Annotated in this window: 109 protein-coding genes, 8 tRNA genes and 2 pseudogenes (2 of these 119 cut by a window edge); 32 read left to right on the forward strand and 87 right to left on the reverse strand. The window is 61.2% G+C overall.

The features are described 5' to 3' along the window. From KKQ10_RS19645 to KKQ10_RS19655, 3 genes are all read right to left on the reverse strand, one after another. On the reverse strand, window positions 1-119 hold the beginning of the coding sequence (locus tag KKQ10_RS19645; protein WP_215502045.1) for a PAAR domain-containing protein. The gene continues 376 nt to the left of window position 1, outside the view; only the first 119 of its 495 coding nucleotides appear in the window; it begins with the start codon at window positions 117-119; its stop codon lies off the left edge, out of view. Further along, window positions 116-778 (reverse strand): hypothetical protein, encoded by a 663-nt coding sequence (locus KKQ10_RS19650; RefSeq protein WP_215502046.1) that lies wholly within the window; start codon window positions 776-778, stop codon window positions 116-118. The genes KKQ10_RS19645 and KKQ10_RS19650 overlap by 4 nt, the downstream gene beginning before the upstream one ends. Before the next feature lie 159 nt (window positions 779-937). Then, window positions 938-1,417, reverse strand: a complete 480-nt coding sequence (locus tag KKQ10_RS19655) for a GNAT family N-acetyltransferase (protein WP_127648913.1) — start codon at window positions 1,415-1,417, stop codon at window positions 938-940. Between the two features lie 125 nt (window positions 1,418-1,542). Between KKQ10_RS19655 and KKQ10_RS19660 the strand changes: the two genes are divergently transcribed. The 3 genes from KKQ10_RS19660 (at window position 1,543) to KKQ10_RS19670 (ending at window position 2,985) form a co-directional block, all read left to right on the forward strand. Further along, window positions 1,543-2,196, forward strand: a complete 654-nt coding sequence (locus KKQ10_RS19660) for an HD domain-containing protein (RefSeq protein ID WP_215502047.1) — start codon at window positions 1,543-1,545, stop codon at window positions 2,194-2,196. Window positions 2,197-2,341: 145 nt separating this feature from the next. Then, window positions 2,342-2,686, forward strand: coding sequence for a hypothetical protein (locus KKQ10_RS19665; RefSeq protein ID WP_127648915.1), 345 nt, complete (start codon window positions 2,342-2,344; stop codon window positions 2,684-2,686). Window positions 2,687-2,730: 44 nt separating this feature from the next. Continuing rightward, window positions 2,731-2,985, forward strand: coding sequence for a hypothetical protein (locus tag KKQ10_RS19670; protein WP_127648916.1), 255 nt, complete (start codon window positions 2,731-2,733; stop codon window positions 2,983-2,985). Window positions 2,986-3,137: 152 nt separating this feature from the next. On the opposite strand, the gene KKQ10_RS19675 is transcribed toward KKQ10_RS19670, so the two are convergent. From KKQ10_RS19675 to KKQ10_RS19805, 27 genes are all read right to left on the reverse strand, one after another. Then, on the reverse strand, window positions 3,138-4,058 hold the full coding sequence (locus KKQ10_RS19675; protein ID WP_215502048.1) for a PfkB family carbohydrate kinase: 921 nt from the start codon (window positions 4,056-4,058) through the stop codon (window positions 3,138-3,140). After that, window positions 4,051-5,517 (reverse strand): purine-cytosine permease family protein, encoded by a 1,467-nt coding sequence (locus KKQ10_RS19680; RefSeq protein WP_215502049.1) that lies wholly within the window; start codon window positions 5,515-5,517, stop codon window positions 4,051-4,053. The genes KKQ10_RS19675 and KKQ10_RS19680 overlap by 8 nt, the downstream gene beginning before the upstream one ends. Window positions 5,518-5,685: 168 nt before the next feature. Continuing rightward, window positions 5,686-6,684: an ADP-ribosylglycohydrolase family protein gene (locus KKQ10_RS19685; protein ID WP_215502050.1), complete on the reverse strand. Its 999-nt coding sequence runs from the start codon at window positions 6,682-6,684 to the stop codon at window positions 5,686-5,688. Further along, the gene (locus KKQ10_RS19690) at window positions 6,681-7,394 is read right to left on the reverse strand and encodes a GntR family transcriptional regulator (RefSeq protein ID WP_215502051.1); all 714 of its coding nucleotides are present in this window, start codon (window positions 7,392-7,394) and stop codon (window positions 6,681-6,683) included. Before KKQ10_RS19690 ends, KKQ10_RS19685 begins: the two co-directional genes overlap by 4 nt. A gap of 185 nt (window positions 7,395-7,579) precedes the next feature. Next, on the reverse strand, window positions 7,580-8,548 hold the full coding sequence (gene araH / locus KKQ10_RS19695) for an L-arabinose ABC transporter permease AraH (protein WP_027612371.1): 969 nt from the start codon (window positions 8,546-8,548) through the stop codon (window positions 7,580-7,582). A 12-nt stretch (window positions 8,549-8,560) separates the two neighbouring features. Beyond that, window positions 8,561-10,102 carry an L-arabinose ABC transporter ATP-binding protein AraG gene (gene araG, locus KKQ10_RS19700; protein WP_127648921.1) on the reverse strand — a complete coding sequence of 514 codons (1,542 nt, stop codon included), beginning with the start codon at window positions 10,100-10,102 and terminating at the stop codon, window positions 8,561-8,563. A 33-nt stretch (window positions 10,103-10,135) separates the two neighbouring features. Beyond that, a complete protein-coding gene (locus KKQ10_RS19705) occupies window positions 10,136-11,140 on the reverse strand; it encodes a substrate-binding domain-containing protein (protein ID WP_025113028.1) in 1,005 nt (334 codons plus the stop codon). A gap of 136 nt (window positions 11,141-11,276) precedes the next feature. Further along, window positions 11,277-12,095 carry an SDR family oxidoreductase gene (locus tag KKQ10_RS19710; RefSeq protein WP_127648922.1) on the reverse strand — a complete coding sequence of 273 codons (819 nt, stop codon included), beginning with the start codon at window positions 12,093-12,095 and terminating at the stop codon, window positions 11,277-11,279. A 270-nt stretch (window positions 12,096-12,365) separates the two neighbouring features. After that, window positions 12,366-13,241, reverse strand: a complete 876-nt coding sequence (locus KKQ10_RS19715) for an SMP-30/gluconolactonase/LRE family protein (protein ID WP_215502052.1) — start codon at window positions 13,239-13,241, stop codon at window positions 12,366-12,368. Between the two features lie 132 nt (window positions 13,242-13,373). Next, window positions 13,374-14,090 carry a FadR/GntR family transcriptional regulator gene (locus KKQ10_RS19720; protein ID WP_127648924.1) on the reverse strand — a complete coding sequence of 239 codons (717 nt, stop codon included), beginning with the start codon at window positions 14,088-14,090 and terminating at the stop codon, window positions 13,374-13,376. A gap of 176 nt (window positions 14,091-14,266) precedes the next feature. Beyond that, window positions 14,267-14,827 carry a DUF1285 domain-containing protein gene (locus KKQ10_RS19725; RefSeq protein WP_127648925.1) on the reverse strand — a complete coding sequence of 187 codons (561 nt, stop codon included), beginning with the start codon at window positions 14,825-14,827 and terminating at the stop codon, window positions 14,267-14,269. Window positions 14,828-14,842: 15 nt separating this feature from the next. Continuing rightward, window positions 14,843-15,448, reverse strand: a complete 606-nt coding sequence (locus KKQ10_RS19730) for a DUF4823 domain-containing protein (protein ID WP_127648926.1) — start codon at window positions 15,446-15,448, stop codon at window positions 14,843-14,845. A 169-nt stretch (window positions 15,449-15,617) separates the two neighbouring features. After that, on the reverse strand, window positions 15,618-16,586 hold the full coding sequence (locus tag KKQ10_RS19735; protein WP_215502053.1) for a GTP 3',8-cyclase MoaA: 969 nt from the start codon (window positions 16,584-16,586) through the stop codon (window positions 15,618-15,620). A 137-nt stretch (window positions 16,587-16,723) separates the two neighbouring features. After that, window positions 16,724-17,362, reverse strand: a complete 639-nt coding sequence (locus tag KKQ10_RS19740) for a TetR/AcrR family transcriptional regulator (RefSeq protein WP_007950805.1) — start codon at window positions 17,360-17,362, stop codon at window positions 16,724-16,726. A 469-nt stretch (window positions 17,363-17,831) separates the two neighbouring features. Beyond that, window positions 17,832-18,617, reverse strand: coding sequence for a TatD family hydrolase (locus KKQ10_RS19745; RefSeq protein WP_215502054.1), 786 nt, complete (start codon window positions 18,615-18,617; stop codon window positions 17,832-17,834). A gap of 14 nt (window positions 18,618-18,631) precedes the next feature. After that, a complete protein-coding gene (locus tag KKQ10_RS19750; protein WP_127648929.1) occupies window positions 18,632-18,988 on the reverse strand; it encodes a PilZ domain-containing protein in 357 nt (118 codons plus the stop codon). 57 nt (window positions 18,989-19,045) lie between these two features. Further along, window positions 19,046-20,029, reverse strand: coding sequence for a DNA polymerase III subunit delta' (locus KKQ10_RS19755; RefSeq protein WP_215502055.1), 984 nt, complete (start codon window positions 20,027-20,029; stop codon window positions 19,046-19,048). Then, window positions 20,022-20,654: a dTMP kinase gene (gene tmk / locus KKQ10_RS19760; RefSeq protein WP_127648931.1), complete on the reverse strand. Its 633-nt coding sequence runs from the start codon at window positions 20,652-20,654 to the stop codon at window positions 20,022-20,024. The genes KKQ10_RS19755 and tmk overlap by 8 nt, the downstream gene beginning before the upstream one ends. A 19-nt stretch (window positions 20,655-20,673) precedes the next feature. Next, the gene (gene mltG, locus KKQ10_RS19765) at window positions 20,674-21,867 is read right to left on the reverse strand and encodes an endolytic transglycosylase MltG (RefSeq protein WP_215502056.1); all 1,194 of its coding nucleotides are present in this window, start codon (window positions 21,865-21,867) and stop codon (window positions 20,674-20,676) included. Window positions 21,868-21,870: 3 nt separating this feature from the next. Beyond that, window positions 21,871-22,686 carry an aminodeoxychorismate lyase gene (gene pabC, locus KKQ10_RS19770; RefSeq protein ID WP_215502057.1) on the reverse strand — a complete coding sequence of 272 codons (816 nt, stop codon included), beginning with the start codon at window positions 22,684-22,686 and terminating at the stop codon, window positions 21,871-21,873. Then, window positions 22,686-23,930, reverse strand: coding sequence for a beta-ketoacyl-ACP synthase II (gene fabF / locus KKQ10_RS19775; RefSeq protein ID WP_127648934.1), 1,245 nt, complete (start codon window positions 23,928-23,930; stop codon window positions 22,686-22,688). Before fabF ends, pabC begins: the two co-directional genes overlap by 1 nt. A 108-nt stretch (window positions 23,931-24,038) precedes the next feature. After that, window positions 24,039-24,275, reverse strand: coding sequence for an acyl carrier protein (gene acpP, locus KKQ10_RS19780; protein WP_003175607.1), 237 nt, complete (start codon window positions 24,273-24,275; stop codon window positions 24,039-24,041). A 196-nt stretch (window positions 24,276-24,471) separates the two neighbouring features. Next, entirely contained in the window at window positions 24,472-25,212 is a 741-nt protein-coding gene (fabG, locus tag KKQ10_RS19785; protein WP_127648935.1) for a 3-oxoacyl-ACP reductase FabG, read from the reverse strand. A gap of 16 nt (window positions 25,213-25,228) precedes the next feature. Beyond that, on the reverse strand, window positions 25,229-26,167 hold the full coding sequence (gene fabD, locus KKQ10_RS19790) for an ACP S-malonyltransferase (protein WP_215502058.1): 939 nt from the start codon (window positions 26,165-26,167) through the stop codon (window positions 25,229-25,231). A gap of 123 nt (window positions 26,168-26,290) precedes the next feature. Next, window positions 26,291-27,301 (reverse strand): phosphate acyltransferase PlsX, encoded by a 1,011-nt coding sequence (gene plsX, locus KKQ10_RS19795; RefSeq protein ID WP_274657519.1) that lies wholly within the window; start codon window positions 27,299-27,301, stop codon window positions 26,291-26,293. A 4-nt stretch (window positions 27,302-27,305) separates the two neighbouring features. Continuing rightward, the gene (gene rpmF / locus KKQ10_RS19800; RefSeq protein ID WP_003179396.1) at window positions 27,306-27,488 is read right to left on the reverse strand and encodes a 50S ribosomal protein L32; all 183 of its coding nucleotides are present in this window, start codon (window positions 27,486-27,488) and stop codon (window positions 27,306-27,308) included. A 13-nt stretch (window positions 27,489-27,501) separates the two neighbouring features. After that, entirely contained in the window at window positions 27,502-28,029 is a 528-nt protein-coding gene (locus KKQ10_RS19805) for a YceD family protein (protein ID WP_003204262.1), read from the reverse strand. A 105-nt stretch (window positions 28,030-28,134) separates the two neighbouring features. Between KKQ10_RS19805 and KKQ10_RS19810 the strand changes: the two genes are divergently transcribed. Then, the gene (locus tag KKQ10_RS19810) at window positions 28,135-28,713 is read left to right on the forward strand and encodes a Maf family protein (RefSeq protein WP_215502059.1); all 579 of its coding nucleotides are present in this window, start codon (window positions 28,135-28,137) and stop codon (window positions 28,711-28,713) included. Between the two features lie 84 nt (window positions 28,714-28,797). Here KKQ10_RS19810 and sppA read toward each other — a convergent pair whose 3' ends face one another. The 3 genes from sppA to rluC are packed head-to-tail and all read right to left on the reverse strand — an operon-like array spanning window position 28,798 to window position 31,423. Continuing rightward, window positions 28,798-29,787: a signal peptide peptidase SppA gene (sppA, locus tag KKQ10_RS19815; RefSeq protein ID WP_215502060.1), complete on the reverse strand. Its 990-nt coding sequence runs from the start codon at window positions 29,785-29,787 to the stop codon at window positions 28,798-28,800. Between the two features lie 24 nt (window positions 29,788-29,811). Further along, a complete protein-coding gene (locus KKQ10_RS19820; RefSeq protein ID WP_215502061.1) occupies window positions 29,812-30,474 on the reverse strand; it encodes an HAD-IA family hydrolase in 663 nt (220 codons plus the stop codon). Beyond that, complete coding sequence (rluC, locus tag KKQ10_RS19825) at window positions 30,461-31,423, reverse strand: 23S rRNA pseudouridine(955/2504/2580) synthase RluC (protein ID WP_215502062.1); 963 nt, start codon at window positions 31,421-31,423, stop codon at window positions 30,461-30,463. The genes KKQ10_RS19820 and rluC overlap by 14 nt, the downstream gene beginning before the upstream one ends. A 699-nt stretch (window positions 31,424-32,122) precedes the next feature. On the opposite strand from rluC, the gene rne reads away from it, so the two are divergent. Further along, window positions 32,123-35,353 carry a ribonuclease E gene (gene rne, locus KKQ10_RS19830; protein ID WP_215502063.1) on the forward strand — a complete coding sequence of 1,077 codons (3,231 nt, stop codon included), beginning with the start codon at window positions 32,123-32,125 and terminating at the stop codon, window positions 35,351-35,353. 125 nt (window positions 35,354-35,478) lie between these two features. Here the strand turns inward: rne and KKQ10_RS19835 are convergent, their stop codons facing one another. From KKQ10_RS19835 to KKQ10_RS19890, 12 genes are all read right to left on the reverse strand, one after another. Then, window positions 35,479-36,075 carry a nucleotidyltransferase family protein gene (locus KKQ10_RS19835; RefSeq protein WP_215502064.1) on the reverse strand — a complete coding sequence of 199 codons (597 nt, stop codon included), beginning with the start codon at window positions 36,073-36,075 and terminating at the stop codon, window positions 35,479-35,481. Further along, window positions 36,072-37,052 carry an XdhC family protein gene (locus KKQ10_RS19840; protein ID WP_215502065.1) on the reverse strand — a complete coding sequence of 327 codons (981 nt, stop codon included), beginning with the start codon at window positions 37,050-37,052 and terminating at the stop codon, window positions 36,072-36,074. Before KKQ10_RS19840 ends, KKQ10_RS19835 begins: the two co-directional genes overlap by 4 nt. After that, complete coding sequence (locus KKQ10_RS19845) at window positions 37,052-39,373, reverse strand: xanthine dehydrogenase family protein molybdopterin-binding subunit (protein ID WP_215502066.1); 2,322 nt, start codon at window positions 39,371-39,373, stop codon at window positions 37,052-37,054. The genes KKQ10_RS19840 and KKQ10_RS19845 overlap by 1 nt, the downstream gene beginning before the upstream one ends. Continuing rightward, window positions 39,370-39,840 (reverse strand): (2Fe-2S)-binding protein, encoded by a 471-nt coding sequence (locus KKQ10_RS19850; RefSeq protein WP_127648945.1) that lies wholly within the window; start codon window positions 39,838-39,840, stop codon window positions 39,370-39,372. The genes KKQ10_RS19845 and KKQ10_RS19850 overlap by 4 nt, the downstream gene beginning before the upstream one ends. Window positions 39,841-40,150: 310 nt before the next feature. Continuing rightward, window positions 40,151-41,170: a UDP-N-acetylmuramate dehydrogenase gene (gene murB / locus KKQ10_RS19855; RefSeq protein WP_127648946.1), complete on the reverse strand. Its 1,020-nt coding sequence runs from the start codon at window positions 41,168-41,170 to the stop codon at window positions 40,151-40,153. Then, entirely contained in the window at window positions 41,167-41,631 is a 465-nt protein-coding gene (locus tag KKQ10_RS19860; protein WP_127648947.1) for a low molecular weight protein-tyrosine-phosphatase, read from the reverse strand. Before KKQ10_RS19860 ends, murB begins: the two co-directional genes overlap by 4 nt. After that, on the reverse strand, window positions 41,631-42,395 hold the full coding sequence (gene kdsB, locus KKQ10_RS19865; protein WP_127648948.1) for a 3-deoxy-manno-octulosonate cytidylyltransferase: 765 nt from the start codon (window positions 42,393-42,395) through the stop codon (window positions 41,631-41,633). Before kdsB ends, KKQ10_RS19860 begins: the two co-directional genes overlap by 1 nt. Beyond that, window positions 42,392-42,577, reverse strand: a complete 186-nt coding sequence (locus tag KKQ10_RS19870; protein WP_003174668.1) for a Trm112 family protein — start codon at window positions 42,575-42,577, stop codon at window positions 42,392-42,394. Before KKQ10_RS19870 ends, kdsB begins: the two co-directional genes overlap by 4 nt. A gap of 21 nt (window positions 42,578-42,598) precedes the next feature. Next, on the reverse strand, window positions 42,599-43,609 hold the full coding sequence (gene lpxK / locus KKQ10_RS19875) for a tetraacyldisaccharide 4'-kinase (protein WP_215502067.1): 1,011 nt from the start codon (window positions 43,607-43,609) through the stop codon (window positions 42,599-42,601). Then, window positions 43,609-44,037, reverse strand: a complete 429-nt coding sequence (gene pocB / locus KKQ10_RS19880) for a flagellar polar localization protein PocB (RefSeq protein ID WP_123466824.1) — start codon at window positions 44,035-44,037, stop codon at window positions 43,609-43,611. The genes lpxK and pocB overlap by 1 nt, the downstream gene beginning before the upstream one ends. Further along, complete coding sequence (gene pocA, locus KKQ10_RS19885; RefSeq protein WP_164747844.1) at window positions 44,034-44,669, reverse strand: flagellar polar localization protein PocA; 636 nt, start codon at window positions 44,667-44,669, stop codon at window positions 44,034-44,036. Before pocA ends, pocB begins: the two co-directional genes overlap by 4 nt. Before the next feature lie 101 nt (window positions 44,670-44,770). Beyond that, window positions 44,771-47,005: a DNA internalization-related competence protein ComEC/Rec2 gene (locus tag KKQ10_RS19890; RefSeq protein WP_215502068.1), complete on the reverse strand. Its 2,235-nt coding sequence runs from the start codon at window positions 47,003-47,005 to the stop codon at window positions 44,771-44,773. A 135-nt stretch (window positions 47,006-47,140) separates the two neighbouring features. On the opposite strand from KKQ10_RS19890, the gene KKQ10_RS19895 reads away from it, so the two are divergent. After that, entirely contained in the window at window positions 47,141-47,659 is a 519-nt protein-coding gene (locus tag KKQ10_RS19895; protein WP_215502069.1) for a DUF2062 domain-containing protein, read from the forward strand. Between the two features lie 194 nt (window positions 47,660-47,853). Here KKQ10_RS19895 and KKQ10_RS19900 read toward each other — a convergent pair whose 3' ends face one another. The 4 genes from KKQ10_RS19900 to KKQ10_RS19915 all read right to left on the reverse strand — a co-directional run bounded on the left by KKQ10_RS19900 (window position 47,854) and on the right by KKQ10_RS19915 (window position 51,022). Then, window positions 47,854-48,633 carry an ABC transporter permease gene (locus KKQ10_RS19900; protein WP_007908200.1) on the reverse strand — a complete coding sequence of 260 codons (780 nt, stop codon included), beginning with the start codon at window positions 48,631-48,633 and terminating at the stop codon, window positions 47,854-47,856. Continuing rightward, on the reverse strand, window positions 48,630-49,562 hold the full coding sequence (locus tag KKQ10_RS19905; protein WP_215502070.1) for an ABC transporter ATP-binding protein: 933 nt from the start codon (window positions 49,560-49,562) through the stop codon (window positions 48,630-48,632). The genes KKQ10_RS19900 and KKQ10_RS19905 overlap by 4 nt, the downstream gene beginning before the upstream one ends. Window positions 49,563-49,695: 133 nt before the next feature. After that, on the reverse strand, window positions 49,696-50,319 hold the full coding sequence (locus KKQ10_RS19910; RefSeq protein ID WP_215502071.1) for a glutathione S-transferase family protein: 624 nt from the start codon (window positions 50,317-50,319) through the stop codon (window positions 49,696-49,698). A gap of 43 nt (window positions 50,320-50,362) precedes the next feature. Further along, window positions 50,363-51,022, reverse strand: coding sequence for a transglutaminase-like domain-containing protein (locus KKQ10_RS19915; protein WP_215502072.1), 660 nt, complete (start codon window positions 51,020-51,022; stop codon window positions 50,363-50,365). A 248-nt stretch (window positions 51,023-51,270) separates the two neighbouring features. On the opposite strand from KKQ10_RS19915, the gene KKQ10_RS19920 reads away from it, so the two are divergent. Further along, the gene (locus tag KKQ10_RS19920) at window positions 51,271-53,718 is read left to right on the forward strand and encodes an acyl-CoA dehydrogenase (protein ID WP_215502073.1); all 2,448 of its coding nucleotides are present in this window, start codon (window positions 51,271-51,273) and stop codon (window positions 53,716-53,718) included. An 89-nt stretch (window positions 53,719-53,807) separates the two neighbouring features. Further along, window positions 53,808-54,215, forward strand: a complete 408-nt coding sequence (locus KKQ10_RS19925) for a PA2817 family protein (protein ID WP_127648956.1) — start codon at window positions 53,808-53,810, stop codon at window positions 54,213-54,215. A 117-nt stretch (window positions 54,216-54,332) separates the two neighbouring features. On the opposite strand, the gene KKQ10_RS19930 is transcribed toward KKQ10_RS19925, so the two are convergent. Then, window positions 54,333-55,331 (reverse strand): LysR family transcriptional regulator, encoded by a 999-nt coding sequence (locus KKQ10_RS19930; RefSeq protein WP_215502074.1) that lies wholly within the window; start codon window positions 55,329-55,331, stop codon window positions 54,333-54,335. Between the two features lie 90 nt (window positions 55,332-55,421). On the opposite strand from KKQ10_RS19930, the gene KKQ10_RS19935 reads away from it, so the two are divergent. The 4 genes from KKQ10_RS19935 (at window position 55,422) to KKQ10_RS19950 (ending at window position 59,489) form a co-directional block, all read left to right on the forward strand. Then, on the forward strand, window positions 55,422-56,048 hold the full coding sequence (locus KKQ10_RS19935; RefSeq protein ID WP_215502075.1) for an alanyl-tRNA editing protein: 627 nt from the start codon (window positions 55,422-55,424) through the stop codon (window positions 56,046-56,048). Between the two features lie 90 nt (window positions 56,049-56,138). Continuing rightward, window positions 56,139-56,909: a 2OG-Fe(II) oxygenase gene (locus KKQ10_RS19940; RefSeq protein WP_215502076.1), complete on the forward strand. Its 771-nt coding sequence runs from the start codon at window positions 56,139-56,141 to the stop codon at window positions 56,907-56,909. Window position 56,910: 1 nt separating this feature from the next. After that, window positions 56,911-57,549, forward strand: coding sequence for a LysE family translocator (locus KKQ10_RS19945; protein ID WP_127648959.1), 639 nt, complete (start codon window positions 56,911-56,913; stop codon window positions 57,547-57,549). 200 nt (window positions 57,550-57,749) lie between these two features. Beyond that, a complete protein-coding gene (locus KKQ10_RS19950) occupies window positions 57,750-59,489 on the forward strand; it encodes a dipeptidase (protein WP_215502077.1) in 1,740 nt (579 codons plus the stop codon). 131 nt (window positions 59,490-59,620) lie between these two features. Here KKQ10_RS19950 and KKQ10_RS19955 read toward each other — a convergent pair. The 8 genes from KKQ10_RS19955 to KKQ10_RS19990 all read right to left on the reverse strand — a co-directional run bounded on the left by KKQ10_RS19955 (window position 59,621) and on the right by KKQ10_RS19990 (window position 60,654). Then, window positions 59,621-59,696: transfer RNA gene (locus tag KKQ10_RS19955), tRNA-Gly, on the reverse strand. A 2-nt stretch (window positions 59,697-59,698) separates the two neighbouring features. Then, window positions 59,699-59,774, reverse strand: a tRNA-Glu gene (locus tag KKQ10_RS19960). A 156-nt stretch (window positions 59,775-59,930) separates the two neighbouring features. After that, a tRNA-Gly gene (locus KKQ10_RS19965) sits at window positions 59,931-60,006 on the reverse strand. A 3-nt stretch (window positions 60,007-60,009) separates the two neighbouring features. Beyond that, window positions 60,010-60,085: transfer RNA gene (locus KKQ10_RS19970), tRNA-Glu, on the reverse strand. A 156-nt stretch (window positions 60,086-60,241) separates the two neighbouring features. Beyond that, window positions 60,242-60,317, reverse strand: a tRNA-Gly gene (locus KKQ10_RS19975). A gap of 3 nt (window positions 60,318-60,320) precedes the next feature. Then, window positions 60,321-60,396 (reverse strand) — tRNA-Glu (locus KKQ10_RS19980). Between the two features lie 104 nt (window positions 60,397-60,500). Continuing rightward, window positions 60,501-60,576, reverse strand: a tRNA-Gly gene (locus tag KKQ10_RS19985). A gap of 2 nt (window positions 60,577-60,578) precedes the next feature. Further along, window positions 60,579-60,654 (reverse strand) — tRNA-Glu (locus tag KKQ10_RS19990). Between the two features lie 384 nt (window positions 60,655-61,038). On the opposite strand from KKQ10_RS19990, the gene KKQ10_RS19995 reads away from it, so the two are divergent. After that, window positions 61,039-61,797, forward strand: a complete 759-nt coding sequence (locus KKQ10_RS19995) for a hypothetical protein (protein WP_174823772.1) — start codon at window positions 61,039-61,041, stop codon at window positions 61,795-61,797. Window positions 61,798-62,451: 654 nt separating this feature from the next. Here KKQ10_RS19995 and KKQ10_RS28820 read toward each other — a convergent pair. The 4 genes and pseudogenes from KKQ10_RS28820 to KKQ10_RS20010 all read right to left on the reverse strand — a co-directional run bounded on the left by KKQ10_RS28820 (window position 62,452) and on the right by KKQ10_RS20010 (window position 66,852). Further along, window positions 62,452-63,333 carry a methyl-accepting chemotaxis protein gene (locus KKQ10_RS28820; RefSeq protein ID WP_502941633.1) on the reverse strand — a complete coding sequence of 294 codons (882 nt, stop codon included), beginning with the start codon at window positions 63,331-63,333 and terminating at the stop codon, window positions 62,452-62,454. Then, window positions 63,313-64,419, reverse strand: a pseudogene (locus KKQ10_RS28825) (HAMP domain-containing protein); the annotation flags it as partial. The pseudogene KKQ10_RS28825 and the gene KKQ10_RS28820, both read right to left, overlap by 21 nt. Before the next feature lie 108 nt (window positions 64,420-64,527). Continuing rightward, window positions 64,528-65,898 carry an aminotransferase-like domain-containing protein gene (locus KKQ10_RS20005; RefSeq protein ID WP_215502079.1) on the reverse strand — a complete coding sequence of 457 codons (1,371 nt, stop codon included), beginning with the start codon at window positions 65,896-65,898 and terminating at the stop codon, window positions 64,528-64,530. 192 nt (window positions 65,899-66,090) lie between these two features. Next, window positions 66,091-66,852, reverse strand: coding sequence for an SDR family oxidoreductase (locus KKQ10_RS20010; protein ID WP_215502080.1), 762 nt, complete (start codon window positions 66,850-66,852; stop codon window positions 66,091-66,093). 238 nt (window positions 66,853-67,090) lie between these two features. On the opposite strand from KKQ10_RS20010, the gene KKQ10_RS20015 reads away from it, so the two are divergent. Next, the gene (locus tag KKQ10_RS20015; protein WP_127652291.1) at window positions 67,091-68,095 is read left to right on the forward strand and encodes an NADP-dependent oxidoreductase; all 1,005 of its coding nucleotides are present in this window, start codon (window positions 67,091-67,093) and stop codon (window positions 68,093-68,095) included. 114 nt (window positions 68,096-68,209) lie between these two features. Here KKQ10_RS20015 and pyrF read toward each other — a convergent pair whose 3' ends face one another. After that, entirely contained in the window at window positions 68,210-68,908 is a 699-nt protein-coding gene (gene pyrF, locus KKQ10_RS20020; protein WP_164747918.1) for an orotidine-5'-phosphate decarboxylase, read from the reverse strand. Between the two features lie 296 nt (window positions 68,909-69,204). Here pyrF and KKQ10_RS20025 point away from each other — a divergent pair, with 296 nt between their 5' ends. Beyond that, window positions 69,205-69,954, forward strand: a complete 750-nt coding sequence (locus KKQ10_RS20025) for a response regulator (RefSeq protein WP_047600365.1) — start codon at window positions 69,205-69,207, stop codon at window positions 69,952-69,954. After that, entirely contained in the window at window positions 69,954-71,003 is a 1,050-nt protein-coding gene (locus KKQ10_RS20030) for a sensor histidine kinase (protein WP_215502081.1), read from the forward strand. Before KKQ10_RS20025 ends, KKQ10_RS20030 begins: the two co-directional genes overlap by 1 nt. Window positions 71,004-71,585: 582 nt before the next feature. Here KKQ10_RS20030 and KKQ10_RS20035 read toward each other — a convergent pair. The 9 genes from KKQ10_RS20035 to KKQ10_RS20075 all read right to left on the reverse strand — a co-directional run bounded on the left by KKQ10_RS20035 (window position 71,586) and on the right by KKQ10_RS20075 (window position 79,613). After that, entirely contained in the window at window positions 71,586-72,626 is a 1,041-nt protein-coding gene (locus tag KKQ10_RS20035) for an AI-2E family transporter (protein WP_215502082.1), read from the reverse strand. 69 nt (window positions 72,627-72,695) lie between these two features. Next, a complete protein-coding gene (locus tag KKQ10_RS20040) occupies window positions 72,696-73,502 on the reverse strand; it encodes a DUF4892 domain-containing protein (RefSeq protein WP_127652294.1) in 807 nt (268 codons plus the stop codon). 115 nt (window positions 73,503-73,617) lie between these two features. Then, entirely contained in the window at window positions 73,618-74,472 is an 855-nt protein-coding gene (locus KKQ10_RS20045; RefSeq protein WP_215502083.1) for an alpha/beta hydrolase, read from the reverse strand. After that, complete coding sequence (locus KKQ10_RS20050) at window positions 74,469-75,275, reverse strand: alpha/beta fold hydrolase (RefSeq protein WP_215502084.1); 807 nt, start codon at window positions 75,273-75,275, stop codon at window positions 74,469-74,471. Before KKQ10_RS20050 ends, KKQ10_RS20045 begins: the two co-directional genes overlap by 4 nt. 197 nt (window positions 75,276-75,472) lie before the next feature. Continuing rightward, a complete protein-coding gene (locus KKQ10_RS20055; RefSeq protein ID WP_215502085.1) occupies window positions 75,473-75,916 on the reverse strand; it encodes a hotdog fold thioesterase in 444 nt (147 codons plus the stop codon). Between the two features lie 31 nt (window positions 75,917-75,947). Further along, window positions 75,948-77,603 carry an AMP-binding protein gene (locus tag KKQ10_RS20060; RefSeq protein WP_215502086.1) on the reverse strand — a complete coding sequence of 552 codons (1,656 nt, stop codon included), beginning with the start codon at window positions 77,601-77,603 and terminating at the stop codon, window positions 75,948-75,950. Between the two features lie 169 nt (window positions 77,604-77,772). Further along, a complete protein-coding gene (gene sixA, locus KKQ10_RS20065; RefSeq protein WP_215502087.1) occupies window positions 77,773-78,225 on the reverse strand; it encodes a phosphohistidine phosphatase SixA in 453 nt (150 codons plus the stop codon). Further along, a complete protein-coding gene (locus KKQ10_RS20070; RefSeq protein WP_007968953.1) occupies window positions 78,222-78,569 on the reverse strand; it encodes a DUF4389 domain-containing protein in 348 nt (115 codons plus the stop codon). Before KKQ10_RS20070 ends, sixA begins: the two co-directional genes overlap by 4 nt. An 18-nt stretch (window positions 78,570-78,587) precedes the next feature. Next, complete coding sequence (locus KKQ10_RS20075) at window positions 78,588-79,613, reverse strand: NAD(P)H-dependent glycerol-3-phosphate dehydrogenase (RefSeq protein ID WP_215502088.1); 1,026 nt, start codon at window positions 79,611-79,613, stop codon at window positions 78,588-78,590. 196 nt (window positions 79,614-79,809) lie between these two features. Here KKQ10_RS20075 and KKQ10_RS20080 point away from each other — a divergent pair, with 196 nt between their 5' ends. The 6 genes from KKQ10_RS20080 (at window position 79,810) to KKQ10_RS20105 (ending at window position 87,328) form a co-directional block, all read left to right on the forward strand. Beyond that, window positions 79,810-81,933, forward strand: a complete 2,124-nt coding sequence (locus KKQ10_RS20080) for a TonB-dependent receptor plug domain-containing protein (RefSeq protein ID WP_215502089.1) — start codon at window positions 79,810-79,812, stop codon at window positions 81,931-81,933. 1 nt (window position 81,934) lies between these two features. Beyond that, entirely contained in the window at window positions 81,935-82,867 is a 933-nt protein-coding gene (locus KKQ10_RS20085; protein WP_127652300.1) for an ABC transporter substrate-binding protein, read from the forward strand. Beyond that, on the forward strand, window positions 82,864-84,768 hold the full coding sequence (locus KKQ10_RS20090; protein ID WP_215502090.1) for a response regulator: 1,905 nt from the start codon (window positions 82,864-82,866) through the stop codon (window positions 84,766-84,768). Before KKQ10_RS20085 ends, KKQ10_RS20090 begins: the two co-directional genes overlap by 4 nt. A 247-nt stretch (window positions 84,769-85,015) precedes the next feature. Beyond that, window positions 85,016-85,531: a 3-hydroxyacyl-[acyl-carrier-protein] dehydratase FabA gene (fabA, locus tag KKQ10_RS20095; protein WP_003227150.1), complete on the forward strand. Its 516-nt coding sequence runs from the start codon at window positions 85,016-85,018 to the stop codon at window positions 85,529-85,531. 11 nt (window positions 85,532-85,542) lie between these two features. Beyond that, window positions 85,543-86,763, forward strand: coding sequence for a beta-ketoacyl-ACP synthase I (gene fabB / locus KKQ10_RS20100; RefSeq protein ID WP_003227152.1), 1,221 nt, complete (start codon window positions 85,543-85,545; stop codon window positions 86,761-86,763). 376 nt (window positions 86,764-87,139) lie between these two features. Then, window positions 87,140-87,328 (forward strand): hypothetical protein, encoded by a 189-nt coding sequence (locus KKQ10_RS20105; protein ID WP_007957795.1) that lies wholly within the window; start codon window positions 87,140-87,142, stop codon window positions 87,326-87,328. Between the two features lie 80 nt (window positions 87,329-87,408). On the opposite strand, the gene KKQ10_RS20110 is transcribed toward KKQ10_RS20105, so the two are convergent. The 8 genes and pseudogenes from KKQ10_RS20110 to KKQ10_RS20145 form a co-directional block, all read right to left on the reverse strand. After that, window positions 87,409-87,951, reverse strand: coding sequence for a DUF2058 domain-containing protein (locus KKQ10_RS20110; RefSeq protein WP_007968960.1), 543 nt, complete (start codon window positions 87,949-87,951; stop codon window positions 87,409-87,411). Window positions 87,952-87,977: 26 nt separating this feature from the next. Beyond that, complete coding sequence (mazG, locus tag KKQ10_RS20115; RefSeq protein ID WP_127652302.1) at window positions 87,978-88,811, reverse strand: nucleoside triphosphate pyrophosphohydrolase; 834 nt, start codon at window positions 88,809-88,811, stop codon at window positions 87,978-87,980. Window positions 88,812-88,919: 108 nt separating this feature from the next. Then, entirely contained in the window at window positions 88,920-91,163 is a 2,244-nt protein-coding gene (gene relA / locus KKQ10_RS20120; RefSeq protein WP_127652303.1) for a GTP diphosphokinase, read from the reverse strand. A gap of 88 nt (window positions 91,164-91,251) precedes the next feature. Further along, window positions 91,252-92,640, reverse strand: coding sequence for a 23S rRNA (uracil(1939)-C(5))-methyltransferase RlmD (gene rlmD, locus KKQ10_RS20125; protein ID WP_215502091.1), 1,389 nt, complete (start codon window positions 92,638-92,640; stop codon window positions 91,252-91,254). Continuing rightward, on the reverse strand, window positions 92,640-93,542 hold the full coding sequence (gene cysM, locus KKQ10_RS20130; protein WP_215502117.1) for a cysteine synthase CysM: 903 nt from the start codon (window positions 93,540-93,542) through the stop codon (window positions 92,640-92,642). The genes rlmD and cysM overlap by 1 nt, the downstream gene beginning before the upstream one ends. Before the next feature lie 107 nt (window positions 93,543-93,649). After that, window positions 93,650-94,675, reverse strand: a pseudogene (locus tag KKQ10_RS20135) (PDDEXK nuclease domain-containing protein). A gap of 185 nt (window positions 94,676-94,860) precedes the next feature. Next, window positions 94,861-96,285 carry a sensor histidine kinase gene (locus KKQ10_RS20140; protein WP_215502092.1) on the reverse strand — a complete coding sequence of 475 codons (1,425 nt, stop codon included), beginning with the start codon at window positions 96,283-96,285 and terminating at the stop codon, window positions 94,861-94,863. After that, entirely contained in the window at window positions 96,272-96,994 is a 723-nt protein-coding gene (locus tag KKQ10_RS20145) for a response regulator transcription factor (RefSeq protein ID WP_215502093.1), read from the reverse strand. The genes KKQ10_RS20140 and KKQ10_RS20145 overlap by 14 nt, the downstream gene beginning before the upstream one ends. 217 nt (window positions 96,995-97,211) lie before the next feature. Here KKQ10_RS20145 and KKQ10_RS20150 point away from each other — a divergent pair, with 217 nt between their 5' ends. Further along, window positions 97,212-99,965: a response regulator gene (locus KKQ10_RS20150; protein ID WP_127652308.1), complete on the forward strand. Its 2,754-nt coding sequence runs from the start codon at window positions 97,212-97,214 to the stop codon at window positions 99,963-99,965. 85 nt (window positions 99,966-100,050) lie between these two features. Next, window positions 100,051-101,040 (forward strand): 2-hydroxyacid dehydrogenase, encoded by a 990-nt coding sequence (locus tag KKQ10_RS20155; protein ID WP_127652309.1) that lies wholly within the window; start codon window positions 100,051-100,053, stop codon window positions 101,038-101,040. A 12-nt stretch (window positions 101,041-101,052) separates the two neighbouring features. Here the strand turns inward: KKQ10_RS20155 and KKQ10_RS20160 are convergent, their stop codons facing one another. Further along, the gene (locus KKQ10_RS20160) at window positions 101,053-101,490 is read right to left on the reverse strand and encodes a hypothetical protein (protein WP_215502094.1); all 438 of its coding nucleotides are present in this window, start codon (window positions 101,488-101,490) and stop codon (window positions 101,053-101,055) included. 133 nt (window positions 101,491-101,623) lie between these two features. On the opposite strand from KKQ10_RS20160, the gene KKQ10_RS20165 reads away from it, so the two are divergent. Continuing rightward, entirely contained in the window at window positions 101,624-102,058 is a 435-nt protein-coding gene (locus KKQ10_RS20165; protein ID WP_025112952.1) for a hypothetical protein, read from the forward strand. Then, a complete protein-coding gene (locus KKQ10_RS20170; protein ID WP_098965082.1) occupies window positions 102,058-102,462 on the forward strand; it encodes an META domain-containing protein in 405 nt (134 codons plus the stop codon). Before KKQ10_RS20165 ends, KKQ10_RS20170 begins: the two co-directional genes overlap by 1 nt. A gap of 102 nt (window positions 102,463-102,564) precedes the next feature. On the opposite strand, the gene KKQ10_RS20175 is transcribed toward KKQ10_RS20170, so the two are convergent. After that, a complete protein-coding gene (locus KKQ10_RS20175; RefSeq protein ID WP_007968708.1) occupies window positions 102,565-103,032 on the reverse strand; it encodes a TlpA disulfide reductase family protein in 468 nt (155 codons plus the stop codon). Window positions 103,033-103,146: 114 nt separating this feature from the next. Here KKQ10_RS20175 and arsC point away from each other — a divergent pair, with 114 nt between their 5' ends. Genes arsC through KKQ10_RS20190 form a run of 3 tightly spaced genes read left to right on the forward strand, consistent with a single transcriptional unit; the run spans window position 103,147 to window position 104,521 of the window. Next, window positions 103,147-103,500 (forward strand): arsenate reductase (glutaredoxin), encoded by a 354-nt coding sequence (arsC, locus tag KKQ10_RS20180; protein WP_215502095.1) that lies wholly within the window; start codon window positions 103,147-103,149, stop codon window positions 103,498-103,500. Next, complete coding sequence (wrbA, locus tag KKQ10_RS20185; protein WP_025112949.1) at window positions 103,497-104,093, forward strand: NAD(P)H:quinone oxidoreductase; 597 nt, start codon at window positions 103,497-103,499, stop codon at window positions 104,091-104,093. The genes arsC and wrbA overlap by 4 nt, the downstream gene beginning before the upstream one ends. Window positions 104,094-104,095: 2 nt before the next feature. Beyond that, on the forward strand, window positions 104,096-104,521 hold the full coding sequence (locus KKQ10_RS20190; protein WP_123466921.1) for a DUF2069 domain-containing protein: 426 nt from the start codon (window positions 104,096-104,098) through the stop codon (window positions 104,519-104,521). A gap of 85 nt (window positions 104,522-104,606) precedes the next feature. Here KKQ10_RS20190 and KKQ10_RS20195 read toward each other — a convergent pair whose 3' ends face one another. Together KKQ10_RS20195 and ttcA are read right to left on the reverse strand one after the other, a co-directional pair. After that, window positions 104,607-105,281 (reverse strand): DNA-3-methyladenine glycosylase I, encoded by a 675-nt coding sequence (locus KKQ10_RS20195; protein ID WP_102354186.1) that lies wholly within the window; start codon window positions 105,279-105,281, stop codon window positions 104,607-104,609. A gap of 131 nt (window positions 105,282-105,412) precedes the next feature. Beyond that, the gene (gene ttcA, locus KKQ10_RS20200) at window positions 105,413-106,237 is read right to left on the reverse strand and encodes a tRNA 2-thiocytidine(32) synthetase TtcA (protein ID WP_215502096.1); all 825 of its coding nucleotides are present in this window, start codon (window positions 106,235-106,237) and stop codon (window positions 105,413-105,415) included. Window positions 106,238-106,633: 396 nt separating this feature from the next. Between ttcA and KKQ10_RS20205 the strand changes: the two genes are divergently transcribed. After that, window positions 106,634-107,236, forward strand: coding sequence for a Yip1 family protein (locus KKQ10_RS20205; RefSeq protein ID WP_047599701.1), 603 nt, complete (start codon window positions 106,634-106,636; stop codon window positions 107,234-107,236). A gap of 148 nt (window positions 107,237-107,384) precedes the next feature. Then, window positions 107,385-107,879 (forward strand): SprT family zinc-dependent metalloprotease, encoded by a 495-nt coding sequence (locus tag KKQ10_RS20210; RefSeq protein WP_003227192.1) that lies wholly within the window; start codon window positions 107,385-107,387, stop codon window positions 107,877-107,879. Window positions 107,880-107,990: 111 nt separating this feature from the next. Here KKQ10_RS20210 and KKQ10_RS20215 read toward each other — a convergent pair whose 3' ends face one another. Both KKQ10_RS20215 and KKQ10_RS20220 read right to left on the reverse strand, forming a co-directional pair. Then, window positions 107,991-109,172 carry a CaiB/BaiF CoA transferase family protein gene (locus KKQ10_RS20215; RefSeq protein WP_215502097.1) on the reverse strand — a complete coding sequence of 394 codons (1,182 nt, stop codon included), beginning with the start codon at window positions 109,170-109,172 and terminating at the stop codon, window positions 107,991-107,993. A gap of 257 nt (window positions 109,173-109,429) precedes the next feature. Beyond that, window positions 109,430-110,764 carry a dicarboxylate/amino acid:cation symporter gene (locus tag KKQ10_RS20220; protein WP_127652315.1) on the reverse strand — a complete coding sequence of 445 codons (1,335 nt, stop codon included), beginning with the start codon at window positions 110,762-110,764 and terminating at the stop codon, window positions 109,430-109,432. 351 nt (window positions 110,765-111,115) lie between these two features. Here KKQ10_RS20220 and KKQ10_RS20225 point away from each other — a divergent pair, with 351 nt between their 5' ends. Further along, window positions 111,116-112,114, forward strand: coding sequence for an AraC family transcriptional regulator (locus KKQ10_RS20225; protein WP_127652316.1), 999 nt, complete (start codon window positions 111,116-111,118; stop codon window positions 112,112-112,114). 111 nt (window positions 112,115-112,225) lie between these two features. Here KKQ10_RS20225 and KKQ10_RS20230 read toward each other — a convergent pair whose 3' ends face one another. Then, window positions 112,226-113,380: the 3' portion of an ATP-binding protein gene (locus KKQ10_RS20230; RefSeq protein WP_215502098.1), read on the reverse strand. The gene runs 192 nt beyond the window's last position; the window shows 1,155 of its 1,347 coding nt (coding positions 193-1,347); the start codon falls outside the window, past its right edge; it ends in the stop codon at window positions 112,226-112,228.

Genomic DNA, 113,380 nt, shown 5'->3' on the forward strand with positions numbered 1-113,380 from the left:
GCGGCGGCGAGGCCGTCGAAGAAGACGTCGGGCGAGCCGGAAACAATCGGGTTGGTGCCATGCCCTGGCAATGGGCAGTCGGTCGGGTCGGTGACGCGTGCAGCGGGTTTACCACTCAATTCAAAGCTCCTTGCTTCGGGGGTTCCGGGTGTGGCTGATGAATATCGATGTCGGTTGCGGCGAAGCGCCAGCGGTTGTCGACGGGGTCAAACAGGGCGTGGCAATGCTCACGGCTGTCGGGCGATGTGGCGGTTTGCAGGTGTCGCCAGGCTTCGTCGGTTTGCCACGCCAGTTCGGCCGGCGAGGCGTCGTCGAGGTCGTTGAGCCAGGCGTTGTAATTACGCAGGTGATTGCGCTCGTAGGTCGATTGCAGCAGATCGGCCATTTGCACGCCGAGGTCCAGATGATGCTCGGCAGTCCATCGGCCCACCTCGGAATAGACGTACCAGCCCATCGGGATCAGCGCGCCGTCCTTGAGCAACGAATCGCCGGCCGGGGCGACGAAACCGCAGCAGATGTGCAACGTCAGCCAGCCCTGATGCGCGTCGATAAACGCATTCGGCTCAAACTGGCGTAACGGGATCACACGGTAGTCATCAAGGCCGGCGCTGCGCGCCATGAGCTCGGCGTCAAGCCGCGACACAAACGCGCGAATGGCTTTGCCGCCCGTGCGATTGACGATGCACAGGATGTCTACCGGTTGCCGCTGAGGGTTGTCAGTGGAGCCTGAGTTTTTCACCAGGCCGTACAGACGCATTGACGCCCGCAGTCCGCTCATCGCCGGTCACTCATTGACGCAGCGAAGGCTCCACGGGCGTGGAGAAATAGTGCCAGAGGCATTGCAGTTGTCGTCCGTGAGCGCGCAAAAATGGCGCGTAGAATGCCGGACTAGAGCGCTGGCGACAATCGAATTAGCATTGAATGGCCATCATTGTGATCAGCCTTCGGCAAACTCGCGTAAAACCTTGCCATCCATGCGATAGCGCACCCACTCTTCCTGCGGCTGCGCGCCGAGGGATTTGTAGAATTCGATGGCCGGGGTGTTCCAGTCCAGCACGCTCCATTCGAAGCGCCCGCAATCATTGTCACAGGCGATTTTCGCCAGATGCCGCAGCAGGGTTTTGCCGGCACCGCCACCGCGTTGCTCGGGGGTGATGTAGAGGTCTTCGAGGTACAGGCAGTTGCTGCCGAGCCATGTCGAATAGCTGAAGAAGAACACCGCAAAACCGATCGGCACACCGTCACGCAGACAGATCAGGCCGTGGGCGGTGGCGCCTTCGCTGAACAGACTGCGCTCGATGTCGGTGACGCTGGCGATGACTTCGTGGCGAGCCTTTTCGAAATCTGCCAGTTCGGTGATGAAGGCGAGGATTTGCGGAGCATCGCTGGGGGTCGCCGGGCGGATGTCGATCGTCATGGACGGGCCTTGTCGGAAAAGGGAAAGCGCCATAGTAAGGCCGGACGCGGCGCTCGTCATATGGCAACACAGAGAATATCCTGCTCCGCTCCCACAGGGAATTTCGACAGCCTGAAAGGACGCTCATGAACACTGAGATTTTTATGCCCATGGAGGCGCTCGCGGTGGTGCTGCTGCCCCACGCCCTCGAACCGTCAGACGACGGCGCTCACGACCTCGCCCACCTGCACCGGGTCTGGCACAACGTGCGCACCTTGCAGGCCGAGGAAGGTGGCGACCTTGAAGTGTTGCTCGCCGCCGTGCTGCTGCACGATTGCGTGGCTGTCGAAAAGAACTCGCCCCTGCGCTCGCAGGCCTCGCGTCTCGCGGCAGAGAAAGCCGCAAACGTGCTGGCTGAATTGGATTGGCCCGAAAGCAAAATCGCCGCCGTCGCCCACGCCATCGAAGCCCACAGCTTTTCCGCCAATCTCACCCCGCTGACCCTCGAAGCGAAAATCGTCCAGGACGCCGACCGTCTCGACTCGCTGGGCATGCTCGGTGTTGCCCGCACCTTCTACGTCGCCGGACGCATGGGCGCGGCGCTGTACGACCCGCAGGATCCCGAAGCGAAACAACGCGAGTACGACGACACACGTTTTTGCCTCGATCATTTCCAGACCAAACTGCTGCACCTCGCCGACGGTTTCCAGACCGTTGCCGGGCAAGGTCTGGCGCAGATCCGCCATCAACGCTTGAAGGGTTTCATGGAGCAGTTCAAGGAAGAAATCGGCATCGCCTGACGTTATTACTCCGGCGCGCAGCGATCCAGGCTTCGACGACGTCGCGCCGTGCAGGCAATCAGAACCGTTCGTCGATCATCAGGCACCAATCCAGTCCGGGGGCAGACCAACGACAGGTAAGGATTCCAATCACTGGAGATGCCCTATGATCCCGTCAAGGTTGACTGCCCTCGTTTTCAGCGCCCTGCTCTGCCCCGCGGTGTTCGCCGCCACCACCACTGCAGCGGGCACAGGCCCCACCGATCCGGTTCCACCGCCACGCGCGCCCGCCATCAATAGTGCGCCTGGCATGAACACCGATGGTTCCGGGGTTCCATTGATCAATCAGCCGCCCGCCACTGGCACTGATCCGCGCACCCAAGGCAGTGATCCCGGTCGCCAGGGTGGCATGAACACGCCTGACTCCCCTGCAACACCCGACAACGCCGGCCCCGGCGTTGGCTCGAAAACCACCACCGGTGGCTCGGGCTCCGAAGGTACCGGTCAGTAGTTCGCCGACGCGAGCGTCCTATTCAACCCAATGAAGAGGTAACCATGAACGTCGATAAAAACCTGGAAAAAGAAGTCCTCACCCGCCTGCTGCACGCCCATCCGAGCGGACTGGGCAAAGAGGTGCTGGACAACTATCGCGGTGAGAAAGTCGTGGCCAGCACCCTCGCCGCCCTGCAGGATCGCGGGCTGATCCACCATGGTCATGTGACCTGCAACGAGGCCGGCGAACACTCGTTGAACCTGCCGATCAAGCTTAGTGCGGCCGGCGTCGAAGCAGCGCGAAAGCTCGATAGCTGACGGTAGATCCGCAAGCAGTTGAGTCCTGTAGGAGCTGCAGCAGGCCGCGATCTTTCAAGATCAAAAGATCGCAGCCTACGGCAACTCCTACAGGGGTTTTGTAAGCGACGCGATTCCCTTGTGGGACCCAGCCTGCTGGCGATGACGATTGTTCAGTCGCCGCGTATCAATGCATCCACCTCGGCAGCCCCCGGCGATGTCGCCGGCCCCCAGCGCGTCACCGCCAAAGCCGCTGCCGCATTCGACCGCCGCGCCGCCTCATGCGCATTCAAACCCTGCGCCAACCCGGCGACAAATACCCCGGCATGCGCATCACCGGCACCATTGCTGTCCACCGCCTTCACGGCAAACCCCGGCACATGCCGACGCTCGCCAGCCTGATGAATCCAGCACCCCTGTGGCCCGTCGCGCACCACGATCAGCGCGTCGTTGCGCAGATGCCCGGCGAGCCGATCCAGCGCCTCAGCGATATCCGCCGCCCCGGTAAAGCGCAACGCCTCGACGCTGTTGCTGGTCCACACATCGATGCGCGGCAGCAGGGCTTGCATCAACGCCGAGTCCGGCGACTCGACCAACGGGCCCGGATCGAACATCACGTTGATCGTATCCGGCAGCGCCAGCGTCCAGTCCAGTAGCGCCTGCGCCTTGCCTTCATGCAGCAGGCTGTAACCGCTCACATAGACGTAATCGCCCGCCTCGGCGGCCACGCTGTTCAAGTCCTCCTCGGTCACCTCGCCTTCGGCGCCGATGTAGGAAATGAAACTGCGCTCGGCCGACGCATCGGTCAGCGCCACGCAAATCCCGGTGTCGCGTTGCGCAGGCGTTTTGATGCCGATACGGATGCCTTCAGCGTTCATCGCCTGACGCGCCAGATCGCCGAAGCGCCCGCTGCCGTGGCGACCGAGATAAACCACTGGCAAGCCATTGCGTACGGCAGCGGCCATCACGTTGAAACCGCCGCCGGCCTCGAAAGCGGCAGACTGCGCCAGCACATCGCCGCCGACTTGCGGCAGCTGATCCACAGCCATCACCAGGTCGATGATGACCTGACCGGTGTGCAACATCTTAGGCATGAGCATTCTCGACTTGCGCGGCACGGCGATCTTTCGCCCCGCCGAGGACGAAGTAAATGCCACCGGCCACCACGAAGGTCACGATCCAGCCCAAACCGTTGTGGCCCAGCCACGAGTCGGACAAAAAGCCCTTGAACCAGACGTTCTCGTCGGTGGTGCCAATGGTGGTGAAACTGAAGCCGAGCACGATGGCAATCGCCCACGCGCCGAACGCGCGCCATTCGATGCCGCCGCGATACCAGTAGGCGCTGCTCGGACTGACGTCGAGCAGGTCTTTGGGGCTGTAGTAGTGACGATGAATCAGGTCGACCACGAAGATCCCGACCCACGCGGTGATCGGCACCGCCAGCAGGGAAATGAAGGTGATGAACGGGCCATAGAAGCTGTCGGCGATCAGCATGAAGTAAATCGAGCCGGCGAAGATCGCGACGATATCCACCACCACCGCGTAGACCCGTTTGACCTTCAGGCCCAAGGTCAGCGTGGTCAAACCGGCGGAGTACACCGAGAGGTTGTTCGACAGCAGCAGGCCGCCGAACGCGGTGATCAGGTAGGGCACGGCCATCCAGGTCGGCAGCATGTCGCGGATCGCCACGATCGGGTCAGTCGCCGACGCCAGATCGTTGTTGCCCACCGACAACAGACCACCGAGGGTGATCAGCAGCACCAGCGGAATCCCCGCGCCGAACGCGGCGGACGCGACCAGGCGCACGGCTTTGACGCTGCGGTGCTGGTAGCGCGACATGTCGGCACCGGCGTTGGCCCAGCCGATCCCGGTGCCGGCGGCCATGGTGCCGATGCCGATGATCATTGCGCTCAGCGGTGCGGGCGTGGCGTTGAACACGGCGCTCCAGTCGATGGTCGCGCAAAGGAAGCCGCCGACCAGAATATTCAGCGCGCCGAACACGTAGGTCGCCCACTTCTGGATCACCAGCAGGGTGGCGTGACCGAGGCCGGAGACCGACAGGGTCAGCAGAACGAAGATCGCGATGAAGATCAGCGTCAGCACCGGTGCGCTTTTCGCTTCAACCGGCGAGCCGAACAGGATCGAGCACAGCGACAGCAGCACGAATGCCGCCGTGGTGGTGTTGACGGTTTCCCAGCCCAGACGCGACATCAGCGAAACCAGGGTCGGGCCGATGTTGCCGCGTACGCCGAAAATTGCGCGCGACAAGGTCAGGCTCGGCGCACGGCCACGGCGGCCGGCAATCGAGATGATCCCCACCACCGCGAACGATCCGGCAGCACCGACAATCGCGACGATGATCGCCTGCCAGATCGCCAATCCGCGAAACGCAACCAGCGTGGCGCCCAGCGGCAGACCGAGAATGGAAATGTTGGCGGCGAACCAGACCCAGAACAGTTGCAGCGGATGACCGTTGCACTCGGCTTCCGGCACCGGCTCGATACCGCGGGTTTCCAACTGCCCGGCGCTTTGCGCGGCGTTTGATGAACTCATGAACAGTGCTCCTGTTTGCCTTTATTGTGGTTGTGGGCAATTCAATAAACTGTGCACCTCCTGTAGGAGCTGCCGCAGGCTGCGATCTTTTGATCTTGATTTTCCGGCTGCCTGAAGACTGCTGAAGATCAAAAGATCGCAGCCTTCGGCAGCTCCTACACAGGTTCCTCAGCGTAAGGTGAGGAGTCCTTTCACGAGGGGTTCAAGCTCCAGATGATTGACCGCTTTGACCGTGGCAATCATCGGTGCCGGCCAGCTCTCAAGACCCAGGCAGGCCCCAAGCATGGCGCCAAGGATGGCCGCGATGGTGTCGGTGTCACCGCCCAGGCTGGCGGCCATGCACAACGCCTCGAACGCACTCATCTCGCCGACGGCCACTTGCTGCGCCAGGGCGAACGACACCACCACCGATTCCTGCGATGCCACCGAAGTGCCGATCACGTCGTACAGCAGATCGGCCAGCAGTGCCTTGTCGCTGTCGACGCTGATGCTGCGCGCCCAACTGATGCGCGAAGCGATGCGCCCACCGGCGACCCAATGCCCGTGCGCTTCAGCCTGTTGCGCAATCTGCTGGCCGAGGTTCAGCGCCTCGCCCAGATCCATGCCATTGACCCCGGCCGAGACCACCGCCGCCACCGCTGCCGCACTGGAAATGCCCAGTGTGGTGTTGTGGGTGACCTGACAGGCCTGCACCACCGCAGCGATGAACCGCTGAGGATCGGCAACGTCCGCCGCTATGCCCACCGGGGTGATGCGCATCGCCGCGCCGTTGGTGGTGCCATAACGCCCGGCCTCCTCCGGCGAGTGGCCGGCGAGGATCATCTCAATGGCGCGTTTGGTCGACGGGCCGAGCAGGTCCTGCGAACCCTTGGCCTGCATCTCGGCTTCCCACTCGATCAGCCGTTGGGCGAGCACTGCCGGCTCGATCCGGCCCTTGCCTTCAACCAGCAATTGGCCGACCAGAATTGCCTGTTCAGTGTCGTCGGTGATCGAGCCCTTGGGCATGTTGGCAGCGATCGGTTGCAGGGGACCGGCGTCCTGCAGCTCGGTGATCCGGCCGAAGCGGGTCTTGATCGTTTCGCGGTTCAGCGATTGCGTCGGCATGCCCAGCGCATCACCCAGAGCCAGGCCATAAAACGCACCCAGGGCACGGTTGAGCGCGGTCATTTCGATTCTCCAAATTGCAGGTGCAGGCGAAAATGCACCGGGTCGAGCAGGCTTTCGACCTGCTCCATGAAGCGGTTCTGCCGGTCGTAGGTGGTGCGCAGGGCCTTGAGAAAAACGCTACCCACCGGGCGGCCGAGCAGTTCGGCGTCTACGGCATTCAGCGGCTCGGCGCCGATCCACTGATCGCCGCGCTCGCCGATGTAGCCGTAGGCAGCCAGGGTGATGGTCAGCGAGTTGTCGATCAGACCGACGCGCGGCAGGCTTTCCAGGCCGCCGGTGGCCGGCATCAACGAGCGTTCGAGGGACACCAGCGTGCCGTCGTTGGCGCGCCGGCGACGGTCGAGGGTGATGAATTGGTCGGTGCCGAACCGCGAGAGCAGGTCGGGCCGGGTCACGGCCTCCAGACGCAGCACTTCGGTGTTGATCAGCGCCCCGCTGTCGGCCAGTGCCTGCGCCCAGCCGCTGCGCTGGTCGAGCGCCACGCCGTCGAACGTGACGATCGAGCCGACACCGCTTTGCGTGGCGATGTAATTGCGCCGCTTCAGTTCGGCCAGCGCTTCGCGCAACGTGCCACGGCTGACCTTGAATTCCTGAGCCAACTGATGCTCACCGGGCAACAGAAAGCCGTCCTCCATGAGGCCGCTTTCGATGCGCCGGACGAGTTCGTCGACCACCCGTTGTTTCTTGTCAAATCGTACCTGTCTAATCATGTACAAATTGATACCCGAAACGGGCGTGGGCGGGCAAGGAATATTTGGGGAAGATGACGAGAGGCCGGAGACTGGCGCGGTCTACTGTAGGAGTGAGCCTGCTCGCGATGACGTCGACACATCCAGCATCGATGTGACTGAAAGAACGCTATCGCGAGCAGGCTCACCCCTACAGGGGATGCGGGTTACCGTTGTTTCAGGCGATCGATGACCACCGCCAACAGCAGAATCGAACCGCGAATCACATACTGGTAGAACGTATCGATATTCTTCAGGTTCATCGCATTCTCGATGATCGCCAGTATCAACACCCCGGCAATCACGTGCCGGATCATGCCGATCCCGCCGCTCAGCGACACCCCGCCCAGCACACACGCCGAGATCACGGTCAGTTCGAAACCCTGGCCGATCATCGGCTGCCCGGAGGTCATGCGCGAGGCGAGAATCACCCCGGCCAGTGCGCCGATCACGCCATGCACGGCGAAGATGATGATCTTGGTCCGGTCAACGTTGACCCCGGCGAGCAACGCCGCTTCCTGGTTGCCACCGATGGCCATGGTGTTGCGCCCGTAGGTGGTGTAGTTCAGCAGCCAGCCGAAGAACAAGAAACAGACGATGGTGATCAGGATCGGCACCGGCACGCCGAACAACTGGCCATTGCCAAAGACGAAGAACGATTCCTGCGACACGCCCACCGCTTTGCCGTTGGCAAAGATGTAGGCCAGGCCACGGACGATCTGCATCGTCGCCAGCGTGGTGATCAGCGCATTGACCCGCAGCTTGGCGATCACGATGCCGTTGATCAGCCCGACAATCAGACCCATCACCAGCGCCGCGCTGACGCCGAGGAACACGCTGTTGGTGTCGCGCATCACCACCGCTGCGACCACCCCGGCGCAGGCGATCACCGAGCCCACCGACAAGTCGAAATGCCCCGACGCCAGGCAGTACAGCATGGTGCACGCGGCGATGCCGGTGGTGGAAATTGCCAGCCCCAGCCCGCGCATGTTCAGCGGCGAAAGGAAGTTGTCGATCAGCAAGGTGCAGGCGACGAAGATGCCAATGGCCGCCAGCAGCATGACCCAGTCGTCGAGGAAGCGCCGCAGGTCCAGCGGTTTGCGGGGAGTCGGCAGCGCCTTGTTTTGGATGGTCATCATAGTCACCTCTCAGTTCGCCACGCCGTCAGCGCGATGGCGCGGCAAAGCCAGTTGCAGCAGGTTGGATTCATTGGCCTGGTCGCGGCTGACTTCGCCGCGCAGCGCGCCTTCGCAGAGCACCAGAATGCGGTCGGAAATGCCCATGACCTCCATGAGGTCGCTGGACACCACGATCACCGAAATGCCGTCGGCCGCCAGGTTATGGATGATCTGGTAGATCTCGGCCTTGGCACCGATGTCGATGCCACGGGTGGGTTCGTCGAGCAGCAGGACCTTCATCGGCATCGACAGCCAGCGACCGAGAATGGCCTTCTGCTGGTTGCCGCCGGAAAGGAATTTGATCTGTTGCCCGGCGTGCGGTGTTTTGACTTTCAGCGCCTTGATCTGCTTGTCGGCGTTGCCCTTCTCCCACAGCCCGCGCAGCAGACAACCGAAGCCGGAATGGGCGCCACGGGCACTGATGTTGATGTTTTCGGCGACGCTGGCCAGCGGAATGATCCCCTCCTTTTTGCGGTCCTCGGGGCACAGCAGAATCCCGGCGGCAATCGCGTCACGCGGTGAGCGCAACTTCAGTTCATGGCCACGCAATTCCAGGCGTCCGGCGGTGTTGCGCTCAAGCCCGCTGAGCAGCCGGAACAACTCGGTGCGCCCGGCCCCGACCAGGCCGAACAGGCCGAGAATCTCGCCCTTGTGCGCCTCGAAACTCACCGGCTCGCGCAGGCCCGGGCCGAGCAAACCGTCGACCTTCAGCGCCACCGCGCCACGCGGGCGACTGCGGTAATCGTAGATGTCCTGGATGTCGCGCCCGACCATGCAGGTCACCAGTTGATCGTGGGTCAGCTGGCTCATGTCGTCGAAGGTGCGCACGTAACGGCCATCCTTGAACACCGTCACCGCGTCGCAGATACGGAACACTTCTTCCATGCGATGGGAAACGTAGAGCACCACTTTGCCCTCATCACGCAAGCGACTGATGATCGCCATCAAGCGATCGATCTCGCGGGCCGAGAGGCTGCTGGTCGGCTCATCAAAGGCGATCACATGCGCGCCACGGGACAGCGCCTTGGCGATTTCCACCAGTTGCCGCTGGCCGAGCGACAGGCGCCCGACCTTGGTCTGCGGATCGATTTCATCGGCCAGCCCCTTGAGGCAAGCCAAGGCGTTCTGGCGCAGGGTGCCGCGATTGATCAGGCCGAAACTGGCCGGCAGATGGCCGAGAAACAGGTTCTCGGCCACGCTCATTTCCGGCACCAGATGCAGCTCCTGGTGAATCACCGCGACGCCGCTGCCGATGCTGTCGGCCGTCGACTTGAAGGCCATGGTCTGCTCGCCGATCTGCAACTCGCCGCTGCTCGGGATGTAGGCCCCGCCAAGGATTTTCAGCAGGGTCGATTTGCCGGCGCCGTTCTCGCCCATCAGGGCGTGGACCTGCCCCGGATGGGCGACGAAGCTGATGGCGTCCAGCGCCTTCACCCCGGGAAAGGTCTTGCCGATCCCGTTGAAGCGCAGGCTGCCGCCGCTGTTTTCATGTGTCTGTACTTGCGCGTGCATCTGAGTCACCTCTTCACACCGATCGAGCAGCCATCAATTCCACAGGCCGATTTTTTCCAGCTCTTGCTTGAAGTTCTCGCGGGTGATCAGGGTGACGTCGTCCATCGCCGTGTACTTCGGCGGCTCTTTGCCGGTAGTGACCCACTCGTACATCATCTCGGCCGTCTTATAGCCTTCGATGTGCGGGCTCGGCAGCATCGAACCGAAGAAGCCGCTGTTGGGCTTTTTCAGCTCGCCGATGGCGTCGGTGCCGTTGATGCCGATACCGATCACGTTGGCCGCCGCGAATCCGGCGGCTTCGGTGGCGCGTACGCCGCCGAGCACGGTGTTGTCGTTCATGCCGCCGATGATCAGGTTTTTCGCCGCACTCGGCAGCTTGACCAGCGCCGAGTTGGTGGCGTCCATGCTGCCCGGTACGTCCAGGGTTTTCAGTGCAGCGAAGAGGATGTGATCCTTCGGCAGGCCGGCGTCTTCCAGGGATTTGACCGAACCGTCGGTGCGCTTCTTGCCGGTGTCGAGTTCGTTGTAGGTGTTGACGACCGCGTAGGTGTCTTTCCAGTCCCAGTTGCGTTTCTTCGCTTCGGCGACCATGGCGTTGCCCTGCTTCTGGCCGACTTCGAACGCAGCCATGCCGAGGTACGGCACGTCTTCCATGAACTTGCCGTTGGCGTCGACGAAGCGGTCGTCCACGGCAATCACTTTGAGGTCATTGAGTTTGGCCTTGGCCATGATGGCCGGGCCGAGGGACACGTCTGGCGGGCAGATCACGAAGCCCTTGGCACCGTTGGCGGCGAGGCTGTCGATGGCCGAGAGGGTTTTCTCCCCGTCCGGCACGGCGATCTTGATCAGTTCGAAGCCTTTGTCCTTGGCGGCTTTTTCAGCGAAAGCCCACTCGGTCTGGAACCACGGCTCTTCAGCCTGTTTGACCAGAAAACCGATTTTCACGGTGTCGGCAGCCAGCAGCGAGCTGCTCAGACTGAACGCGGTGACCGCCAGCGCGGCACTGCACAGGGTACGAATCCCGAAACGACGTTTCATAAGCTGACTCCTTGTTATTTTTCTTGAGCGTTATTTGAAAAGCGTTGAAGCGTGGTCCTGCGATCTGGAGCAAAAATAGTCATATCGTATGATGATTGGATTTCAGGCGAATTCATCCACCGCAAATCTCATCTGCTCAGTCGTGGTACATCACCGAGCGGCCACCATCGATGGTGATGCACGAGGCGTTGATGAACGGCGCTTCATCACTGGCCAGGAACACTGCGGTCATCGCCACTTCGATCGGCTGGCCGATGCGTTTTGGCGGGTGCAGGTCAAACGCGCGCTGGCGCTCGGCGTGCGGGTCGGCAAAGCCGTTCCAGTAATCGACGTTCAGCTGCGTCTCGATGTAGCCCGGAGCGATGGCGTTGACCCGAATGCCCTTGGGCGCGTACTCGATGCCCAGCGCCCGGGTCAGTCCGAGCAGGCCGTGTTTGGCCACCGGATACGGGAAGCAGCCGGGAATGATGTGGCTGGAATGGGTCGAGGCGATGTTGATGATGCTGCCGATACCTTGCTCGATCATCTGCGGCAGCACGGCTTTGCAGCCATACCAGGCGCCGTCCAGGTCGATGGCGAAGCAGCGGCGCCAATCTTCTTCGGTCATTTGCAGCGGGTCGCGGAACACGTTGACCCCCGCGCAGTTGACCAGCACGTCGATCCGCCCGTGCAACTCGATCGCCAGTTTGGCCATGGCGTGCAGGTCTTGTTGACGCGACACGTCGGCCTTGATCGCCTGTACGTCGGCGCCCTGCTCGCGCCAGTGGGCGGCGACCTTCTCGACTTTCTCCGCCTGAATATCGCTGATCACCAATTTGGCCTGCTGCGAGGCGAAGGAGGCGACGATGGCCTCGCCGATGCCCTGGGCGGCGCCGGTCAGCAGCACGACTTTGTTTTTCAGACGCTCGCCCTTCGGCGGTGCGGGCACCGGCGGCAAGGAAAGAGGTTCAGCCATGGGTCAGGACTCCTGTTCGTAAGCACAAAAAAACCGGGCATCTGACGATGTCCGGTCTGGAAGACTGTGAAAGCAAAACAGGCAGGCACGGCGAGCGACGCCGGGCCGTTGCGAGACGCTGACTCCGCTGGGGAGTGCGATAGAGATTCGCTGCATCACTTCACCTGTTTTGTTCTTTTTAAGTGTGAGTGCGTGTTACTGCTGGAGCCGACTATAAACCCGACCGCCAAATAATCTCAATATATAATTTTGCATCCCATATTTTGGGATTCAACCCGCAAACCGAGTGCAGAGCTTGCCCGGCACATCGACCCGCATCGACAGCACCGCACCATCCAGTGGATGGTGGTGCGGACTCTGCGCGCTGGTGATGTACAGGGTTTTCAAATCGTCACCGCCGAACACGCAACTGGTCGGGCGGCTGACTGGCAGATCGATCTTGCGCTCGACCTTGCCGTCCGGTGTCAGACGCAGCAGGCAACTGCCGTCCCAACGGGCGTTCCACACATAACCTTCGGCGTCCATCGCCGAACCATCAGGCCCGCCGTTCTGATCAGGGCCATACCAGGGGCTGGCCACATCAAGGTTGCCGTCGGCGTGAATAAAATAGCGATACAGCGTGTCGTCGAGACTGTCGCCGAACAGGACCGTGGTGCCGTCATCACTCCACAACAGCGTATTGGGAATCCCCAGGCCGCGCAGCAAGGGTGTGACGCGCTGGTCTGGATCAACGCGGAACAAGCCACCGGAACGGCGCACGATCGGCAGGTCTTCGCCGTTGTCGCCGATGTTGTTTTGCATGGTGCCGAGCCACAGTCGCCCTTGGGCGTCGCAGCGTGCTTCGTTGGGTCGATTGCCCGGTTGCGGGTCGGCGATGCAGAACAACTTCAAACGTGGCTCAAGGCCCGGGGAATCGAGGTTCAGTCGATAGACGCCGCTGCTCAGGGTCACCAGTGCATCGCCACTGGCGCACGGAATGAACGCGGAAACGTGCTCGGGCATCTGCCAGATCTGCACGTTGTTGCCGATCAGCCGCAGCGCCTGTCTGCCGGCGATATCGACCCAATACAGCGCTTGGGTGGGGGCGTCCCAGAAAGGGCCTTCACCGAGTTTGGCGCGGTGTTGGGTTACGGCGGTCCACGTCATGTTGAATCCTTCATGTTGTTGTTTTAACTGTAGGCGTGAGCTTGCTCGCGATGGCGGTGGTTCAGTCAGCGTTGCTTTTTCCGGTACGACGCCATCGCGAGCAGGCTCACGCCTACAGGGGGATCTGTGTTGTCAGCTGGCTTTCTTGTCGGCCATCACCTGCGGGTAAAAGCGTTTGATTGCCAGGTCGGCATTGTCGATCAGGGTCACGCACGCCCACACCCCACGCGCAGCATCCCGGGCAGCGATGGCGTCGGCCATGTCTTTGTGAATCGGCAAGGTGCGGCGCAATTCGTCGGGGTCGGCGGCGGAGACTTCAAACGACACCGCGAGCAAGGCACCGAGGGCCGGGACCATTTGCTCGATGAACTGATTGTGGCTGGCCGCCAGAATGCATTCGTGGAAGGTCTGGTCGGCGCGGTTGTAATCGATGCCGCTGTCGACGGCCCGCTCCAGCGCGTTGTAGGCCAGCTGCACGGCCTCGATCTGCTCCAGGCTGGCGCGTTCGCAGGCCCAGCGCACGGCCATCGGTTCGATGGTACGCCGCAGGTCGAGCAGGTCGTCGACGAAGTTTTCCGGCAGACCGTTGCGCGACAGCCAGCCCACGACTTGCGGATCGAACAGATTCCAGCGCCGCACTGGCAACACCCGGGTACCGACTTTCGGCCCGACTTCGAGCATGCCTTTGGCGACGAGGGTCTTGATCGCTTCGCGGATCACGGTACGGCTGACGCCGAGCTGCTGGCCCAGATCCGCCTCGACCTTGATCGCCTGCCCCGGCTTGACCTGCCCGGCAGCAATCCAGCTGCCCAGCCAATCGACCGTTGACGCATGAAAGCTGCTGGACATGAAGACCTCAAAGCGGTTCGCGATGGGTGTTCACGCTAATGATCATATGATTAACAGTCAACACAAAATCAATGCAGGAGCGAGCCTGCTCGCGATAGCGGTGTGTCAGTCGACATTAATGCTACTGAACCATCGTGATCACGAGCAGCCTCACTCCTGCAGTTTTTTGTTTTGGATCAGGGTTCGAGGCCGATGCGAAAGAACTCCCCACCACTCCACACACCCAGCCAGCGCTGCCCATCGATTTCGCGGCTGACCGCCAGTTCCACCAGTTGGTAGAACACGTTGCGGTGAATCAGCGCTTCGAGGTTGGTGCGCACGTGCACATAAGGCGCGGGCTCCTGGGTCGTCGGGTCGATCTCGACGCGGATCGGATGTTCCGGCCCGGCCTCGGCCGTCTCCTCGACATTGGTGGTGAAACGCAGCACCTGCGTCTCGCCCTCGCCTTCGACTTCCACGGCAATCGCCACAAACGGCGCGTCGTCGACCTTGATCCCGACCTTTTCGACCGGGGTAATCAGGAAGTAATCATCGCCGTCGCGGCGGATGATGGTGGAGAACAGCTTGACCATCGGCTTGCGCCCGATCGGCGTGCCCAGGTAATACCAGGTGCCGTCGCGGGCGATGCGCATGTCGATATCGCCGCAGAAGTCCGGGTTCCACAAGTGCACCGGCGGCAGGCCTTTGGTTTTGGGGATCTGTCCCAACAGGTCATTGGCTTTTTGCGGGCCACTCATGGCGTACTCCTTGGTTTATTGGTCGCCGACTCCCAGCAGGCTGCGCGCGTATTGCGCCAGTGGCGGGCCGATCAGGTCTTCAGGCTTGTTGTCGTGGAACGTCAGTAAACCGCCACGACTCTTGATCCGTGCAGTATCAATCAAATACTGGGTGCTGGTCTCGATCAACATGATCTGAATCACGCCGCCGTCGATGCCCAAACGATCCACGGCTTCCTGATCGAGCCACTCGTCGGAGTTGCCGATACGGTCGTCAGCCTTGGCGAAACGCGTGTACAGCAGGTAGTGAGCGCCGGCATCGCGGGCTTCGCCCATGGCTTGATCAAGGCCTTCCGGGGCACGGGCACGGCGGACCATCGGGAAGTATTCGACAAACCCCTTGAAGGCTTCTTCGGCGACCACGTTCGGCCGTGGGTAGGAACCACCCGGCGGCGCAAATGCGCCCTGAGCGATGTAGATGAACGAGTCCGGCTGAATGCGGAAGTTGTTCACCCGGCGGCTGTCACTGTGATCCAGCAGCCCCGCGTCGCTCATCTGATCGCGAGTGCCTTCGGCCATATCGCTGACAGTCATACAGCCGCCAAGCGCCAAAACGGCCAGCAGCAAAACCAGGCTACGCATCCTCATCCTCCAGAAGCCGGTGACGGAAAACCGGCGAATGGCCGTTGAATGCAGCTTTTGCGCCAGCTCAGGATCTTTGTCGAATGATGGATTGCTTTCGCGAGCAGGCTCGCTCCCACAGGATTGCGAAAAACCATGTGGGAGCGAGCCTGCTCGCGAAAAAGAGGTATCAGCCGCCGATAATCTTCATGATCGTCGCGCCACCGGAGAACGCCACTTCCTGTTTGTCACCCAAGGCCTTGACCAGCAAGCGCTGCAACGCCGGTAGCGCTTGATGGCGCGGCTTGTCGAGCAGATCGCCGACATAGTGGCGGTTGCTCGACGACAGGCAACCATGCAGCCAACCGGTCGACGACAGGCGCAGGCGCGAGCAGGTTCTGCAGAACGGCACGCTTTCGTTGGCGATCACGCCGAAGTGACCGAGGCCCGGAATCGCATAACGCACGGCCGTGGCGTCCACCGGCGCATCGGCCTGGGCGTACTCGTAGCGCTCGCCGATCAGGCTCAGCAGTTGCTGCAGGCTGACGAACTGTTGCAGGAAGGCGTTGGAGTCGGTGGCGAGGTGGCCCATGCGCATCAGCTCGATGAAGCGCAGCTCATAACCACGCTCCAGGCAGTAATCGAGCAGCGGCATTACCTGATCCAGGTTCTGCCCACGCAACGGCACCATGTTGACCTTGATCTTCAGCCCCGCCGCTTTCGCCTGGTCCATGCCATCGAGCACGGTCGCCAGATCGCCGCCGCGGGCGATGCTGCGGAACGCACCGGCGTCGAGGGTATCGAGGGACACGTTGATCCGGCGCAGACCGGCGTCCACCAGCAGCGGCAGTTTTTTCGCCAGGAGTTGACCGTTGGTGGTCAGGCTGATGTCGTCCAGGCCCATCTTGCCGACAGCGCTCATGAACGATTCGAGTTTGGGGCTAACCAGCGGCTCACCGCCGGTGATGCGCAGGCGCTCGATGCCGGCGGCTTCGATCAGATAAGCCACGCCGCGTGCCATGGCTTCGGCCGACAGTTCATCCTGCGCAGCCACCAGCCGCTTGCCGTTGGGCACGCAGTAGGTACAGGCGTAATTGCAGGCTGAAGTCAGGCTGATGCGCAAATTGCGAAAACGCCTGCCTTGACGGTCAACGATCATGATCACTCCGGCGATAGAATTTCGAGCCACTAAAACTTGACTTACAAATCAAGTTTTAGCAAGCCCTATGCCTGAGTATATTCCTGCGGTACTGCGTCATGTAGCGAAATCATGGCGCAATAAGGCCGCTGAATGATTCAGCTGCTCGGAGTTTCCGGATCACGCTTGCGCTTGTTGCCCATGCGCACGCCGATGTCCATCAGGAACTGGAAGAAACCTTCCTGATCTTCCAGCACATTGCTCCAGAACGGCGAGTGATACAGCGCCACCGCGCCGTGTACCAGCGCCCAGGACGCGCAGTAGTGGAAGTACGGCGGCACGTCTTCGAGCTTGCCCTCGCTGATCCGGCCCTTGATGAGCAAGGTCAGGCGTTCGAAGTTCGAAGCACGGATCTTGTGCAGCTCCTCGACCATTTCCGGCACCTGATTGCCTTTAACAACCTTCTCTTCGAGACGGTCGAACAGGCGATAGCGCTGCGGGTCACGCATGCGGAATTCGAAGTAGGCACGGGACAGCGCTTCCTTGTCCTTGTCGACATCGGCCGAATGCAGCAGCTCGTTCAAATCGCGCTCGTAATCGAGCATCAGCCGCAGATAGATCTCGGCCTTGGATTTGAAGTGCTTGTAGATCGTGCCTTTGCCGATACCCACGGCATCAGCAATCATCTCGACGGTGACACTGTCTTCACCTTGTTCGAGGAACAGCTTGAGCGCGGTATCGAGAATTTCTTGCTCGCGGCGACGAAACTCACGGACCTTACGAGGTTCTTTGTGCATAAGAAAAGGTCTGTAGGGGTCAAAATTCGAAGCCGCGTATTATGCCTAACTTGCACAAAAATGCACGGATCATCCGACCATATCTGTGTTTCTTGTTCATTTTGCGAACGCTGGGAGTGTAATGAGAACTCAACTGAAGCGCACGTATTCCAAATTTGTTTAAAAACCCCGACCGCTCAACTGGACTGAACGCCAGACTGATCAATACTTGAACTGTCGGGCGGCATCTCCCCCAAGTGTCGCGCCGATAAAGGTACCAAGGGACCGCGTGCCTTTGTTTTACTCCTAATGGTCTTAACCCGGATTCACCCCCCAGAACCCGGGTTTTTTTTGCCTGCGATTTGATCGGCGCTCGCTGTCCTTTTGCGCACCACACACCTGTAGGAGCTGCCACAGGCTGCGATCCTTTGATTTTGATGCTTAGAAAAACAACATCAAAAGATCGCAGCCTGCGGCAGCTCCTACAAGGTCAGGTTTTTACATGGGCCAACGGGAACAGACGCTTGAAGTTTTCCGTGGTCTGCTCGGCAAACCGCTCGTAGTTCTCACCCCGCAGCATCGCCAGGAACTCCGCCACTTCACGCACATATTGCGGCAGGTTCGGCTTGCCGCGATAAGGGATCGGCGCCAGGTACGGCGAGTCGGTCTCCACCAGCAGCCGGTCGGCCGGCACTTTGCTCGCCACATCGCGCAGGGCGTCGGCATTGCGGAAGGTGACGATACCCGACAGAGAAATGTAATAACCCATGTCCAGCGCGGCTTTGGCCATGTCCCAGTCTTCGGTGAAGCAATGCAGCACACCGGCCTGGGGCAGCGCAGCCTCGCGCAACAATTCAAGGGTGTCGGCGCGGGCGCCACGGGTATGGATGATCACCGGTTTGCCGGTCTGCTGAGCGGCTTGCAGGTGCAGACGGAACGACGCCTGCTGCAGCTCGGCGGCCTCCGGCTCGTAGTGGTAATCCAGACCGGTTTCACCGATCGCCACCACTTTCGGGTGATTGAGCTCGTGCAGCAACCAGTCCAGCGCAGGCGCGGCGCCCGGCTGCACATCCAGCGGATGCACACCGACCGAGCAATCGACGTCGGCATAACGCTCGGCGAGGGCTTTGACGTCGGCGGCGTTGTCGGCACTGACGCCGATGCACAGGAAGTGCCCTACCCCGCGTTGCCGGGCGGCATCGAGTGCAGCATCCAGCGAGCCGTCATGGGCGGCGAGGTCAAGGCGATCAAGGTGACAATGAGAATCTACGAGCATAAAAGGACTGCAACTTACATCGTATGAGTGGGACGGTCGGACTTCAGGGCTCCGACCAGATGGGTTTCGATGCGACTGCGGGCGGTGTTGTCGCCTTCATTGAATTGCACGCCGACACCGGCGGCACGATTGCCCTGCGCGCCTTTGGGGGTGATCCAGGCGACCTTGCCGGCCACCGGAATCTTCTCCGCCTCGTCCATCAGGTTCAGCAGCATGAACACCTCGTCGCCCAACTTGTAGCTCTTGTTGGTCGGGATGAACAGGCCGCCGTTCTTGATGAATGGCATATAGGCCGCGTACAGCACCGACTTGTCCTTGATGGTCAGGGACAGGATGCCGTTGCGCGGCCCCGGGCTCATGGGTTCATTCATGTTGACCTCCACTGCTGATGTTCAGAGTCTAGGCGCACACAGTCGTTTCGGGGGCAATTACCGTTGGCCCGGCAAACTCACCCATTGCACCAACAACGCCTCCAGCAGCAAGGCCGGATTGAGGTTGGCTTTGCTCAGGACTTTCTGCCGCTGAGCGAGAATCCAGTCCTGAATGTCGAGGACCTTGCCCTGCGCGCTCTTCTGCGCCAGGTATTGCACCACTTTGCGCATGTCGTTCAGACCGAGACCGTTTTCATCCTGGGTCAATTGATAACGCAGGATCAGGCTCGACCAGTCGCAGAACCAGTCGAACAGGCGCAGCATCGGAATGTTTTTCCATTCTTCGGCCAGTTGCGTCGGCGACTGCTGTTGCTTGAGCAGCTTCTTCACCCCTTCGACCACCTGCGCGCGCTGTTCGCGCACGCCCTGGGACTGCAGGCTGACCGCCGCCAGTGGCGAACCGGCCGCCAGCGTCAGCAATTCGACGCGCTCTTCTTCGGAACACTCCGACAGCGCCTGTGCCAGCCATTGCAGGCTCATGGCCTCACCCGGCAGTGGACACGCCTGCTGCACGCAGCGGCTCTTGATCGTCGGCAGCAAACGGCTCGGCTGGTGGCTGACCAGCAACAGCACGGTATCGCCGGAAGGCTCTTCGAGGCTCTTGAGCAAGGCGTTGGCGGCGTTGATGTTCATCGATTCCACCGGCTCGATCAACACCACCTTGCGCCCGCCCAGTTGCGCGGTCTGCACCACGAAACTGACCAGATCGCGCACCTGATCGACCTTGATCGCCTTGTCCGCTTCTTCCGGCTCAAGAATGTAGTTGTCCGGATGGCTGCCGGCCTTGAGCAGCAGACAGGATTTGCACTCGCCGCACGCCTCGGGCGTCGGGCGCTGACACAACAGGCTGGCCATCAACCGCTCGGCCAGCGCACGCTTGCCGATCCCGACCGGGCCGTGCAGCAAATACGCGTGAGCGTGCTGACTACGGCCGGCCAGTTGCTGCCAGAGGCTGTCCTGCCATGGATAGGCCTCAGCCACGGGTCAACTCCAGCAAACGCGGCAGCAATGTATCCAGCGAACGCTGAACGTCGACCAGTGGCTGGCCGGCGTCGATCCGCACATAACGTGCAGGCTCGGCTTCAGCACGCTTGAGAAACGCACCGCGCACCGCTTCGAAGAACGCCCGGCCTTCCAGCTCGAAGCGATCCAGTCGTCCGCGAGCGCTGGCGCGGGCCAGGCCGATTTCCACCGGCAGATCGAAAATCAGCGTCAGGTCCGGGCGCAGATCGCCTTGAACGAAAGTCTCCAGCGCGGCGATGCGCTCCAGCGACAAACCGCGACCGCCGCCCTGATAGGCGTACGTCGAGTCGGTGAAACGATCGCACAGCACCACGGCGCCACGGGCCAGTGCCGGGCGAATGACCTCGGCCAGATGCTGGGCGCGGGCGGCGAACACCAGCAACAGCTCGGTGTCGGGGTTCATGACTTCGTCGGCGGGGGCCAGCAGCACATCGCGAATGCGTTCGGCCAGCGGCGTGCCGCCGGGTTCACGGGTCAGCACCACTTCGATACCTTCCGCGCGCAGACGCTCGGCGAGGTACTCGCGGTTGGTGCTCTTGCCGGCGCCTTCCGGGCCTTCCAGGGTAATAAACAAGCCAGTCACAGGCAGTCCTTAATCAAAGTCATTGCGCGTTTTGCGGTGCCGACGGCCCAGGCTCGGCAGCAGGTGCCGGGACCGGCGCAGGGTCCTGAGCTGGAACCTGCGGCAGTGCCTCAGGAGCGGTATCCGGGGATGCTGCGGGGATCGCCTCGTCAGTGACCGGAGCGGCCGGCGCATTCGCCGGGGCCGGGCTGGAGCGGTAATCGGCACGGCGCTTGAGCTGGAACTCACGCACCGCACTGTTGTGCGCCTCCAGGTCATCGGAGAACACATGGCTACCGTCGCCACGGGCGACAAAATACAGGCTGTTGCCTTCCACGGGATTGAGCGCGGCATGAATCGCCTCGCGGCCGACCATGGCAATCGGCGTTGGCGGCAATCCCGGAATCACATAGGTGTTGTACGGCGTCGGCTCTTTGAGATGCGCGCGGGTCAACTTGCCGGTGTAGCGATCACCCAGGCCGTAGATCACGGTCGGGTCGGTCTGCAACTGCATGCCCAGCGCCATGCGGCGCACGAACACGCCGGCAATCTGCCCGCGCTCCTGTGGCACGCCGGTTTCCTTCTCCACCAGCGAAGCCATGATCAGCGCCTGATAAGGCTCACTGTACGGCGCGTCGGCCGAGCGGTTTTCCCACTCTTTGGCCAGCACCTCATCGAGGCGATCGAAGGCTTTCTTCAGCAACTCGACGTCGGAGACGCCACGCACGAAGCGGTAGGTATCGGGAAAGAATCGCCCTTCCGGGAACAGTCCGCGATGGCCGATTTTCTCCATCACTTCGCTGTCGCTCAAGCCCTTGAGGGTCTGCTCGATCTTGTCATCTTTCGCCAGTGCGGCGCGGACCTGATGGAAGTTCCAGCCTTCGACCAGCGTCAGGCTGTACTGCACCACTTCGCCTCGTTTCCACAGGTCGATCAGACCGTTGACGGTCATGCCCGGCTGCATGCGGTATTCGCCGGTATGGATCGGCGTGCCGGCCAGATTGAAGCGCCAATAGATGCGCAACCAGAAGGCATCCTTGATAACCCCATCGGTTTCGAGTTCAAGGAAGGTACGGGTAGGCGTCGAGCCTTTCGGCACATCCAGCAGTTCTTCCTGCGTGATGTTCAGGGGCTGTTCCAGCGCCGAATGAATTTTCCAGGCGCTGGCGCCCATCAGCAGCCCTGCCAGAACCAGTCCGGTTTCCAGCAGCAGCAGCAAGAGTTTACGTCTCACGAATCAGGCATCCAGTAGCGCGCGGGCAATGGTTTGCAGTTTACGGGTGAGCGGGCCAACCGGCCAGCTCAGTGCAGCGTAGGCACGTACCGGCCAGACGCCATACACGCTGTTGCAAATAAAGACTTCATCAGCCCATTGCAGCTGTTCGAGGCTGATGTCGGTGATTTGAGTGGGGATGGCCAATGACTCGGCCTGAAACAATATTTCGGCACGCATCACACCGGCCACGCCGCAGCGCTTCAGATCCGGGGTGATCAGTACCCCGTCGCGCGCCAGGAACACATTGCTGAACACGCCTTCGATGACGCGCCCGGCCTGATCGAGCATCAAGCCTTCGGCATGCTCGTTGTCACGCCACTCGGCACGGGCGAGCACTTGCTCCAGACGATTCAGATGCTTGAGCCCGGCCAGCAAGGGCTGGATGGACAGTCGTGTGACGCAGGGAAACAGGCGCACGCCTTGCTCGCCATGCGCCACAGGATACGCCGCCGCAGGATTGCCTTGCAGAATGCGCCGGCCCTGCGCCGCAGGATCCGGCGCGTAGCCACGTAAACCGTCGCCCCGGGTGAGAATGAGCTTGAGCACACCCTCGCCCATTGCCGCGGCATACGCCAGCAATTCGCTGCGAACCCGTTCGATGTCGGCCGTGATGGCCAGGCGCGCACAGCCCTCGGCCAAACGCGTCAGATGACGATCCAGCAACACGGGCTGGCCGCCGTGCACGGCAATGGTCTCGAACAGACCATCGCCGTAGGCCAGGCCGCGATCTTTCAGCGACAGAGCGTCAGCCGGCTGACCGTCGACCCAGCTGTCCATCAGCCGGCGAACCGGCGGAACGCCAACGTACCGTTGGTGCCGCCAAACCCGAAGGAGTTGGACAGTACGACGTCGATATCCATGTTGCGCGCCGTGTGCGGCACGAAATCGAGATCGCAGCCTTCGTCCGGCTCATCGAGGTTGATGGTCGGCGGTGCCACCTGGCTGTTGATCGCCAGTACGCTGAAGATCGCCTCGACCGCGCCCGCCGCACCCAACAGGTGGCCGGTCATGGACTTGGTGGAGCTGATCGCCAGGTTGTAGGCGTGATCACCGAACACGGTCTTGATCGCGTTGGCTTCGGCGAGGTCACCGGCCGGCGTCGAGGTGCCGTGGGCGTTGATGTACTGCACCTGGTCGATGTTGATTTTCGCATCGCGCAGGGTATTGGTGATGCAGCGAGCTGCACCGGCGCCATCGGCAGGTGGCGAAGTCATGTGGAACGCATCGCCGCTGGTGCCGAAGCCGATCAACTCGGCATAGATGGTCGCGCCGCGAGCCTTGGCGTGCTCGAGCTCTTCGAGTACCAGGGCACCGGCACCGTCGGACAGCACGAAGCCATCACGGCCCTTGTCCCAGGGACGACTGGCGCGGGCTGGCTCGTCGTTGCGGGTCGACAGCGCACGGGACGCGCCGAAGCCGCCCATGCCCAGGCCGCACGCGGCCATTTCAGCACCGCCGGCGATCATCACGTCGGCTTCGTCGTACATGATGTTGCGTGCCGCCATGCCAATGCAGTGCGTACCGGTGGTACAGGCCGTGGCAATGGCGTAGTTCGGTCCCTGTGCACCCAGGTGGATGGACAGAAAACCGGAAATCATATTGATGATCGAGCCTGGCACGAAGAATGGCGAGATTCGACGCGGGCCCGTCTCATGCAGAGTACGGCTGGTTTCTTCGATGTTGGTCAGACCGCCGATCCCCGAACCCATGGCCACGCCAATGCGCTCACGGTTGGCATCGGTGACTTCCAGACCTGCGTTGCGAACAGCCTGAAAACCCGCCGCCAGACCGTACTGAATGAACAGGTCGAGCTTGCGTGCTTCCTTGACCGACAGGTATTCCTCGACATTGAAGCCCTTTACCGAGCCGCCAAAACGGGTGGAATAGGCAGAAAGGTCGGTGTGTTCGATCAGACCAATGCCACTTCGGCCAGCCAGAATGCCCTGCCAACTGCTCGGCACATCCGTGCCCAGTGGCGACAACATACCCATACCGGTGACTACGACGCGTCTACGCGACACAGCACTCTCCTTTTTCAAATGACGACTTTGCATCAGGCCTAAAGAAAAAACCGCACGCCATGATGGCAGTGCGGTTTTTCCATGACAGCAGACAACGATTACAAACTATTACGCCTGGTGGCTAGTAACGTAGTCGATTGCAGCTTGTACAGTAGTGATCTTCTCAGCTTCTTCGTCAGGGATTTCGGTCTCGAATTCCTCTTCCAGAGCCATCACCAGCTCAACGGTGTCAAGGGAGTCGGCACCCAGGTCTTCAACGAAGGAAGCAGTGTTGACCACTTCTTCTTCTTTAACACCCAGTTGCTCGGCAACGATTTTCTTGACGCGCTCTTCGATGGTGCTCATACCTTGTTTTCACTCCTAATGGACAAATTCAGGCAGCTGGCCGGTGGGTAAGTGTATAGAAAGACTTTTCAGCTTTTCAACTGAAAGCTTCACTCCTCGAACCCTGCGACCCTCTGTCTATAAATAGATTGCAGCTTTATAACGGATTTTAGACAGCTCGTATGACATTTTTTTGAAGCAATCCGTCACATTTTACTTACATGTACATCCCACCGTTCACCGGGATTGTAGCCCCAGTGACGTATGCCGCACCGTCGGATGCAAGAAAAGCGACCACGGAGGCGATCTCTTGAGCTTGTCCCAGACGACCCAGCGGAATCTGCGTCTGCAAGGCTTCACGCTGTGCTTCAGGCAGTTCGCGGGTCATATCGGTGTCGATGAACCCTGGGGTTACCGAGTTGACCGTAATCGAACGCGAACCGACTTCACGCGCCATCGCACGGCTGAAACCTTCCAGACCGGCCTTGGCGGCTGCATAGTTTACTTGGCCTGCGTTGCCCATGGCACCCACCACCGAGCCAATACTGATAATTCGACCCCAGCGCGCCTTGGTCATGCCACGCAAAACGCCCTTGGACAGGCGATACAGACTGTTCAGATTGGTATCGATCACGTCGTACCATTCATCGTCTTTCATGCGCATCATCAGGTTATCGCGGGTGATACCGGCATTATTGACCAGGATCGCCGGTGCACCGAACTGCTCCTGAATGCTCGCCAGCACTGCGCTGACCGATTCGTCGCTGGTAACGTTCAGTTCCAGACCAGTACCCTGAATCCCGTGCTCTTTCAGCGTAGCGGCAATTGCCTCGGCGCCTTTGGCGGAAGTCGCGGTGCCGATAACGATGGCGCCCTGACGACCCAGCTCCAGGGCGATAGCCTGGCCGATGCCACGGCTTGCACCGGTGACCAGTGCAACTTTACCTTGCAGACTCATGCAAGTTTCTCCTGATTCAGGCCAGCGCTGCACGGGCGGCAGCGAAAGCGTCTGGGGTATTGAGGTTGGAAGTCGAAACGCCTTCGGCGCAACGTTTGTTCAGACCGGCCAGCACCTTGCCCGGGCCGCATTCGACCAGACTGGTCGCGCCTTTGGCAGCGAGGGTCTGGACCGATTCAACCCAGCGAACTGGCTTGTACAGTTGTTCGAGCAGGTCACGCTTGAGGGTTTCCAGATCGGCCGGCACTTGCGCGCTGACGTTCTGTACCACCGGGATCTGCGGCGCCTGCCAGTTGATGGCGGCGATGGATTCGGCAAAGCGCTCGGCAGCCGGACGCATCAGCTCGCAGTGCGACGGCACGCTCACCGGCAACGGCATGGCGCGCTTGGCACCACGGGCCTTGCAGCCTTCGATGGCGCGCTCGACGGCAGCCTTGGCACCGGCAATGACCACCTGGCCTGGCGAGTTGAAGTTGACGGCGCTGACCACTTCGCCCTGCGCCGCTTCAGCACAGGCTGCCAGCACATCAGCGTCTTCCAGACCGAGGATCGCAGCCATGCCGCCCTGCCCGGCCGGAACGGCTTCCTGCATCAGCTGCCCACGGCGCTCGACGAGCTTCACCGCGTCAGCCAGGCTCAGGCTGCCAGCAGCAACCAGTGCGCTGTATTCACCCAGGCTGTGACCGGCAACGAATGCCGGACGCGCGCCGCCTTCATCCAGCCACAGACGCCACAGGGCGATCGAAGCGGTCAGAATGGCCGGTTGGGTTTTATCGGTTTGATTGAGCAGCTCTTCCGGGCCCTGCTGTGTCAGCGCCCACAGGTCATAGCCCAGAGCCTCAGAGGCTTCTTTGAATGTTTCGAGGATCAGCGGATGTTCCGCGCCCAGCTCGGCCAGCATGCCGAGGGACTGCGAACCCTGTCCTGGAAAGACGAATGCGAGGGAAGCAGACATGTAACAAGCCCCTAATGATCTTGTCGTCGAAAAATGACGCCCCACCAGGGGACGCAAGAAACTGACAGTTGGATGGCCCTTTGAACCGGGCGGTCACATTTAAGCATTGTCCGACGAAAACGCCTAAGACAACAAATCCTCCAGACGACCGTGGAGACGCTCGGGCAGATTCTCCTGAATCTCGATCAGCGCACGCTGAATCGCACTCTGAAAGCCCTGAACCCCGGCCGAACCGTGACTTTTCACGACAATACCCTGCAAACCGAGAAAGCTTGCGCCGTTATGTCGCGCCGGCGCCAGATCAGCCTGCAAACGCTTCATCAATGGCAACGCCAACGCCCCCACAGCACGGGACGCAAGGTTTTTCTTGAACAAGGCCTCGATGCGCGCCGCGATCATCGTCGCCAGACCTTCGCTGGACTTGAGCAGGATATTGCCGACAAAACCGTCACACACCACCACGTCCGCTTCGCCGCGATACAGACCATCGCCTTCGACGAAGCCGATGTAGTTGATACCGCGCGCCGCCTGCAGCAAGGTCGCCGCCAGCTTGACCTGCTGATTACCCTTGATGTCTTCAGTGCCGATATTGAGCAACGCCACCCGTGGCCGGGCGATGCCCAGCGTCTGTGCGGCCACCGACCCCATCACCGCGAACTGCAACAGATGCTCGGCACTGCAATCGACGTTGGCGCCCAGGTCGAGCAACTGGCAATAGCCCTTCTGCGTCGGGATCGCCGCCACCATCGCCGGCCGATCAATGCCCGGCAACGTCTTGAGCACGAATCGCGACAGCGCCATCAGCGCACCGGTATTGCCGGCACTGACACAGGCCTGAGCCTTGCCGTCACGCACCAGTTCAAGGGCGACACGCATCGACGAATCCGGCTTGCCACGCAAGGCCTGGGTCGGCTTTTCGTCCATGGTGATGACTTCAGACGCCGGGACAATCGTCAGGCGCGCACGATCGGCAGCCGACTGGCCGTTGATCAATTCTTCAAGAAGGGAGGGTTGACCGACGAGGGTCAGGTGCAGCGAGGGCGTAGCAGAAAGGCAAGCAAGGCTGGCCTGAACAATGCTGCGGGGACCGAAGTCCCCGCCCATTGCGTCAATCGCGATGACTTGAGCGGACAAGTGATTACTCGTCAGCGCCCTTGTCGATCACTTTACGGCCACGGTATACGCCTTCTGGCGATACGTGGTGACGCAGGTGAACTTCACCAGTGGTTTTTTCTACAGACAGGGTGCTAGCCTCGAGAGCGTCGTGCGAACGGCGCATGTCACGGGCAGAGCGGGATTTTTTGTTCTGCTGAACAGCCATAATTGATTAACTCCTAAACGTTTGGGTCACGCTTTAACTGCGCCAATACACTGAACGGGTTGGACCGCGTTACCTCGTCCTCGCTCGGTTCGGGTTCATCTGCTCCCGCCGGCTGCTGGCATTCTTCCGGATGATGAGCAGGCACAATGGGCAAGGCGAGCAGAAGCTCCTCCTCGATCAGTGACTGCAGATCCAATGGATCTTCGCCCAGTTCCAGCACGTCATAACCTTTCGGTAACGACTGGGTATTCGCACCCTCCTTCACTACAGCGTAACTGCATTCGCTGTGGATCGGCAGGGTGACCAGCTCAAGACAACGCTGGCAAACCATTTTGACTTCGGTGTCGATAAAGCTGTGGATCACCACAGATTTACGTTCATCTCGTTCAAAAACGAATTTGGCCTGCACCGTACCGACATCGTCGGAAAGCGGGTCGCAGAGTCTCTTCAAATCGGCCAGCAGCAGTTCACCTTGAAGGGTGGTGCCACGGTCAGCCAATTTGCGCGGGTCAACGTGAGGTGGAATCGGGTCATTCAACATAGGCGCAGCATTATAGGGATGCCCCCACCCATGTCAAAGGAAATTGTGCCCTGTCCGTCACTTGCGTGCCTCCGCTAGAATTCGCACCTGCCTCAGGAGACGCCAATGCTGCCTTTATTACTTGCTTCCAGCTCGACTTATCGTCGGGAATTGCTCGCCCGCCTGCACCTGCCGTTCGTCTGCAGCTCGCCGGATATCGACGAAAGCCACCAACCGGGTGAGTCAGCCATCGAACTGGTCAAGCGCCTCGCCGAACAGAAAGCCCGGGCACTGGCCACCAGCCACCCGGCTCATCTGATTATCGGCTCGGACCAGGTTGCCGTGCTCGGCGAGCGCATCATCGGCAAACCACATACCTTCGACAAGGCCCGCGAGCAGCTGCTGGCCGCCAGCGGCACCAGTGTGACATTCCTTACCGGCCTGGCGCTGCTCAACAGCCAGACCGGTCACTGTCAGGTCGACTGCGTGCCGTTCACCGTGCACATGCGCCAACTCGACGAGGCGCGCATCGAGCGCTACCTGCGCCTGGAGCAGCCCTACGACTGCGCCGGCAGCTTCAAGGCCGAAGGCTTGGGCGTGAGCCTGTTTCAGTCCACCGAAGGACCTGACGCCACCAGCCTAATCGGCCTGCCGCTGATTCGCCTGATCGACATGCTGCTGGCCGAAGGCGTACAGATCCCTTAAAGCAAAAGATCGCAGCCTGCGGCAACTCCTACACCGATCTCTGTAGGAGCTGCCGCAGGCTGCGATCTTTTGACTTGAAACGAATTAACGCAACGAGGGCCCGTGGAAACCCATCCACATCGCCAACTGCTCAGCCACACTGGCGCCGAGCTTCTTCGAGAAGCGATCAAACGGCGATTCCTGAACGGTGAAGTCCACCAGTTCTTTCTCGCCGATCACATCACGCGCCACCGAACTGGCGTTACCCAGACCATCGATCAGCCCCAGCGGCAGCGCCTGCTCGCCGGACCAGACCAGCCCGGAGTACAGCTCTGGATGCTCCTTGTCCTTCAGGCGATCGCCACGACCCTGCTTGACGCTGTTGATGAACTGCTTGTGCGTGGTGTCCAGCACGGTCTGCCAGAACGCGGTTTCGTCAGGCTTCTGCGGCTGGAACGGATCCAGGAACGACTTGTGCTCACCCGAAGTGTAAGTGCGACGCTCGACACCCAGCTTGTCCATGGTGCCGACAAAGCCGTAACCCGCCGCCGTTACACCGATGGAGCCAACCAGACTGGCCTTGTCGGCATAGATCTGATCCGCCGCACTGGCGATGTAATAGGCACCGGACGCGCCGAGATCAGAGATCACTGCGTACACCTTGGTATCCGGATGCAGGCCACGCAGACGCTTGATCTCGTCATACACGTAACCCGACTGCACCGGACTGCCGCCCGGGCTGTTGATCCGCAGGATCACGCCCTTGACCTTCTTGTCTTCAAAGGCCGCTCGCAGACTGCCCACAATATTGTCGGCGCTGGCAGGCTCCTTGTCGGCGATCACACCGGTGACATCGATCAGCGCGGTGTAATTCGGACCCCGGGTGGCGCTCTTTTCCATGTCCATCAACGGAGTAAACAGGATCAGCGCAACAAACAGATAAACAAACGTCAGCAGCTTGAAGAAAATCCCCCAACGCCGCGAGCGACGCTGCTCCTGCACACTGGCCAGCAACGTCTTCTCCAACAGCTTCCAGCTTTTCTCGTCACCGTCGTCGGCACTTGCCTTGGCCGGTGCTTTCCATTCGTCGGTCATGCGCTGTACCCCAGCAAAAACGTATTAAGCCTGCTGCCCCAGCCAGGCATGCAATTCACTAAACCGGTCGATCGACAGGCGCGGCTCGAACTGCTGCAGCGATTCAATGGACTGCGCGCCATAACTGACCGCCACAGACGCCATGCCCGCATTGCGCGCCATCAGCAGATCGAAGGACGAATCCCCCACCATCAACGCCTGCTCGGGCCGAACACCGCAATGCGCGAGAATCTGCTCCAGCATCAGCGGATGCGGCTTGCTCGCGGTCTCGTCGGCGGCGCGAGTGATATCGAAGTAATCTTCCCAGCCATTGGCTTTGAGCACCCGATCCAGTCCGCGACGATTCTTGCCGGTTGCCACCGCCAGGTGATAACCCTGCTCGCGAAAAGACGCCATCGACTCGACTACACCCTCGAACAGCGGCGAAGGTACGGTTTCTGCCGCAATGTAGTGATCGGCGTAATACTCGCGAAACAAGGTCATCTCGGCATCACTGATTTCCGGATACAAAGTGCGGATCGCCTCGGGCAAGCCCAGGCCGATGATGCCTTTGACGGCAAAATCATCACGCAATTCGAAACCGGAACGCCCGGACGCAGAATGCATCGCCTCGACAATCCGACCAATGGAATCGGCGAGGGTGCCGTCCCAATCGAAAATCAGCAGCTTGTAATCAGATGGGCACACTCAATCGCTCCACGGTCTTGGCCCACATTTCGTCGACCGGCGCCTGCAGCTTGAGCTCACCGCCATCGGGCAGCGGCACGGTCAGCATGTAGGCGTGGAGGAACAGGCGCTTGCCGCCCAGATCACGGATTTCCTTACTGAAGCCGTCATCGCCGTACTTGGTGTCACCGGCAATGCAGTGCCCGGCGTGCAACGTGTGGACGCGGATCTGGTGCGTGCGGCCGGTGATCGGCTTGGCTTCGATCAGGGTGGCAAAGTCGCCAAAGCGACGCAGGACCTTGAACACGGTCACAGACTCCTTGCCCTCCTCCTCGTCGACCTCGACCATGCGCTCGCCGGAGCGCAGATTGCTCTTGCCGAGCGCCGCACGGACTTGCTTGATCGAGGTCGCCCAGTTGCCGCGAACCAACGCCATGTAACGCTTGTCGACACCATCACCGCGCAATGCGGCGTGCAAGTGACGCAACATGCTGCGCTTTTTGGCGATCATCAGCAGGCCGGAGGTATCACGGTCGAGACGGTGAACCAGCTCCAGCTCCTTGGTATCGGGACGCAACTGACGAAAGGCTTCGATGACGCCGTAATTCAAGCCGCTGCCACCGTGAACCGCAATGCCGGCGGGCTTGTTGATCACGATCAGGGCTTTGTCTTCGTAGACAATCGAGGCTTCCAGACGCTGCAACAACCCTTGAGCCAGAGGCACAGGTTCGTCGCGCTCAGGCACCCGAACGGGCGGCACGCGCACGATATCGCCGGCCTGCAGCTTGTATTCGGGCTTGATCCGCCCCTTGTTCACACGCACTTCGCCTTTACGCAAAATGCGGTAAATCAAGGTCTTGGGCACGCCTTTGAGCCGGGCAAGCAGGAAATTGTCGATTCGTTGGCCGGCATACTCCGGCGAGACTTCAAGCAGTTGAACGCCTGGAGTCGAAGGGGCAGTAGTTGTCATGCCGCGGATGATAACAATTTTTATGGAATTGAAGCACTTAATCATTGCTGCTATAGTCGCGAACGCCGCCAAAAGCGGCCTGGACAGCGGAACCACGGTCAAAAACCGGCCCTGACCAACGCAATTCACCAGGACGCGAGGCCGTCCTACGGGGCTTTCGCTACGTAACGGTGGAGTTTGCAGTTGTAACAAGCGCAGGTGACATGAGGCCTGAATTACACCGTCGAGCAGAGTTTTCACTCGCCTGACAGGCAAATATTCGAGGCCAGTTCACAAAGTGCAGTCAGCTGCAGATGACCCCGAGCGAAGGCTTCGGAAACATCGCCTGAATTAGCCATGATGCGTGACCTCCCCTTTCGGAGCTCACGGTAAATGCCAACCCGCTGCGGATTCTGCGCGCGGCAGCACCCGAATTATCAGGGATACGTGTAGGGTGGAGATGCACAACCGCTGGACTGTGTAGCAATAGGCTTTATCAAGACGCTTCATCTCGTCCACAGCCGCTGGTTGATTCCTCCTCCTGACTGAGTGCTTAAGTAGCCACAGCAAGCAGGACGCGTACGTCGCGATATCGGCCCAATTGGCCTGACATCGCTGGACACGGGAATGGCCAACCACTCCCGACGCACCTGACACCGACCGTGAGAAGTCGTGTGTGCCGAACGCCGTTTCCGGCAGCCCGGAAACCGACGGTACTACATGAAAAGAATGCTGATTAACGCAACTCAACCCGAAGAGTTGCGTGTTGCACTGGTAGATGGCCAACGCCTCTACGACCTGGACATCGAATCCGGTGCACGCGAGCAGAAAAAGGCCAACATCTACAAAGGCCGTATCACTCGCATCGAACCAAGCCTTGAGGCTGCCTTTGTCGATTTCGGCTCCGAGCGCCACGGCTTCCTGCCCCTCAAAGAAATCTCCCGCGAATACTTCAAGAAAGCCCCTGAAGGCCGCGTCAACATCAAGGACGTCCTGAGCGAAGGCCAGGAAGTCATCGTTCAGGTCGAAAAAGAAGAACGTGGCAACAAGGGCGCCGCCCTGACCACCTTCATCAGCCTGGCCGGTCGTTACCTCGTGCTGATGCCGAACAACCCGCGTGCCGGCGGCATCTCCCGTCGCATCGAAGGCGAAGAGCGCAACGAACTGCGTGAAGCGCTGAACGGCCTGGTTGCACCGGCCGACATGGGTCTGATCGTGCGCACTGCCGGCCTGGGCCGCAGCAGCGAAGAAATGCAGTGGGACCTCGACTACCTGCTGCAACTGTGGACCGCCATCAAAGAAGCCTCGCTGGATCGCTCCGCACCCTTCCTGATCTATCAGGAAAGCAACGTGATCATCCGCGCCATCCGCGATTACCTGCGCCAGGACATCGGCGAAGTGCTGATCGACAGCGTTGAAGCCCAGGACGAAGCCCTGACTTTCATCCGCCAGGTGATGCCGCAGTACGCCAGCAAGATCAAGCTGTACGAAGACAGCGTTCCGCTGTTCAACCGTTTCCAGATCGAAAGCCAGATCGAGACCGCTTTCCAGCGCGTCGTTGAACTGCCTTCCGGCGGCTCCATCGTCATCGATCCGACCGAAGCCCTGGTGTCCATAGACATCAACTCGGCGCGCGCCACCAAAGGCAGCGACATCGAAGAAACCGCTCTGCAGACCAACCTTGAAGCTGCCGAAGAAATTGCCCGTCAGTTGCGACTGCGCGACATCGGCGGCCTGATCGTCATCGACTTCATCGACATGACCCCTGCCAAGAACCAGCGCGCCGTGGAAGAGAAAGTCCGCGAATGCCTGGAAGCCGACCGCGCTCGCGTGCAGATCGGCCGCATCTCGCGCTTCGGCCTGCTGGAAATGTCCCGTCAGCGCCTGCGTCCATCTCTGGGCGAAAGCAGCGGCATCGTCTGCCCACGCTGCAACGGCACCGGCATCATCCGTGATGTTGAATCGCTGTCGCTGGCGATCCTGCGCCTGATCGAAGAAGAAGCCCTGAAAGACCGCACTGCCGAAGTGCGCGCTCAGGTGCCGATCCCGGTCGCCGCGTTCCTGCTCAACGAAAAACGCAACTCGATCACCAAGATCGAACTGCGCACCCGTGCCCGTATCGTCATTCTGCCGAACGATCACCTCGAAACCCCGCATTTCGAAGTTCAGCGCCTGCGTGACGACAGCCCGGAAGCTGCGACCAACCAGTCCAGCTACGAAATCGCTGCTGCCGCTGCCGAAGTCGAAGAAGTCCAGCCAGCCGCCGCGACCCGCACCCTGGTTCGCCAGGAAGCAGCCGTTAAAACTGCACCGGCCCGTGCCAACGCTCCGGTTCCGACCGAAGTCGCCGCGCCTGCCGCTCCAGCACCGGCTCCGGTTGCCGCACCAGAGCCAAGCCTGTTCAAGGGTCTGGTGAAATCGCTGGTCAGCCTGTTCGCCACCAAAGAAGAGCCAGTCGCTCCGGTCGTGGTTGAAAAACCGGCCACCGAGCGCCCAGCCCGCAACGAAGAGCGTCGCAACGGTCGTCAGCAGAGCCGCAACCGTAACGGTCGCCGCGATGAAGAACGCAAGCCGCGCGAAGAACGTGCACCGCGTGAAGAGCGCGCCCCACGCGAGCCGCGTGAAGAGCGTCAGCCACGCGAAGCCCGTGAAGTTCGCGAGCCTCGTGAAGCCCGCACCGAAGCGCCAGCCGCCCGCGAAGAACGCGCTCCACGCGCCCCGCGTGAAGAACGTGCACCGCGTGCTCCACGCGAAGACCGCAAGCCACGTGGCGAGCGCGAAGAGCGTGTACGTGAACTGCGCGAACCTCTGGACGCTGCCCCGGCCGCTCCAGTTGCTGCCGCAGCTGCTGTGGTTGCCGAAGAACGTCCGGCTCGTCAGCCACGCGAAGAACGCGCACCGCGTCCGCCGCGTGAAGAGCGTCAACCGCGCGCCGAACAGGCCGCTGCTGCCGTCGCTGAGGAAGAAGTCAACACTAACGAAGAGCAACTGCCGGAAGACGGTCAGGACAACGCCGAAGGCGATCGTCCACGTCGTCGCTCCCGTGGTCAGCGTCGTCGCAGCAACCGTCGCGAGCGTCAGCGTGATGCCAACGGCAACGTGATCGAAGGTTCGGAAGAATCCGAGTCCGGCGAAAACGCTGCACCGAGCGCTACCGATCTGGCTGCCGGCCTGGCCGTGACCGCCGCTGTTGCCAGCAGCGTGATCAGCGCGCCAGCCGAAGCACAGGCGCACGAGCAAGCCGAACGCGCCACCGCTGCCACCCTGGAAACTACTCCAGTGGAAGCGCCGGTTGTCGAAGCAACTACCCCAGTGGAAGTTGTTGCTGCTCCGGAAGTCGAAGTCGCCCCGGTTCGCGAAGCTCAGCCTCAGGTTGAAGCGGCTGCAGAACCTGTAGTCGAAGCGCCCGTCGTGGCCGCAGAGCCGGTTGTTGAAACCGTCGCTGAAACCGTGACCGAAACCGTGCGTGAAGTTCGCGAAGAACAGACCGCTTTCAACTGGGTTGCCGAGCCTGCCGTCGCTGAAACTCCAGCGCCAGTCGTTGAGGCCCCAGTGGTTGAAGAAGCCAAGGCTGCCGAACCAGTGGTTGAAGCAGTTGAACCTGCTCCAGCACCAGTGGTTGAAGCAACGGTCGTCGAAGCGCCAGTGGTTGCCGAAGAGCCTGCTCCAGTGGTTGAAGCCACTCCGGTCAGCGCCCTGACGCCAAACGGCCGTGCACCGAACGACCCACGTGAAGTGCGTCGCCGCAAGCGTGAAGCCGAGCGCCTGCAGAAGGAAGCCGAACTGGCTGCCGCTGCTGCTCCGGCGGCTGAAGTGGTCGAGGTTGCTTCCGCGACTGAAGAAGCCGTGGTTGAGTCGGTCATCGCCGAAGCACCACGCTCCGTTCAGGACGCGGTCGAACATCACCAAGAGGCCGAGGAAAAAGAACACGAGCCTAAACCGCTCGTGTAATTCCCGAAGCCGTTAAAAAGCCCCGCCCGGTGAAAACCTGGCGGGGCTTTTTTATTCCATTCAGAAGATCAAAAGATCGCTGCCTGCGGCGATCCCCTGTAAGAGCTGCCGCAGGCTGCGATCTTTTAATTCCCGGTAAACACCAACGCTTCAGGCACATCGATATCCCACACCACCCCGGGATCATCCACCGCCACCTCCACTACCCGCCCCTGCTTGAACAACAGCCTGGCGCCACGATCACCGCTCAAGGCCTGCAGCCCCGGTCCGAACGAACGCCCGAACCCCACCGGATGCCCGAACTCGCCCTCCTGTACCGGCACACTCACGGCGTCCTCAGCCATCGCCGTCACTACCCGTTCAATACTCGACGGCAAGATAAACGGCATATCGCCCAGCACAATCAACCAGCCATCCGCCTCCGGGCACGCCGCAACGCCAGCCGCAATGCTGTCGCCCATCCCGGTCGATTCAATCGACACCACGTCATAGCCATAAGCCTGCGCCATGCGCATCACCTGCGGTCGCGCTTCTGTGGTCACCAGCACCCGCTTGTCGAGATTGGCCGGAAGGTTCAGCAACACCTGCTCGATCACCGAACGCACCGCGCCATCGCGCCCGGTGCAATCGGCCAGCAGCTTGTCTTTATCGGCACCGGCAACCTGGCGAAAACGACTACCCTCGCCCGCCGCCAGTACAATCACTGCGATGGATCGACTCATGCTCCCTCCACGGCTTTCTTCTGTTTCAACTCGACGCCGTTCTTGATCGCGACAATCTCCGCCAACAACGACAGGGCAATCTCCGCTGGCGAATGGCTGCCGATGTGCAAGCCTATCGGCCCGTGCAGACGGTTGATCGCCTCAGGTGACAAGCCTAGCTGAGCCAGATTGTTCCGGCGCTTCTGGCTGTTGACCCGCGACCCGAGCGCACCGACATAGAACGCCGGCGAATCGAGTGCGGTGAGCAACGCCATGTCGTCCAGGCGTGGATCGTGGGTCAGCGCAACGATGGCCGTGCGCTCGTCGGTCTGAATGCTCAACACGGCATCATCCGGCATGCCCGGGACAAAACGGCCGTGGTGCTCTTCCCAGCCGTAGACGAACTCCGTGCGCGGATCGCAGATCAGCACTTCGAAATCCAGCAGCCGGGCCATGTCGGCCACGTAACGCGACAGCTGTCCGGCGCCGATCAACAGCAGACGCCAGCGCGGGCCATAAATGGCGCGCAGGGTTTTGCCGTCGAATGCCAGCGCATCGGATTTGCTCGCCGCCGACAGCAGCACCTCACCGGTTTCGATGTTCAGCTCACGCGCAACAATCTCGTGGGCCTCACAACGGGCGAGCAACTCGGCAACCCACGCTGGATCACCGACCCGCTCTTCGGTCAGGCGCAACGTGCCGCCACAGGGCAAGCCGAACCGCGCGGCCTCCTCCCGGGTGACGCCGTAGGTAATCAGCTGCACCGGTGGCCCGTCGCTGGCGATGCGCCCGTCGTGCAGACGCGCGATCAGGTCATCCTCGACACAGCCGCCCGACACCGAGCCGATCACCACGCCGTCCTCGCGCAATGCCAGCATCGCCCCCGGCGCCCGCGGCGCTGTGCCCCAGGTCTGCACCACGCTGAACAGCACCACCCGCTGCCCGGCACGGCGCCATTCGAGCACGCTGCGCAGGACGTTGAGATCGGCGCTGTCCATTACGCCTGCGCCTTCTGCCAGCCCTGCAACTGATAGCGCACCGGCAGATTGCGGATGCGCTGGCCGGTGGCGGCGAAGATCGCATTGCACAGCGCTGGCGCAATCGGTGGCACGCCCGGCTCACCGACGCCGCCCAACGGCACATCGCCCGGCGGCGTCACCAGATGCACGGCGACTTCCTTCGGCGCCAGCGACATGCGCGCCACTTCGTACATATGGAAGTTGTCCTGCTGGACCTTGCCATCCTTGAAACTGATTTCACCCAGCACCGCGTTGCCCAGGCCCATCACACAGGCGCCTTCGAACTGCGAGCGGATGCGTTCAGGGTTGATCTGCGGCCCGCAATCGACGGCGATGTCAGCCTTGTGCACGATCAGCGTGCCGTCGTCCTTGACCTCGACTTCGATCACCGCTGCCACATAAGTGACGAAACTGTAGTGCACCGCCAGCCCCAAGCCTCGACCCTTGGGCAATGTGCGCCCCCAACCGGCAGCCTTGGCTGCGGTTTCCAGCACGGTGCGCATGCGCCCAGTGTCGATCGGATAGCGCTCGGGGGACTCTCCGTAGTTCCACTCCTCGCTCAGGGTGCGCGGATCGATCTGCCGATCGGGGCCGAGCAACTTGATCTGATACTTGAGCGGATCCACACCCGCCTTGTGCGCCAGTTCATCGACGAAACTCTGGATCGCGAAACCGTGCGGAATGTTCGACACCGAGCGATACCAGCCGACGCGGGTGTGCACCGCGGCTTCAGGGTTTTCCAGACGCACATTGGGAATCGCGTAGGCCATGTTGGTGAAGCCCATGCCCAGTTCGAAGGCTGCTTCATGGTTCATGCCCGGCGCGAACAGCGCGGTGATGCTCGGCGCCACGGTGCGATGCAACCAGCCGGACGGCATGCCGTCCTTGCCGACAGCGGCCTTCAGGTACTCGGCAGACACCGTGTGGAAATACGAGTTGTGGATGTCATCCTCGCGCGTCCATTGCACCCGCACGGCTTTGCCGGGGAACTCCTTGGCGAGGATCGCGGCTTCGACGACGAAATCCGGTTTCGATTTGCGGCCGAAACCACCACCCAGCAGCGTGACGTTGAAGGTAACGTTATCGAACGGCAGCCCCAGGCGTTCGGCGATGCGTTCGCGGGTCACCTGTGGCGCCTGACTCGGCGCCCAGGCCTCACACACGCCGTCGTTGTATCGCGCGATGGCGACCATCGGCTCCATCGGCGCCTGAGCCAGATGCGGCAAATAGTAGGAGGCTTCGAGGCTGCTGGCGGCGCCGCTCAAGGCCTTGTCGATATCGCCGGTGTTGCGCACCACTTTGCCGGGTTTACGCGACGCGGCTTCCAGTTTCTGGCGGTAAGCGACCGAGTCGTAACTGGCATTCGGGCCGTCGTCCCATTCGATTTTCAGCGCCTCGCGGCCCTTGATCGCCGCCCAGGTATTGCTGGCCACCACCGCCACGCCGCCCAGCGGCTGGAATTCCGAAGGCAGTGGACGGCTTTCGATCTGCAGCACTTTGAGCACGCCCGGAACCTTCAGCGCCGCGCTGTCATCCAGCGACTTGACCTTGCCGCCGTACACCGCCGGACGGGCGATGGTGGCGTAGAGCATGCCGTCAAAATGCACGTCAGCACCGTACACCGCGCGGCCATTGACGATGTCGGCACCGTCGATAGCCTTGGTGCCTTCCTTGCCGATGTAGCGGAATTCCGACGGCTGCTTGAGGCGCAGGCTGTCACGCGCCGGCACCGCCAGCGCACTGGCGGCAGCGGCGAGTTCGCCATAGCCCAGCTCACGGCCGGACGGTTTGTGAATGACCTTGTGCAACTGCGCCTGGCACTCGCCCACCGGCACCTTCCACTGCGCGGCGGCGGCTTGCTCCAGCATGGTCCGGGCGGCTGCGCCGCAACGGCGCATCGGTTCATACCAGTGGCGCATGCTGCGCGAACCGTCGGTGTCCTGGTTGCCGAACCGCACTTCATCGCCCGGTGCCTGTTGCACTTTGACCTTGGCCCAATCGGCGTCCAGTTCGTCGGCGACCACCATGGTCAGGCTGGTGCGCACACCCTGGCCCATTTCCGAGCGGTTGCAGACCACGGTGACCGTACCGTCCGCGGCAATGCTGACGTAGACCTTCGGATCGTCGATCCAGCCGTTGGGCATGCCGTCGGCGCCAAATTTCTTCGGTGCGTCTTCAGCCAACGCGTCCTGCCAGCCCCAACTGGCGGCCAGCACCAACGCACCGGTCGCGCCGACGCCTTTGAGAAAGCCACGGCGGCTGAGGTTGCTCAGGGCGAAATCATTCGGCAAGCGGCTCATGCCTTGGCCTCCTTGAGGTGAGTGGAGGCCTGGCGGATAGCGGTCTTGATCCGGTTGTAGGTGCCGCAACGGCAAATGTTGCCGACCATCGCCTCTTCAATCTGCTCGTCGCTCGGATTGGGGTTGGTCTTGAGCAACGCGGTGGCAGACATGATCTGCCCACCCTGACAGAAACCGCACTGCGCCACGGCGCTGTCGAGCCAGGCTTGCTGCACGACCTGGCCAACCGGATCGGCATGCAGGTTGTCGATGGTGCTGACGTTCTGCCCGATCACCGAGCCGATCGGCGTGATGCAGCTACGAGCCGGCAAGCCGTCGATATGAATGGTGCAGGCGCCGCACAGGCCCATGCCGCAGCCGAATTTGGTGCCGTTGTAACCGGCGACATCACGGATAGCCCACAGCAGCGGCATGTCTTCGGTGACATCCAGTTGGTGATCCTGGCCATTGAGTTTCAGGGTAATCATGGGCACGCCCGCATATTTTTGGTGGTTATGGGGTCGAGCAATCTGCCGCCAGAGGCTGGCACTGGTTCACGCAGATCGACTCAGGCTAATCGGCTCTCTTGTGCCGACGCGAACGTCTGCACCGGGCCTTTGGTGAAGCAAATGACGGTTATCGTTAGCTGGCTAAGTTAACCCACCGTTAACAAAAAAGCCCTGCTGAGACAGGGCTTTTCAGTTGCAAGTTTCTAGCTACAAGCTGCAAGCAAAAGCAGGAGCTGGCTCACGATCAAGATTGTAGCTCGCCGCTAAAAACTTGAGGCTCGTAGCTGCATTAATAGCGGTTGGGCTCCATTTCCAGCTCGACATTGAAACGTTCGGCAATATCTTTCTGGATGCGTTGCGCCAGATCCAGCAGTTGCAGGCCGGTGGCCGCGCCGTAGTTGACCAGCACCAGCGCCTGCAATTTATGCACACCGGCATCGGCCTCGCGAAAGCCCTTCCAGCCAGCGCGCTCGATCAGCCAGCCGGCGGCCAGCTTCATCTGCCCGTCCGGTTGCGCGTAGGCCACCAGATCCGGGTGCTGCTGCTTGATCTGCGCCACCAGCGCCGCCGAGACCAGCGGGTTCTTGAAGAAGCTGCCGGCATTGCCGAGCACCGCCGGGTCCGGCAGTTTTTCGCTACGGATGCTGCAGATCGCGCGGCTGACGTCGGTAGGCGTCGGTTGCTCGATGCCCTGCTCGGTCAGGCGCTGACGCACCGGGCCGTACTCCAGATGCAGGTGGGCGATGCGATCGAGCTTGAAGCGCACACGCAGGATCAGCCAGCGCCCCGGCTGCTGCTTGAACAGGCTGTCGCGGTAGGCGAAGTTGCATTCTTCCAGGCTGAAGTCGCGCAGCTCGCCGGTCTGGCGATCCAGCGCGGTGAGGCCGGCGAACACGTCCTTGATCTCGACACCGTAGGCACCGATGTTCTGCATCGGCGCAGCGCCCACGGTGCCGGGGATCAGGCTGAGGTTTTCCAGACCGGAAAAACCCTGCGCCAGCGTGTGCTGCACGAACGGATGCCACGGTTCGCCGGCTTCGGCCTCGATCACCACGCGGCTGCCGTCATCGCTGATCAGCCGAATGCCACGGGTGCCCATGCGCAGCACCAGCGCCGGGATATCAGCGGTCAGCAACAGATTGCTGCCGCCACCGATCACCAGCAACGGCAGGTCATGGGCAGTCGCATAGGCCAGCGCCTCACGGACATCGTTGTCGCTGTGGGCCTCGGCAAACAACTGCGCGCGAACGTCCACGCCAAAACTGTTGAACGGTTTCAGCGAAACCTGTGGTTGCAGCTGCAAACTCATAACCGGCCCTTCACTTCGATCAACAGTTGGTCACACGCCGCCTCGATCAGATCCAGTACCTGCTCGAAGCCTTGATCGCCGTCGTAATACGGATCCGGCACTTCATCGACCACACCGGCATAACGGCGCAGGAACAGGTCCAGCTCGGCTTTGCCGGTGGACGGTCGCAGCGCCTTGAGGTTGCGCAGGTTGCTGTTGTCCATGGCCAGAATCAGGTCGTAACTGGCGAAATCGGCGCGGCTGACCTGCTGCGCGCGCTGCGCCGACAGGTCATACCCACGCACCTTGGCCGCCGCCTGGCTGCGCTTGTCCGGCGGGTTGCCGACGTGCCAGTCACCGGTACCGGCAGAGGCCACTTCGACCTGATCGGCCAGCCCGGCTTCGCGCAGTTTGTGGCGCAACACGCCTTCAGCGGTGGGCGAACGGCAGATGTTGCCCAGGCACACGAACAGAACGCGCATCAGGCCCCCAGCAGGCGACGAACGCGCTCGAGGTCTTCAACGGTGTCGACGCCGGTTGGCGGCGCGATCAGCGCATCGGCCACATGAATCCGCACGCCATGCCACAGCGCACGCAGTTGCTCGAGGGATTCGGTGTTTTCCAGCCAGCACGGGCCCCAGTTCACGAAGTCCTGGAGGAACCCGGCGCGGTAGGCATAAATGCCGATGTGCCGACGGTATGGCACGCCTTCAGGCAACTGCTCGCGGCTCTTGGCGAAGGCATCGCGCGCCCACGGCAAGGTTGCGCGACTGAAGGTCAGCGCCAGACCGTTGATGTCGCTGACGACCTTGACCACGTTCGGGTTGAACAAGGTGTCCACGTCTTCGATCGGCTCGGCCAGCGTGGCCATGCGCGCTTCGGTGTGGGCCGCGAGGTTGGCCGCAACCTGATCGATCACGCTCGGCGGGATCAATGGCTCGTCGCCCTGCACATTGACCACGATCGCGTCAGGCGCCAGGCCCAGTTTTGCCGCGACCTCAGCCAGACGGTCGGTCCCGGAATTGTGATCTTCACGGGTCAGCACCACTTCAGCGCCGAACCCCTGGCACGCCTCGACGATGCGTGCATCGTCAGTCGCCACCACCACACGGGTGGCGCTGCTTTTACTCGCCTGTTCCCAGACATGCTGGATCATCGGCTTGCCGGCGATGTCCAGCAACGGCTTGCCCGGCAGGCGGGTCGAGGCGTAGCGCGACGGGATGACAACGGTGAAAGCAGTGGTCATTTATCCAGACGCTCGTCGGTGGTCAGGGTGCGCGCTTCGCTTTCGAGCATCACCGGGATGCCGTCGCGAATCGGATAGGCCAGACCTGCGCCCTTGCTGATCAGTTCGGTCTTGTCGGCGCTGAGCTTGAGCGGGCCTTTGCAGATCGGGCACGCGAGGATGTCGAGCAATTTGGTGTCCATGAACATTCCCTGGATAAAGAGTTAAGGCAAAAGACGATCAGGCAACAGGCGCATCAGTTGGGTGTCGAACCAGGCCACGAAGGCCGGTGACGGCTCAGCATCGACCGCCAGATACCACCAGTCGTCAGCAGCGAAGGCACGGCACTTCACCGCGTCCTTTTCGGTCATCACCAACGGCAATGACGGTGTGAAATTCAAGGCCTGCACGCTGTATTCGGCGTGGTCGGCAAACGCATGGGGGATTGCCCGCCAGTCTAGCGCTTCGAGGGTATTGAAGAAACGTTGCGGATTGCCGATCCCGGCCACCGCGTGTACAGATTGACCGGGCGCAAAATGATCCAGCGGCTTGCGCTCGCCGCTGCGCAGATTGACCAGTGCGCTCGGTTGCAGGCGAAACGCGAAGCCATCGTCGCGGTCGGCCGTGGCGCCGTTGAACAGCACGCCGTCGACGCTTTGCAAGCGCTCTATTGGCTCGCGCAACGGACCTGCCGGCAGGCAACGCTTGTTACCAAGGCCACGGGCGGCATCAATCAGCACCAGTTCCAGATCCCGGGCCAGACGGTAATGCTGCATGCCGTCATCGGACAGGATCAGATCCAGCGGTTCACTGGCGAGCAAGGCTTTGACTGCTGCGCTGCGATCAGGGTCGATCATCAGCGGCACGCCGGTGCGCTGCACGATCAACAGCGGTTCGTCGCCCGCGATATCGGCGCCTTGATCAGCCTCGACCCGCCACGGCAGCTGCGGCGGTTTGGCGCCATAACCACGGCTGACCACGCCGACGCGCAAACCGCTGCGCCGGCAGTGTTCGATCAGCCACAGGATCATCGGCGTCTTGCCGGTGCCGCCGACGGTAATGTTACCGACCACGATCAGCGGCACCGATGGCTGGTAGATCTGGCCTTCGCCGTCGAGAAAGCGCTGGCGCTTGTTGATCACCACGCGGCGATAGAGCATTTCCAGCGGCCGCAGCAGCGTCAGGGCCGGATGCCCCTGATACCACGCGGCGAGCAAACGATCGGACAGGCTCATCAGGATTTGGGCGCCGCCTCGACCGTGGTCATGCGCAGATGGCTGAAACCGAGCTTGCCGGCCGCGTCCATGGCGGTGATCACCGATTGGTGCTGAGTCTTGCCGTCGGCACTGATCGACAACGGCATGTTGGTGTCACCGTTGGCTTCTTTCTGCATGGCTTCCATCAGCGTCGCCAGATCGTTCTTCGGCAGAATCTTGTTGTTCACCGAGAACACGCCTTCGGCGCTGATCGCGACATCCAGTTGCTTGAGCTGCTGGTCTTCGGCGGGCGACCCGCTGACTGACTCTGGCAGATCGACACGCAATTGGGTCTCGCGGGTGAAGGTGGTGGTCACGACGAAAAACAGCAGCAGGATGAACACCACGTCAATCAGCGACGCGAGGTTGATGTCCACCGTTTCCCGAGGTTTGCGACGGAATTTCACGCTTTGCCTCCGGCCAGATCGACATCACGGTCGCCCTGCACCACTTCGACCAGTTTGATCGCTTCCTGCTCCATGCCCACCACCAACTCGTCGATGCGGCGTTGCAGGAAACGGTGGAAGAACACCGACGGAATACCGACCATCAGGCCCGCCGCCGTGGTGATCAGCGCCTTGGAAATACCGCCGGCCAGCACCGATGCATTGGTGGTCATACCGGAGCCGGTGAAGGCACTGAAAATGTCGATCATGCCCAGCACCGTACCCAGCAGGCCGAGCAGCGGCGCCATGGCAGCAATGGTGCCCAGCGCGTTGACGTAGCGTTCCAGCTCGTGGATCACCCGCCCGGCGGCTTCTTCGATGCATTCCTTCATGATCTCGCGACCATGTTTGGAATTGGCCAGGCCCGCGGCGAGGATTTCACCCAGCGGCGAATTGGCGCGCAGTTCCTTGAGTTTTTCTTTATTGAGCTGCTTGTCCTTGATCCAGACCCAGACCTGGCCCAGCAGATGCTCGGGGGTGACGCGACTGGCGCGCAGGGTCCACAGGCGCTCGGCGACAATCGCCATGGCCGCGATGGAACTCAGAATGATCGGCAACATCATCCAGCCGCCGGATTTGACCAATTCCCACACAGTGACAGTCCCCTCGAAAAAGTGCGCCACTTTACCATACCGGTTCGCGATTAAGACCCGCTGCCCCGACGACCGTGATGTCGCAACCGTGCCTGTGCCGATCAACGGGCCGACGCGGGTGGATCACGCCAGAAACGCCGCTGCTGGCGCATTGTCCATGGCGCGCTGAAGGTCCCCAGTTGCAGATGAATGGCGCCGTGCTCGGCGCTGTCGTAAATGCGCAGCCGCTGTTTGCGATAACGCGCAAGTACGGTGGGGTGCGGGTGGCCGAATGAATTGCCCTGACCTCGGGAAATCAGCACCGCATCGGGCTGCAGCGTTTTGAGCAACGCCATGGACGAGGAGCTGCGGCTGCCATGATGCGGCGCCTGCAGCCATTGCGTGGGAACCGCCAGCGGGCTGTCGAGCAGGACCTGCTCGGCGTGGGTGTCGATATCTCCCGTTAGTAGCAGGCGCTCGCCATTGGCCTCGATCTGCAATACACAGGAACGCTGGTTGCTGTCGTGGGCGGCCGACCACTGCCAGAGCTGGAACCGCACGCCGTCCCATTGCCATTGCCGGCCACTGTCACACGTCCCGGCGTTCAGCTCGGCGGGCAATCCCGGCGGGTCGCCGCTGATGACCTGCGCGACCGGCAAGCGACGCGCCACCGCCAAAGCGCCACCGGCATGATCGGCATCGGCATGGCTGAGCAACATCAGATCCAGATGTTCGACGCCGAGCTTGCGCAGCGCCGGCAACACCACCCGCTCGCCGAGATCGAAATCGCCGAAACGCGGCCCGGCGTCGTACAGCACGGCGTGATTGCGGGTGCGGATCAGAATCGCCAGGCCCTGGCCAACATCGAGTTGCCAGATATCGGCCACACGCTCCGGCAGTCGCTCACGGGGTGGCACCACCAGCATCAAGAGCAACGGCCAGTCCAACGGCCGCATCGGCACGCCACGTGGCAACAGCAACAGCAGCGCGCCGAGGCTGCCCAGTGTCCAGACCCACCACGAAACCGCGGCTGGAATCCACGCCGGCCATTGTCCGGCAATCAGCGCCAGCCCGCGAAACAGCGCATCGATCATTCCACCCGCCAGCCACAGCAGACCTTCGCCGACATAGGGCACCGGCAACAACGCAGTGCCGAGCAGCGCCGGTGGCAACACTACGAAGCTGACCCACGGCACCGCCAGCAAATTCGCCAGCGGGCCACTGAGGCTGATCGGCAGGTTCAGCGCCAGCAACACCGGGCACAGGCCAAGCGCGATCAGCCATTGCGCGCGGGTCCAGGTCTGCCACCAGCGCCACGCGCCGAGGCGGCTGCCGAAGGTGAAAATCAACACCGCCACCGCCGCGAAAGACAGCCAGAAACCCGGGCGCAGACTGGCCAGCGGGTCAAGCAACAGCACCGCATTGAACGCCAGCAACAGCGGCCACCACGCGCCGAGATGACGCAAACGCAGACGCCACAGCAGCACCAGCCCGACCATCACGCAGGCCCGCTGCACCGGCACCTCAAATCCGGCCAGCAACCCGTAACCGACTGCCGCCGCAAACGCCAGACCGCAGGCCCAAGGCAGCCATGGCCAGCGCAACGGCCACAACCCAAAACGCGCCAGCCCGGCGACCAACAGATACATCACCGCCGCCAACAGTCCGATGTGCTGGCCGGAAATCACCAGCAAATGCACGGTGCCAGTGTCCTGCAGCGTCTGCCAATCCTCACGGCTGAGCCCGGAACCGTCGCCCAGCACCAGCGCCGCCAATGCACCGCTCCGGCCTTGGGCGTCCACCTCAAGCAAGCGCTGACGAATGTGGTCGCGCCATGCCCAACTCGCCTCGGCCAGGCGTTGACCGTCCTTGACCGTGCCGGTCGCGCCGATGCGTTGCGCCAGCAGCCAGGCTTCGTAATCGAAGGCATCGGGATTGAGCAAACCGCCGGGACGCTTGAGCTTCACCGCCAGGCGCCAGCGCTCGCCGCTGTTGACCGGCGGCCCGGCATACCACGCCAGACGCATCAACGACGGCAGTTTCTCGTGCCGCGAGCGGGCATCGGCCAACTCGAAACGCACCACCCCGTCGCTGGACTGCGGCAAGCCCACCACCCGCCCCTCGACCCAGCGTGTTTCGCCATCAAGTTGCCTGGGCAGCCGATCGTTCAGCGCCCACTGCGCGCTGACGCACGCCCAGGTGAAACCGAACAGGCAAAACGCCAGCGGGTAGCTGCGAAACGGCAGCAACATCAGCCCCACCACGGGCAACAACATCAGCAACCCGACCGGTGGTAAAACCGGCAAGAAAACCACCACCAGCAGACCGGCTGCCAGCGCCATCATCCCTGTGCGCATACGCCCGTCCTTGAGAGTCCCTCCTTAGGCGTAGCTGGCGCGGCGCATGCTCGTCGTCAACAATTGTCACAAAGTCTGAATGGGCGCTTCGTAGAATCCAGACATACTTGCCGCCTTAACCGACCGAGAAGCCTTATGCCCCGGCGCTTATTCAAACGTTACATGCCCGATCCGACGAGCATCAGGGAACACAAATCCTTACGCTTTCTCGGCAAGTTGCTGCATGACCCGAACCTCTGGCACCTCAATCGTCACTCGGTGGCCCGGGCGATGGCGGTCGGTCTGTTCGCCGCGTTCCTGCCGATTCCGGCGCAGATGCTGGTGGCGGCCGCGCTGGCGATCACCGTGCGGGGCAACATGCCGATTGCCGTCAGCCTGGTATGGCTGACCAATCCGATCACCATGCCGGCGGTGTTCTTCTGCACTTATCAGGCCGGGGCCTGGTTGATGGACGTCCCCGCCCGCACCTTGCCTGACTCGTTGACCTGGGAATGGATCAGCGGCGAACTCTCGACGTTGTGGCAGCCGTTCTTGCTCGGTTCGGTGGTGTGCGGCCTGGTGCTCGGCGCCCTCGCCTACTTCGTGGTGATGCTGTACTGGCGCTGGTGGGTGGCCCGGCAATGGGCGCGACGCAAGAAAAGCCGCAAGACATAAATGCAAAACGGCCTCCGCAAGGGAGGCCGTTTGGCTGTGTGCTGTCTGGTCTGACACGAGCGCTTGCAGACAAGCTCCCACAGGAAGATCGGTTTCACCTGTAGGAGCTGCCGCAGGCTGCGATCTTTTGATCTTGATTCCTAAAGTCAAAAGATCGCAGCCTGCGGCAGCTCCTACAGGGATATTGCGGTCGATCAGGTCCGCATCCCGCGCCCACTCACCAGCAACCGCGCACAACCGAGATACAACACCACGGTCGCCACCAGCATGAAGGTGATCGCAATGCCGATGCGGATATCCGACACCCCGAGAATGCCGTAGCGAAAGGCGTTGACCATGTGCAGTACCGGGTTGGCCAGCGACACGGTCTGCCAGAACGGCGGCAGCAAGGTGATCGAGTAGAACACCCCGCCCAGGTACGTCAGCGGCGTCAGCACAAACGTCGGGATGATCGAAATATCATCGAAGTTGCGCGCAAACACCGCGTTGATGAAGCCCAGCAGCGAGAAGATCGTCGCCGTCAGCACCACCACGAGGATGGTCACGCCGAGGTGATGCACCTGCAGATGCGTGAAGAACAGCGACAGAATCGTCACGATCACGCCAACCATCAGACCACGCAACACACCGCCGATGGTGAAGCCGATCAGAATCGTGTGCGGCGACACGGGCGACACCATCAGCTCTTCGATGGAGCGCTGGAACTTGCTGCCGAAGAAACTCGAGACCACGTTGCCGTAGGAGTTGGTGATCACCGACATCATGATCAGCCCCGGCACGATGTACTCCATGTAAGTGAAGCCCCCCATGTCGCCGATCTGTCGACCAATCAGGTTACCGAAGATCACGAAATACAGAACCATGGTGATCGCCGGCGGCAGCAGCGTCTGCGGCCAGATCCGCGTGAAGCGTTTGACCTCGCGGTAAACGATGGTCTGCAGGGCGACGAGGTTGGGACGGAATTCGGAACTCATACCGCCACCTTCGACAGATTTTTCTCCACCAGGGACACGAACAGCTCCTCGAGGCGATTGGTTTTGTTACGCAGGCTCAGCACTTCGATGTTCTGCTGCGCCAACTGAGTGAACAGCGCGGTGATGCCCATGGATTTGTCGACCTGGACTTCCAGGGTATGGCTGTCGATCAACCGGGCGGGATAGCCGATCAGTTGCGGCGCGGCGCTCAAGTCGTTTTTCAGGTCCAGCAGGAAGGTCTCGACGTGCAGCTGGCCCAGCAACTGTTTCATGCTGGTGTTCTCGACGATGGTGCCGTGGTCGATGATGGCGATGTTGCGGCACAGTTGTTCAGCCTCTTCCAGATAATGCGTGGTGAGGATGATGGTGATGCCTTTCTGGTTCAGTTCGGTGAGGAACGTCCACATCGAACGACGCAGCTCGATGTCGACGCCTGCGGTCGGCTCGTCGAGGATCAACAGGCGTGGCTCATGCACCAGCGCACGGGCAATCATCAGGCGCCGCTTCATGCCGCCGGACAGCGAACGCGACGGCACATCGCGTTTGTCCCACAGCCCGAGCTGGGTCAGGTACTGCTCGGCGCGTTCCTTGGCGATCTTCGCCGGAATGCCGTAGTAACCGGCCTGGGTCACGACGATGTCGAAGGTCTTTTCGAACTGGTTGAAGTTGAATTCCTGAGGCACCACGCCGATCGAGCGCTTGAGCGCTGCGGGGTTCTTGTCCAGGTCATGGCCGAAGATATTAACCGTGCCGCTGGTCTTGTTCACCAGGGTCGAGAGAATGCCGATGGTCGTGGACTTGCCGGCACCGTTAGGGCCGAGCAAGGCGAAAAAATCACCTTCGGCAACATCCAGATCGATACCACTCAAGGCCTGGAACCCGTTGCCGTAGGTTTTGGTTAGCTGCCGGATGGACAGAGCGGAACTCATATCTGATTTACGCACCAAGAAGGGAAAAAAAGGAAAGGTTAGGCCGGGCGGCGAACAAAACAACCACGGCACATGAGCGCAATGGTGCTTGCCGCCGCCACACAAGTACAGTCAAGTGTGTTGATAGTTATTATCAAGTCAACGCGGTCATAACCGCTTTCTGATAGGCCGGCCGCTGCTTCAAACGTGCGTACCAAGCCTCCAGGTGCGGCTGCGAGGTGCGCTCGATAGGCATTTCGAACCAGGCATAAATGAAACTGCCGAGGGGAATATCGCCCATGCCGATTTCGTTTCCGGACAAATACGGCTGGCTGGCGAGCGCCTGATCGGCCATGGCCAGCAGCGCCGTGCACTCCTTGATCGCGGCGTTGATCGCAGGCCAGTCCTGCTTGTCCGCCGGCGTGCGCAAGACACCCCAGAACACGGTGCGGAACGGCCCGGCAAAACTCGAGGTGGTCCAGTCCATCCATTTGTCAGCGATGGCTCGGCTCTGCGGGTCCGCCGAGTACCACGCACTGTTCGGCGCATGCTTGGCCAGCAGGTAACGCACGATGGCGTTGGACTCCCACAGCACAAAGCCGTCATCCTCGATCACCGGTACCCGGCCGTTCGGATTCATCGCCCGATACTCAGGCGTATCGACCACACCGAAGGCACCCCCGGCGTCAATCGCCTCGTAGGCCAGGCCAAGCTCCTCGGCGGCCCACAGTGGCTTCCTGACATTCGATGAATTTTTCCGTCCCCAGATCTTCAGCATGACCGCCTCTTTTCAAGTGAGTGGGCGAGCAGCATACGCCGGATCAGACACGGCTCAAATCCGTCTGCATATCACCCAGGGTCTTCGCTTGTTGTCCGCCGAACAGATGCGGGTAGCACTTTTCCAGGTGTTCGAAGAAGAACTGCTCCGGCACATCGCTGAACTGGCCGTGATCGACCAGGTACTCCATCAAATGCGCGCCGTCGCGGTTGTACGGGTGGAACACGCTGTCGTTGATCCCGTCGAACTCCAGCGGCGCGACGTTGAACAACTCGCAGAGTTGCTGGTTGAAGGCCGGCGTGGCTTTGACCCAGCGATCGTTGAGGAACAGCTCGGTGTAGCCGTGCATGGCGAACACGTCACTGCGCAGCAGCTCCAGCAGACGCGGAGTCGACAGGTGGTTCCTGACGTCAGCCAGACCGATGCGCGCGGGAATGCCGCAATGCCGCGCACACCCGGCGAGCAACGTGGCTTTGGGCACGCAATAGCTTTCCCCGGTCGCCAAGGCATGGCTGCCACACAGGGTTTGCGGGTCGAGGCTGAACGTATACGGGTTGTAGCGCACCGCTTCGCGCACGGCGTAATAGAGACTGATCGCCTGCGCGAGCGGGTCGCGACTGGCACCCCGATGTCGTTCGGCGAACTCCACCACCGCCGGGTGGTCACTATCGATGAAGCGGCCGGGGTTCAGATACTCGCGCATGACGTTTTTCTCCTGGGTGAGTCCCGAGTCTAGCGACAGCTCAAGCACAGAGATAACGACGTTTCGGCCAAACATGCACGCAAAGGCGCGGGATTAGCGAACGAATTCCTACAGGTGTTGCCCACCGAACCTACGAAAACCATCCGGGGTTTCCCACGATTTCAATCACCTTGCTCTGACCACCCGGTTTTACAGATGCCGTCTAAGCTCTGGAGGGTCGATTTGCCTTGGTTCACGGAGGACTGAATATGCTGTTGTTGTGGATACTGGTTTTGATCGTTGGCGTGGCGTATCTCGCCCACCGGCGCATCGCCCCGCTGCCCGCGTTGGGCATCGTTGCCGTCTACCTGCTGGCGATGGGTATTTTCAGTCATGCACCGGGCTGGTTGTTGCTGGTGTTCTGGGTCCTGCTGGCGGTGGTCGCCGCGCCGTTGCTGCTGCCTGACCTGCGCCGCAAGCACTTCACCGCGCCGCTGTTCAACTGGTTCCAGAAGACCCTGCCGCCGATGTCGCAGACCGAACGCGACGCGATCGATGCCGGCACCGTGTGGTGGGACGGTGAACTGTTCAGCGGTCGTCCGGACTGGGACAAACTGCTGTCGTATCCCAAGGTCCAGTTGACCGAGGAAGAACAGGCCTTCATCGACGGCCCGACCGAAGAACTCTGCGCAATGGTCACTGACTGGCAGATCGGCCAGTCGATGGACCTGCCGCCCGAAGCCTGGAGCCACATCAAGGAACACGGTTTCTTCGCCCTGATCATTCCCAAGGAATTCGGCGGCAAGGGCTTTTCCGCCTATGCCCACTCGCAAGTGGCGATGAAGCTCGCGACCCGCAGCGGCGACCTCGCCTCCACCGTGATGGTGCCCAACTCCCTCGGCCCGGCCGAACTGCTGCTGCATTACGGCACCGATGAACAACGCAATCACTACCTGCCACGGCTGGCCCGTGGCGACGACATTCCGTGCTTCGCCCTCACTGGTCCGCTGGCAGGCTCCGATGCAGGTGCCATGCCGGACACCGGGATCATCTGCAAGGGCCAGTGGGAGGGCCAGGAAGTCATCGGCCTGCGCCTGAACTGGGAAAAACGCTACATCACCCTCGGCCCGGTAGCGACCCTGCTCGGCCTGGCCTTCAAGGCTTATGACCCGGACCATCTGCTGGGCGACAAGAGCGATCTGGGAATCAGCCTGGCGCTGATTCCCACCGACACACCGGGCGTGGAAATCGGCCGTCGCCACCTGCCACTGGGTGCCGCGTTCATGAACGGCCCGAACTCGGGTAAAGACGTGTTCATCCCGCTGGACTACCTCATCGGCGGCCAGGAAATGCTCGGCAAGGGCTGGATGATGCTGATGAACTGCCTGTCGGTCGGGCGTTCGATTTCACTGCCGGCAGTGGGCACAGGTGCGGCCAAGTTCACCAGTCTGGTGACCGGTCAATACGCGCAGATTCGTGAGCAGTTCAACGTACCGCTGTCGGCCTTCGAAGGCATTCAGGAAGCCATGGCTCGCATCGGCGGCAATGCCTGGATGATGGACGCAGCGCGCATGCTCACCGCCAACGCGGTGGATCTGGGCGAGAAACCGTCGGTGCTGTCGGCGATCCTCAAGTATCACCTGACCGAACGCGGCCGCGAGTGCATCAGCCACGCCATGGACGTGCACGGCGGCAAGGCCATCATCATGGGCCCGAACAACTACCTCGGACGCAGCTGGAATGGCGCACCGATCTTCATCACCGTGGAAGGCGCGAACATCCTCTCGCGCAACCTGATGATCTTCGGTCAGGGCGCCATTCGCTGCCATCCGTTCGTCCTCAAGGAAATGGCCCTCGCCGGACGCGAGGACAAGGAACAGGCACTGAAAGAATTCGACGGCCTGCTGCTCAAGCACATCGGTTTTGCGGTGGGCAACGCGGCCAGCACGCTGGTGCTGAACCTGGGCTTCGGCCACTTCGAGCCTGCGCCCGGGGACAAGATCAGTCAGGGCTACTTCCGCGCACTCAACCGTCAGGCCGCAGCCTTCGCAATGCTGGCCGACTTCAGCATGATGCTGCTGGGCGGCGAACTGAAACGCCGCGAACGCCTGTCGGCGCGTCTCGGCGATGTATTGAGCAACCTGTACCTGGCCTCCGCCGCGCTCAAGCGTTATCACGATCTGGATTCGCCGGCGCATATGGAACCGCTGTTCCGCTGGGCCATGGAAGAAAGCCTCGGCCAGTCGGAGCGCGCGCTGGATGAGTTGCTGAGCAACTTCCCGAACAAGCTGTTCGGCTGCCTGTTGCGAGTGATCGTGTTCCCGTTCGGCCGTCGCCACAAAGGGCCGTCGGACAGGCTCGGCGCCGAAGTTGCCGCCGTGATCGGCCGCGCCAAAGGCGATCCGACCCTCGAAGAACTGCTCGCCGGCTGCTATCGCCCGCAGTCCGCTGACGACGCCGTCGGTGCCCTGCAACATGCCAGCGATCTGCTGAGCGCGGTACAGCCGCTGCACAAGAAACTGCACACTTCGCTCAAGAGCGGCCAGGTCAAACCGCTGGCGGGTGAACACGCTATCGATGCGGCGCTGGAGGCCGGGGTGTTGCAACCGCAGGAAGCACAGAGCCTGCGCGATGCCGAAGCGGCACGGCGCAAGGTGATCGACGTCGATGATTTCGACAAGGAAGAGCTGAAACAGGCAGAGGGCAAAGTCCGCTGATCCTGACAACCGTGTAGCTGTTTATTTGTGAAAAACGGGCGCGAGGGCTTTATACTCCCGCGCCCGTTTTGCTCTTGAGGACTTATCTCGTGTCCAACGTCGTCGCCGATCATCTTGTTTTGCTCGACCACCTGCGCAGTATCCTGGTCGCCGTAGGTGAGGCCGAACAGGTTCCCGAAGAAAGCCATGCCTTGTTCCTGGAGCGCTTCGACGAACTGCTGAAGTCACTGCCGATCGATCCGATCGAAAGCCAGTATCTGGGCCAGGACATCCTGACCCAAGTGATTACCCGTTACCCACAAATTGCCCACCTGATCCCGCGGGATCTGCTGTGGTTCTTCGCTGGCGACTGCCTGCACTACCTGTCCGATGAAGAAATCGACCTGTACCAGGCGCTGGAAGAACGTCGCTACGAAGCCGAACAGAACGACGAACCGTTCGACTGGAATCAGGAAAAACAGCTGCTGGCGATGTCTGCACAAGACAGCAAGCACTAAGCTTCCAAAGATCAAAAGATCGCAGCCTGCGGCAGCTCCTACAGGGGATTGTGTGCATCCGTTTCCACGGTCGTACACAGTCAATGCAGGAGCTGCCGCAGGCTGCGATCTTTTGCTTTAAAGAAGCCCTTCACTCTCCGGCAGCTCATACGCCATCGCCAGATTGTGCGACGCGCCCGCCTTGCCTGGCTTGCTCAATGTCGGCTCCTTCTCCAGACACTCCACCAGATAATCGATGAACACCCGCAGCTTCGGCGGCAGATAGCGCGTCGGCGAATGCAGTAACCACAGGCCGCCGTGGTAGGACGCCAGGAATGTCCACTCCGGCAACACCTGCACAATCAACTTCTGCTCCAGCGCATAACGCGCAGTGAAATACGGCAGGCTGCCGATACCGATGTGCTGCAACACGGCCCCCAGGCGCACGCCGGTATGGTTGGCGGCATAGCGGCCACGCACGCCGACCGTCACCGCCTTGCTGCCCTTCTTGAATTTCCAGCGTGCATCGCTCGGGGTTTCGCCCAGATAGATGCAGCTGTGATTGAGCAGGTCATGCGGATGCGTCGGGGTGCCGTGTTCGGCGAGGTATTGCGGGGTGGCGCAGAGCAAATGGTCGATAGTCAGCAACTGACGCCCGACCAGACCTGCCGGCGGACGATCAGTAATACGAATCGCCAGATCGACATGATCGTCGATCAGATCAACCTGGCGGTCCTCCAAGAGCAACTCGACATCGACCTTAGGATAACGCCGCAGAAACTCGGGCATGTGCGGATGAATCACGAAGCGCCCGACCGCTTTCGGCACGCTGACGCGCACCAGCCCTTCCGCCTCATGGGTGAACTGGCCACTGATCTCCATCACCGACTTGGCGGCGCTGACCATCTCCTGACAACGCTTGAACACTTCTTCGCCACCGTCACTCAAGCGCAGTTTGCGTGTGGTGCGCTGCAGCAAACGCGTGGCCAAGGCTTTTTCCAGGCGGGAAATGCTGCGACTGATCGCCGACGGCGACGACCCCAGTTGGCGGGCCGCCTCGGAGAAGCTGCCGGTCTCCACGACCTTGACGAAGATCGCCATTTCACCGAGCAGTGGCAGCGGAAGATTGATGCTCACAGCGCACAAGTCCTTTGATGTTTGAACGGATTATCACGTTATTGCACGATTCATATAATAAAAATAGAAACTTTAATAAGGGCATGGAATATGACGCTTCGCCTCTTTTTCCATAGTGATGACCTCAAGGCTAATGTGGAAGTCCTCGACTGCACGCCCCACGAGAACGAATTTGCCGTGGTGCTGCGCGCCACGCTGTTTCATCCGCAGGGTGGTGGTCAGCCTTGCGACACCGGCATGATCGGCGAAAGCCAGGTGCTGCGCGTGGTCCAGGAACCGGACCGGATCGTGCATTACGTCGACCGCCCGGTGCCCCCCGGGATGACCTGCATCCACGTTGATGAGCAACGTCGCCGCTATAACACGCGCATGCATTCGGCCGGGCACCTGATCGGGCACTTCGTGCAGGCCATGGGCTGGACGCCGATCAAGGCGCACCACTGGCCAGACGAAGGCCGGGTACAGTTCAAACCGGGTGATACGGCACAAGAAGTCGACGCGCCAACCGTTCAATACGGTATCAATCAGTGGATTGAACACGATTTGCCACGCCTGACCTCGCTGCGTGAAGGCGCGCGGGAAATCGGCTTTGGCGAACTGCCAGCCTATGGCTGCGGCGGTACCCATGTACGTAGCCTGAAGGATTTGGGCACAGTCACGATCGCCTCCCTTTCGCAGAAGAAAGGCACGTTATCCGTCCACTACAGCGTGGATTAAGCATTTCGGGCGCTGCCCCGTGCAGCGTTCGACGCCGGGGGAACCGCACTCGCAGGTTCCGTTGACTATCGATAGATGGACCTAAAAACAATGATGCTAGACGTCGAGCGTCTCGATGAGACGTGCATAAAAAAACTGGCCAACGAAGAAGTCCTCGCCATTCGCGTCAAAGGCTTTTTGCCCGAGCCGCTGGCGATCCAGATTGGCGACAAGATTCTTGCTCCGGGCTTCGACGGCTACATCAACGCGCCGAGCATCGGCCGGATCGGCATGGCGTTTTACGAGGCGGAAAACCAGCCGTTGCTGATCGAGGACTACTTCGAACGCGCCACCAGCAACATCGCCGAACTGCGCGAGCGTTGTGCGCCCTACTCCTCACCAGTCGATACCCTGCGCTGCATGCTCGATGAGTCATGGCCGGCCGGTGCGCACCTGGAAAACCTCTACGGCCGCAAGATGTATGTCGGCCTGTCGCGGGTGGTCAAACCCGGCGTGTGCTTCCTCGCCCATCACGACATTTTCGCCAAGGACGCGCCGGACAGCTTTCAGGCCCGCAGCCTGGAGGCGCAGTTCGCCTGCAACGTGTACCTGAACATGCCGACCGAGGGCGGTGCGTTGCAGATGTGGGACGACGACATCACCCCGGATCAGTTCGACGAGATGCGCGGCGACAGCTACGGCATCGACCCGGCGCTACTCGGCCCGCCATCCCTTGAGGTGCGGCCGGAGCCGGGCGATTTCATCATGTTCAATTCGCGCTGCATGCACTCGGTCACCCCGGGTGTGGCGGATCCGCGGCTGAGCCTTTCCTTCTTTGTCGGCTATCGCGGCAATGCTTCACCCCTGACCTTCTGGAGCTGAGATGCTATCGAACTACCTGGGCGAGTTTCTGGCACTGGCCACCATCCACTTTCTGGCCGTGGTTGCTCCCGGCCCGGACTTCGCCGTGACCATCCGCCAGAGCGTGCGCTTCGGCCGGCTGGTGGGCATTTGTACGGCACTGGGCATCGGCGCAGGCATTTCCGTGCACGTTCTTTACACCTTGCTCGGCGTTGGTGCTCTCATGCACACCACCCCGTGGTTGCTGACGGTAGCCAAGGTCGTCGGCGGCGCCTACATCTTTTACCTCGGCATTTGCCTGATTCGCAGCAAGCCGAAAACCACACTCGAGGGCGAAAAGAACACGGAGGAACCGCTGGTCGAGCAGTCGCTGTTCAAGGCGTTCAGCACCGGTTTTCTGACCAATGCCACGAACCCCAAGGCCACGCTGTTTTTCCTGGCGATCTTCACCACGATCATCAGCGCCAGCACGCCGCTTGAAATCCAGGCGCTGTATGGGGTGTGGATGTGTTTCGTCAACGCGCTGTGGTTCGTGATCGTCGCGCTGTTCTTTTCCAGCAGCCGGGTGCGCAACCTGTTCATGCGCATGGGCCATTGGTTCGAACGCAGCATGGGCGTGATCCTGATTCTGTTCGCCGGCAGGCTGGTGCTGTCGATGTAAATGCTGCGCTCAAACAAAAGGCCCGATCAGTTGAACACCGGTCGGGCCTTTTTCGTTTGTGCGCCGCTTTTGCATTTCTGTGCGACGGATCCCACTTCCGGGACTCCCCTTCAACACCTTGGCGGTGTTAGTTTGGAAAAGATTTGTTTCAACTTTCAAACACTTCCCACTCAACTGCCTGCAAAGGAATGCCCACTGCAATGAATTTTTCTCTCAAGCGCCTCGCCGCTACCAGCCTGATCCTGGCCAGCTTTTCTGCGTTCACCTTGCCTGCGCAGGCCAACATCACCTCGCAACAGAGCGCAGCCATTCTCAAGAGTTTCGATGAGGCGAGCGTCACCGACTTCCGCCAGTTTCTGGGTGCTGTAGGCAAGAGCGATCTGGGTAAAACCGACAACCTCGGCCCGGCGATCAATGCCTTTCTCGACAACAAGACCCCGACCGCCGAACAACAGAACGAGATCTACCGCCTGTTGGGCATTTACACCCGTGTGAAGTACGGCAAGGTCGCCCCCGAAACCCTGCGCGAACTGGTGGAAATTCCGACCTACCGCAAAGAAGGCGTGGCCCAGCACGACAATCCCGAGTTCATCAAGATCGCCGAAAAGATCAAGACTCTGGCCGAATCGTTCAACCTCAAATTCCGCAACGTCGACAACCGCGTCTATGAAATCACCCTCGACGGCAGTGGCGACGAAGTCGTGGGCATTCACGCGCATGCCGACGTGGTGCCGGTCACCCCGGAAAACTGGGTACTGAAAGACGGCACCAAACTCGACCCGTTCAAGGTGACGCTGATCGGCGATCGCATGTACGGCCGTGGCACCGAAGACGACAAGAACGGCATCGTCGTCGCGCTGTATGCGATGAAGGTGATCAAGGAAGAAAAGCTGCCACTGGCGCGCAATTTCAAACTGCTGGTGGACACCACCGAAGAAACCACCGGTGACGCGATCCCGTACTACTTCGAACACAACCCGACGCCGAACTACAACATGGCGCTGGACGGCGGCTACCCGGTGGTCATTGCCGAGAAAGGCTACGGCACGATCATGGCGAAATTCGCCAAACGCAAAGCCGAGGGCAAAGGGGCGGAAATCACCTCGATGACCGGCGGCATGGCGGCAAACCAGATTCCTTCGGCTTCAGTCGTCACCCTGGTTACCGACAAGCCTGCCGAGCTGGCGACCCGTCTGCAAAAGGCTGGCAATGAATACGTCAAACAGCAGGGTGGCGACTTCCAGGTGACGGCCAAAGTGGATGGCAAGCATGTCAAACTGACGGTGACCGGCGTTTCCGCGCACTCTTCCGAACCCGAGTCCGGCGTCAACCCGGTCGCGCGGATGCTGAGTTTCATTAACGGCCTGGACGGCAAGATCGCCCTCAAACACAACCAGTTTACCGACGCTGCCCGTTACGCCGCCGATAACTGGGGCCTGGATTACCTGGGCAATAAACTCGGGGTCGGCTTCTCCGATGCGTTCATGGGCCCGCTGACCACGTCCCTGACCTATGTGGGCGAAGATGACCAAGCGTTCAAACTGGCCGTCAACCTGCGGGTGCCGAAGGGCAAGTCGCCAGACGTCCTGAAAAAGCAAATCTCCGACAAACTGAGCGCCTGGAGCAGCAAGAACCACGTTGCGGTGACTTTCGATTATTCGATCGCCGAACCGATGTACCGCAACCCGGAAGGCGAATGGGTGAAAGCGCTGCTGGCGGTGGCCAGTGAAAACCTGGGCATGAAGCACGAGTTCGGTACTTCGGCCGGTGCGACATCGGTACATGAACTGCCGAATGGCGTGCAATTCGGCCTCGCCCGACCTGAAGTCAAATACACCGGTCACACCGACGGTGAGTTCAAGACGGTTGACCAGTTCCTGCTGGACCTGCAGATCGTCACCGAAATGATGGGGCGTGTCGGCCAACTGCCGAAGCTCTGATGAGCGCGGGCTCGCTGATACAGCGGGCCTGACGCGAAAACAAAAAAGGACCCGAAGGTCCTTTTTTGTTGCGCGACAAATGCTGCACAAACAAAAACGCCGATCATCACTGATCGGCGTTTTTGTGAAATTGGAGCGGGAAACGAGACTCGAACTCGCGACCCCGACCTTGGCAAGGTCGTGCTCTACCAACTGAGCTATTCCCGCAATGGCGTCCCCTAGGGGACTCGAACCCCTGTTACCGCCGTGAAAGGGCGGTGTCCTAGGCCACTAGACGAAGGGGACACGCTACCCGGAACACATGGTGTGTGTTTCGGTGCCCAGCGCCCTGTCCGAAGACCGGGTTCTGGTTTCACTCAGCCCCGCCCGAAAGCAGCGCTGTTTAAAACTGAATCTGGAAACAAAACGCCGCTCATCACTGAGCGGCGTTTTATTTGAATTTGGAGCGGGAAACGAGACTCGAACTCGCGACCCCGACCTTGGCAAGGTCGTGCTCTACCAACTGAGCTATTCCCGCAAATGGCGTCCCCTAGGGGACTCGAACCCCTGTTACCGCCGTGAAAGGGCGGTGTCCTAGGCCACTAGACGAAGGGGACACGCTACCCGGAACACATGGTGTGTGTTTCGGTGTCCAGCGCCCTGTCCGAAGACCGGGTTCTGGTTTCACTCAGCCCCGCCCGAAAGCAGCGCTGTTTAAAACTGAATCTGGAAACAAAACGCCGCTCATCACTGAGCGGCGTTTTGTTTGAATTTGGAGCGGGAAACGAGACTCGAACTCGCGACCCCGACCTTGGCAAGGTCGTGCTCTACCAACTGAGCTATTCCCGCAAATGGCGTCCCCTAGGGGACTCGAACCCCTGTTACCGCCGTGAAAGGGCGGTGTCCTAGGCCACTAGACGAAGGGGACACGCTACCCGGAACACATGGTGTGTGTTTCGGTGCCCAGATCCATGCCCGAAGACTTGGCTCTGGTTTCACTCAGCACCGCCCGAAAGCAGTGCTGTTTAAAATTGGAGCGGGAAACGAGACTCGAACTCGCGACCCCGACCTTGGCAAGGTCGTGCTCTACCAACTGAGCTATTCCCGCATTGGCGTCCCCTAGGGGACTCGAACCCCTGTTACCGCCGTGAAAGGGCGGTGTCCTAGGCCACTAGACGAAGGGGACACGCTACAACATTCACTCCCTGCCGCGTTTCGCTGTGTGCTTTACGCTGCAAGTGGCGCGCATTCTATGGATGGATTGAGGGGTCGTCAACCCCCAGATATAAATTTATTTAAATCAATGACTTCGACCTGCTTTCAGGCCCCACACAGGCTTTTCCGTCGTCTGAGGTTTGACGCCTATATTCCGCCACTCGCCAAGACGCTATAGTCCGCAACACGGTGATGGCAATCTGCACCCCAAGCGCCAGCATTCATATAAGCAGCGCCCGGCCGATATAGATTGCATCTGCCGAACCAACTCGTCGAGTGGCGCTAGGCGCAAAAATGCCAAGCCACTACACTCGCATGCGAACCCTATAAAGAGGTCTTACCGGTGACACCACTCATGATCACCCTGCTAGTCATAGCCGGGATCGCAATTCTGATCGCCATTGGCTACATGAACCATGTGGTGGAAAACAACAAACTGGAGAAGGCCCGCACCAAAGTCGAACTCAACGACCGCCTGCGCCGCTGCGGCGAACTGACCGAAACCTTCCCCGGCCAGTTCATGACCCCGGCGCTCAAGCTGCTGCTGACACGCCTGGAACTGAACGTATGCCAGCGCCTGCTGAACCTGGAAAAAACCAGCGCCACCACCAAGGCACGCATCACCGAACTGAGCGCACTGGTAGCCCAGGGCGAATCGATCCCGGTCAACAACCCACCGGCACCGATCCTGACCGAAGTCAAAGCCAAGGACGTACGCTTCCTGCTCGAAGCCCTGCACGGCCAGATCACCCGCGCCGCCCATGACGGCTTCCTGGCACCGAACGAAGCCAAACACTGGATCAAGGAAGTCCGGCATATTCTGGTATTGCTGCACATCGAATTCTTCAACAACCTCGGCCAACAATCCCTGCAACAAAACCAACCCGGCCAGGCCCGCCTCGCCTTCGAACGCGGCGTGCAATACCTGCGCAAACAGCAGGACCCGCAGATGTACTCGGAACAACTGCAATACCTGGAAAAACTCCTGGCCCGCGCCAACGCCCAGGTCATGGACAAGATTGCCCCGGTCGAAGGCGAAGTGAACCAATTGACCGAAGGCCTCAAAGAAGTCGAAGCCGATGCGGACTGGAAAAAGAAAGTGATCTACGACTGATGGTCAAAAGTTAAAGAGAAGCCACCGAGAGGTGGCTTTTTTGTTGGTGGCTGGCTGGCGTCCAGTGAGTACACTCAATTAGATATTGGTCGGCTGTCAGGCAGCCTTCGCGAGCAAGCTCGCTCCCACAATTGGATTGGGTGCGGTCAGTCAGAGATTGGTCGGCTGTCAGGCCGCCATCGCGAGCAGGCTCGCTCCTACAATTGGATCGGGTGCGGTCAGTTAGAGATTGGTCGGCTGTCAGACCGCCTTCGCGAGCAGGCTCGCTCCTACAGTGACCGCGTACCCCCAAATAGGCCGAGTGTCAGCTCGCCTCGCTTTTGATCTGCAGGCCCCGTCGGCAGGCTGAGTGGAGGGATTCATCCGGGGATGGGAGCGCAGCGACCGTTCGACGAAGTCGAACACATCGAGAGGAGGTGCAGCGAAGCAAACCGTAGGCGATACCCCCGGATGGATCCCGGAGCGAAGGGACCCGAGCCACGGCGAGGGCCGAACGTTGGGGCAAGCCTTTTGGGTTATTTTTTCGCTGGGCCGGCATTCCGGCGTCTGGAAAAAGTGACTCGCCGTAAGGGCGAAACCGCCAGCCGCCACACCCAAAGAAACGGTTATTCACACAACCCAACCAAGAACATGGTCGGCCCAAAGGCCGCCAAGTCAAAGCCGAAAATGCCCAACCATCCCCTTCAGCTCACTCCCCAACCGCGCAAGCTCAATACTCGAAGTAGCATTCCCGCGCATCGCAATCGAAGACTGATCCGCACTCGCACGAATACTCGTCACACTGCGATTAATCTCCTCAGCCACCGAACTCTGCTCCTCGGCCGCCGCCGCAATCTGCTGATTCATCTGCTGAATCAACGACACCGCCGCCGCAATACTCCCCAACGCACTCTCCGTCTGCAGCGCATCACTGACGGCAAGCTTCACCAATTCACCGCTGCTCTGAATCTGCTGCACCGACGAATGCGCCGCCGAGCGCAACGCACTGACCAGCCGCTCGATCTCCTCGGTCGATTGCTGGGTACGCCGAGCCAACGCGCGAACCTCATCGGCCACCACCGCAAAACCCCTGCCCTGCTCCCCGGCCCGCGCCGCCTCGATCGCCGCATTGAGCGCCAGCAGATTGGTCTGCTCGGCCACGCTTTTGATCACATCGAGCACCGTGCCGATATTCTGGATTTGTGCACTGAGGCTTTCGATGCTCGAACTGGCCGACGTCGCTGAATCCGCCAGTTGCTCGATCCGCGCCATGCTCTGGCGCACCACCTGCTGCCCGCTCTCGACCTTGTCATCCGCCGTTTGCGCAGCCAGTGCGGCTTCTTCGGCGTTACGCGCCACGTCATGCACGGTGGCGCTCATCTGGTTCATGGCCGTGGCCACCTGTTCGGTTTCTTCCTTCTGGCTGCTGACTTCCAGATTGGTCTGCTCGGTCACCGCCGACAGCGATTGCGCAGAACTGGCCAACTGCTCGATACCCGCCTGCAAGCCGCTGACGATCGTGCTCAGCCCGGTACCCATCTGCTGCATCGCCAGCATCAGTTGACCGATTTCGTCGCGGCGAGTCACCTCGACCCGCGCACTCAAGTCCCCGGCGGCAATCTGCTGCGCGACCCGCATCACACTGCGCAACGGCGCAACGATCAACCGGGTAATGACCCACGCGGCAATCAGCCCGACCAGCAACGCCAGCGCTGAAGAACCAATGATCAACACCGAGTTCTTCTTCAGTTCCGCCTGCATCGCACCGTCCTCGGCGACATACGCCTGATCGACGCGCTCCATGACCTGCGCCGCACGCTGGTGCAATTGTTCGTAGACGGTTTTTTCCTGGGCCAGCAGGCCGGTGTATTCGGCCAACTTGTCGTTGAAACCGGTGATATGCCCGGACACTTCATTGAGCACTGTCAGGTAGCCCTCATCCTTGACCGTGGTCTTCAACTGCTCAGCCTGAGCCTGGGCCTGAGCGGCCTGCTCGATGTTGCCCTTGCCGGCACTGTCGGCATCGCCCTTGCGGCTCTGGTCGAGACGAATCCGCGCTTCGTTCATCGCTTGCAGCATCAGCTGCGACACCTGGCTGACCTGACTGGCCTGTTCGATGAACTGCGCGCCGTCCTTGCCTTCGGTGTCCTTCAAGGTATACGCGCCATCATCGGCCAACCCGGCTTGCAGCACGTCCAGGTTGTTGGCCACGCTGGACACCGACCAACTGGCCATTTCCAGCGCCAGATCCTTGGCCTGAGTCAACGAAACGAACTCGTCGAACGCCTTGCGATAGGCGCCCAATGACTGCTCGACATCGCTCATCACCGCCACGTTCGCTGGCGACTGCGCCTTGAGTTGCCCGGCCTGAGCCAGCAAGCCGTCCACGCCCTCACGCAAGGCATCGACGGTTTTCGGGTTGCTGTGCAGCGCATAATCCTGTTCCAGAAGCCGCACCTTGAGCAACGCGCTGTTGAGCGCCGACATCTGTTTCAGCCCGTCGAAACGCTGACTGATGGCCTGCAGGGACCAGACACCGATGGCGGCGACCAGCGCGGTCAACAGCAGCACCAGGACAAACCCGATACCCAGTTTTTTCGCCATACCGAGGTTGGCAAAACGTCCTTGCACGGCCGAAATCATTGCGCGTAGTCCCCTGCCAAAGTCTGTTGACGAAGATTCGCAACGGCCATGGAGCAGCACAAGTCTCTGGCGTCGGAATAATGGCAAAAAGCTACGCCCGCGTCGTTTTCAGAACGTTTGAGGTCGATTAACGTGGGTACTGCGAAAAAACTGCCGGGCCCGCGGATCACAAGCATAGGCCACATTGATCCGTTGCCACTCGTCGGCTTCACCATTCGGGCTGAAAGCCCCCGGGGCGCACAGACGCACGCCACTGCTCTGGGCCTGACGGTGCAATCGGGCCGGATCGCTCAGCAGTGAACGGGCCCAGATGAACAGTCCGCCACAGGGTTTGCCGAACACTTCCCAGTCGGCATCTTCCAGCGCCTGCAGCGCGGCTGCCCGATCGGTATTCAGGCGCTGACGCTGGCGCTGGACCATTTTGCGATACGCGCCACTCGCCAGAAGGCTGGCCAGCACCGCCTCATTGAAACCCGACGCGCCCATGCTGCTGATCATCTTGACCCGGGCCAGACGCGCAATCAGCGGCTGCTCGGCGCAGATGAAACCGACGCGCAACGAACTGCTCAGCGTCTTGGAAAAACTGCCGACGTAGATCACCCGTTCATCAAGTGCCGCCAAACGAATACCGTTGCCATTGTGCAGGTCGGCGTAGACATCGTCTTCGATCAACTGCACTGCGTGAGCGTTGCACAACTGCAGGATCTGTTGCGCCACACCCGGAGCCAGACAGGAGCCGGTGGGATTGTGGTGATGACTGTTGATGAACATCGCGACCGGCCGAAACTGCTGCAACAGCGCCTCCAGCGCCTGCGGATCCGGGCCGCTCGGTGTGCGGCGCACTTCCAGCAGCTGCACGCCGTGCAGGCGCAACAACTCGAACAGCGGCGCGTAGCCCGGATTTTCAACCACCACGCAGTCGCCTGCCTTGAGCAGGGTGCGCACCAACAGATCCAGCGCGTGGCTGGCACCGGCGGTGGTCAACACCTGCTCATCACGGGCCTGGATATCGATCAGCCTGAGGCGTTTGACAATCTGCTCGCGCAACGTCGGCAGCCCCAGCGGGCTGCTGTAATTGAACAGACTCGCCATGTCGGTACGGGCGACCTGACGGATCGCGTAGCTCAGGTCATCGGACTCACGCCAGCTTTGCGGCAAGCCCCCCTCGCCGAGTTGCAGCCCGCCCTTTGCCAGCCCGCCGTCGATTGCCGCCAATCCCCTGCAGCACCCGGCGTCTGGCCGCGCCGCAGCCACCATGAATCCCGCACCCTGACGCGCGGACAGAAGCCCCTGGGCTACAAGCCGCTCACAGGCCTCGACCACGCATGACTGGCTGAGCAGATTGGAGCGCGCAATTTGCCTGACGGAGGGCAGCCGCGTGCTCGGCGCCACGCCACTTCGCAAGATCCAGTCGGTCATTCCATCAACAATCTGCTGTACGACCGGCACCATTGCCTGTCGGTCAATTCTCAATTCCATGAGCACGCAAACTCCTGTCCGTTTTGCTGGCGGCAGTAAATCACAGCCACGCCGTACAGGCTGTGCGACAACGCCGTCAAAAGCGACCGTTCTAACCCTTTGATACACATTGTTTAACGGATTCACGGAACTGACGGCCCGCCATCAAAAAACCCGCACGAAGGCGGGTTTCTCAGGTCGTCCAGTACAGCTTCAGAAAGCGGTGACGCCGCCATCCACGGCCAGGGAATGACCGGTGGTAAACGCCGCGCCATCACTGCACAGATAGAGCACGGCGCTGGCAATTTCCTCGACCTTGCCGATGCGCCCGACCGGGTGCATCGCGTTGGCGAACTCGCCTTTTTTCGGATCGGCCTCGTAGGCGCGGCGGAACATGTCGGTGTCGATCACCGCCGGGCACACGGCGTTGACGCGGATTTTCTTCTTCGCATATTCGATCGCCGCCGATTTGGTCAGGCCGATCACCGCGTGCTTGGACGCCGCATAAATGCTCATCTTCGGTGCCGCCCCAAGCCCCGCCACCGAGGCGGTGTTGACGATCGCCCCGCCGCCCTGAGCCAGCAGCAATGGCAATTGGTACTTCATGCACAGCCAGACGCCTTTGACGTTGACGCCCATGATCGCGTCGAACTCATCCATCGAACCGTCGGCCAACTTGCCCTGCTCGATTTCGATCCCGGCATTGTTGAAGGCGTAGTCGAGACGACCGTAGGTATTGATCACATCGTCCATCAGATTTTTCACTTCGCTTTCAACGGTAACGTCGCAGCGCACGAAGGTCGCTTCGCCACCGGCGGTACGAATCAGCGCCACCGTGCCCTCGCCCCCCGCCGCGTCCAGATCGGCCACCACCACTTTCAGGCCTTCGGCGGCGAACGCCTGGGCGGTCGCCCGGCCAATGCCGTTGGCCGCACCCGTGACTACGGCAACCTGACCGGAAAACGTCATGCTCATTGTTATGTCCTCGAAGGAGAGATGCAGGAGGGTTTTGCAGATTCGCAGCATAGCCACCGGCGCCCGCGCCGCGTCAGCACTATCAGAAGGCTGTTTATGGCTTCATCCGTGGCAGTGATAAAACCCGGCGGGGGACTATCACTGCACTGGATCATTGCGCATTCGCCGCATCAGCCAACCTTGCAGCATTGGCCTGGAGGGTCTATCAACAAGGCTTCATTCAGTTCGAGTGCCTGCCATGACCTCCCAGACCAATCGCCAGTTCCTGCTCGCCAAACGCCCGGTTGGCGCCGCCACCCGTGAGACCTTCACTTACCAGGAAGTACCGGTCGGCGAACCTGCGACAGGGCAGATCCTGGTCAAGAACGAATACCTGTCCCTCGACCCGGCCATGCGCGGCTGGATGAACGAGGGCAAGTCCTACATCCCGCCGGTCGAAATCGGTGAAGTCATGCGAGCCTTGGGCGTCGGCAAAGTCATCGCCTCAAACAATCCGGGCTTTGCTGTCGGCGACTACGTCAACGGTGCGCTGGGTGTGCAGGATTATTTCCTCGGTGAGCCCAGAGGTTTCTACAAGGTCGATCCGAAACTGGCACCACTGCCGGTGTATCTGTCCGCGCTGGGCATGACCGGCATGACCGCCTACTTTGCGCTGCTCGATGTGGGCGCACCAAAGGCCGGCGATACCGTGGTTCTTTCAGGTGCTGCCGGTGCGGTGGGCAGCATTGCCGGGCAGATCGCGAAAATCAAAGGGTGCCGGGTCGTCGGCATCGCCGGCGGTGCCGACAAATGCAAATACCTGATCGATGAACTGGGCTTCGACGGCGCCATCGACTACAAGCACGAAGACGTGCTGGCCGGGCTCAAGCGCGAATGCCCGAAAGGGGTCGACGTGTACTTCGATAACGTGGGCGGCGAGATCCTCGACGCGGTGCTCAGCCGCCTGGCGCCGAAAGCCCGGGTGGTGATCTGCGGCGCCATCAGCCAGTACAACAACAAGGAAGCAGTCAAAGGCCCGGCCAACTACCTGTCACTGCTGGTCAACCGTGCGCGCATGGAAGGTTTTGTAGTGATGGACTACGCCGCCCAGTACGCCAGTGCCGCTCAGGAAATGGCAGGCTGGATGGCCAAGGGGCAGCTCAAGAGCAAGGAAGACATCGTCGAAGGTCTGCAGACCTTTCCGGAGACGCTGATGAAATTGTTCAGCGGGGAGAACTTCGGCAAGTTGGTGCTGAAAGTTTAGTTTCACCACAAACCAATTGTAGGAGTGAGCCTGCTCGCGATAGCGGTGTATCAGTCACAGTAAATGTCACTGATACACCGCTATCGCGAGCAGGCTCACTCCTACAGGGGTTACTTAGGCGATTTCGGCCACGACCGACGCGAGCGCCTTGGCCGGATCCGCCGCCTGGCTGATCGGACGGCCGATCACCAGGTAATCGGAACCGGCATCCAGCGCCTGACGCGGGGTCAGGATACGACGCTGATCGTCCTGCGCACTGCCCGCCGGACGAATCCCCGGGGTCACCAGTTGCAGCGACGGATGCGCCGACTTCAGTGCGGTGGCTTCCAGTGCCGAGCACACCAGACCGTCCATCCCGGCCTTCTCGGCCAGCGCGGCCAGACGCAGCACCTGTTCCTGCGGCTCGATGTCCAGACCGATACCCGCCAGATCCTCGCGCTCCATGCTGGTCAGCACGGTCACACCGATCAGCAACGGCTGCGGACCGCTGCGCTTGGAAAGCTCTTCACGGCAGGCCGCCATCATGCGCAGGCCACCGGAGCAATGCACGTTGACCATCCACACACCCATCTCGGCAGCGGCTTTCACGGCCATCGCGGTGGTGTTGGGAATGTCATGGAATTTCAGGTCGAGGAACACCTCGAAGCCTTTGTCACGCAGGGTGCCGACGATTTCCGAGGCGCAACTGGTGAACAGTTCCTTGCCCACTTTGACCCGGCACAGTTTCGGGTCCAACTGGTCGGCCAGCTTCAGTGCGGCGTCACGGGTGGGGAAATCCAGGGCGACGATGATAGGAGTCTGGCAGGCGGACATGGATAGGCTCTCAGGCAAGTCGAAATCGGCGCGCATTGTAGCGGAAGCGGCGGCGGCGCGGCACCCGATGATCGGTAAAATCGTCGCCGCAACCGTGATCAGCATAGCGCTCGCTGCTATTGTGTCGAACCCGATACACAACCGACACGCCGCCAACAAGCGCCCACGCTAGCCTCGCCAGCCGCAACACGTCCTTACATCAGCACTTCCCGCCTCACGGCGAGACGCCTATGCTGAAACCACCACCTCGCAGCCCATCTTTGTGGTTGGCGGCCTACTGGCAGATGAACAGCCCCATGCACAACACCCAAACGACCGTGACTGATGAGCATAAAGACGACAAGCGCTGGAGCATCCGCGCGCTGATCGTCGACGATGACGTGCCGATCCGCGAGCTGATGATCGACTACCTGGCCCGCTTCAACATCCACGCCAGCGGCGTCACCGACGGGGCGGCCATGCGTCAGGCGATGCAGGCCGAGCATTTCGACGTGGTGGTCCTCGACCTGATGCTGCCCGGCGAAGACGGCCTGTCGCTGTGCCGCTGGCTGCGCGCCGAATCGGACATCCCGATCCTCATGCTCACCGCCCGCTGTGAACCCACCGACCGCATCATCGGCCTGGAACTGGGCGCCGACGACTACATGGCCAAACCGTTCGAGCCGCGAGAACTGGTGGCGCGGATCCAGACCATTCTGCGCCGGGTGCGCGATGATCGTACCGAGCAGCGCGCCAACATTCGCTTCGACAACTGGCGCCTGAACAGCGTTCTACGCCAACTGATCGCCGACGATGGCCTCGTGGTGCCGTTGTCCAATGCCGAATTCCGCCTGCTCTGGGTCTTCATCGAACGCCCGCGCCGGGTACTCAGCCGCGAACAACTGCTGGACGCCGCCCGCGGCCGTTCGATCGAAGCCTTCGACCGCAGCATCGACCTGCTGGTGTCGCGTCTGCGGCAAAAACTCGGCGACGACCCGAAAGCCCCGCAGTTGATCAAAACCGTGCGCGGCGAAGGTTACCTGTTCGACGCGCGAGACATCGGCTGATGCGAGTGCGCTTCGACACGCTGTTCGGCCGCCTGTTTGGCATGCTGTTCGTGGCGATCGTCCTGGCGCACTTGCTGGCCTTTGCCTGGTTCCACCATTACGGCCCGCCTCCGCCGCCACCCCCGCCAGAATTTGCCGAGGGCGTCGACGGCCAACGGCCACCGCCGGACCCACGTTTCGCCCACCGCCCGCCACGCCCGTGGTTCGGCGGGCCGCTGGTGCCGCTGACCTTCCAGTTCATCTCGCTGATGATCGCCGCTTGGTACGGCGCCAAACTGCTCAGTCGGCCGATCCAGCGCCTGAGCGACGCCGCCGAACGCCTGAGCGAAAACCTCGACAGCCCACCGCTGGACGAATCCGGCCCGCGTGAGGCGCGGCAAGCGGCATACACCTTCAACCTGATGCAACAACGCATTCGCGAACAGGTGCAGCAACGGGCACGCATGCTCGGCGCCGTCTCCCACGACCTGCGCACCCCGCTGTCGCGGCTGAAACTGCGGCTGGAAAAGATCGACGACGACAAACTGCAAGGCCAGATGCGCCAAGACCTGAACGACATGATCAGCATGCTCGACGCCACCCTCACCTACCTGCACGAACAGCGCACCAGCGAAGCCCTGCAGTTGATGGACGTGCAGGCGCTGGTCGAATCGCTGTGCGAAAACGCCCAGGACCAAGGCGCAGACGTGCAGGTCAGCGGCCATTGTGCACCGCTGCAGGTGCAACCGATGGCGCTGCGTTCCTGCATCAACAACCTCATGGACAACGCCCTGCGCTATGCCGGGCAGGCGCGCATCGAACTGCAGGATCAACGCGAGCAACTGCTGATCCGCGTGATCGACCACGGCCCCGGCATTGCCGAAGACAAACGCGAGGCGGTGTTCGAACCGTTCTATCGCCTGGAAGGCTCACGCAACCGCAACTCCGGCGGCGTCGGCCTGGGCATGACCATTGCCCGCGAAGCCGCTCAGCGACTGGGCGGCCAATTGAACCTGGACGAAACACCCGGCGGCGGCCTGACCGCAATTATTCGCCTGCCGCGCACCTGAGAACACACAACTCCCTTTGGGAGCGGGCTTGCTCCCACAGTTGGATTGGGTATTTTCAGCTGGAGATTGGTCGGCTGTCAGGCCGCCTTCGCGAGCAGGCTCGCTCCTACAGTTTGATTTGTGTGTAACCGGTTAGAGATTGGTCGGCTGTCAGGCCGCCATCGCGAGCAGGCTCGCTCCTACAGTGACCGCGTACCCCCAAATAGGCCGAGTGTCAGCTCGCCTCGCTTTTGATCTGCAGGCCCCGTCGGCAGGCTGAGTGGAGGGATTCATCCGGGGGTGGGAGCGCCGCGACCGTTCGACGAAGTCGAACACATCGAGAGGAGGTGCAGCGAAGCAAACCGTAGGCGATGCCCCCGGATGGATCCCGGAGCGAAGGGACCCGAGCCACGGCGAGGGCCGAACGTTGGGGCAAGCCTTTTGGGTTATTTTTTCGCTGGGCCGGCATTCCGGCGTCTGGAAAAAGTGACTCGCCGTAAGGGCGAAACCGCCAGCCGCAACACCCGAAACAACGGATATTCACCCCAAACCCAAGAACATGGTCGGCCCAAAGGCCGCCAAGTCAAAGCATCCCCGCCCAACCTAAACCCGAGCCTGACTCTTGCTCCAATCCGTCAACAAACTATAAGCCACCGCCAACAGCGTAGGCCCAATAAACAACCCGATAAACCCAAACGCAATCAACCCGCCAAACACCCCAAGCAACACAATCACCAACGGCAGATTCCCGCCCCGACTGATCAGATAAGGCTTCAACACGTTATCCACGCCACTGATGATGAACGTCCCCCAGATCCCGAGAAACACCGCCATCCCATACTCACCCTTCCACGCCAGCCAGGCCGTGGCCGGAATCCACACCAACGGTGGCCCCATCGGAATCAGGCTCAACAGGAAGGTCACGATCCCCAGCACCAAAGCCCCCGGCACCCCGGCAATCAAAAACCCGATCAATGCCAGAATCGCCTGCGCCGCTGCGGTCCCGATCACCCCGTTGACCACCCGCTGCACGGTGCCGGCCACCAGCTCGATGTAATACCCGGCACGCTCGCCGATCAGCCGCTGCAGCAGACCGTGCACGAACGCCGCCAGGCGCGGCCCGTCGCGATAGAAAAAGAACACGAAGACAATGCTCAGGGTCAGCTCGAGAATGCCGCCGCCGATCTGCGCACTGCGCGCCAGCAACCAGTTCCCGACCTGTCCCAGATACGGCTTGATCGACACCATCAGCGCCGCGCCCTGCTGATCGATGCTGTTCCAGATGCCGACCAGCCGCTCACCCACCAACGGCAAGCTGCCGAGCCAGACCGGCGCTTCCGGCAGACCGTCGACCTGCACATCCTTGATGAACGCCGTGGCATCGCGCACATGATCGGCCAGATTGAACCCCAGCCACACCAGCGGCGCCGCCACCAGCAACATCCAGCCCAAGGTCAAAATGCCTGCGGCCAGTGATTCGCGCCCATTGAGCCAACGGGTCAGCAGACGCATCAGCGGCCAGCTGGCAAACGCCAGCACCGCGCCCCAGAACAGCGCCGACCAGAACGGCGCCATCACCCACAGGCTGGCACCAAACAGCACCAGCAGGAGGATTTGCACCAACAGCCGATCGTTATTGAGCATGTAAGGTCTCGAAAAAGTCAGTCCGTCAAAGAGTAGGCGAACGCGCCACGCGTGCTCGCCCGATACAGCTTATCGCAACAGATCGATGCGCAGGCCCGCGCTGTCGGCACTCCCCGCCTCCATCCGCGCCGCACGCACGCCTTGCCCGATCAGTGCCTGGCGCCAGGCCTCAGCCTTCGGCCCGGAAATCGTCACCCGCAAGGTGGTATCGAGGTTCAAGCCGCGGGAAATCAACCGCAGCCAGGTGTCATCCGGGTCGCCATTCAGTTTCGGCAGGTTCAGCTCGCCAGTGCTCTTGAGCTGACGCAACAGTGTGGCCGAGGTCGGCAGCAGCTCACCCAGTGGCGCGGTCGCCTCGAATTGCTCGACATGCAGATAGGCTTTGCGATTGCCTCGGGTGATGCTGTAGAGCGCCACCAGGGTGTTGTCCTTGGGGGCGGCCAGGCGCAACAGCAGATAGGCCTGTTGCTCGTCGGCACCGTACAGCTTGGAATTGCCGAACACCTCGTTGGCCCACAGGCTGCTTTCGCCGCAGTCGCGGGCCTGACACCAGAACAGTAACTCGGCGCCCTGTTTTTGCAGGGCTTCACGGGCAGCCGTGAAGGCTTCGGTGGCGGCGTGCTCCGGTGGCAACTCGTAAGTTACCGAGGTGGTCTGGCCGCGCGCGGTGACCTGGCCGTCGAAGCGTAACTGGCCGCTGATCTTGCGGATCGAACCCAGCGGGTAGATTCGTTCAAGCTCGACGGGAGGCCGATAGTCGACGATCTGCGCATCGGCCAGACGCGGCACGATCTGCAGATCCTGGCTGCCCGGCACATCGGCAGCGAATAGAACGGGACTGAAACAGCACAGCGCCAACAGACTGAGTGACCGCATAGTCAGGCTCATCGGATCGGCATGGCTTGGCGGGTCGGGGTCGCAGCGGTATAGAAATCCATCGTGTTTGTCTCCCATTTCAACCCGCCCAGCCTCGACAGTTGCCCGGTGCAAGTCAAGGAATGGCGAAGAAGCGATTGAAACAGTCTGCGACAAGGTCGGCACCGGACTCATCGTTCAGGTGCAAATGGTGCCCGCCCGCCAGCTGTTCCTGGCTAAAGGGTAGACGCTCCAGCAACTCCGGATGCTTGGCCAGCATGCCGTCGGCAGCGACCACCAGTTGCGCCGGGCAGGTGATGCGCTGGACGAAGGCCATGGCCTGTTCCTGCGTCAGGCGCAGCGGCGATGGCAGGGTCAGGCGATTGTCGGTGCGCCAGGTATAACCGCCGGGCACCGGCATCAGCCCGCGTTGCGCCAACAGTTCGGCGGCTTCGCGACTGACCGCCACCAGGCCTTTCATCCGCGCTTCGATGGCGCGGTCGAGGGTGTTGTAGACCGGTTTGCGCTTCTCGCGCAGGTCCAGTTGCGCCTGCAGGGCCATGCCCATGCGCTCGGCGGCGTTTTCGCCTTTGTCCGTAGGCGGAATCACCCCGTCGATCAACGCCAGATGGCTGATGCGCTCCGGCAACGAACCGGCCAGCACCAGCGAAACGATGGCGCCCATCGAATGCCCAAGCAGGCCGAAGCGCTTCCAGCCCAGTTGTTCGGCGACCTGCAACACGTCGTGGGCGTAGTCCCACAACGCATAGCCGGCACCATTCGGGCGATGCCCGGAGTGACCGTGCCCGGCCATGTCCAGGGCAATGATGCGCAAGCCTTTGAGCTTGGGCGCCAGCCGCGCAAAGCTGTTGGCGTTGTCGAGCCAGCCATGCAGGGCAATCACCGGCAGACCGTCCTCGGGACCGAACAAATGCGCCGCCAGTTCGATATGCGGCAGGCTCAGACGCACTTCTTCGAAGGTCGGGTTCATGCGCAGTCCTTGTCCTGACGACCTTCCCAGCGGATGAACAGATTCTTCAACAGGCGCGCGGTGTCCTGCGGACGCTCCAGGGGAAACATGTGCCCGCCCGGCATGCTCAGCAATTCACCCTGCGGCAAGCGCGAAACGAAACTGCCGTGATGACGCATCACCACGCGGCTCTTGTGCCCGCGCACCACCGCCAGCGGCACTTTCAGTTGGCGGGTGCGGCCCGGGCTGGTGTGCGGCACGCCGCGATAGATGCTGATTTCGGTGGCCGGATCGAAGCGCAGTCGCAACTTGTCGCCGACCTGGTGCAAACCGTGCTGCAGGTAGGCGTCGAAGCACTCCGGATCGAAACCGCGAAACAGGCTCTTGCCGGCAAAGTAGCGGCGCGCACTGTCGAGGTCGGCAAACTCTTCGCGGCGGCCGAGTGTGCGGCCGGCGGGGGTCAGCTTGTCGATGAACCCGAAACGCTTGGCCGCGCGGATCACCCATCGGTCAGTACGGGTCAGTACCGGCGAATCGAGCATCACCACACCGCGATACAGCTCAGGGCAACGCAGTGCTGCGTGCAGGTGCAATACGCCGCCAAAAGAGTGGCCGACGCCCCACACCGGTTGATCCTGTTGCTGCAAATGGTGGATCAGTTCGTCGACGAGGTTGTACCAGTTGTCGTCCGCCGGGAAACGCGGGTCATGGGCATGCACTTCCAGATGCGCGACCCGGTACTCGGGCGCCAGCGCCGCGAACAACTTGCCATAGGTGCCCGAGGGAAACCCGTTGGCGTGGGTGAAAAAGATCGGTTGCGACATGCCGGTAAATCCATGAGCGGAAAACATGCCGCTGATTGTCCGCAAGAGCGGCGGTCTCAGCAATGACCATAACTGCCAGAAAGGGTGGTGGAGATGTCGCGAAAAGCAAAAGATCGCAGCCTGTGGCAGCTCCTGCATTGGGATGTGTACCCTGTAGGCGTCTGCCGCAGGCTGCGATCTTATGATCTTATGGATCCTCAACGTGCCGGCGGCTGCTCGCCCAGTGGCACCACCGCCATGGTCAGGCGCGAGACGCAGCTGGCCTTGCCTTCATCGCTGGTCAGGCGGATATCCCAGACATGCGTGGTGCGGCCGATATGAATCGGTTTGGCCACCGCCGTCACCCGTCCGCTGCGCAAGCCGCGCAAGTGGTTGGCGTTGATCTCCAGTCCCACGCAATAGAATTTGCTGGCATCGATGCACAGGTAACTGGCCATCGAGCCGACAGTTTCCGCCAGCACCACCGAGGCGCCGCCATGCAGCAGGCCGTAAGGCTGGTGGGTGCGGTGGTCGATGACCATGCTCGCCATCAGCGACTCTTCGTCGAAGGCTTCAAAGCGGATATCCAGCACTTCACCGATGGTGTTTTTCTGGATTGCGTTCAACTGCTCGATGTTCGGAGTGGTGCGCCACAAGGTCATCGCAGGCTTCCTTTGTTGTTTTGATCGTCACTCAATCCTGCCACAGCACCGCCTCGCTGCGCGCGCTCCATTCTTCAAAGCGCGCGCCGTAGGTGTCTTCGATGACGTTGCGCTTGATCTTCAATGTCGGCGTGAGAAAGCCGTTTTCCACCGCCCAACTGTCCTTGACCACCACCAGCCGTCGCAGGCGTTCATGCTTGTCGAGCACGGCGTTGACCTCTTCCAGCAGCTTCTCCAGGCTCGAATGCAGACTCGCCCGCGCCTCCTCCTGATTGACGTTCGAGAGCACACACAAGCCCAGCGGCGCACTCAGACCATCGCCCACCACACAGACCTGCTCGATCCGCGAATGCACCGCCAGGCGGTTTTCAATCGGCGCCGGGGCCACGTATTTGCCTTTACTGGTCTTGAAGATTTCCTTGAGCCGCCCGGTCAGGCGCAAGCGCCCCTCCGCGTCCTGTTCGCCCTTGTCGCCGGTACGCAGGAAGCCATCTTCGGTCAGGGTTTCGGCGGTTTTCTGCGGTTCCTTGAAATAGCCGAGCATGTTCGCCTGACTGCGCACCTGCACCTCGCCGGACTCGTCGATACGCACCTCGACCTCCGGGCACGGCTTGCCGATCCAGCCCTGTTTGTATTGGCCCGGCAGGCAGATGTGCGAATAGCCACAACTCTCGGTCATGCCATAGACTTCCAGCACATCGAGGCCGAGCTTCTGATACCAGCTGAGCAAGGTCTGTGGCACTGGCGCGGCACCAGACAGGGCGACGCGCAGCGCATCGAGCCCCAACCCGGCCAACACCTTGTGCCCGACCCGCTTGCCAATCCACGGCAGGCCCAACAGGAAATCCAGGCGTTTGGCCGGGATCTTGCTGTACACGCCCATCTGGAATTTGGTCCAGATTCGCGGCACGCCGAACATCGCGGTGGGCCGCGCCCGTTGCAGATCGGTGATGAAGGTGTCGAGGCTTTCGGCAAAGAACACGGTTTGCCCGGTATAGATTGAGGCCAGTTCAACGAACATTCGTTCGGCGACATGGCACAGCGGCAGGTACGACAGCAGCCGGTCGTTCTCGTTGAGGCCGAACAACTGCGTGCCATGCGTCGTGGCAAACCCCAGATTGGCAAAGCTGTGCATCACGCCCTTGGGCAACCCGGTGGTGCCGGAGGTGTAGATGATGGTTGCCAATTGCTCGCCCGCCGGGCGCGGGTCGTCCTGGATCGGCGAGCGCTTCTGCAGGTCGTCCCAACTGAAATCGAACGTGCCGGGCGGATGCAACGGCAAGCTGATGGTTGGCAAGTCCGTCGGCACACCGGCCGACATCCCGGGCCAGTCATCGAGCTTGCCGATGAACGCCAGCACGCTATCCGAATGCGTGAGGACCTGATTAACGGAGTCTGCCGTGAGGTTGGGATACAGCGGCACCGACACGTGCCCGGCCATCCAGATCGCCAGATCGGCGATGATCCAGTGCGCGCAGTTTTTCGAGATCAGCGCGATGTGGCTGCCTTGCGGCAATTCCCGGGCGCGCAGCCAGTGCGCGGCGCAACGGGCCTGGTGGCCGACATCGGCCCAGGTCAGGGTCTCGACCTGCCCGTCGCCGATGGGCTGCACGAGAAAACGCTGGCGCGGGTGCCGGGCCTCACGTTCGTAAAACACGTCCAGCGGTAAACGGAAGGCGGCAGACATGCGACTCGCTCCTGTTTTTTGGGTCTGGAGCAAGCGTAGTCAACCAAGCAAGTGCTTGGTTGGATTTTTTACCAAAAGAAACAAGATCAAAAGATCGCAGTCTTCGGCAGCTCCTACAGGGGGAACGCATTCCCATGTAGGAGCTGCCGAAGGCTGCGATCTTTTGTTTTTAAGGGTGCTTGAGGCTGTTGAGTTTCATAGAGCCGATCAGCAGCTCAGGGCTTTCCAGCTCGGCCAGGCCCGCCGTGCTGACCTTCTCCGGCGGATACCCGGCGCCATGTTGCAGATAGCTCAGCAGATTGCCCACCAGCGGGTTGTGGCTGACCAGCAACACATTGCTCACCGACACCAGTTGATCGGTGACCTTGTCCGGATCGGTCTCCGGGGTCAGCCATTCGACGGTGCGAATCTCCGGCTCGAACCCCAATGCCTCGCGGACAATCTGCGCGGTCTGTTGCGCACGCAGATAAGGGCTGGCGTAGATCGCCGTCAACGGTTTGCCCATCAACCGGGCGGCGCTGCTCAAGGCTTCCTTGCGGCCGTGTTCGGTCAGCTCCCGCTCGGAGTCGGGGCGCGAGCCATAGGGCTCGGCCTCACCGTGACGCAATACCCAGAGTTTCATAGCTTGGGTTCCTCATCTCGGGCCGGATGCGGTGCCGGGGGCACGGCGTGCGGCGCTTCCCCTTCCGGGGCACGCGGGGTTGGCCAGTCGGCGAACGGCCACGGTTTCTGGTCGCTGTGAAAACTGCCGAAACGGCCGATCTGCGCCAGGAACTGGCTCAGGCTGTCGCCGAAATTCATCAGGCTGGCGCTCGGGGCGCCATAAATCAAACGATAGATCAGTTGCACCAGCACCACCGCGCCAAGGATGAACTGCGCCACTTGCCAGACCAGCACGTAGACGATCATCCACAGCACCCGCAGGAGAATGGATTCGTACTTGGCTTCGGTTTTCGGATCGTTCATGGCTCGCTTCCTGTTGAATCAGTTGAAACCGCTGGTGGAAATAAAGTCGACGTCGGTTTTCGGCTCGGCACGCATCAGTAGACCGATCACCTGCTCCAGCGTGCGTCCTTCGAACAGAATCGCGTGCAGCCCGGCGACCAGCGGCATGTACACGCCGGCCTCCTGGGACTTGGCCTTGAGCACTTTCAGGGTGTTCACCCCTTCGGCGACTTCGCCCAGACGCGACACCGCCTCATCAAGGCTCAAGCCCTGACCGAGGGCAAACCCGACCTGATAGTTGCGGCTCTTCGGTGACGAGCAGGTGACGATCAAATCACCGACCCCGGCCAGACCGAGGAAGGTCATGGGATTGGCGCCCTGATTCACCGCAAAGCGGGTCATCTCGGCCAAGGCGCGAGTGATCAGCATGCTCTTGGTGTTTTCGCCCATGTTCAGCGCCACCGCCATGCCGGCGATGATCGCGTAGACGTTTTTCAGTGCGCCGCCCAGTTCGACACCGAAACGATCGGCGCTGGCATAAACGCGGAAGGTGCGACCATGCAGCGCAGCCTGCACCTGTTTACAGAGGTCTTCGTCCTCGCTGGCGACCACGGTGGCGGTCAGCGCGTGCTCGGCGATCTCCCGCGCCAGGTTCGGCCCGGACAGCACGCCGATGCGCGCCTGCGGGGCGATTTCTTCGAGGATCTGGCTCATCAGTTTGAACGTGTGGGCTTCGATGCCCTTGGTCAGGCTGACCAGCATCTTGCCGCTCAGACGCTCGGCGTGGGCGGCCAGCACCGCGCGCAGGGCGCTCGATGGCAGCGCGACGAAGCACAGCTCGCAAGCGTCGAGGGTCGCTTGCAGGTCAGTGACGGCGGTCACCCCCGGCAGAATCTTGATGCCTTTGAGGTAACGCGGGTTCTCGCGATTGACCCGGATAGCCTCGGCCTGCTCGGGGTCACGCATCCACTGCCGGACTTGATGGCCGTTCTCGGCCAATAGATTGGCCACGGCGGTACCAAAACTTCCGCCTCCCAGGACCGCAATCGGGCGCTGTTCAGTCATATGCAATCCGTTAATCCATACCAGTGGCGATGCCGGCATTATACGGGGCGACCGGGTCGCGGCCAGCCCCTGCGTCAATTACCGGCACTTGTAGGAAGAAGACCGATAAAACCGAGGAAAATGCCCGCATCGTGACTGGAAAAGTCGCTGTCCTCGGTTAACATGCGCGCCAAATCTTTGTGATCAAGGCTGTGTCGTGTCTTTTGCTTCTCCCCCCTTGCGTTCGTCCCTGTTGCTGGCGCTGCTGTTCAGCCCGGTGTTGCAGGCGGACGACCTGTTTGTCGACAGCGAAACGCTGCCGCAGGTGCTGACGGCCACGCGCCTGAAACAGACACCGGCGGAAGTGCCGGGGAGCATGACCGTACTCGACAGTGAACTGATCAACGCCAGCGGCGCCCGGGATATCAGCGAACTGCTGCGCCTGGTGCCGGGGATGATGGTCGGCAACATCAACGGCAATCAGGCGGCGGTCAATTATCACGGGACCAATGCCAGCCAGGCGCGGCGCATGCAGGTGCTGATCGATGGCCGTTCGGTGTACCGCGCGGGTCTCGCCACGGTGGACTGGAGCGACATTCCGGTGGCCATGGAAGACATCGAGCGGATCGAGGTTTTCCGTGGGCCGAACACTGTCAGCTATGGCGCCAACGCGCTGATGGCAGTGGTCAACATCATCACCCGCAACCCGGCAGACAGCCACGGCACGCGGCTGAAGTACACCCGTGGCCAGCGCGGCATCAACGACTTCTATGCCAGCCAGGGCACCGGCTGGAATGGCGGCGATCTGCGCCTGTCGCTGTCCGGCCAGGAAGATGATGGCTTCGACAGCGACCGCACCGGCGCCGATTATCGCGACAGCCGCCGCTTGAACCGCTTCAGCCTCGCCGTCAGCCAGACCCTGAGCGACAACCAGAGCCTCGACTGGCAGGTCAACGCGAAGGACGGCACCAATCAGCGGCCCTACACCTACCACCCGGTGTTCTCGGGGATTACCGCTGCCGGGAACAATTCCGACGTGGTCGCCAAGGATTACGCCGGCTCGGTGCGCTGGAACCTCGACATCAATCCGCAACACAGCCTTTATGTACAAGGCTCGGCCCAGCACTGGGATCGCCAGCAGGTGTGGCGCGCCTGCGATGCCGAAGTGTCGTTCAGCCCACAGCTGACGCAGCTGTGGCAGCTCAACCCGAACTACACCGAACGCCTGGCGCGCAACATCACCCGCTTCACCGGCCCCGGCCCGGAGGATGGCACGCCACAGGAAATGGCCTTGGCCAATCAGGTGCTGGATCAGTGGCGCAACGGTGCCAGCCAGACCCTGTGCGGCGACATCGACCAGAGCGCCCGGGAGTCGCGCTACGACCTCGAACTGCAGGACACTCTCAGCCTGTCCGACAGTCTGCGGCTGGTCAGCGGCATGAACTATCGTTACGACCGGGCCGATTCCGAGACCTACTTCAACGGCACGCTGGACGACACCACCTGGCGTGCGTTCGGCCAACTGGAGTGGCGCGCCAGTGAACACTGGCTGCTGCAGGGCGGCGCAATGTTCGAAAACACCCAATTGATCGGCAGTTCGCTGACGCCGCGCTTCGCGGTCAACTACCTGATCAACCCGCGCCACGGCCTGCGCGCGGTGTACTCGGAGGCGATCCGCTCGCCGGACATGTTCGAGAACAACGTCAACTGGAGCTATCAGGTGAGCAACCTGCGGCCCTCGGCCTACGGTCAGTCCTCGGCCCGCTACTTCGTCAAGACCCGTGGCCCGGGCGATCTCGATCAGGAGCACATGCGCTCACGCGAGCTGGGCTACAACGGCTATTTCGCCGAGCTGGGCCTGGCGGTCGATGTAAAACTGTTCTACGACGAAATCACCGGGATGATCAGCGAGCCGCTGCGCAACAACCAATACATCGCCAGCAACGCCAACAGCTCGCGCTTTCGCGGCACCGAAACCCAGCTCGACTGGCGCGTGAGCATGCGTGATCGCCTGCGCTTCACCTACGCCTTCGTCGACGCCGAGGCGAGCAATCCGCTGGACCAGCAATTCACCTCGCGCAACAGCGGCTCCGCCGGTTGGCTGCGCGATTGGGGTCACGGCTGGAACAACGCCCTCTTCTATTACGGCGACAACGCCCTCAACGGTTACCGTTTCGAACGGGTCGACACGCGCATCGCCAAACGCATCGTTCTGGGCAAGGCCCAACTGCAATTGGCCGGCGTGCTGCAACAGCGGCTCGACAACGAGCCGACCACCTTCGCCGACAACAATTACGACGAACGCCGGGTGATGTACTTCAGCGCCGAGCTGGAGTTCTAAGGTGCGCTACGGCACGACAAACAAGACGCCAACCCTTGGCCACTGGCTGGCCGGTGCCTGTCTGTTTTTGACCGCGTGGCTGCACGGCGTGGCGGTGCAGGCCGCCGATATTCTGTTGACCGGCGCCGAAGAAAGTCCCGGGGTGCAGGCATTCGTCCAGGCCCTGAGCGAACTGCGCCCCACCGACAATGTGCGCTTCCAGCCTCTGGCCAGCCTGCCGGCACCGGGCAAGTTACCGAGCAATCTGCGGATGATTCTGCTCGACCTGCCCAGTCTCGACTGGCGTCTTAAGGAACCTCAGGGGCCGGCAACGCTGGTGCTGCGCATCAGCCGCCTGCAAGCCCGGCAGCGCTTGGGCGCCGCGCAACCGGCGCACCTGAGTCTGCTGTGGAGCGATCCACCGCTGGGGCGGCAGCTGAAATTGATTCAGCGGATTCTGCCGCAGGCGCGGCGAGTCGGCGTGCTGTTCGATCAACACAGCGAGTTCCTGCTCAAGGAGCTGCAACTGGCCGCCGCGCCGTTGCACCTGCAAATCGTCAGCCAGCGCTGGGACAACACCCAGGACAGCCGCCCGTTGCAGGCAGTGCTGAAAAACAGTGACGTGCTGCTGGGCCTCGACGACCCCGACCTGTACAACCCGAAAACCGCGAAGAACCTGCTGCTCAGCAGCTACTCCCGGCAGATCGCACTGGTCGGGCCGAACGCGGCGTTTGTCCGTGCCGGTAGCCTGGCCAGCACGTACAGCGATCAGCCCGATTGGCTGGCCATCCTCGACGAATTGCTCGACCGCCAGCCAGCCACTTGGCCGCGAACGCTCTATCCCGAACGTTTTAAAGTTTCAAGTAATGCGCAGGTCGCTCGTTCCCTGGGTATCGAGCCAATCGATGAAACGTCTGTTGCCCGCCAGTTGGCTGAAGGAGAAAGCCATCCATGAATCTGCGTCGTCGCTGGGACATCAATACCCGCACGCAATTGATCAGCCTGGGCCCTGCACTGCTGCTCACGCTGTTGCTGATCAGTTTCTTTACCTTCGTGCGGATCCAGGATTTGCGCCAGGAGCTCAATCACACCGGGCAACTGATCGCCAATCAACTGGCCCCGGCCACCGAGTACGGGGTGATTTCCGGCAACAACGACGTGCTGGAAAGCCTGCTCAAAGCCACCCTGGCTACACCGAACGTGCGCTTTATCGAGGTACAGGACAGCGCCAACCGGATCCTGGCCTACGTTGAACAGGCTGCCGACGCGCACAACCGACCGCATCAGGTCGAGGTGTTCCAGGCCCCGGTGCGCCTGCAGCGGATCGCCCTCAACAGCGATTTTTTCCACGACGCCAAAGCCAGCAACAACGTGACCAGCGAGGATTATCTGGGCCGGGTGATCGTCGGTCTGTCCAACGATGCCTTCAGTCAGCGCCAGCAGGAAATTCTGTTCAAGGCCGGGATTCTGGCGTTGTTCGCCCTGCTCTTCACTTTTGTTCTGGCGCGGCGCCTGGCCGGCAGTCTGTCGGCGCCGATCCGCGATATCGGCAACGCGGTCAAAGCGATTCAGCAAGGCGACTACAAGACTCCGCTGCCGATCGTCGATGACACGGAATTGGGCGCTCTGTCGCAACACATCAACAACCTCGCCCAGGCCCTGGAGCAAGCCAGCCGCGAACAGCATCAGGCGATGGCGCAACTGATCCAGACCCGCGAGGAAGCAGAGAAGGCCAACAACGCCAAATCCGATTTCCTCGCGATGATGAGCCACGAACTGCGCACGCCCATGAACGGCGTGCTGGGCATGTTGCAGTTGCTGGAAACCACGGACATGACCGAGGAGCAGATCGAGTACGCAGCGCTCGCCTCGGAGTCCACCGAGCATCTGCTGAAAGTCATCAACGATATTCTCGACTTCTCGCGGATCGAGCGCTCGGAGCTGGAACTGGAGCACATCCCGTTCAACCTCGCCGACCTGATCGGCGCTTGCGCCCAGTCGTTCCAGCACAGTGCGGTGCAGCGTGGACTGGCCCTGAACCTGCGGATTCCCGAGGACATGCGCGGCTTGCAGGTGCAAGGCGACCCGACGCGGATCCGGCAGATTCTGGTCAACCTGGTGGGCAACGCCTTGAAGTTCACCGAGCGCGGCCGGGTCAGCATCGAGGCGCAATGGCAGTCGCTGGATCACGAACTGCTGTGGTTCACCTGTTCGGTGCGCGACAGCGGCATCGGGATTTCGTCGGAAAGTCTGGAGTTGATGTTCAACGCTTTCCAGCAAGCTGACAGTTCGATTTCCCGGCGCTATGGCGGCACCGGCCTCGGCTTGCCGATCGCCCGCACCCTGGCCGAACGCATGGGCGGGACGTTGCGTGCGCAAAGTGAAGAAGGTCTGGGATCGGTGTTCACCCTGGAAATCCCGCTGGCTTTATATAAGCAGACGTTGCCGCAACTGGCAGCACCGCGCGCAGCCAGCGGCAACGGGCATGGCGAGGGGCGCAAGGTGCTGCTGGTGGAGGACAACCCGGTCAACCAGACCGTCATCGAAGCGATGTTGCGCAGCCTGGGCTTTACGGTCAGCGTCGCCACCGATGGCGCGCAGGCCATACGCAGCGCCGAAGGCAATGATTTCGAAGTGATTCTGATGGACTGCCGTCTGCCGATCATTGACGGTTACGAGGCGACCCGGCAGATCCGGCTGCTGCCCGGACGCGCTGATGTGCCGATCATCGCGCTGACCGCCAACGCGCTACAGGGCGACCGCGAAACTTGCCTGTCGGCAGGCATGAACGATTATCTGGCGAAGCCGTTCAAACGCAATGACCTACAACAGATTCTGCAGCGCTGGGTGCAGTAGTGACGGTTTTTCGACCATCTGCGACTGGCGTGAAAAGCGAAAGTGCGGCAGTCTTAGGCACCCGAACAAGCCTCAAAAGAGGCTTGAATAAAAATTTCAGTGCACAAGTGTACATTCATGTCCTTGGTGCTGTGACTTTCACCACAACGCAATAGTCTATGAGTAGGCTGCCGGTACGAGGCATGAACGCGTCGATCGGCCGGGAAGATTTGCCCCACCTGCCGCATGGGATTATTGAGGAGCTCGCATGACCAAACAAAACGCCTTTACTCGGGAAGACCTGCTGCGCTGCAGTCGCGGTGAGCTGTTCGGCCCAGGTAACGCGCAACTGCCCGCCCCGAACATGCTGATGGTGGATCGCATCACCCTGATCAGCGAAGAAGGCGGCAAGTACGGCAAAGGTGAATTGGTCGCCGAGCTGGATATCAACCCTGACCTGTGGTTCTTCGCGTGCCACTTCGAAGGCGATCCGGTGATGCCGGGCTGCCTGGGTCTGGACGCCATGTGGCAACTGGTCGGCTTCTTCCTGGGCTGGCAAGGCTTGCCGGGCCGCGGCCGTGCGCTGGGTTCGGGCGAAGTGAAATTCTTCGGCCAGGTCCTGCCGACCGCCAAGAAAGTCACCTACAACATTCATATCAAACGCGTCCTCAAGGGCAAGCTGAACCTGGCCATTGCCGATGGTTCGGTGACTGTCGACGGTCGCGAAATCTACACCGCCGAAGGCCTTCGCGTCGGCGTGTTCACCTCCACTGACAACTTCTAAGGGTTATTCGCATGCGCCGCGTCGTTATCACTGGTCTGGGCATTGTTTCGTGCCTGGGCAATGACAAAGAGACCGTCTCCGCTAACCTGCGTGCAAGCCGCCCTGGCATCCGGTTCAACCCGGAATATGCTGAAATGGGTCTGCGTAGCCAGGTTTCCGGCTCCATCGACCTCAACCTTGAAGAACTGATCGATCGCAAGATCTATCGTTTCGTCGGCCACGCAGCGGCTTACGCCTACCTGGCCATGAAAGACGCCATCGCTGACTCCGGCCTGACCGAAGAGCAAGTGTCCAACCCGCGTACCGGCCTGATCGCCGGCTCGGGCGGCGCGTCGACCCTGAATCAGATGGAAGCGCTGGACATCCTGCGCGAGAAAGGCGTGAAGCGCGTTGGCCCATACCGCGTCACGCGGACCATGAGCAGCACCGTTTCCGCGTGCCTGGCCACTCCGTTCAAGATCAAGGGCCTGAACTACTCCATCGCTTCTGCCTGCGCCACCAGTGCTCACTGCATCGGTACCGCCATGGAACAGATCCAGATGGGCAAGCAGGACATCGTCTTCGCCGGTGGCGGTGAAGAAGAGCACTGGAGCCAGTCGTTCCTGTTCGACGCCATGGGCGCCCTGTCCAGCAAGCGCAACGACACCCCGGAACAAGCCTCCCGCGCCTACGACGCCGACCGTGACGGTTTCGTCATCGCTGGCGGTGGCGGCATGGTCGTGGTTGAAGAGCTGGAACACGCTCTGGCCCGTGGCGCCAAGATCTACGCCGAAATCGTTGGCTACGGCGCAACGTCCGACGGCTACGACATGGTTGCCCCGAGTGGCGAAGGCGCGATCCGCTGCATGCAGATGGCAATGTCCACCGTCGACACCCCGATCGACTACCTGAACACCCACGGCACCTCGACTCCGGTCGGCGACGTCGCGGAAATGAAAGGTGTGCGTGAAGTGTTCGGTGACAAGGCGCCAGCGATCAGCTCGACCAAGAGCCTGTCCGGTCACTCCCTGGGCGCCGCCGGCGTTCACGAAGCGATCTACTGCATGCTGATGATGGAAGGCAACTTCATTGCCGGTTCCGCCAACATCGACGAGCTGGACCCTGAAGTGGCCGATCTGCCGGTGCTGACCAAGACCCGCGAGAACGCCACCATCAACACCGTGATGAGCAACAGCTTCGGCTTCGGCGGCACCAACGCCACGCTGGTACTGAAGCGCTGGGAAGGCAAGTAATTCTCCCCGCTTGAGCCGCACATGAAAACGCCCCGACTGGTTCGGGGCGTTTTTTTTGGCCTGCAGAAAGCACAAATCCCTGTAGGAGCTGCCGAAGGCTGCGATCTTTTGACCTTGATCTTGAACAACAGGGTCAAAAGATCGCAGCCTTCGGCAGCTCCTACACAGGATATCCGAGGCGTTCGAAAATGAAACTTCTGTCATGAAACTTTGCCCCCTGCGACCGAATGTCGCGGATTTAGCGGGCTGCAGCACTGTTGCAAAATACGCAACAACACCTTGCACAAATAATCCGTTTACTTAGCAAGCTAACAAATCATATAAAAGAGTCCTGCACACGCCTTGCTGCAGATAACTTGAGATTTGGAGCTAGCAGATGACTGTAAAAGTAACTGAACGCGACGATTCACACATGTCCCATGAAGGCGTAGCCGCCGGTGTACGGATCTGGGATGTGCATCAACAAGACTTGCTGGTCGGCATGTTCCACAACGAGATCGACGCCCACAACTACAAGGCCGAACTGGAGCTGCAAGAGCGACAGCGGGATCTGAAATCCGCCTGATCACCAGCACGCGAACATTCATATGTGGCGAGGGAGCTTGCTCCCTCGCCACAGTTTGTCGTTGTTACCGCTTTATCGATTTACCACATCAGGTCGTCAGGGATCTGATAGGCCGCATACGGATCGTCCTCGGCATTGACCTCTTCGGTCTGCACGTTGAGCTGGACGATACGCTGTGGGTCGCGCTCCTGGATCTTCAGGGCCGCTTCACGGGGGATCACTTCGTAGCCGCCGGCATGGTGCACGATGGCCAGCGAGCCGCTGCTGAGCTTGTTGCGCATCAGCGTGTTGACCGAGATGCGCTTGACCTTCTTGTCGTCGACGAAGTTGTAGTAGTCCTCGGTGGTCAGCTTCGGCAGACGCGAGACTTCGATCAACTGCTTGACCTGCGCGGCACGGGCCTTGGCCTCGGCTTTCTCTTGCTGCTGACGGTTCAGCTCCTGGTCGCGCTTGACCTTCTCGGCCATGGCTTCCTGGGCGGCGCGCTGCTGCGAATCATCCAGCTCGGCCTGCCCCTTGTGGGCCAGACGCTGTTGCTTCTGCTTGTCTTTGCTGACCTGCTTGGCCTGCTTTTGGTTGACCAGGCCTGCTTTGAGCAACTGGTCGCGAAGGGAAAGGCTCATTAATGCTTACTCACTTGGGCAACGGCTCAGCCGCAGCTGGGCACATTCTTTTCCTGGCGTTTGGCTTCACCCCACAGGGCGTCCAACTCTTCGAGGGTGCAATCTTCCATGGGACGACGGGTGTCGCGCAATGCCTGTTCGATAAATCGGAAACGTCTTTCGAACTTGGCGTTGGCGCCCCGTAGCGTGGTTTCCGGATCGACCTTCAGGTGCCGGGCCAGGTTGACCACGGAAAACAGCAGATCGCCGATCTCGTCGGCCACCGCTTGCGGATCGTTTTCGGACATGGCTTCGAGCACTTCATCGAGCTCTTCACGCACCTTGTCCAGCACCGGCAGCGCATCCGGCCAGTCGAAACCGACCTGCGCTGCGCGCTTCTGCAACTTGGCCGAACGCGACAGCGCCGGCAACGCGGCAGGCACATCATCGAGCAGTGACAGTTGCTGCGGCGCGGCGGATTTCTCGGCGCGTTCCTCGGCCTTGATCTCCTCCCAGCGCTGCTTGACCTGTTCTTCATTCAGGCGCGGCACATCCAGCGGCGCATACAGATCACCGGTAGGGAATACGTGCGGATGGCGGCGGATCAGCTTGCGGGTGATGCTGTCGATCACCCCGGCAAATTCGAAGCGCCCTTCTTCCCGGGCCAGTTGACTGTAATAGACGACCTGAAACAACAGATCGCCCAACTCGCCCTGCAAGTGATCGAAGTCGCCGCGCTCGATGGCATCGGCCACTTCGTAGGCTTCTTCGAGGGTGTGCGGGACGATGGTCGCGTAAGTTTGCTTGATGTCCCACGGGCAACCGTACTGCGGGTCGCGCAGGCGGTTCATCAGGTGGAGCAGGTCTTCAAGGCTGTACATACAAAATCTCACTCAACCGTGTAGGAGCTGCCGCAGGCTGCGATCTTTTGATCTTAAAAACTAAAGTCAAAAGATCGCAGCCTGCGGCAGCTCCTACAGGGGACCGCGTTATGGGGTACGGTTACGCCGCGTCTCGATGATGTTCGGCAACTGCGAAATCCGCCCCAGCAAGCGCCCCAGCGCATCCAGTCCCGGGATCTCGATGGTCAGGGACATCAGCGCGGTGTTGTCCTCTTTGTTCGAGCGGGTGTTGACCGCCAGCACGTTGATGCGCTCGTTGAGCAGCACCTGCGAGACGTCGCGCAGCAGACCGGAACGGTCGTAGGCGCGGATGACGATGTCCACCGGATAGGTGAGCACCGGCACCGGGCCCCAGCTGACCTGGATGATCCGCTCCGGCTCGCGCCCGGCCAGTTGCAGCACCGAGGCGCAGTCCTGACGGTGGATGCTCACGCCGCGGCCCTGGGTGATGTAACCGACAATCGCGTCGCCCGGCAGCGGCTGGCAGCAGCCAGCCATCTGCGTCATCAGGTTGCCGACGCCCTGGATCTGGATATCGCCGCGCTTGCCCGGCTTGTAGCCGGTGGCCTTGCGCGGGATCAACTCCAGCTGTTCGTTGCCGCGTTCCGGTTCGACCAGTTGCTGCGCCAGGTTGACCAGTTGCGCCAGACGCAAATCGCCGGCACCGAGGGCGGCGAACATGTCTTCGGCGGTTTTCATGTTGGCCTTATCGGCCAGCTTTTCGAAATCCACCGCCGGCAGACCGAGGCGATTGAGTTCGCGTTCGATCAGGGTTTTACCGGCCGCCACGTTCTGGTCACGGGCCTGCAGCTTGAACCAGTGAACGATCTTCGCCCGCGCCCGCGACGTCGTGACATAACCCAGGTTCGGGTTCAGCCAGTCGCGGCTCGGCGTACCGTGCTTGCTGGTGATGATCTCGACCTGTTCACCCGTCTGCAGGCTGTAGTTGAGCGGCACGATCCGGCCGTTGATCTTCGCGCCACGGCAGTTGTGACCGATTTCGGTGTGCACGCGGTAGGCGAAGTCCAGCGGCGTTGCGCCTTTGGGCAAGTCGATGGCGTGGCCGTCGGGGGTGAAGATGTAGACCCGGTCCGGTTCGATATCGACCCGCAGCTGTTCGGCCAGGCCGCCGATATCGCCCAGCTCTTCGTGCCACTCGAGCACCTGCCGCAGCCAGGAGATTTTCTCTTCGTAGTGGTTGGAGCCGGACTTGACGTCGGTGCCCTTGTAGCGCCAGTGCGCGCACACGCCGAGCTCGGCTTCCTCGTGCATGGCGTGGGTGCGGATCTGCACCTCCAGCACCTTGCCCTCCGGACCGATCACGGCGGTGTGCAGCGAGCGGTAGCCGTTCTCTTTCGGGTTGGCAATGTAGTCGTCGAATTCTTTCGGAATGTGCCGCCACAGGGTGTGGACGATGCCGAGCGCGGTGTAGCAATCGCGCATTTCCGGCACCAGCACGCGCACGGCGCGCACGTCGTAGATCTGACTGAATTCCAGACCCTTGCGCTGCATTTTGCGCCAGATCGAATAGATGTGTTTGGCCCGGCCGCTGATGTCGGCGTCGACGCCGGTGGCCTGCAATTCGTCCTTGAGCTGGGTCATCACGTCGCTGATGAATCGCTCACGGTCCAGCCGCCGCTCGTGGAGCAGTTTGGCGATCTGTTTGTATTGATCCGGTTCCAGGTAACGGAAGGACAAATCCTCCAGTTCCCACTTGATATGACCGATGCCGAGGCGGTGCGCGAGCGGCGCATAGATGTCGAAGACTTCCCGGGCGACGCGGTTGCGCTTCTCGTCGTCGGCGGTTTTCACCGCGCGGATCGCACAGGTGCGCTCGGCAAGCTTGATCAGTGCGACGCGTACGTCATCGACCATCGCCACCAGCATCTTGCGCAGGTTTTCCACCTGGCCCTGCGTCCCCATCACCATCGACTGACGCGGGCTGAGACTGGCACTGATCGCCGCCATGCGCTGCACGCCGTCGATCAGCTTGGCCACCACCGGGCCGAAACGCTGACTGACCGCCGCGAGCTCGATCTGGCCTTCGCGGACGCCACGGTACAACACCGCAGCGACCAGTGAGTCCTGATCGAGCTTGAGGTCGGCGAGGATCTCGGCGATCTCAAGACCGGTACTGAAACTGCCGCTGCCCTCGGCCCACAGATTCTTCGCGGCGTTGGACTGCTGTTCGGCCTCGCGAGCGAACTCGCAGGCTTCTTTCAAGGCTTCGCGATCCAGTGCCATGTCGACACTGACCGCATGATCGAGCCAAGCCTCGAGATTGATACTGCCGTCAGTGTTGATCGGCTGGTGTGCTCTCACCTGTACCATCTTGCTTTACCTTCCCTACGACGCAGATTCAATGCGTCAAATCGCTGGCCTTCATTGCCCGTTTGCACTCGCGGGGCTAAAGCGAGCGCTATGCGGACAGACCAGACGGATCAGACGAGCCATCCTGGCTCGCTTCAAATAACGCCATGGCTTCGACATGCGCCGTCTGAGGAAACATATCGAGAATCCCGGCACGTTTTAACCGGTAGCCCTGCTTGATCAATTCGACCGTATCGCGCGCCAGAGTTGCAGGGTTGCACGACACATAAACCAACCGCTCGGCACCCAGGGTCGCGAGCTTGCGCACCACCTCGAAAGCACCGTCACGCGGTGGGTCCAAGAGTACCGCAGAAAAGCCGTTTCCGATCCACTGAGCATCGGTCAAAGGCTGGGATAAATCGGCTTGAAAAAACTTTGTGTTATGCAAATTGTTGCTAGCGGCGTTCGCGGCGGCGCGGTCGACCATGGTCTGCACGCCCTCCACCGCCACCACTTCGCGCACGCTTTTGGCCAGCGGCAAGGCGAAGTTACCCAGGCCGCAGAACAGATCCAGCACGCGCTCGTCGGCGCGCGGTTTCAGCCAGTCCAGCGCCTGCGCCACCATCGCCTCGTTGACCCCGGCGTTGACCTGAATGAAATCCCCCGGCCGCCAGGCCAGGTCCAGATCCCACTGTTCCAGGCGATAGCCCAGCGACTGCGTGGCATCGACCGGTTGCGGTTCGCCTTCGCCATGCAGCCACAACTGCGCTTCATGGAACTGGCAGAACTCCTTGAGAATCGTCAGATCCGCTTCAGACAACGGCGCCATGTGCCGCAACAGCACGGCCAGCGATGAACCGCTGAACAACTCGACATGGCCCAGCGCCTGCGGCTTGCTCAAACGGCGGAGCATCTCCGGCAAACGGGTCATGATCGGTTGCAAAGGCTGTACCAGCACCGGGCATTCGCTGATCGCGACGATGTCCTGGCTGCCGGCAGCACGGAACCCGACTTCGAGTTTTTTCGCCTTCATGTCCCAGCGCACGGCGATCCGCGCGCGACGGCGATAGCCGAACTCCGGACCGCTCAATGGCGCGGCCCATTCGTCTGGCGCGACGCCTGCGACCTTCAATAACTGCTCGGCGAGCATGCGCTGTTTCAGGGCAAGCTGTTCGTTGTGGGGCAAGTGTTGCACGCTGCAACCGCCGCAGCGGCCGGCGTGCTGACAGGCTGCCGGACGGCGCAGTTCGCTGGCCTTAAACACGCGCTCGGTGCGCGCCTCGACCACTTTGCCGTGGGTGCCGAGCACCCGCGCCTCGACCTCTTCACCCGCCAGGGCGCCGAGGACGAACCAGGTACGGCCTTCGAAAAACGCGATGCCACGACCGTCATTGGCCAGACGCTCGATGTTCAAGCGCTGCTTTTTGCCGGTCGGGATTTGCGCGGCCTTGCTGCCGCCGGTGGGCTGGAAGCGCAGGCCTCTCTCGTGCTTGGCCATCAGTTGGGCGCGTCGAAAATGCCGGTCGACAGGTAACGGTCGCCACGGTCACAGATGATCGCAACGATCACCGCGTTTTCAACTTCGTTGGACAGGCGCAGCATCGCTGCCACCGCACCGCCCGAGGACACGCCACAGAAGATGCCTTCTTCGCGAGCCAGACGCCGGGTGACGTCCTCGGCTTCGCTTTGCGCCATGTCGACGATGCGGTCGACGCGGTCGGCCTGATAGATCTTCGGCAGGTATTCCTGCGGCCAGCGACGGATGCCGGGAATGGCCGAGCCTTCCATCGGTTGCAGGCCGACGATCTGCACGCTGTCGCTCTGCTCTTTCAAGTAGCGCGACACGCCCATGATGGTGCCGGTGGTGCCCATCGAACTGACGAAATGGGTGATGGTGCCCTGGGTCTGACGCCAGATTTCCGGGCCGGTGGTGGTGTAGTGCGCTTCAGGATTGTCGCCGTTGGCGAACTGATCGAGCACCTTGCCACGGCCTTCGGCTTCCATCCGCTGAGCGAGATCGCGAGCGCCTTCCATGCCCTCTTCCTGGCTGACCAGAATCAGCTCGGCACCATAGGCGGTCATCGCCGCCTTGCGTTCGGCGCTGGAGTTGTCCGGCATGATCAGGATCATCTTGTAACCCTTGATCGCGGCGGCCATGGCCAGCGCAATGCCGGTGTTGCCCGAGGTCGCTTCGATCAGCGTATCGCCGGCGTGGATCTGCCCACGCAGTTCGGCACGGGTGATCATCGACAGCGCCGGACGGTCCTTGACCGAACCCGCCGGGTTGTTCCCTTCGAGCTTGAGCAATAGGGTGTTGCTGGTGGCACCGGGCAGGCGCTGCAAACGCACCAGCGGAGTGTTGCCGACGCAATCGGCGATGGTTGGGTACTGCAGGGTCATGGCGTATTCGCAATCCAGACGTGCGGGGGCGCCTATCATACCGGCAAACCTGCGCAGGCCATATCACGCAAAGTGCGGTGCTTATGGTTTCTGGGAATAAGCAGCCATTAGTCGCTATTTTCTGTGTGTGCCGTATCCAGTGCATAAAACTCATGCAACTTGGCCTGCAGCAATTGCTTATCCGGCAGACAGGTTTGATATTCCGCTATCAATGCGGGCGAAAGACTGCGATTGAGTGCGTACTCGACGACCTCATCTTCCTTGCTTGCACACAGCAGGACACCGATGGCCGGGCTTTCGTGAGGCTTGCGGACATTGCGATCCAGCGCCTCCAAATAGAAATCCAGCTTGCCTAGGTATTCCGGCTCAAAACGGCCGACCTTGAGTTCAATGGCTACCAGGCAGTTAAGCCCTCGGTGGAAAAACAGAAGATCAAGAGAGAAATCCCGACCGCCGACCTGCAATGGATATTCGGAACCGACAAAGCAGAAGTCGCGACCAAGTTCGATCAGGAATTCCTTGAGGCGAGATAGCAGACCTTGGTGCAGATCGGTTTCAGAATGAGCGCCGGGCAGATCGAGAAATTCGACCATGTAGGAATCACGGAATATCTCGAGAGCTTCGGGGTGTGTTTGCTGCAATGCCGCGGAGGCTCTTGCCGGGTCGGTGACGCTTCGCTCAAACAAAGCTGCTTTGAGCTGCCGCTCCAGCTCACGTCTCGACCATTGCTCTCGAACGGCCATTCGTACGTAGAACTCGCGCTCCTCTGGTCGTTTGCATTGGCTGAAAATGGTCAAATTGTGCGACTAGGACAATTGTCGCACCAGTGGTGCGACTTTTTCTTCGGCGTGATAAAGCTCATAAAACTGGCGCATACGAAACAAGTTCGAACGAGTAAAACCTCGCAATCCCGGTTGTGTCAGAGCCAAATGTTCGGCCAATTGGCCCACCACGGAATCCCCCCACTCCGCCTGCTCAATCTTTCGACTGATGTGCGCCCCCACCTGCCAATAAAGCTCAATCAGTTGAGTATTGACCGCCTGCATGGCCTGATGTCTGGAACGGTGAATCAGCGCGAGCACTTCGTTGAAGCGTTCGCCATCGGGGCTGCTGATAAGGCTGGATACAGTCATGCACAATTCCTTGAAGATCAGGGGGAAGCACGAGCCTAACCCCTTCAGGAAGCTTGAAATGACCGCCGATGCAGCTTGGGAAATGTCGTACAAAAAAAGGCGAGTGCTCCGGCAAGCCATCAGGATTGGCCACCCGAATGGACTACATCGCGAGCAGGCTCACTCCTACAGGAGATCTGTGTTGTTCACACAATCTGCGGCGAACACGATTCCAATGCAGGAGTGAGCCTGCTCGCGATGGCGTCAGCCGGAGCGACACCGTCATCGGCAATCAGTCGCAAATTCAAGCGCAACCCCGCCCCGCCATTCTCCGCCCACAACATCCCGCCCTGACGCTGCACCGCATTGCGCGCAATGCTTAAACCCAGGCCAAACCCGCCATCGCCCGGGCGCGAGCCGTCGAGTCGGGTGAATGGCGAGAAGATCCGTTGCAGATCACCCTCGGCCACGCCGCCGCCCTGATCTTCCAGCCACAAATGCCAGTCATCGCCATCACGTCGTCCATCGAGGCGAACAATGCCGCCCTCGGGCGAATGACGAATGGCATTGCGCAAAATGTTTTCCAGCGCCTGCGCCAAGGTGTTGAGGTTGCCGCGCACCCAGCACGACGACGGCACGGCGCACTGCAATTGCAGGCTCGGCCAGCCGCTTTCATAGCAGGCATTGTCGGTGAGCATTTCCCACAGCGCCTGAATCTGGATCGCTTCGTCCGCCAGGGGCGCGCGCTCGGTGTCGAGCCAGGCCAGTTGCAGAGTGTCTTCGACCAGCCGTTGCATGCCGTCGACTTCACGGCCGATGCGCTCGCGCAGTTGCACCAGATCCTGTTCACTTTCACTGGCCACCCGCAGCCGGCTCAGCGGCGTGCGCAGTTCATGGGACAGGTCGCGCAGCAACTGCTGTTGCAGGGCGACGGTGGATTGCAGGCGCTCGGACATCGAGTCGAAGGCCCGCGCCAGCTCACCGAGTTCATCCGGGCGCTGGGTGATGCCACTCGACAGGCGCACATTCAATTGATCGGCGCGCCAGGCGTTGGCCTGCTCACGCAAGTTGTTCAGCGGCACCACCAGCAAGCGATACAGGCCGACGCACAGCAACAAGGTGAACAGCCCCGGAATCACGCCGTTGGTGATCACCCGCCAGAACACCCGGTATTTCCCCGGCAGGAAGCGCTCCGGCAGCTCGATCACCAGACTGCCGGAGGACGGGTCATTGGGAAACGGCACGCGCAGCCACGGTCGGCTTTTCTTGTGAATCGGCCAGTCGAGGCCGCGCAGAAAGGTCAGGTGCTGAATTTCCTGTTCATTCAGCGGATCACTGCTCAACGACTGCAAATTGCGGTCGATCACCCCGACCCACCCTGCCTCGCGCAGCTCCATGCTCTGTAGCCAGTGATCGACCCCGTCGCGTGCGCTGCGCTGCCACGCTCGCTCGGCTTCGGCGGCATAACGGCTCAGGGTGCCGCGCGCCTCATCGGAGAGGAACTGATTGCGCTCCTCCATGTAGCGCCCCCACGACCAGCTCAGCCAGATCATCAGCAGACAGAACGCCACCAGCAGGCACGCCAGCTTCCAGAACAGCGAATGCCGCCCCGGCAGATCAGAGACTTTCATCGGCCGCACTCAGCACATAGCCCTTGCCCCACACTGTGCGCACTTCCCGCTCGGTGTAACCGATGGCCTTGAGTTTGCGGCGGATCTGGCTGATGTGCATGTCGAGGCTGCGGTCGTGGGCCGCGTAGCCCCGTTGCAGCACGTGCTGATAAAGGAAGGCCTTGCTCAGCACTTCCTCGTCATTGCGATTGAGGGTTTCCAGCAAGCGGTATTCGCTGCGGGTCAGGCCGGCAGCCTGCTGGTTATAGAAGACGTCGCACTGTTCATCGTCGAAACGCAGCGCGCCGCTGATCGCGGGCGGCGCAATCGCTGCCGGGCTCCGATCCAGTGCCACCCGCCGCAGGATCGCCTCGATCCGCACATGCAGTTCGGCCATGCTGAACGGCTTGGGCAGGTAATCGTCGGCCCCCAGGCGGAAGCCGCTGATGCGGTCCGCCTCGGCGCCCAGGGCCGACATCAGCAGCACCGGCGTCGAATGGCTCTGGCGTAATTGGGTCAGCACCTTCAGGCCATCGAGCCCCGGCAACAGAATGTCCATCAGCACCACGTCGAACGGCTGGTGGCGGGCGATGTTCAGACCGTCCTGCCCGTTCTGGCACCAGGTCACCGCAAAGCCGCTGCGGCCCAGATGCTCGTGAACGTAGGCGCCCAGGACCGGGTCGTCCTCGATGGCAAGAATGCGTGGCGGGTCGGCGGAGACAAGCGTCATGAGTATCTGCAAATAATTCTCAGTTGAGCGATTATTCAAGATTGCCCGCCATCGGGCAACCCAAGGTTGACCCGCCGGACAAACGCGCCCGCCGCCGCCGACCGATGCCGAGATGATTTTTCCGGAGATTGCCTGCCTGCAAATCGCTACACTGCGCCAATGTCGCGTGCCGGACGCACGTGCGAGTCAACAGTTCAGCGGGATGCAGGAGATGGGTGTGCTCAAGAAACTGGGAATCAAAGGTCGCGTATTGTTGCTGACCCTGTTGCCGACCAGCCTGATGGCGTTGGTGCTCGGTGGCTATTTCACCTGGATGCAACAGTCCGACCTGCAGACCCAGTTGATGCAGCGCGGCGAGATGATCGCCGAACAACTGGCCCCGCTGGTGGCGCCCGCCATGGGCCATGGCAACACCGATCTGCTGGAGCGCATCGCCACCCAGTCCCTCGAACAGCCCGACGTGCGCGCCGTCACCTTCCTCGCCCCCGACCACACACCCCTGGCGCACGCCGGCCCGACCATGCTCAATCAGGCGCCCAGCGGCGACAGTGCGCAATTGCAACGGCGCAGTGGCAATGACGCCACCCGCTACCTGATGCCGGTGTTCGGCAAGCATCGCAATCTCGCCGGCGACCTGATCCCGGAAGAATCCGACCGTTTGCTCGGCTGGGTCGAACTGGAACTGTCGCACAACGGCATGCTGCTGCGCGGTTACCGCAGTCTGTTTGCCAGCCTGCTGTTGATTGCCGCTGGCCTTGCCGGCGCCGCCCTGCTCGCGTTGCGCATGGGCCGCACGATCAACCGCCCGCTGAGCCAGATCAAACACGCCGTCGCCCAGCTCAAGGACGGTCATCTGGAAACCCGTCTGCCACCCCTCGGCAGTCAGGAGCTGGACGAGTTGGCCTCCGGTATCAACCGCATGGCCGGCACCCTGCAGAACGCCCGCGAAGAACTGCAACACAGCGTCGATCAGGCCACCGAAGACGTGCGCCAGAACCTGGAAACCATCGAAATCCAGAACATCGAGCTGGACCTGGCGCGCAAAGAAGCGCTGGAGGCGAGTCGGATCAAATCCGAGTTCCTCGCCAACATGAGCCACGAGATCCGCACACCGCTCAACGGCATTCTCGGTTTCACGCACCTGTTGCAGAAAAGCGAACTGACCCCGCGCCAGCTCGACTATCTGGGCACCATCGAAAAGTCCGCCGACAGCCTGCTGGGGATCATCAACGAGATCCTCGATTTCTCGAAGATCGAGGCCGGCAAACTGGTGCTCGACCATATTCCATTCAACCTGCGCGACCTGTTGCAGGACACCCTGACGATTCTGGCGCCGGCGGCCCATGCCAAGCAATTGGAGCTGGTGAGTCTGGTGTACCGCGACACGCCGCTGTCGCTGGTCGGCGATCCGCTGCGCCTGAAGCAGATCCTCACCAACCTGGTCAGCAATGCGATCAAGTTCACCCGCGAAGGCACCATCGTCGCCCGCGCGATGCTCGAGGAAGAACACGAAGACAGCGTGCAACTGCGCATCAGCATTCAGGACACCGGCATCGGCTTGTCGAGTCAGGATGTGCGCGCGTTGTTCCAGGCCTTCAGTCAGGCCGACAACTCGCTGTCGCGCCAGCCCGGCGGCACCGGTCTGGGCCTGGTGATTTCCAAGCGTCTGATCGAACAGATGGGCGGCGAGATCGGCGTCGACAGCACCCCGGGCGAAGGTTCGGAATTCTGGATCAGCCTGAGCCTGCCGAAAGCCCGCGACGACACCGAAGACCTGCCGGGCCCGCCGCTGCTCGGACGTCGGGTGGCGGTGCTGGAAAATCACGAACTGGCGCGTCAGGCGCTGCAGCATCAACTGGAAGACTGTGGCCTCGACGTCACACCGTTCAACACCCTGGAAAGCCTGACCAATGGCGTCACCGGCGCGCACCAGACCGATCAGGCAATCGACCTCGCCGTGCTCGGCATCACCAGCAACGACATGCTCCCGGAACGCCTGAACCAGCACATCTGGGACCTGGAACACCTCGGCTGCAAAGTGCTGGTGTTGTGCCCGACCACTGAACAGACGTTGTTCCATCTCTCGGTGCCCAACCCGCACAGTCAGTTGCAGGCGAAACCGGCCTGCACGCGCAAACTGCGTCGGGCCCTGGCGGATCTGGCCAACCCGCGCCAGCCACGCAACGAACCGGGCGAACCGCTATCGAGCCGCGCGCCGAAAGTGCTGTGTGTCGACGACAACCCGGCCAACCTGTTGCTGGTGCAGACCCTGCTCGAAGACATGGGCGCCAAGGTTTTGGCCGTGGAAAGCGGCTATGCGGCGGTCAAAGCGGTGCAGAGCGAATCTTTCGATCTGGTGCTGATGGACGTGCAGATGCCCGGCATGGACGGGCGCCAGACCACGGAAACCATCCGCCAGTGGGAAAGCGAACGGCATTGCACGCCGCTGCCGATCGTCGCCCTCACCGCCCACGCCATGGCCAACGAGAAACGCGCCTTGCTGCAAAGCGGTATGGACGACTACCTGACCAAGCCGATCAGCGAGCGGCAACTGGCGCAAGTGGTGCTGAAGTGGACCGGTCTGGCGCTGCGCAATCAAGGTCCGGAGCGGGTCAATGACAGCGCGACCGGCAACAATGAGCTGCCGGTACTCGACCACGAAGAAGGCCTGCGCCTGGCCGCCGGCAAGGCCGATCTGGCGGCAGACATGCTGGCGATGCTGCTCGCTTCGCTGGAGGCCGACCGCGAAGCGATTCGCGCCGCTTGTGAAAGCCGTGACCAGAATGCGCTGATCGAGCGCGTGCATCGCCTGCACGGTGCGACCCGGTATTGCGGCGTACCGCAATTGCGCGCGGCCTGTCAGCGCAGTGAAACCCTGCTCAAACAGGGTGACCCGAAAGCGGTAGCGGCGCTGGAAGAACTGGAGCGGGCCATCAATCGCCTCGCGGCACAGGCCAGGATCAGCGCCTGATCCACGGCAATGTCGCCCTCGCTGTCCCACGCTACAGTGAGGACGGGTCAACACTGACTCGTCACCCTGCGCCAAGGAGGAATGCATGCGCACGATCGTTTTCAGCAGCCAGACCTACGACCGCGACAGTTTCCTCGCCGCCGACTGCCCGGCCGCTATCGAGCTGCACTTTCAGCCGGCCCGGCTCAGCCTCGATACGGCCGCTTTGGCCGAGCAGCACGAGGTGGTCTGCGCCTTCATCAACGATGACCTCAGTGCGCCGGTGCTGGAGCGCCTCGCCGCCGGCGGTACACGGCTGATCGCCCTGCGCTCGGCGGGCTACAACCATGTCGATCTGGTCGCGGCAAAACGCCTCGGGCTGGCCGTGGTGCGGGTCCCGGCCTATTCGCCGCATGCCGTGGCCGAACATGCCGTGGCGCTGATTCTGGCGCTCAACCGGCGCCTGCACCGTGCCTACAACCGCACCCGCGAAGGTGATTTCAGCCTGCACGGCCTGACCGGTTTCGATCTGGTGGGCAAGACCGTCGGCATCGTCGGCACCGGACAGATCGGCGCCACGTTCGCGAAAATCATGCACGGTTTCGGTTGTGAGTTGCTGGCCTGCGACCCGTATCCAAACCCTGAGGTCGTGGCGTTGGGCGCGCGCTATCTGAGCCTGCCGGAGCTGCTCGCGCAGTCGCGGATCATCAGCCTGCACTGCCCGCTCAACGCGCAGAGCAAACACTTGATCAACCGTGAATCACTGGCGCTTCTGCAACCGGGGGCGATGCTGATCAACACCGGTCGCGGCGGTCTGGTGGACACGCCAGCGCTGATCGACGCCTTGAAGGACGGTCAACTGGGTTATCTGGGACTGGATGTCTATGAAGAAGAGGCGCAGCTGTTTTTCGAGGATCGCTCCGACCTGCCGTTGCAGGACGATGTGCTGGCGCGGTTGCTGACGTTCCCGAACGTGATCATCACCGCGCATCAGGCATTTCTGACCCATGAAGCCTTGGGCGCGATTGCCGCGACCACCCTGCACAACATCGCGACCTGGGCCGCAGGCGCGCCGCAGAACCAGGTCGAAGGTTGAAGAATTGCCGGTTTACTTCGGCGACAACGAAGACGCCAGGATCAGCAACGCGAGCCAGCCAAAACCGAAAAAGCGCTGCTTCATCGAGTGACCATTACGCAACAGGAACCAGACGAAGACCATCGGCAACAGAAACACCATGATCTTCAACCAGCCTTCCACCGGACGCGAGCCGTCGGCGTTGGGCTGAAGGTGAGGGGCTGGCGCGGCTTGCCGACGGCGGCGACCGACCGCGGCCGGTGACACTCTCGGCGCCGGTTCGGCAGCCGGTGGCGGGACAAAAGCCTCGGGCACGGATTTGTTACGCGGCAGGCTGCCGAACGAAATCGTTGTAGCTGCTGGCGCCGGGCTGTGCTCGTGCTGCTGCGCCATCGGAGCACCACAATGAATGCACGCCTTTACTTCAGAGCTGATGCTCCGCTTGCATTCATAACATTCAATCAGCGCCATGTTCCGTTCCCTCAGAGTGAAGGGCGGCAGTTTGCCATGAGCGCCGGCCGATTTGAACCGGATCGAAGGTCGCACGCGTACGCCATCCTGCAATCAAGCCCGTGCTAGCATGTCGCGCATATTTGGAGGACCCATGGTCGAACACGATTTCCGCTACACCCTGATGAACCCGCAACACACCCTCACCGAATGCCGCGCCCTCGTACCGGGCCGCTATCAGGTCACCGGCAATGGTGGCTCGATTCGCAACGGTGACGTCCTGTTGGTCACCCTCAAGGGCAGCAAGGACTTGTCCATGCGCCTGACCGTCGACACCGTGCGCCACCTGATCAATCCGCCAGGCCAATGGACCGCGATGACCACCGGCCCGGTATTCGGCGAACTGGCGATCCACACCTGGCAGGTCAACTGCGACAGCTGCGCCAAAGAGCTGAACTTCGAGTTCGCGGTCGATGCCAAGCTGGGCAAGACCGCCGAGAAACCGGCCGCCACGGCGCGCATCGCCGAGCTGGGCTGGAAAGCCGTCGGCGACAAGCACCTGTGCCCGAAATGCCAGGAGCCTGCGTGATGAAACGCCTTGCCCTGCCACTGTTGGTCGGTGCCGCTCTGGTGGGCTGCGCCGCAGAGCCTGTGCAATTGCAGCAGAACCGCAGCTACATTCTGGAATGGATCGGCGAGCGGCCATTGATGGATTACAGCCACCTGACCGTGACCCTCGGCGACGATGGTCGCGCTTACGGCAATGGCGGCTGCAACCACTGGTTCGCGCCGTACACCCTCGAGGGCGACAAGCTGAGCTTCGGCCCGATCGGCAAGACCCGCAAGCTCTGCGCACCGGCGCTGATGGAGCAGGAACAACGCTTCCTGCAGGCGCTGCAAGGCGTCGAACGCTGGGACATCTCGCCGATCGAGCAGATGCGCTTCTGGCCGGCTGAAGGCAAGCCGCTACGCTGGTGGCTGGAAGAGGGCTGATCGTTCAGCCGCAAAAAAGATCGCCGCCTCCGGCAGCTCCTAAAAGGTTATGTGTACACCTGTAGGAGCTGCCGAAGGCTGCGATCTTTTTTCATCCTCGACTCACTTTGTAGCCTGCAATGCCTCCAGCTTCGCCATCACCCCCGCCGCCGTCTGCTCGCCCATCAACTGTTCGCGCACCTTGCCCTTGTTGTCGATGATGTAGGTCACCGGCAAGGCCTCACTGCGCGGCAGGTCGAACAGGTCGGCCGGATCCTGCGCCAGCACGGTGAATTTGATGCCCAGTTTCTCGCTGGCAGATTTCAGATCCTCGCCTTGCACGTTGTCGAAGTTGACCCCGAACACGCCGATGTTCTTGCCTTTCAACTCGTCCGCCAGATGATTGAGTTCCGGAATTTCCGTGCGGCACGGGCCGCACCATTCGGCCCAGTAATTGAGCACTACCCACTGTTTGTCCAGGCGCTCGGACGCGACTTTCTGACCGTTCTGGTCAATGCCGTAGTCGTTCCCGCAGCCCCCCAGCATCAACGCCCCGATTATCGTCAATGCCGCTGCCAATCGCCGTGTCATGTCATGTTCCCTGGTCATAAATTGAATGCGCCTGCGACCCATCGCCTCTGAAGGTTCTGGATTGCGCGCTGCACAGTTAGAATAGCCGCCACTTTACGCCAGAAGCGACCCGCCATGACCGATCTGACGCTTTATCACAATCCGCGCTGCTCGAAATCCCGCGGTGCGCTGGAACTTCTTGAAGCCCGCGGCCTGTCCCCGACCGTGGTGCGCTACCTGGAAACCCCGCTGGACGCCGCGCAGATCAAGGCCTTGCTCGGCAAGCTGAACATCAGCGCGCGGCAATTGCTGCGCACCGGAGAAGATGAATACAAAATGCTTCAGCTGGCCGACCCGAGCCTCAACGAAGCACAGCTGATCGCCGCCATCGCCGAGCACCCGAAACTGATGGAACGGCCGATTCTCGAAGTCGGCGACAAGGCCGTGATCGGTCGTCCGCCGGAGCAGATTCTGGAGTTGCTGCCGTGAGCGCGCCGTACATTCTGGTGCTGTATTACAGCCGCAGCGGCTCGACCAACGAGATGGCCCGGCAGATTGCCCGCGGTGTCGAACAGGCCGGCCTCGAAGCGCGTCTGCGCACCGTGCCGGCGATCTCCACCGAGTGTGAGGCCGTGGCCCCGGACATCCCCGAAGAAGGCGCGCTCTACGCCACCCTCGATGACCTGAAGAACTGCGCCGGCCTGGCCCTCGGCAGCCCGACCCGTTTCGGCAACATGGCCGCGCCGCTCAAGTATTTCCTCGACGGCACCAGCAACCTGTGGCTGACCGGAGCTCTGGTCGGCAAACCGGCCGGCGTGTTCACCTCCACCGCCAGCCTGCACGGCGGCCAGGAAACCACCCTGCTGTCGATGATGCTGCCGCTGCTGCACCACGGCATGCTGATCACGGGCCTGCCGTACAGCGAGTCGGCGCTGCTGGAAACCCAGGGCGGCGGTACGCCTTATGGCGCCAGCCACCACGCCGGGGCTGACGGCAAGAGCGGCCTGGACGCCCACGAAGTGGCGCTGTGTCGCGCACTCGGCCTGCGTCTGGCCAAGACCGCGCAAAAACTGGAGGGCTGAGGGTGGCGAAGAAGCCGAAAGTCCTGCCCTCCGTCGAGTGGCTCGAACCCCGCGTCAAGGCGATGCGGATCATCAGCCTGCTGTGCTTCTTCGGCCTAGCCGGGCTGCTCGCCGCTTACTACCTGGTGTTCGCCGACCTGCACGGCGCCCGACCGTGGGTGATTCTGCTGGTCGAACTGATCCCGTGGATCGTTCTCGCGCCAGCGATGATCATGGGCAGCGCCCGCGGGCACTCGTGGATGTGCTTTGTGGTGAACCTGTATTTCATCAAGGGCGCACTGGCGGCCTATGACCCGAGCCGGCAGCTGTTTGGCGTATTGGAGATGGTCGCGAGCCTGGCGCTGTTCTGCTCGGCGCTGCTGTATGTGCGGTGGCGGTATCAGTTGAATCGCAAGCTGGCGGGTGAAGGCGAAGTCTCCGTCGCCTGATAGAAAAAGATCGCAGCCTTAGGTGCGCCTACAGTTGGAATGCGTTCCCTGTAGGCGCTGCCGAAGGCTGCGATCTTTTAGCTATTCAATGATTGACGGTATAAGCCAGCATCATCGAAATCTGGCTCATCGGCCGGCCGCCGCTCTGTTCATGCCACTGGTTGAACGCATTCTGCACAATCGCCAGATCACGCAGGCTGGTCGGTGCCTTGTCGACGATCTTCTGTGCATTCAGCGCCGCGACCACGTCATAGCTCGGCACGAACGTGTCCTTGCCGACCATGCGCAGAAAGCGTGGCGCCGATAGACCGCCCAACTGATGCCCGTGCTTTTTCAGGTAGGTCCACAGACCGACGATGTCAGTCACCGGCCAGTCGGCGATCAGCGCGCCGAAACTGCCCTTCTCTTTCTCGACATCGAGGATGAACTGCGCATTGCGCGGCACGCTCTTGAGCTTGCCCAGGTGCCGGATGATCCGCGCGTCCTGCATCAGGCGTTCAAGGTGTTCGGCGCTCATCAGCACGACTTTTTCCGGGTCGAACTTGAAGAACACTTCTTCGAAGGCCGGCCACTTGGCGTCCACCAGACTGTGCTTGAGCCCGGCGCGGAAGACGCGCAGAGCCATGGTCGAGAGGTAACGATCGTCGCTGATCTTGCGCAATTGTGCCGGGGTCTTGGGAACGGGCAGATGGGCTTCCAGTTCAGCCGCCGAACCGAAGCGGTTCAGACAGTATTCGTGCAGCCACTTGTAATCGCGCATGCCCTCTCCCGGGAATTGAAACGAAGAAACTATTGTAGGAGTGAGCCTGCTCGCGATTGCGGTGTGTCATCCAACAATGATGCTGATAGACACACCGCAATCGCGAGCAGGCTCACTCCTACAGGTGGTGATTAGAGGTTTACGACGTTAACGAAGCGCGAAGCCGCCGTCTCGTCGATCTTCAGGCTGGTGAAATCGAACAGGTTGCGGTCGGCCAGTTGTGACGGCACCACGTTCTGCAGGCTGCGGAAGATGCTTTCGGTACGCCCCGGGGTCTTGCGCTCCCAGTCCTGAAGCATTTCCTTGACCACCTGACGCTGCAGGTTTTCCTGCGAACCGCAGAGGTTGCACGGGATGATCGGGAACTCCTTGAAGTCCGAGTAGGCCTGGATGTCTTTCTCGTTGCAGTAGGCCAGCGGGCGGATCACCACGTTGCGCCCGTCATCGGCGCGCAGCTTCGGCGGCATCGCCTTGAGCGTGCCGTTGAAGAATATGTTGAGGAAGAACGTCTCGACGATGTCGTCGCGGTGATGACCGAGGGCCATTTTGGTCGCGCCGATTTCGTCGGCGAAGGTGTACAGCGTGCCGCGACGCAGGCGCGAGCACAGCGAGCAGGTGGTCTTGCCTTCCGGCACCAGCTCTTTGACCACCGAGTAGGTGTCCTTTTCGACGATGTGGTACTCGACGCCCAGCTCTTTGAGGTAGGCCGGCAGCACGTGCTCGGGGAAGCCCGGCTGCTTCTGGTCCATGTTCACGGCGACGATCTCGAACTTGATCGGTGCAACCTTCTGCAGGTGCATCAGCACGTCGAGCATGGTGTAGCTGTCCTTGCCCCCGGACAGGCAGACCATGACCTTGTCGCCGTCTTCAATCATGTTGAAATCGGCGACCGCTTCGCCGGCCAGGCGGCGCAGGCGCTTTTGCAGTTTGTTCTGGTTGACCGTAAGAGTGCCCATGAAGCGAAATCCGTGAGGTGTGACGAAAGGTCGGCATTTTACGCAAAAACCTGGCGTGGGCGAAGCATACCGAACGGTCGCATTCTGAAATGCATATTCATGTAGGAGCTGCCGAAGGCTGCGATCTTTTGATTGTGATTTTTTAAAACAAGATCAAAAGATCGCAGCCTTCGGCAGCTCCTACAGGATCGGAAGTCCGATCACTCAAGACTGTACGGCGATTAAGTCTTGTGTTTACAGCGCGATTTGCTCTAAGCCCCTATCACCTGTGTGGTCTAGTCCTTTCTATACTGCGACATAAGGTCGCACACATCTGAAGACCTGTATTTGCTCGGCCACCTTGGCCCGTAGGCGCTCCGTTGGGGGGCGATGGCAATAACAAGAGGAGTGACTGGCATGATCCATCACGTAGTGGGACTTTTTACCCACCCCGATCAGGAATGGAAGGAAATCCGTGGCGACCAAGAGGAAAGCATCAGCCACATGTACCTGACGCACACGCTGATCCTGGCGGCGATTCCGGCCGTTTCGGCGTTTATCGGCACCACGCAGGTCGGCTGGGTGATCGGCAACCGCGCACCGGTGATGCTGACCTTTGAAAGCGCACTGTGGATGACCGTCATGTCGTACCTGGCGATGCTCGGTGGGGTCGCGGTCATGGGCGCCTTCGTGCACTGGATGGCGCGCACCTATGACGCCAACCCGAGCCTGGCCCGTTGCGTGGCGTTCGCCACCTACACCGCGACGCCGTTGTTCGTCGGCGGGCTGGCAGCGCTGTATCCGCACATGTGGCTGGGGATGATCGTCGGCACGGCGGCCATCTGCTACACGGTGTATCTGCTGTACGTGGGGCTGCCGACGTTCATGAACATTCCGTCGGACGAAGGTTTTCTGTTTTCCAGCTCAGTGCTCGCGGTCGGTCTGGTGGTGCTGGTGGCCATCATGGCGTTCACCGTGATTGTCTGGGGCCTCGGCGTGGGGCCGGTGTATACCAACTGACATGATTCCCCCCCGAGAAAAACAAGATCTGCCAACACAGGCCGCCGCAAGGCGGCCTTCTCGTTTGGCGGATGACCATTCGGCAGGTCAGCGATTCGCAAGTCCGGGAGGTTGCGGCATACTCGACGTCTCTGGAGATCCATCAAGCATGCCCGAGCAACTCAATACCCGCGTCGAAGACTGTTACCAACTCGCTGAAGCCTTTTTCAAACGTCATTTCCAACGCCCCGTCGTCAGCCTCAAGCTGCGCGGGCAAAAAGCCGGTGTCGCGCATCTGCACGAGAACCTGCTGCGCTTCAACCCGCAGCTGTACCGGGAAAACACCGAACACTTCCTCAAACAGACCGTGGCCCACGAAGTCGCGCACCTGATCGCCCATCAACTGTTCGGCGACCGCATCCAGCCGCACGGCGAGGAGTGGCAACTGATCATGCGCGGGGTCTATGAGCTGCCGCCGGATCGCTGCCACACCTACGCCATCAAACGCCGCAGCGTGACACGCTACATCTACAAATGCCCGTGCGCCGACAGTGACTTTCCGTTTTCGGCGCAGCGCCACAGCCTGGTGCGCCAGGGGCGACGGTATTTGTGCCGCCGATGCCGCAATACCTTGGTGTTCAGTGGTGAGATGCGGGTGGAATAGCCGGTTTTTGTGTGGCCCCGACTGGCCCCATCGCGAGCAGGCTCACTCCTACAGGTGGAACGCATTTCAATTGCAGGAGTGGACCTGCTCGCGATGAGGCCCAGTCAGACGCTAGAGAATCACCTTGCCTGCACGCAGTTGAGCAATCCGCTGCGCACTAAACCCCAACGCCGCCAACACCTCATCCGTATGCTGCCCCAACGCCGCGCCAACATGCCGCGGCGCCGGCAGCGCCTCGGAGAACTTCAACGGACAGGCGATCTGCGCCTGACTCGTACCGTTCCCGCGCGGCACCTGTGTCACCAGCTCGCGCGCCTGCAACTGCGGATGCTGCACCGCCTCGCTCAGGTTCAATACCGGTTCGACACAGGCGTCGACCCCGGCGAACAATTCACACAGCTGGGCAAAGTCGTGTTTCTCGAATTCAACTTTCAACGCATCCTTCAATAACCTTTGCTGCTCGGGTTTCGGTGACAAGCCCTGCGCCGCCAGCTCCGGCCGGCCCAACGCCGTACACAATTGCTGCATGAACCCCGGCTCGAGACTGCCCACCGACAGCCAGCGCCCGTCGCGCGAACGGTAGTAGTCATAGAAGCTGCCGCCATTGAGCATCTGGTCTTCCCAGTGCGGTTCTTCACCACAGGCCAGGTAACCGGCACCGGCCATGGCGTTCAGACTGAACGCGCAATCGGTCATGCTCACGTCCAGGTGGGTGCCCTTCCCGGTCTGCTGACGGGCGATCACGGCCGCCAGCAGGCCGATGACCCCGTGCAGCGAACCGCCCGCCACATCCGCCACCTGCATACCCAGCGGCAGCGGACCGCTGTCGGCGCGGCCGGTGTAGCTGGCCAGCCCGGCCAGGGCGAGGTAGTTGATGTCATGCCCGGCGCGATCCCTGTAAGGCCCGGTCTGACCGTACCCGGTGATCGACACGTAAATCAGCTTCGGATTGATCGCCTTCAGCGCCTCATACCCCAGGCCCAGACGCTCCATCACACCGGGACGGAACTGCTCGAGGACGATGTCGTAATCGGTCAGCAGCTGCTTGACCACTTCCAGCGCCTCGGGTTGTTTCAGGTCCAGCGCCAGGCTGCGCTTGTTGCGGTTGAGGTAGGCGTGACTGGCCGATACTCCGCCATCATGCGGCGGCAATACCCGCAACAGATCCATGCGTGTCGGCGATTCGATGCGCAGCACCTCGGCGCCCATGTCCGCCAGCAATAGCGAGGCGAACGGCCCGGGCAGCAAGGTCGAGAAATCCAGAATCTTCAGTGAGGCCAGCGGCGCAGACATGGGCGATCTCCTTGAGCGATGCACCCAGCCTAGGCAGCGATGCCGCGTACGGCAATCACCGGATGCATCAGCGGCAGTGACCGTAATGCTCAAATCGCAGGCAATAAAAAACCTGCCGAAGCAGGTTTTCTATTGCCTGTGTGGCGAGGGAGCGAGCTCTCGCTGGGGCGCGAAGCGGCCCCGCTCTTCAAAGAGAGGCCTGTTGCGCAGTCCAGCGGGAGCGAGCTCCCTCGCCACAAGGTATTACCAAATTTCAGTTACTTGACGTTGCTCGGGGCTGGGCCTTCAGCCACACCCAGGTCATCTTCAGGACGGGTATCAGCGATACCGCGACCACCCGAGGCCAGCTCGGTTTGCAGCACGTCGGTGTCCAGCTCTTTGACCCACTTGGCGACAACGATGGTCGCTACGGCGTTGCCGACCAGGTTGGTCAGGGCGCGGGCTTCGGACATGAAGCGGTCGATACCCAGAATCAGCGCCAGACCGGCCACCGGCAAGTGACCTACCGCCGACAGCGTGGCGGCCAGCACGATGAAGCCCGAACCGGTCACACCGGCTGCGCCTTTGGAGGACAGCAGCAACACCACCAGCAGGGTGATCTGATGGGTGATGTCCATGTGCGTGTCGGTGGCCTGAGCAATGAACACTGCAGCCATGGTCAGGTAGATCGCAGTACCGTCGAGGTTGAACGAGTAACCGGTCGGGATCACCAGACCCACTACCGATTTCTTCGCGCCCAGACGCTCCATCTTGATCAGCATGCGTGGCAGTACCGATTCCGACGAGGACGTACCCAGTACGATCAGCAGCTCTTCACGGATGTAGCGGATCATCTTCAGTACGCTGAAGCCGTGCATGCGGGCGATACCACCGAGCACGATCAGGATGAACAGCACGCAAGTGATGTAGAAGCAGGCCATCAGTTGACCCAGCTGCACCAGCGAGCCGACACCGTAGGCACCGATGGTGAACGCCATCGCACCGAAGGCACCGATTGGCGCGAGCTTCATGATCATGTTGATGATGTTGAACATCACGTGGGCGAAGCGATCGATGAAGTCGAGGATCGGACGGCCGTAGTCACCCAGGCGATGCAGGGCGAAACCGAAGATCACCGAGAACATCAGCACTTGCAGGATGTCGCCAGTGGCGAACGCGCCGACGATGGTGGACGGGATCACGTTGAGCAGGAAGCCGACAACGCTCTGGTCAGCACCCTGGGCTACATAGGTGGCGACTTTCGAAGCGTCGAGGGTGCTGACGTCGATGTGCATGCCGTTGCCCGGCTGCACGATGTTGACCACGATCAGGCCCACCAGCAGGGCGATGGTCGATACGATTTCGAAGTACAGCAGTGCGTAACCGCCGGTCTTGCCGACCGACTTCATGCTTTGCATGCCAGCGATACCGCTGACCACGGTGCAGAAGATGATCGGGGCGATGATCATTTTGATCAGCTTGATGAACCCGTCACCCAGTGGCTTTACCGCGACACCGAACTGCGGGTAGTAGTGACCAAGGGCAATACCGATGATGATCGCGACGATCACCTGGAAATACAGGGATTTGTACAGTGGCTGACGAGTCGTCATTGCAAGTTTCCTCAAGCGTTCTGCAGGCAACATCCATCTGTTGAGCGCAGAACCTGAATTGCGAACCCTCCTGCACTGGAGGGATTTGTTGTTCGAGCGGCGCCTTTCCGGGCGGGATCAACGCACGCTTCTGTCGCTCTTATCGCAAACGCCGTGCCACTTTGGTGCAATTCGCTGCAAGCCTTTTGATATCAGGACTTACGGGCTTTTCTGTGTCACTGTTCGGTGACTCAAGTGTGGCGGATTTCCGCCAACTCGCCGGATCTCGTCCTACAATTTGGCGGAAATCCGCCTTGTTGCCCTGTGCACGCCCCGGCTACCATCCGGCGCCTGAGGAAGGATCTGCCGCTTATGCGCGAACGTACCATCGCCAGTCATTTCGCCCGGGCCGCCCTCGGTGGCGCACGCCGTTCGGGGTTCGATTATTTGCCGCTGCTGCAACAGCTGGGCATCAGCCCCGAGTTGCTGGATGAGCCGCGCGCGCGCATCGCCCCGGAGCAATTCACCCAACTGCTACAGAGCCTGTGGCTGGCCCTGGACGACGAATACCTGGGCTTTGGCAACGCACCGAGCAAACCCGGTAGCTTCGCGATGATGTGCCATGCCCTGATTCACTGCCGTAACCTGGAGAAGGCACTGCAACGCGGTTTATTGTTTTATAGCCTATTCCCCGAGGCCCCGCGCCTGAGCCTGCACCGCGAAGACGAATGGGTGCGCCTGAGCCTCGATGACTCGCAGTTATGGGACCCGGATCACTTTCTCAGCGAGAGCCTGCTGGTGATCTGGCATCGCCTCGGCAGTTGGCTGATCGGCCAGCGCATTCGTCTGGAACAGGCCACGTTCAGTTATCCGAAACCGGCGCATGGCGCCGAGTACGATCTGCTGTTCCCCTGCCCGCTGGTGTTTTCAGCCGATCAAAGCAGCCTGCTGTTCCACAGCCGCTATCTACACATGCCGCTGTTACAGGACGAACGCACCCTCAAGCACTTTCTCGAACGCTCCCCCGCCGACCTGCTGTCGCGCCCGGACGACGGCGACAGCCTCAGTAGTCGCCTGCGCCGCTTGCTCAGCCGCGACAGCGCGCACTGGCCGGACCTGGAAGCGGTGGCCGCGCAGCTGCACATCAGCCCGCAAACCCTGCGTCGGCATTTGCGCGAGGAAGGCACCAGTTTTCAGGAATTGAAGGATCAGTTGCGGCGGGATATCGCCATTTACCACTTGGGCCGGGCGGATCTGTCGTTGCAACAGATCGCCGAGCAACTGGGGTTTTCCGAGCCGTCGGCGTTTCACCGGGCGTTCAAGAAGTGGACCGGGCTGACGCCGGGGGCTTATCGGGCGCAGGAGCAGTGACACCCCGCAGTGAACCGACTGGCGCCTTCGCGAGCAGGCTCACTCCGACATTTGAAATGCATTCCCCTGTAGGAGTGAGCCTGCTCGCGATGACGTCAGAACGGCCAACACCTAAGCCGCCGGAAAATGAATCCTGAACGCCGCCCCGCCCATCGGCGAATCACCCAGCATCAACTTGGCGTTGTAGCTTTCGATGATGTCCTTGACCACTGCCAACCCGATCCCCTGCCCCGGATGCTGGCGGTCGAGGCGTTCACCGCGCTCGAGGATGCGCGCACGCTGATTCGGCGGTACGCCGGGGCCGTCGTCTTCGATGCACAGTTCGATGCCGGCCAGGCTCTCGCGCACGCTGATGCGCACTTCGCCCAGGCACAGACGATAGGCGTTCTCCAACAGGTTGCCCATCATCTCCAGCAGCGCGCCCTGCTCGATCGGCACGTAGCAATGTTCCGGCAGATCGAAGGCCACCCGCACGTGTTTGTCGCGGTAGACCTTGTCCAGCGTGTCGCACAGGCTTTTGAGCACGGGTTGCAGACGCACCTGATGGCGTACCAGACCGCTTTTGCGCAGGCTGGCCCGTTGCAATTGATAGCTGATCTGCTGGCTCATGCGCTCGATCTGGGTCTGCAGCACCCAGGCCTGATCACGATCCTCGGGGCGCTGGGCCATGTCTTCACTGACCCCCTGCAACACCGCCAGCGGGGTTTTCAGGCTGTGCGCCAGGTCATCGAGGGAATCGCGGTAACGGCTGCGCTGCTGGCGCTCGCTGTGCAGCAAACGGTTGAGCGAGCCGGTCAGGCGCAGCAGTTCGCGCGGGTGCTGTTCGGTGAGACTTTCGCGGGTGCCGCTTTCGATTTCGTCGAGTTCCTGACTGAGGCGGCGCAGCGCCTTGAGGCCCCAGGTCAAGCCGATCCACAGCAACGCCAGCAACACCAGCAATGCGGCGCCGAAGCCCAGATAGAGATTCTCGCGCAGGCCTTCGAGGGTGTTTTCGTATTCACGCACCGGTTGCAGGGCGACGATACTGAAGGCGGCACTTTTACCGCCGAGCAGTTTGACTTCGACGTCGTAGACGAAGAACTCCTGGCCGTTGCTCTCGCGGATCCGCGCGAACTCGTTACCCAGCCCGTCGTAGCGCGGCGTGTAGTTGATCTGCTCTTCCTGCGTGCCTTTGGAGCGCCAGACCAGTTTGCCGTCGCGGTCGTAGATGTAGCCGAGCAAGCGGTTGTCGGTGAGGTTGAAACGCTCATCCGGCAACTGCGTCGG

The sequence above is a fragment of the Pseudomonas sp. MG-9 genome, assembly GCF_018729515.1.
GTDB classification, from domain to species: Bacteria; Pseudomonadota; Gammaproteobacteria; order Pseudomonadales; family Pseudomonadaceae; genus Aquipseudomonas; species Aquipseudomonas serboccidentalis.

Coding starts and splice junctions, on each gene's coding strand:
- KKQ10_RS19685 (WP_215502050.1), bottom strand. CDS start 6,684: ATGACCGCGCTCAACCGTGCCCTGGGTGCGTTTTATGGCCTGGCTCTG.
- KKQ10_RS20170 (WP_098965082.1), top strand. CDS start 102,058: ATGAAACGCCTTGCCCTGCCACTGTTGGTCGGTGCCGCTCTGGTGGGC.
- KKQ10_RS19890 (WP_215502068.1), bottom strand. CDS start 47,005: ATGCGCACAGGGATGATGGCGCTGGCAGCCGGTCTGCTGGTGGTGGTT.
- KKQ10_RS20050 (WP_215502084.1), bottom strand. CDS start 75,275: ATGTCGCAACCGATCTTTTTCACCCACGCCAACGGGTTTCCCTCGGGC.
- araG (WP_127648921.1), bottom strand. CDS start 10,102: ATGCACGCGCAAGTACAGACACATGAAAACAGCGGCGGCAGCCTGCGC.
- KKQ10_RS20160 (WP_215502094.1), bottom strand. CDS start 101,490: ATGGCGCTGATTGAATGTTATGAATGCAAGCGGAGCATCAGCTCTGAA.
- KKQ10_RS19670 (WP_127648916.1), top strand. CDS start 2,731: ATGAACGTCGATAAAAACCTGGAAAAAGAAGTCCTCACCCGCCTGCTG.
- KKQ10_RS20210 (WP_003227192.1), top strand. CDS start 107,385: ATGCCCGAGCAACTCAATACCCGCGTCGAAGACTGTTACCAACTCGCT.
- KKQ10_RS19730 (WP_127648926.1), bottom strand. CDS start 15,448: ATGCGTAGCCTGGTTTTGCTGCTGGCCGTTTTGGCGCTTGGCGGCTGT.
- KKQ10_RS19940 (WP_215502076.1), top strand. CDS start 56,139: ATGATGCTAGACGTCGAGCGTCTCGATGAGACGTGCATAAAAAAACTG.
- KKQ10_RS20175 (WP_007968708.1), bottom strand. CDS start 103,032: ATGACACGGCGATTGGCAGCGGCATTGACGATAATCGGGGCGTTGATG.
- KKQ10_RS19905 (WP_215502070.1), bottom strand. CDS start 49,562: ATGAGTTCCGCTCTGTCCATCCGGCAGCTAACCAAAACCTACGGCAAC.
- KKQ10_RS19675 (WP_215502048.1), bottom strand. CDS start 4,058: ATGCCTAAGATGTTGCACACCGGTCAGGTCATCATCGACCTGGTGATG.
- sixA (WP_215502087.1), bottom strand. CDS start 78,225: ATGAAACTCTGGGTATTGCGTCACGGTGAGGCCGAGCCCTATGGCTCG.
- KKQ10_RS19860 (WP_127648947.1), bottom strand. CDS start 41,631: ATGCGCGTTCTGTTCGTGTGCCTGGGCAACATCTGCCGTTCGCCCACC.
- murB (WP_127648946.1), bottom strand. CDS start 41,170: ATGAGTTTGCAGCTGCAACCACAGGTTTCGCTGAAACCGTTCAACAGT.
- rluC (WP_215502062.1), bottom strand. CDS start 31,423: ATGACAACTACTGCCCCTTCGACTCCAGGCGTTCAACTGCTTGAAGTC.
- KKQ10_RS19805 (WP_003204262.1), bottom strand. CDS start 28,029: ATGTTGAATGACCCGATTCCACCTCACGTTGACCCGCGCAAATTGGCT.
- fabD (WP_215502058.1), bottom strand. CDS start 26,167: ATGTCTGCTTCCCTCGCATTCGTCTTTCCAGGACAGGGTTCGCAGTCC.
- KKQ10_RS20005 (WP_215502079.1), bottom strand. CDS start 65,898: ATGGAATTGAGAATTGACCGACAGGCAATGGTGCCGGTCGTACAGCAG.
- KKQ10_RS19945 (WP_127648959.1), top strand. CDS start 56,911: ATGCTATCGAACTACCTGGGCGAGTTTCTGGCACTGGCCACCATCCAC.
- KKQ10_RS19690 (WP_215502051.1), bottom strand. CDS start 7,394: ATGATTAGACAGGTACGATTTGACAAGAAACAACGGGTGGTCGACGAA.
- KKQ10_RS19810 (WP_215502059.1), top strand. CDS start 28,135: ATGCTGCCTTTATTACTTGCTTCCAGCTCGACTTATCGTCGGGAATTG.
- KKQ10_RS19720 (WP_127648924.1), bottom strand. CDS start 14,090: ATGTCCAGCAGCTTTCATGCGTCAACGGTCGATTGGCTGGGCAGCTGG.
- KKQ10_RS19740 (WP_007950805.1), bottom strand. CDS start 17,362: ATGCACAAAGAACCTCGTAAGGTCCGTGAGTTTCGTCGCCGCGAGCAA.
- rpmF (WP_003179396.1), bottom strand. CDS start 27,488: ATGGCTGTTCAGCAGAACAAAAAATCCCGCTCTGCCCGTGACATGCGC.
- KKQ10_RS19705 (WP_025113028.1), bottom strand. CDS start 11,140: ATGAAACGTCGTTTCGGGATTCGTACCCTGTGCAGTGCCGCGCTGGCG.
- rne (WP_215502063.1), top strand. CDS start 32,123: ATGAAAAGAATGCTGATTAACGCAACTCAACCCGAAGAGTTGCGTGTT.
- KKQ10_RS19900 (WP_007908200.1), bottom strand. CDS start 48,633: ATGAGTTCCGAATTCCGTCCCAACCTCGTCGCCCTGCAGACCATCGTT.
- KKQ10_RS20090 (WP_215502090.1), top strand. CDS start 82,864: ATGAATCTGCGTCGTCGCTGGGACATCAATACCCGCACGCAATTGATC.
- KKQ10_RS19835 (WP_215502064.1), bottom strand. CDS start 36,075: ATGAGTCGATCCATCGCAGTGATTGTACTGGCGGCGGGCGAGGGTAGT.
- fabA (WP_003227150.1), top strand. CDS start 85,016: ATGACCAAACAAAACGCCTTTACTCGGGAAGACCTGCTGCGCTGCAGT.
- KKQ10_RS20165 (WP_025112952.1), top strand. CDS start 101,624: ATGGTCGAACACGATTTCCGCTACACCCTGATGAACCCGCAACACACC.
- KKQ10_RS20205 (WP_047599701.1), top strand. CDS start 106,634: ATGATCCATCACGTAGTGGGACTTTTTACCCACCCCGATCAGGAATGG.
- KKQ10_RS19895 (WP_215502069.1), top strand. CDS start 47,141: ATGCCCCGGCGCTTATTCAAACGTTACATGCCCGATCCGACGAGCATC.
- KKQ10_RS19750 (WP_127648929.1), bottom strand. CDS start 18,988: ATGAATGAACCCATGAGCCCGGGGCCGCGCAACGGCATCCTGTCCCTG.
- KKQ10_RS20060 (WP_215502086.1), bottom strand. CDS start 77,603: ATGTCTGCCGCCTTCCGTTTACCGCTGGACGTGTTTTACGAACGTGAG.
- KKQ10_RS19660 (WP_215502047.1), top strand. CDS start 1,543: ATGAACACTGAGATTTTTATGCCCATGGAGGCGCTCGCGGTGGTGCTG.
- KKQ10_RS19725 (WP_127648925.1), bottom strand. CDS start 14,827: ATGAGTGGCCCGCAAAAAGCCAATGACCTGTTGGGACAGATCCCCAAA.
- KKQ10_RS28820 (WP_502941633.1), bottom strand. CDS start 63,333: ATGCTGGCGATGCAGCAGATGGGTACCGGGCTGAGCACGATCGTCAGC.
- KKQ10_RS19850 (WP_127648945.1), bottom strand. CDS start 39,840: ATGATTACCCTGAAACTCAATGGCCAGGATCACCAACTGGATGTCACC.
- KKQ10_RS19910 (WP_215502071.1), bottom strand. CDS start 50,319: ATGCTGAAGATCTGGGGACGGAAAAATTCATCGAATGTCAGGAAGCCA.
- KKQ10_RS19920 (WP_215502073.1), top strand. CDS start 51,271: ATGCTGTTGTTGTGGATACTGGTTTTGATCGTTGGCGTGGCGTATCTC.
- KKQ10_RS20025 (WP_047600365.1), top strand. CDS start 69,205: ATGCACAACACCCAAACGACCGTGACTGATGAGCATAAAGACGACAAG.
- KKQ10_RS19845 (WP_215502066.1), bottom strand. CDS start 39,373: ATGAGCCGCTTGCCGAATGATTTCGCCCTGAGCAACCTCAGCCGCCGT.
- KKQ10_RS20035 (WP_215502082.1), bottom strand. CDS start 72,626: ATGCTCAATAACGATCGGCTGTTGGTGCAAATCCTCCTGCTGGTGCTG.
- KKQ10_RS20070 (WP_007968953.1), bottom strand. CDS start 78,569: ATGAACGATCCGAAAACCGAAGCCAAGTACGAATCCATTCTCCTGCGG.
- KKQ10_RS19735 (WP_215502053.1), bottom strand. CDS start 16,586: ATGATCGTTGACCGTCAAGGCAGGCGTTTTCGCAATTTGCGCATCAGC.
- KKQ10_RS19745 (WP_215502054.1), bottom strand. CDS start 18,617: ATGCTCGTAGATTCTCATTGTCACCTTGATCGCCTTGACCTCGCCGCC.
- KKQ10_RS20075 (WP_215502088.1), bottom strand. CDS start 79,613: ATGACTGAACAGCGCCCGATTGCGGTCCTGGGAGGCGGAAGTTTTGGT.
- araH (WP_027612371.1), bottom strand. CDS start 8,548: ATGACCATCCAAAACAAGGCGCTGCCGACTCCCCGCAAACCGCTGGAC.
- KKQ10_RS19935 (WP_215502075.1), top strand. CDS start 55,422: ATGACGCTTCGCCTCTTTTTCCATAGTGATGACCTCAAGGCTAATGTG.
- KKQ10_RS20220 (WP_127652315.1), bottom strand. CDS start 110,764: ATGACGACTCGTCAGCCACTGTACAAATCCCTGTATTTCCAGGTGATC.
- KKQ10_RS20105 (WP_007957795.1), top strand. CDS start 87,140: ATGACTGTAAAAGTAACTGAACGCGACGATTCACACATGTCCCATGAA.
- kdsB (WP_127648948.1), bottom strand. CDS start 42,395: ATGACCACTGCTTTCACCGTTGTCATCCCGTCGCGCTACGCCTCGACC.
- KKQ10_RS20195 (WP_102354186.1), bottom strand. CDS start 105,281: ATGCGCGATTACAAGTGGCTGCACGAATACTGTCTGAACCGCTTCGGT.
- acpP (WP_003175607.1), bottom strand. CDS start 24,275: ATGAGCACCATCGAAGAGCGCGTCAAGAAAATCGTTGCCGAGCAACTG.
- KKQ10_RS20015 (WP_127652291.1), top strand. CDS start 67,091: ATGACCTCCCAGACCAATCGCCAGTTCCTGCTCGCCAAACGCCCGGTT.
- fabB (WP_003227152.1), top strand. CDS start 85,543: ATGCGCCGCGTCGTTATCACTGGTCTGGGCATTGTTTCGTGCCTGGGC.
- pyrF (WP_164747918.1), bottom strand. CDS start 68,908: ATGTCCGCCTGCCAGACTCCTATCATCGTCGCCCTGGATTTCCCCACC.
- KKQ10_RS19995 (WP_174823772.1), top strand. CDS start 61,039: ATGATCACCCTGCTAGTCATAGCCGGGATCGCAATTCTGATCGCCATT.
- lpxK (WP_215502067.1), bottom strand. CDS start 43,609: ATGAGCCTGTCCGATCGTTTGCTCGCCGCGTGGTATCAGGGGCATCCG.
- KKQ10_RS19915 (WP_215502072.1), bottom strand. CDS start 51,022: ATGCGCGAGTATCTGAACCCCGGCCGCTTCATCGATAGTGACCACCCG.
- KKQ10_RS20225 (WP_127652316.1), top strand. CDS start 111,116: ATGCGCGAACGTACCATCGCCAGTCATTTCGCCCGGGCCGCCCTCGGT.
- KKQ10_RS20010 (WP_215502080.1), bottom strand. CDS start 66,852: ATGAGCATGACGTTTTCCGGTCAGGTTGCCGTAGTCACGGGTGCGGCC.
- KKQ10_RS19680 (WP_215502049.1), bottom strand. CDS start 5,517: ATGAGTTCATCAAACGCCGCGCAAAGCGCCGGGCAGTTGGAAACCCGC.
- KKQ10_RS19715 (WP_215502052.1), bottom strand. CDS start 13,241: ATGACGTGGACCGCCGTAACCCAACACCGCGCCAAACTCGGTGAAGGC.
- mazG (WP_127652302.1), bottom strand. CDS start 88,811: ATGTACAGCCTTGAAGACCTGCTCCACCTGATGAACCGCCTGCGCGAC.
- KKQ10_RS19710 (WP_127648922.1), bottom strand. CDS start 12,095: ATGGCTGAACCTCTTTCCTTGCCGCCGGTGCCCGCACCGCCGAAGGGC.
- KKQ10_RS20110 (WP_007968960.1), bottom strand. CDS start 87,951: ATGAGCCTTTCCCTTCGCGACCAGTTGCTCAAAGCAGGCCTGGTCAAC.
- ttcA (WP_215502096.1), bottom strand. CDS start 106,237: ATGGGCACTCTTACGGTCAACCAGAACAAACTGCAAAAGCGCCTGCGC.
- arsC (WP_215502095.1), top strand. CDS start 103,147: ATGACCGATCTGACGCTTTATCACAATCCGCGCTGCTCGAAATCCCGC.
- KKQ10_RS19665 (WP_127648915.1), top strand. CDS start 2,342: ATGATCCCGTCAAGGTTGACTGCCCTCGTTTTCAGCGCCCTGCTCTGC.
- KKQ10_RS20215 (WP_215502097.1), bottom strand. CDS start 109,172: ATGTCTGCGCCGCTGGCCTCACTGAAGATTCTGGATTTCTCGACCTTG.
- cysM (WP_215502117.1), bottom strand. CDS start 93,542: ATGACCCTGCAGTACCCAACCATCGCCGATTGCGTCGGCAACACTCCG.
- KKQ10_RS20030 (WP_215502081.1), top strand. CDS start 69,954: ATGCGAGTGCGCTTCGACACGCTGTTCGGCCGCCTGTTTGGCATGCTG.
- KKQ10_RS20155 (WP_127652309.1), top strand. CDS start 100,051: ATGCGCACGATCGTTTTCAGCAGCCAGACCTACGACCGCGACAGTTTC.
- KKQ10_RS19655 (WP_127648913.1), bottom strand. CDS start 1,417: ATGACGATCGACATCCGCCCGGCGACCCCCAGCGATGCTCCGCAAATC.
- KKQ10_RS20045 (WP_215502083.1), bottom strand. CDS start 74,472: ATGAACCCGACCTTCGAAGAAGTGCGTCTGAGCCTGCCGCATATCGAA.
- KKQ10_RS20145 (WP_215502093.1), bottom strand. CDS start 96,994: ATGACGCTTGTCTCCGCCGACCCGCCACGCATTCTTGCCATCGAGGAC.
- KKQ10_RS19950 (WP_215502077.1), top strand. CDS start 57,750: ATGAATTTTTCTCTCAAGCGCCTCGCCGCTACCAGCCTGATCCTGGCC.
- rlmD (WP_215502091.1), bottom strand. CDS start 92,640: ATGGCCAAGCACGAGAGAGGCCTGCGCTTCCAGCCCACCGGCGGCAGC.
- KKQ10_RS19870 (WP_003174668.1), bottom strand. CDS start 42,577: ATGGACACCAAATTGCTCGACATCCTCGCGTGCCCGATCTGCAAAGGC.
- relA (WP_127652303.1), bottom strand. CDS start 91,163: ATGGTACAGGTGAGAGCACACCAGCCGATCAACACTGACGGCAGTATC.
- KKQ10_RS19650 (WP_215502046.1), bottom strand. CDS start 778: ATGAGCGGACTGCGGGCGTCAATGCGTCTGTACGGCCTGGTGAAAAAC.
- fabG (WP_127648935.1), bottom strand. CDS start 25,212: ATGAGTCTGCAAGGTAAAGTTGCACTGGTCACCGGTGCAAGCCGTGGC.
- KKQ10_RS20040 (WP_127652294.1), bottom strand. CDS start 73,502: ATGCGGTCACTCAGTCTGTTGGCGCTGTGCTGTTTCAGTCCCGTTCTA.
- KKQ10_RS20140 (WP_215502092.1), bottom strand. CDS start 96,285: ATGAAAGTCTCTGATCTGCCGGGGCGGCATTCGCTGTTCTGGAAGCTG.
- KKQ10_RS20055 (WP_215502085.1), bottom strand. CDS start 75,916: ATGACCTTGTGGCGCACCACTCCGAACATCGAGCAGTTGAACGCAATC.
- sppA (WP_215502060.1), bottom strand. CDS start 29,787: ATGACCGACGAATGGAAAGCACCGGCCAAGGCAAGTGCCGACGACGGT.
- pabC (WP_215502057.1), bottom strand. CDS start 22,686: ATGGACAGCTGGGTCGACGGTCAGCCGGCTGACGCTCTGTCGCTGAAA.
- KKQ10_RS19840 (WP_215502065.1), bottom strand. CDS start 37,052: ATGGACAGCGCCGATCTCAACGTCCTGCGCAGCGTGCTCGAATGGCGC.